At 63.7% G+C, this 112243-nt stretch carries 106 protein-coding genes, 2 tRNA genes and 1 other RNA gene (1 of these 109 cut by a window edge); 69 read left to right on the plus strand and 40 right to left on the minus strand.

All coding sequences use genetic code 11. The features are described from left to right. Positions 1 to 85 (plus strand) — tRNA-Tyr (locus AB5Y68_RS12390). 31 nt (positions 86 to 116) lie between these two features. Then, positions 117 to 201, plus strand: a tRNA-Tyr gene (locus AB5Y68_RS12395). Between the two features lie 206 nt (positions 202 to 407). Here the strand turns inward: AB5Y68_RS12395 and AB5Y68_RS12400 are convergent. Beyond that, the gene (locus AB5Y68_RS12400) at positions 408 to 4181 is read right to left on the minus strand and encodes a translocation/assembly module TamB domain-containing protein (protein ID WP_039039824.1); all 3774 of its coding nucleotides are present in this window, start codon (positions 4179 to 4181) and stop codon (positions 408 to 410) included. A gap of 76 nt (positions 4182 to 4257) precedes the next feature. Next, positions 4258 to 6033 (minus strand): autotransporter assembly complex family protein, encoded by a 1776-nt coding sequence (locus tag AB5Y68_RS12405; protein ID WP_039039825.1) that lies wholly within the window; start codon positions 6031 to 6033, stop codon positions 4258 to 4260. Between the two features lie 536 nt (positions 6034 to 6569). On the opposite strand from AB5Y68_RS12405, the gene AB5Y68_RS12410 reads away from it, so the two are divergent. From AB5Y68_RS12410 to mltB, 10 genes are all read left to right on the plus strand, one after another. Next, positions 6570 to 6965 carry a hypothetical protein gene (locus AB5Y68_RS12410; RefSeq protein ID WP_039039826.1) on the plus strand — a complete coding sequence of 132 codons (396 nt, stop codon included), beginning with the start codon at positions 6570 to 6572 and terminating at the stop codon, positions 6963 to 6965. A gap of 59 nt (positions 6966 to 7024) precedes the next feature. Then, positions 7025 to 7303, plus strand: coding sequence for a peptidylprolyl isomerase (locus tag AB5Y68_RS12415; protein ID WP_039039827.1), 279 nt, complete (start codon positions 7025 to 7027; stop codon positions 7301 to 7303). Between the two features lie 127 nt (positions 7304 to 7430). Further along, a complete protein-coding gene (locus AB5Y68_RS12420) occupies positions 7431 to 8141 on the plus strand; it encodes a DUF1499 domain-containing protein (RefSeq protein WP_039039828.1) in 711 nt (236 codons plus the stop codon). Beyond that, positions 8131 to 8706 (plus strand): carboxymuconolactone decarboxylase family protein, encoded by a 576-nt coding sequence (locus AB5Y68_RS12425; RefSeq protein ID WP_039039829.1) that lies wholly within the window; start codon positions 8131 to 8133, stop codon positions 8704 to 8706. Before AB5Y68_RS12420 ends, AB5Y68_RS12425 begins: the two co-directional genes overlap by 11 nt. Further along, complete coding sequence (locus AB5Y68_RS12430; protein WP_039039830.1) at positions 8703 to 10859, plus strand: FAD-dependent oxidoreductase; 2157 nt, start codon at positions 8703 to 8705, stop codon at positions 10857 to 10859. Before AB5Y68_RS12425 ends, AB5Y68_RS12430 begins: the two co-directional genes overlap by 4 nt. Positions 10860 to 10878: 19 nt before the next feature. Further along, on the plus strand, positions 10879 to 12048 hold the full coding sequence (locus AB5Y68_RS12435; RefSeq protein ID WP_039039932.1) for an ABC transporter substrate-binding protein: 1170 nt from the start codon (positions 10879 to 10881) through the stop codon (positions 12046 to 12048). Between the two features lie 6 nt (positions 12049 to 12054). After that, the gene (locus tag AB5Y68_RS12440; protein ID WP_368207210.1) at positions 12055 to 13707 is read left to right on the plus strand and encodes an ABC transporter permease; all 1653 of its coding nucleotides are present in this window, start codon (positions 12055 to 12057) and stop codon (positions 13705 to 13707) included. 4 nt (positions 13708 to 13711) lie between these two features. After that, positions 13712 to 14374, plus strand: a complete 663-nt coding sequence (locus AB5Y68_RS12445; RefSeq protein WP_368207211.1) for an ATP-binding cassette domain-containing protein — start codon at positions 13712 to 13714, stop codon at positions 14372 to 14374. Beyond that, positions 14367 to 14969, plus strand: coding sequence for a CDP-alcohol phosphatidyltransferase family protein (locus AB5Y68_RS12450; RefSeq protein ID WP_039039832.1), 603 nt, complete (start codon positions 14367 to 14369; stop codon positions 14967 to 14969). The genes AB5Y68_RS12445 and AB5Y68_RS12450 overlap by 8 nt, the downstream gene beginning before the upstream one ends. A 93-nt stretch (positions 14970 to 15062) precedes the next feature. Continuing rightward, complete coding sequence (mltB, locus tag AB5Y68_RS12455; RefSeq protein ID WP_039039833.1) at positions 15063 to 16160, plus strand: lytic murein transglycosylase B; 1098 nt, start codon at positions 15063 to 15065, stop codon at positions 16158 to 16160. A 45-nt stretch (positions 16161 to 16205) separates the two neighbouring features. On the opposite strand, the gene AB5Y68_RS12460 is transcribed toward mltB, so the two are convergent. Beyond that, the gene (locus AB5Y68_RS12460) at positions 16206 to 16688 is read right to left on the minus strand and encodes a MarR family winged helix-turn-helix transcriptional regulator (RefSeq protein WP_039039834.1); all 483 of its coding nucleotides are present in this window, start codon (positions 16686 to 16688) and stop codon (positions 16206 to 16208) included. Positions 16689 to 16782: 94 nt separating this feature from the next. On the opposite strand from AB5Y68_RS12460, the gene AB5Y68_RS12465 reads away from it, so the two are divergent. After that, complete coding sequence (locus AB5Y68_RS12465; protein WP_039039835.1) at positions 16783 to 17664, plus strand: DMT family transporter; 882 nt, start codon at positions 16783 to 16785, stop codon at positions 17662 to 17664. A gap of 74 nt (positions 17665 to 17738) precedes the next feature. Here AB5Y68_RS12465 and pgm read toward each other — a convergent pair whose 3' ends face one another. Together pgm and seqA are read right to left on the minus strand one after the other, a co-directional pair. Then, positions 17739 to 19388 carry a phosphoglucomutase (alpha-D-glucose-1,6-bisphosphate-dependent) gene (gene pgm / locus AB5Y68_RS12470; RefSeq protein ID WP_039039934.1) on the minus strand — a complete coding sequence of 550 codons (1650 nt, stop codon included), beginning with the start codon at positions 19386 to 19388 and terminating at the stop codon, positions 17739 to 17741. A gap of 53 nt (positions 19389 to 19441) precedes the next feature. Beyond that, positions 19442 to 19951: a replication initiation negative regulator SeqA gene (gene seqA, locus AB5Y68_RS12475; RefSeq protein WP_039039836.1), complete on the minus strand. Its 510-nt coding sequence runs from the start codon at positions 19949 to 19951 to the stop codon at positions 19442 to 19444. 290 nt (positions 19952 to 20241) lie between these two features. On the opposite strand from seqA, the gene AB5Y68_RS12480 reads away from it, so the two are divergent. From AB5Y68_RS12480 to fldA, 4 genes are read left to right on the plus strand one after another with little or no spacing between them, the layout of a single operon-like run. After that, positions 20242 to 21006, plus strand: coding sequence for an alpha/beta fold hydrolase (locus tag AB5Y68_RS12480; protein ID WP_039039837.1), 765 nt, complete (start codon positions 20242 to 20244; stop codon positions 21004 to 21006). 55 nt (positions 21007 to 21061) lie between these two features. Then, on the plus strand, positions 21062 to 21283 hold the full coding sequence (locus tag AB5Y68_RS12485) for a DUF2788 domain-containing protein (protein WP_010674106.1): 222 nt from the start codon (positions 21062 to 21064) through the stop codon (positions 21281 to 21283). A gap of 20 nt (positions 21284 to 21303) precedes the next feature. Continuing rightward, a complete protein-coding gene (ybfE, locus tag AB5Y68_RS12490; protein ID WP_005325670.1) occupies positions 21304 to 21600 on the plus strand; it encodes a LexA regulated protein in 297 nt (98 codons plus the stop codon). Positions 21601 to 21640: 40 nt separating this feature from the next. Further along, positions 21641 to 22165 (plus strand): flavodoxin FldA, encoded by a 525-nt coding sequence (fldA, locus tag AB5Y68_RS12495; RefSeq protein WP_010674104.1) that lies wholly within the window; start codon positions 21641 to 21643, stop codon positions 22163 to 22165. Positions 22166 to 22233: 68 nt separating this feature from the next. On the opposite strand, the gene AB5Y68_RS12500 is transcribed toward fldA, so the two are convergent. Beyond that, the gene (locus tag AB5Y68_RS12500; protein ID WP_039039838.1) at positions 22234 to 22707 is read right to left on the minus strand and encodes a DUF4442 domain-containing protein; all 474 of its coding nucleotides are present in this window, start codon (positions 22705 to 22707) and stop codon (positions 22234 to 22236) included. Positions 22708 to 22938: 231 nt separating this feature from the next. Between AB5Y68_RS12500 and fur the strand changes: the two genes are divergently transcribed. Then, positions 22939 to 23367 carry a ferric iron uptake transcriptional regulator gene (gene fur, locus AB5Y68_RS12505; protein ID WP_010674102.1) on the plus strand — a complete coding sequence of 143 codons (429 nt, stop codon included), beginning with the start codon at positions 22939 to 22941 and terminating at the stop codon, positions 23365 to 23367. Positions 23368 to 23466: 99 nt separating this feature from the next. On the opposite strand, the gene glnS is transcribed toward fur, so the two are convergent. Then, positions 23467 to 25128, minus strand: a complete 1662-nt coding sequence (gene glnS, locus AB5Y68_RS12510) for a glutamine--tRNA ligase (RefSeq protein ID WP_039039839.1) — start codon at positions 25126 to 25128, stop codon at positions 23467 to 23469. Here glnS and AB5Y68_RS12515 point away from each other — a divergent pair. Continuing rightward, positions 25045 to 25467, plus strand: a complete 423-nt coding sequence (locus tag AB5Y68_RS12515; protein ID WP_182976762.1) for a hypothetical protein — start codon at positions 25045 to 25047, stop codon at positions 25465 to 25467. The two genes, glnS and AB5Y68_RS12515, sit on opposite strands and share 84 nt — an antisense overlap. A gap of 3 nt (positions 25468 to 25470) precedes the next feature. Here AB5Y68_RS12515 and AB5Y68_RS12520 read toward each other — a convergent pair whose 3' ends face one another. Then, positions 25471 to 28134, minus strand: a complete 2664-nt coding sequence (locus tag AB5Y68_RS12520) for a beta-N-acetylhexosaminidase (protein ID WP_039039840.1) — start codon at positions 28132 to 28134, stop codon at positions 25471 to 25473. Between the two features lie 122 nt (positions 28135 to 28256). After that, positions 28257 to 29711: an N-acetylglucosamine-specific PTS transporter subunit IIBC gene (gene nagE, locus AB5Y68_RS12525; protein ID WP_039039841.1), complete on the minus strand. Its 1455-nt coding sequence runs from the start codon at positions 29709 to 29711 to the stop codon at positions 28257 to 28259. Positions 29712 to 29983: 272 nt separating this feature from the next. On the opposite strand from nagE, the gene nagB reads away from it, so the two are divergent. From nagB to AB5Y68_RS12540, 3 genes are read left to right on the plus strand one after another with little or no spacing between them, the layout of a single operon-like run. Further along, a complete protein-coding gene (nagB, locus tag AB5Y68_RS12530) occupies positions 29984 to 30784 on the plus strand; it encodes a glucosamine-6-phosphate deaminase (RefSeq protein WP_010674098.1) in 801 nt (266 codons plus the stop codon). Positions 30785 to 30793: 9 nt separating this feature from the next. Beyond that, positions 30794 to 31939, plus strand: coding sequence for an N-acetylglucosamine-6-phosphate deacetylase (gene nagA, locus AB5Y68_RS12535; RefSeq protein ID WP_039039842.1), 1146 nt, complete (start codon positions 30794 to 30796; stop codon positions 31937 to 31939). A 4-nt stretch (positions 31940 to 31943) separates the two neighbouring features. After that, positions 31944 to 33158, plus strand: coding sequence for an ROK family protein (locus AB5Y68_RS12540; RefSeq protein ID WP_010674096.1), 1215 nt, complete (start codon positions 31944 to 31946; stop codon positions 33156 to 33158). Between the two features lie 391 nt (positions 33159 to 33549). Here the strand turns inward: AB5Y68_RS12540 and AB5Y68_RS12545 are convergent, their stop codons facing one another. The 3 genes from AB5Y68_RS12545 to aspS all read right to left on the minus strand — a co-directional run bounded on the left by AB5Y68_RS12545 (position 33550) and on the right by aspS (position 38227). Continuing rightward, a complete protein-coding gene (locus AB5Y68_RS12545) occupies positions 33550 to 35175 on the minus strand; it encodes a phosphoethanolamine transferase (RefSeq protein WP_039039844.1) in 1626 nt (541 codons plus the stop codon). Between the two features lie 444 nt (positions 35176 to 35619). Beyond that, entirely contained in the window at positions 35620 to 36360 is a 741-nt protein-coding gene (locus tag AB5Y68_RS12550) for a YebC/PmpR family DNA-binding transcriptional regulator (protein ID WP_039039845.1), read from the minus strand. 100 nt (positions 36361 to 36460) lie between these two features. Beyond that, complete coding sequence (gene aspS, locus AB5Y68_RS12555; RefSeq protein WP_010674093.1) at positions 36461 to 38227, minus strand: aspartate--tRNA ligase; 1767 nt, start codon at positions 38225 to 38227, stop codon at positions 36461 to 36463. A 427-nt stretch (positions 38228 to 38654) separates the two neighbouring features. On the opposite strand from aspS, the gene AB5Y68_RS12560 reads away from it, so the two are divergent. From AB5Y68_RS12560 to AB5Y68_RS12595, 8 genes are all read left to right on the plus strand, one after another. Next, entirely contained in the window at positions 38655 to 39503 is an 849-nt protein-coding gene (locus tag AB5Y68_RS12560; RefSeq protein WP_010674092.1) for a DUF72 domain-containing protein, read from the plus strand. A gap of 333 nt (positions 39504 to 39836) precedes the next feature. Continuing rightward, positions 39837 to 40574, plus strand: coding sequence for a carboxy-S-adenosyl-L-methionine synthase CmoA (gene cmoA / locus AB5Y68_RS12565; protein WP_039039846.1), 738 nt, complete (start codon positions 39837 to 39839; stop codon positions 40572 to 40574). Between the two features lie 3 nt (positions 40575 to 40577). Then, on the plus strand, positions 40578 to 41555 hold the full coding sequence (gene cmoB / locus AB5Y68_RS12570; protein WP_039039847.1) for a tRNA 5-methoxyuridine(34)/uridine 5-oxyacetic acid(34) synthase CmoB: 978 nt from the start codon (positions 40578 to 40580) through the stop codon (positions 41553 to 41555). A gap of 82 nt (positions 41556 to 41637) precedes the next feature. Continuing rightward, entirely contained in the window at positions 41638 to 42396 is a 759-nt protein-coding gene (locus AB5Y68_RS12575) for an ATP-dependent zinc protease (RefSeq protein ID WP_010674089.1), read from the plus strand. 3 nt (positions 42397 to 42399) lie between these two features. Then, complete coding sequence (locus tag AB5Y68_RS12580; RefSeq protein ID WP_010674088.1) at positions 42400 to 43938, plus strand: inactive transglutaminase family protein; 1539 nt, start codon at positions 42400 to 42402, stop codon at positions 43936 to 43938. A 3-nt stretch (positions 43939 to 43941) separates the two neighbouring features. Then, positions 43942 to 44907: an alpha-L-glutamate ligase-like protein gene (locus tag AB5Y68_RS12585; RefSeq protein ID WP_039039849.1), complete on the plus strand. Its 966-nt coding sequence runs from the start codon at positions 43942 to 43944 to the stop codon at positions 44905 to 44907. A 297-nt stretch (positions 44908 to 45204) separates the two neighbouring features. Next, complete coding sequence (locus AB5Y68_RS12590) at positions 45205 to 46119, plus strand: hydrogen peroxide-inducible genes activator (protein WP_010674086.1); 915 nt, start codon at positions 45205 to 45207, stop codon at positions 46117 to 46119. Between the two features lie 106 nt (positions 46120 to 46225). Next, positions 46226 to 46675 (plus strand): C40 family peptidase, encoded by a 450-nt coding sequence (locus AB5Y68_RS12595; protein ID WP_029314241.1) that lies wholly within the window; start codon positions 46226 to 46228, stop codon positions 46673 to 46675. Between the two features lie 54 nt (positions 46676 to 46729). Here the strand turns inward: AB5Y68_RS12595 and AB5Y68_RS12600 are convergent, their stop codons facing one another. After that, positions 46730 to 47023, minus strand: a complete 294-nt coding sequence (locus AB5Y68_RS12600) for a hypothetical protein (protein WP_010674084.1) — start codon at positions 47021 to 47023, stop codon at positions 46730 to 46732. Between the two features lie 212 nt (positions 47024 to 47235). Between AB5Y68_RS12600 and AB5Y68_RS12605 the strand changes: the two genes are divergently transcribed. The 4 genes from AB5Y68_RS12605 to AB5Y68_RS12620 are packed head-to-tail and all read left to right on the plus strand — an operon-like array spanning position 47236 to position 50983. Then, the gene (locus AB5Y68_RS12605) at positions 47236 to 48666 is read left to right on the plus strand and encodes a coniferyl aldehyde dehydrogenase (protein WP_039039850.1); all 1431 of its coding nucleotides are present in this window, start codon (positions 47236 to 47238) and stop codon (positions 48664 to 48666) included. 8 nt (positions 48667 to 48674) lie between these two features. Continuing rightward, positions 48675 to 49265, plus strand: a complete 591-nt coding sequence (locus tag AB5Y68_RS12610) for a TetR/AcrR family transcriptional regulator (RefSeq protein ID WP_039039851.1) — start codon at positions 48675 to 48677, stop codon at positions 49263 to 49265. Beyond that, complete coding sequence (locus AB5Y68_RS12615; RefSeq protein ID WP_039039852.1) at positions 49255 to 49782, plus strand: hypothetical protein; 528 nt, start codon at positions 49255 to 49257, stop codon at positions 49780 to 49782. The genes AB5Y68_RS12610 and AB5Y68_RS12615 overlap by 11 nt, the downstream gene beginning before the upstream one ends. A 16-nt stretch (positions 49783 to 49798) precedes the next feature. Continuing rightward, positions 49799 to 50983 (plus strand): iron-containing alcohol dehydrogenase, encoded by a 1185-nt coding sequence (locus AB5Y68_RS12620; RefSeq protein WP_039039853.1) that lies wholly within the window; start codon positions 49799 to 49801, stop codon positions 50981 to 50983. A gap of 15 nt (positions 50984 to 50998) precedes the next feature. Here the strand turns inward: AB5Y68_RS12620 and cysM are convergent, their stop codons facing one another. Beyond that, on the minus strand, positions 50999 to 51889 hold the full coding sequence (cysM, locus tag AB5Y68_RS12625) for a cysteine synthase CysM (RefSeq protein WP_039039854.1): 891 nt from the start codon (positions 51887 to 51889) through the stop codon (positions 50999 to 51001). A gap of 154 nt (positions 51890 to 52043) precedes the next feature. On the opposite strand from cysM, the gene AB5Y68_RS12630 reads away from it, so the two are divergent. The 6 genes from AB5Y68_RS12630 (at position 52044) to AB5Y68_RS12655 (ending at position 57332) form a co-directional block, all read left to right on the plus strand. Beyond that, entirely contained in the window at positions 52044 to 52301 is a 258-nt protein-coding gene (locus AB5Y68_RS12630) for a GNAT family N-acetyltransferase (RefSeq protein ID WP_039039855.1), read from the plus strand. Beyond that, positions 52291 to 52875 carry a nucleotidyltransferase family protein gene (locus tag AB5Y68_RS12635; protein ID WP_039039856.1) on the plus strand — a complete coding sequence of 195 codons (585 nt, stop codon included), beginning with the start codon at positions 52291 to 52293 and terminating at the stop codon, positions 52873 to 52875. The genes AB5Y68_RS12630 and AB5Y68_RS12635 overlap by 11 nt, the downstream gene beginning before the upstream one ends. Before the next feature lie 70 nt (positions 52876 to 52945). Next, positions 52946 to 54769 carry a SulP family inorganic anion transporter gene (locus tag AB5Y68_RS12640; protein ID WP_039039857.1) on the plus strand — a complete coding sequence of 608 codons (1824 nt, stop codon included), beginning with the start codon at positions 52946 to 52948 and terminating at the stop codon, positions 54767 to 54769. A 122-nt stretch (positions 54770 to 54891) separates the two neighbouring features. Next, positions 54892 to 56238 carry an MATE family efflux transporter gene (locus AB5Y68_RS12645; protein WP_039039858.1) on the plus strand — a complete coding sequence of 449 codons (1347 nt, stop codon included), beginning with the start codon at positions 54892 to 54894 and terminating at the stop codon, positions 56236 to 56238. An 11-nt stretch (positions 56239 to 56249) separates the two neighbouring features. After that, positions 56250 to 56840 (plus strand): hypothetical protein, encoded by a 591-nt coding sequence (locus AB5Y68_RS12650; RefSeq protein WP_039039859.1) that lies wholly within the window; start codon positions 56250 to 56252, stop codon positions 56838 to 56840. A 276-nt stretch (positions 56841 to 57116) separates the two neighbouring features. Further along, entirely contained in the window at positions 57117 to 57332 is a 216-nt protein-coding gene (locus tag AB5Y68_RS12655; RefSeq protein ID WP_005313020.1) for a YdcH family protein, read from the plus strand. Between the two features lie 161 nt (positions 57333 to 57493). Here AB5Y68_RS12655 and nifJ read toward each other — a convergent pair whose 3' ends face one another. Both nifJ and AB5Y68_RS12665 read right to left on the minus strand, forming a co-directional pair. Then, positions 57494 to 61069, minus strand: coding sequence for a pyruvate:ferredoxin (flavodoxin) oxidoreductase (gene nifJ / locus AB5Y68_RS12660; RefSeq protein ID WP_368207218.1), 3576 nt, complete (start codon positions 61067 to 61069; stop codon positions 57494 to 57496). Continuing rightward, on the minus strand, positions 61066 to 62712 hold the full coding sequence (locus AB5Y68_RS12665) for an NAD(P)-binding protein (RefSeq protein ID WP_039039861.1): 1647 nt from the start codon (positions 62710 to 62712) through the stop codon (positions 61066 to 61068). The genes nifJ and AB5Y68_RS12665 overlap by 4 nt, the downstream gene beginning before the upstream one ends. Positions 62713 to 63062: 350 nt before the next feature. On the opposite strand from AB5Y68_RS12665, the gene AB5Y68_RS12670 reads away from it, so the two are divergent. Next, positions 63063 to 64865: an MOSC N-terminal beta barrel domain-containing protein gene (locus tag AB5Y68_RS12670; RefSeq protein WP_039039862.1), complete on the plus strand. Its 1803-nt coding sequence runs from the start codon at positions 63063 to 63065 to the stop codon at positions 64863 to 64865. An 80-nt stretch (positions 64866 to 64945) separates the two neighbouring features. On the opposite strand, the gene htpX is transcribed toward AB5Y68_RS12670, so the two are convergent. From htpX to bioB, 5 genes are all read right to left on the minus strand, one after another. Further along, complete coding sequence (gene htpX, locus AB5Y68_RS12675) at positions 64946 to 65818, minus strand: protease HtpX (protein ID WP_010674070.1); 873 nt, start codon at positions 65816 to 65818, stop codon at positions 64946 to 64948. 113 nt (positions 65819 to 65931) lie between these two features. Continuing rightward, positions 65932 to 66612, minus strand: a complete 681-nt coding sequence (gene bioD, locus AB5Y68_RS12680) for a dethiobiotin synthase (protein WP_041215555.1) — start codon at positions 66610 to 66612, stop codon at positions 65932 to 65934. A gap of 108 nt (positions 66613 to 66720) precedes the next feature. After that, complete coding sequence (gene bioC, locus AB5Y68_RS12685) at positions 66721 to 67524, minus strand: malonyl-ACP O-methyltransferase BioC (protein WP_041212694.1); 804 nt, start codon at positions 67522 to 67524, stop codon at positions 66721 to 66723. Beyond that, on the minus strand, positions 67514 to 68710 hold the full coding sequence (bioF, locus tag AB5Y68_RS12690) for an 8-amino-7-oxononanoate synthase (protein ID WP_368207221.1): 1197 nt from the start codon (positions 68708 to 68710) through the stop codon (positions 67514 to 67516). The genes bioC and bioF overlap by 11 nt, the downstream gene beginning before the upstream one ends. After that, positions 68707 to 69795, minus strand: coding sequence for a biotin synthase BioB (bioB, locus tag AB5Y68_RS12695; protein WP_368207223.1), 1089 nt, complete (start codon positions 69793 to 69795; stop codon positions 68707 to 68709). Before bioB ends, bioF begins: the two co-directional genes overlap by 4 nt. A 193-nt stretch (positions 69796 to 69988) precedes the next feature. Between bioB and bioA the strand changes: the two genes are divergently transcribed. Further along, the gene (gene bioA / locus AB5Y68_RS12700) at positions 69989 to 71263 is read left to right on the plus strand and encodes an adenosylmethionine--8-amino-7-oxononanoate transaminase (protein WP_368207225.1); all 1275 of its coding nucleotides are present in this window, start codon (positions 69989 to 69991) and stop codon (positions 71261 to 71263) included. A 135-nt stretch (positions 71264 to 71398) separates the two neighbouring features. After that, on the plus strand, positions 71399 to 72220 hold the full coding sequence (locus AB5Y68_RS12705) for a HAMP domain-containing protein (protein ID WP_042865183.1): 822 nt from the start codon (positions 71399 to 71401) through the stop codon (positions 72218 to 72220). Here AB5Y68_RS12705 and AB5Y68_RS12710 read toward each other — a convergent pair. Further along, positions 72208 to 72513 (minus strand): hypothetical protein, encoded by a 306-nt coding sequence (locus tag AB5Y68_RS12710; RefSeq protein ID WP_201901582.1) that lies wholly within the window; start codon positions 72511 to 72513, stop codon positions 72208 to 72210. The two genes, AB5Y68_RS12705 and AB5Y68_RS12710, sit on opposite strands and share 13 nt — an antisense overlap. A gap of 237 nt (positions 72514 to 72750) precedes the next feature. Here AB5Y68_RS12710 and asnS point away from each other — a divergent pair, with 237 nt between their 5' ends. From asnS to AB5Y68_RS12725, 3 genes are all read left to right on the plus strand, one after another. Further along, positions 72751 to 74151 (plus strand): asparagine--tRNA ligase, encoded by a 1401-nt coding sequence (gene asnS / locus AB5Y68_RS12715; RefSeq protein WP_039039869.1) that lies wholly within the window; start codon positions 72751 to 72753, stop codon positions 74149 to 74151. Positions 74152 to 74504: 353 nt separating this feature from the next. Beyond that, entirely contained in the window at positions 74505 to 75848 is a 1344-nt protein-coding gene (locus tag AB5Y68_RS12720; protein ID WP_039039870.1) for an anaerobic C4-dicarboxylate transporter, read from the plus strand. 133 nt (positions 75849 to 75981) lie between these two features. Further along, positions 75982 to 76638 (plus strand): hypothetical protein, encoded by a 657-nt coding sequence (locus AB5Y68_RS12725; RefSeq protein WP_039039871.1) that lies wholly within the window; start codon positions 75982 to 75984, stop codon positions 76636 to 76638. Positions 76639 to 76708: 70 nt separating this feature from the next. On the opposite strand, the gene AB5Y68_RS12730 is transcribed toward AB5Y68_RS12725, so the two are convergent. Then, complete coding sequence (locus AB5Y68_RS12730) at positions 76709 to 77848, minus strand: M20 family metallopeptidase (protein WP_039039872.1); 1140 nt, start codon at positions 77846 to 77848, stop codon at positions 76709 to 76711. Between the two features lie 137 nt (positions 77849 to 77985). Next, positions 77986 to 79362 carry a C4-dicarboxylate transporter DcuC gene (gene dcuC / locus AB5Y68_RS12735; protein ID WP_039039873.1) on the minus strand — a complete coding sequence of 459 codons (1377 nt, stop codon included), beginning with the start codon at positions 79360 to 79362 and terminating at the stop codon, positions 77986 to 77988. Positions 79363 to 79647: 285 nt separating this feature from the next. Between dcuC and AB5Y68_RS12740 the strand changes: the two genes are divergently transcribed. The 7 genes from AB5Y68_RS12740 (at position 79648) to AB5Y68_RS12770 (ending at position 85845) form a co-directional block, all read left to right on the plus strand. Continuing rightward, entirely contained in the window at positions 79648 to 79962 is a 315-nt protein-coding gene (locus AB5Y68_RS12740; RefSeq protein ID WP_010674057.1) for a hypothetical protein, read from the plus strand. Positions 79963 to 80337: 375 nt separating this feature from the next. After that, the gene (locus AB5Y68_RS12745; RefSeq protein ID WP_039039874.1) at positions 80338 to 80688 is read left to right on the plus strand and encodes an ArsC family reductase; all 351 of its coding nucleotides are present in this window, start codon (positions 80338 to 80340) and stop codon (positions 80686 to 80688) included. Positions 80689 to 80710: 22 nt separating this feature from the next. Continuing rightward, positions 80711 to 81838 carry a succinyl-diaminopimelate desuccinylase gene (gene dapE / locus AB5Y68_RS12750; RefSeq protein WP_039039875.1) on the plus strand — a complete coding sequence of 376 codons (1128 nt, stop codon included), beginning with the start codon at positions 80711 to 80713 and terminating at the stop codon, positions 81836 to 81838. Positions 81839 to 81867: 29 nt separating this feature from the next. Beyond that, complete coding sequence (locus AB5Y68_RS12755; RefSeq protein WP_039039936.1) at positions 81868 to 82554, plus strand: M15 family metallopeptidase; 687 nt, start codon at positions 81868 to 81870, stop codon at positions 82552 to 82554. Next, positions 82554 to 82700, plus strand: coding sequence for a hypothetical protein (locus tag AB5Y68_RS12760; protein WP_080769975.1), 147 nt, complete (start codon positions 82554 to 82556; stop codon positions 82698 to 82700). Before AB5Y68_RS12755 ends, AB5Y68_RS12760 begins: the two co-directional genes overlap by 1 nt. Before the next feature lie 268 nt (positions 82701 to 82968). After that, positions 82969 to 84696 carry a potassium/proton antiporter gene (locus AB5Y68_RS12765; RefSeq protein ID WP_039039876.1) on the plus strand — a complete coding sequence of 576 codons (1728 nt, stop codon included), beginning with the start codon at positions 82969 to 82971 and terminating at the stop codon, positions 84694 to 84696. Between the two features lie 45 nt (positions 84697 to 84741). Further along, entirely contained in the window at positions 84742 to 85845 is a 1104-nt protein-coding gene (locus tag AB5Y68_RS12770) for a beta-N-acetylglucosaminidase domain-containing protein (protein ID WP_039039877.1), read from the plus strand. Positions 85846 to 85971: 126 nt separating this feature from the next. On the opposite strand, the gene AB5Y68_RS12775 is transcribed toward AB5Y68_RS12770, so the two are convergent. Beyond that, on the minus strand, positions 85972 to 86604 hold the full coding sequence (locus tag AB5Y68_RS12775; RefSeq protein ID WP_039039878.1) for a LysE family translocator: 633 nt from the start codon (positions 86602 to 86604) through the stop codon (positions 85972 to 85974). A 164-nt stretch (positions 86605 to 86768) separates the two neighbouring features. Between AB5Y68_RS12775 and AB5Y68_RS12780 the strand changes: the two genes are divergently transcribed. The 3 genes from AB5Y68_RS12780 (at position 86769) to AB5Y68_RS12790 (ending at position 89393) form a co-directional block, all read left to right on the plus strand. Further along, positions 86769 to 88391: a methyl-accepting chemotaxis protein gene (locus AB5Y68_RS12780; RefSeq protein WP_039039879.1), complete on the plus strand. Its 1623-nt coding sequence runs from the start codon at positions 86769 to 86771 to the stop codon at positions 88389 to 88391. A 178-nt stretch (positions 88392 to 88569) separates the two neighbouring features. Further along, positions 88570 to 89100: a DUF1523 family protein gene (locus AB5Y68_RS12785; protein WP_039039880.1), complete on the plus strand. Its 531-nt coding sequence runs from the start codon at positions 88570 to 88572 to the stop codon at positions 89098 to 89100. After that, complete coding sequence (locus AB5Y68_RS12790; protein WP_039039881.1) at positions 89097 to 89393, plus strand: helix-turn-helix domain-containing protein; 297 nt, start codon at positions 89097 to 89099, stop codon at positions 89391 to 89393. The genes AB5Y68_RS12785 and AB5Y68_RS12790 overlap by 4 nt, the downstream gene beginning before the upstream one ends. A 97-nt stretch (positions 89394 to 89490) precedes the next feature. On the opposite strand, the gene AB5Y68_RS12795 is transcribed toward AB5Y68_RS12790, so the two are convergent. Together AB5Y68_RS12795 and rihA are read right to left on the minus strand one after the other, a co-directional pair. Continuing rightward, the gene (locus AB5Y68_RS12795) at positions 89491 to 89967 is read right to left on the minus strand and encodes a hypothetical protein (RefSeq protein WP_029314217.1); all 477 of its coding nucleotides are present in this window, start codon (positions 89965 to 89967) and stop codon (positions 89491 to 89493) included. Between the two features lie 29 nt (positions 89968 to 89996). Beyond that, positions 89997 to 90932, minus strand: coding sequence for a pyrimidine-specific ribonucleoside hydrolase RihA (rihA, locus tag AB5Y68_RS12800; protein ID WP_039039882.1), 936 nt, complete (start codon positions 90930 to 90932; stop codon positions 89997 to 89999). A 161-nt stretch (positions 90933 to 91093) separates the two neighbouring features. On the opposite strand from rihA, the gene AB5Y68_RS12805 reads away from it, so the two are divergent. Beyond that, positions 91094 to 91858: an RluA family pseudouridine synthase gene (locus tag AB5Y68_RS12805; protein ID WP_039039883.1), complete on the plus strand. Its 765-nt coding sequence runs from the start codon at positions 91094 to 91096 to the stop codon at positions 91856 to 91858. A 107-nt stretch (positions 91859 to 91965) separates the two neighbouring features. Here the strand turns inward: AB5Y68_RS12805 and udp are convergent, their stop codons facing one another. Further along, positions 91966 to 92721 (minus strand): uridine phosphorylase, encoded by a 756-nt coding sequence (udp, locus tag AB5Y68_RS12810; RefSeq protein WP_010674037.1) that lies wholly within the window; start codon positions 92719 to 92721, stop codon positions 91966 to 91968. A gap of 392 nt (positions 92722 to 93113) precedes the next feature. On the opposite strand from udp, the gene yiaY reads away from it, so the two are divergent. From yiaY to AB5Y68_RS12825, 3 genes are all read left to right on the plus strand, one after another. Beyond that, a complete protein-coding gene (gene yiaY, locus AB5Y68_RS12815; RefSeq protein ID WP_039039884.1) occupies positions 93114 to 94265 on the plus strand; it encodes an L-threonine dehydrogenase in 1152 nt (383 codons plus the stop codon). Between the two features lie 133 nt (positions 94266 to 94398). Then, positions 94399 to 94737, plus strand: a complete 339-nt coding sequence (locus AB5Y68_RS12820) for an outer membrane protein assembly factor BamE (protein ID WP_029314185.1) — start codon at positions 94399 to 94401, stop codon at positions 94735 to 94737. A 100-nt stretch (positions 94738 to 94837) separates the two neighbouring features. Beyond that, positions 94838 to 95473 carry an NAD-dependent epimerase/dehydratase family protein gene (locus AB5Y68_RS12825; RefSeq protein WP_039039885.1) on the plus strand — a complete coding sequence of 212 codons (636 nt, stop codon included), beginning with the start codon at positions 94838 to 94840 and terminating at the stop codon, positions 95471 to 95473. A 67-nt stretch (positions 95474 to 95540) separates the two neighbouring features. Here AB5Y68_RS12825 and AB5Y68_RS12830 read toward each other — a convergent pair whose 3' ends face one another. Both AB5Y68_RS12830 and AB5Y68_RS12835 read right to left on the minus strand, forming a co-directional pair. Further along, the gene (locus tag AB5Y68_RS12830) at positions 95541 to 95897 is read right to left on the minus strand and encodes an RnfH family protein (RefSeq protein ID WP_039039886.1); all 357 of its coding nucleotides are present in this window, start codon (positions 95895 to 95897) and stop codon (positions 95541 to 95543) included. Continuing rightward, positions 95890 to 96324: an SRPBCC family protein gene (locus AB5Y68_RS12835; RefSeq protein ID WP_010673974.1), complete on the minus strand. Its 435-nt coding sequence runs from the start codon at positions 96322 to 96324 to the stop codon at positions 95890 to 95892. The genes AB5Y68_RS12830 and AB5Y68_RS12835 overlap by 8 nt, the downstream gene beginning before the upstream one ends. A 248-nt stretch (positions 96325 to 96572) precedes the next feature. Between AB5Y68_RS12835 and smpB the strand changes: the two genes are divergently transcribed. Together smpB and ssrA are read left to right on the plus strand one after the other, a co-directional pair. Further along, a complete protein-coding gene (gene smpB / locus AB5Y68_RS12840; protein ID WP_010673973.1) occupies positions 96573 to 97061 on the plus strand; it encodes an SsrA-binding protein SmpB in 489 nt (162 codons plus the stop codon). A gap of 122 nt (positions 97062 to 97183) precedes the next feature. After that, positions 97184 to 97543: a transfer-messenger RNA gene (gene ssrA / locus AB5Y68_RS12845) on the plus strand. Positions 97544 to 97823: 280 nt separating this feature from the next. Here the strand turns inward: ssrA and AB5Y68_RS12850 are convergent. Continuing rightward, the gene (locus tag AB5Y68_RS12850; RefSeq protein WP_324606583.1) at positions 97824 to 98111 is read right to left on the minus strand and encodes an FCD domain-containing protein; all 288 of its coding nucleotides are present in this window, start codon (positions 98109 to 98111) and stop codon (positions 97824 to 97826) included. Between the two features lie 50 nt (positions 98112 to 98161). Between AB5Y68_RS12850 and eda the strand changes: the two genes are divergently transcribed. Beyond that, positions 98162 to 98779 carry a bifunctional 4-hydroxy-2-oxoglutarate aldolase/2-dehydro-3-deoxy-phosphogluconate aldolase gene (eda, locus tag AB5Y68_RS12855; RefSeq protein ID WP_039039887.1) on the plus strand — a complete coding sequence of 206 codons (618 nt, stop codon included), beginning with the start codon at positions 98162 to 98164 and terminating at the stop codon, positions 98777 to 98779. Positions 98780 to 98912: 133 nt separating this feature from the next. Here the strand turns inward: eda and AB5Y68_RS12860 are convergent, their stop codons facing one another. After that, positions 98913 to 99359 (minus strand): GNAT family N-acetyltransferase, encoded by a 447-nt coding sequence (locus tag AB5Y68_RS12860; RefSeq protein WP_039039888.1) that lies wholly within the window; start codon positions 99357 to 99359, stop codon positions 98913 to 98915. Positions 99360 to 99541: 182 nt separating this feature from the next. Between AB5Y68_RS12860 and AB5Y68_RS12865 the strand changes: the two genes are divergently transcribed. After that, a complete protein-coding gene (locus AB5Y68_RS12865) occupies positions 99542 to 100042 on the plus strand; it encodes an SRPBCC domain-containing protein (protein ID WP_010673967.1) in 501 nt (166 codons plus the stop codon). Between the two features lie 72 nt (positions 100043 to 100114). Here the strand turns inward: AB5Y68_RS12865 and AB5Y68_RS12870 are convergent, their stop codons facing one another. Together AB5Y68_RS12870 and AB5Y68_RS12875 are read right to left on the minus strand one after the other, a co-directional pair. Next, positions 100115 to 100621, minus strand: a complete 507-nt coding sequence (locus AB5Y68_RS12870) for a GNAT family N-acetyltransferase (protein WP_039039889.1) — start codon at positions 100619 to 100621, stop codon at positions 100115 to 100117. Between the two features lie 152 nt (positions 100622 to 100773). Continuing rightward, positions 100774 to 101964 (minus strand): GNAT family N-acetyltransferase, encoded by a 1191-nt coding sequence (locus AB5Y68_RS12875; protein WP_039039890.1) that lies wholly within the window; start codon positions 101962 to 101964, stop codon positions 100774 to 100776. Positions 101965 to 102225: 261 nt separating this feature from the next. Between AB5Y68_RS12875 and AB5Y68_RS12880 the strand changes: the two genes are divergently transcribed. From AB5Y68_RS12880 to AB5Y68_RS12890, 3 genes are read left to right on the plus strand one after another with little or no spacing between them, the layout of a single operon-like run. After that, positions 102226 to 103044: a DUF3100 domain-containing protein gene (locus AB5Y68_RS12880; RefSeq protein WP_039039891.1), complete on the plus strand. Its 819-nt coding sequence runs from the start codon at positions 102226 to 102228 to the stop codon at positions 103042 to 103044. Continuing rightward, complete coding sequence (locus AB5Y68_RS12885; protein ID WP_010673962.1) at positions 103041 to 103490, plus strand: hypothetical protein; 450 nt, start codon at positions 103041 to 103043, stop codon at positions 103488 to 103490. The genes AB5Y68_RS12880 and AB5Y68_RS12885 overlap by 4 nt, the downstream gene beginning before the upstream one ends. After that, positions 103490 to 104671 carry a M20 family metallopeptidase gene (locus AB5Y68_RS12890; protein ID WP_039039892.1) on the plus strand — a complete coding sequence of 394 codons (1182 nt, stop codon included), beginning with the start codon at positions 103490 to 103492 and terminating at the stop codon, positions 104669 to 104671. The genes AB5Y68_RS12885 and AB5Y68_RS12890 overlap by 1 nt, the downstream gene beginning before the upstream one ends. A gap of 66 nt (positions 104672 to 104737) precedes the next feature. Here the strand turns inward: AB5Y68_RS12890 and AB5Y68_RS12895 are convergent, their stop codons facing one another. The 4 genes from AB5Y68_RS12895 to AB5Y68_RS12910 all read right to left on the minus strand — a co-directional run bounded on the left by AB5Y68_RS12895 (position 104738) and on the right by AB5Y68_RS12910 (position 108780). Then, positions 104738 to 105697 (minus strand): LysR substrate-binding domain-containing protein, encoded by a 960-nt coding sequence (locus tag AB5Y68_RS12895; protein WP_010673960.1) that lies wholly within the window; start codon positions 105695 to 105697, stop codon positions 104738 to 104740. After that, the gene (gene pdxH, locus AB5Y68_RS12900; protein WP_039039893.1) at positions 105697 to 106335 is read right to left on the minus strand and encodes a pyridoxamine 5'-phosphate oxidase; all 639 of its coding nucleotides are present in this window, start codon (positions 106333 to 106335) and stop codon (positions 105697 to 105699) included. Before pdxH ends, AB5Y68_RS12895 begins: the two co-directional genes overlap by 1 nt. A 157-nt stretch (positions 106336 to 106492) precedes the next feature. Beyond that, positions 106493 to 106816, minus strand: a complete 324-nt coding sequence (locus AB5Y68_RS12905; RefSeq protein WP_039039894.1) for a hypothetical protein — start codon at positions 106814 to 106816, stop codon at positions 106493 to 106495. Further along, complete coding sequence (locus AB5Y68_RS12910; RefSeq protein ID WP_039039895.1) at positions 106813 to 108780, minus strand: reprolysin-like metallopeptidase; 1968 nt, start codon at positions 108778 to 108780, stop codon at positions 106813 to 106815. The genes AB5Y68_RS12905 and AB5Y68_RS12910 overlap by 4 nt, the downstream gene beginning before the upstream one ends. Before the next feature lie 211 nt (positions 108781 to 108991). Here AB5Y68_RS12910 and AB5Y68_RS12915 point away from each other — a divergent pair, with 211 nt between their 5' ends. Next, positions 108992 to 110203, plus strand: coding sequence for an RsmB/NOP family class I SAM-dependent RNA methyltransferase (locus AB5Y68_RS12915; protein ID WP_010673956.1), 1212 nt, complete (start codon positions 108992 to 108994; stop codon positions 110201 to 110203). Positions 110204 to 110270: 67 nt separating this feature from the next. On the opposite strand, the gene AB5Y68_RS12920 is transcribed toward AB5Y68_RS12915, so the two are convergent. Further along, positions 110271 to 110615: a Grx4 family monothiol glutaredoxin gene (locus tag AB5Y68_RS12920; RefSeq protein WP_010673955.1), complete on the minus strand. Its 345-nt coding sequence runs from the start codon at positions 110613 to 110615 to the stop codon at positions 110271 to 110273. A 287-nt stretch (positions 110616 to 110902) separates the two neighbouring features. Between AB5Y68_RS12920 and sodB the strand changes: the two genes are divergently transcribed. Beyond that, a complete protein-coding gene (sodB, locus tag AB5Y68_RS12925) occupies positions 110903 to 111487 on the plus strand; it encodes a superoxide dismutase [Fe] (RefSeq protein ID WP_010673954.1) in 585 nt (194 codons plus the stop codon). A gap of 100 nt (positions 111488 to 111587) precedes the next feature. Here the strand turns inward: sodB and AB5Y68_RS12930 are convergent, their stop codons facing one another. Then, positions 111588 to 112243, minus strand: the 3' portion of a protein-coding gene (locus tag AB5Y68_RS12930; RefSeq protein ID WP_029314176.1) for a VacJ family lipoprotein. It continues 157 nt past the right edge of the window; the window shows 656 of its 813 coding nt (coding positions 158-813); its start codon lies off the right edge, out of view; its stop codon occupies positions 111588 to 111590.

Here is a 112243-nt window from a genome sequence, read left to right on the forward strand (position 1 = left end):
GGAGGGGTTCCCGAGCGGCCAAAGGGATCAGACTGTAAATCTGACGGCTCTGCCTTCGAAGGTTCGAATCCTTCTCCCTCCACCATTCAAGTGCGCACAATCAGGTCATGCCCCGTGGAGGGGTTCCCGAGCGGCCAAAGGGATCAGACTGTAAATCTGACGGCTCTGCCTTCGAAGGTTCGAATCCTTCTCCCTCCACCATATTTCAGAGAACCCGGCCTTGTGCCGGGTTTTCGCTTTTCTGCCTTCCACAAATCCCCTTCTTCTACAAAAAAAACGGGAGGCCAGGCCTCCCGTCAATATATGCACGCTCTCACCCCGAACCTGCTGGCGACAGCTGTTATCGGCAGGTCGGGCAGAGGGGGATAAGCGTCCCCCCAGGTATCTGTCTTGTCATCCGCGCCCCCTTACAGGGTGAAGCGATAGAAGATATCCACCGCCTGGGCCACCCCGCTCATGGCCTGCAGATAGAGCCTTGGCATCAGCTCGTAGCGCAGCTTGAATTCGGCGATGGGGCTGAACACCCCGACCCCGTACTGGAACTGCAAGCCGGGCAGCAGGTAGGCCGACAGGGTCACCTGGGTGTCATCACCACTGCCTGCGGTATCGAGGGCCACGTCGCTCATGCCGAGGGACTCCCCGATGCTGGAGACCACGCCGCTCGCCTGGCTCACGGCCCCCGCCACCAGCAGGCCGTTGAAGCCGCCATCCTCGCCGCTGGTCTGCAATCCCTTGCCCCGCAACAGATAGGAGAGCTGTTCGGACTGCGCCATCTGCGGCTCGGAATAGACGGTGATCTTCGGCTTGGTGGCCGGCCCCGTCACCCGCACCCCGACGGTCACGTTGTCCTCGATGGTGTCCGGATCCCGATAGGTCTCGATGTTGAGATAGGGCTGATCAATGGGGCCGGAGAAGAGGATCCGCCCCTCCTTGATGATGAGGTTCTGGCCATAGGCCTTGAAGCGCCCGTCCCTGAGCTCCAGTTGCCCGTTGCCCGAGAGCGGCTTGGAGGGATCCTGGCGAATGTTGAGGGCCCCTCCCACCTTGGTCTTGAGTCCCATGGCTTCGAGGCGGACGTCGTCCCCGAGCCGGATGGCGAGCCTGATCTCCATGGGCAGCGGTGCCGCCTTGGGGACCGGCGGCAGATCGTCGTAGATGACGGTGACGTCATCGGAGACCGCTACCGCGCTGTCTGGCAGGCTCTTGACCAGGATGCGCGACCAGGGGATGTCCACCTGCCCGGTCACCCTGGTCTCCTCCCCGAGAGAGATGGCGATGTCAGGGGTCACCCTGACCCGGCCCATGCCCGGGTACTGGGCCTCCAGCTCCTTGCCCTGAATGGTGAGGCTGCCGGTCACCGGCTGCTGGGCCCAGCTCAGCCAGCCCCCCAGCACCAGGGGGCCTTTGCCCACCATCATGGAGCCGTCGAGTTCGGCCCGGTTGCCTTCTATCTTGAGGCGGGTCACCAGCTTGGAGAGGGTCACCATGTCGGAGTGGGTCTGAACCTCCCCCTCCTTCAGGTTCAGCTCGCCATACAGCAGGGGGGCAGCCAGGGTACCGTCGAAGCGGGCATCCGCCGAGATGACCCCTTGCAGGGAGCGCACTTCGGGAATGAGGGGCGCAAAGGTCGCCAGCTTCAGATCGTCAAACCTGAGTTGACCGCCGAGGTTGCCGCGGCCAGCGGGATCCCGGATCAGCAGATCGGTGTCGATGTTGCCGATCTGCTCGGAAGCGAAATCGACCCGGATGGCGGCCTGCTGGCGCTCGAAATCGATCCCGAGCTCGAGGCGCTGGTAGTCGGTCTTGAGTTCGTCGGCGACGAAGGTCCCAGGCGTGGTACGCACGGTGGCGTGCAGGGTCGGCTGGTTGCCGCGCCAGCTGGCGCGCCCGTCGGCCGACAGCACCGCCTGCCAGCGGAAATTGTCCGGCAACCAGGGGCGCAGCCGCTTGAGATCAAATTCGTTCAGGGCAAATTCCAGATTGCCCTGGGACTGGGCTATCCGGCTCCCCTTGACGCAGAGACTGGCCTTCTGGGACGCGAAGCAGAGATCCCCCATGGTCAACTGCTGTTTCGGCAGATCCAGGTCCAGAGACCAGGGGGCGGTCAGCGCCCAGCGCTTGAGGGGGGTCTTGAGCTTCAGCTCGGCAAGGGCGCCACGCCAGTGGTCACCGCGCAGGCTGCCATTCAGGCTGAGGTCTGCCGCCAGGGGATCCCCCTTCATGGTCAAGGTGAGCCCGTGGCGCTCGAGATCGCCGCTCAGGTTCAGGGCGATTTGCGAGAGCTTGGTCTCCCCCTGTGCCAGGCTCGCCACCGTCACCGCCACCTCACCGGCGGGCTTCTCCCCGACCAGGGCGTTGGCCTTGATGACGGTCTCCTTGAGGACGGTGCCCGCGTAGGCGAGTCGGCCCGACACCAGATCGGCATTCACGCGCGGCGCCTGCTGGTTGCCGGTGACGCGCACCTGGCCCTTGATGTCCCCTCCCAGACCAGGGTAGATACCCCCAAGCTTGGGCGCATCCAGATCCGCATCCAGCTTCCAGGCCTGGGTCGTGAGCGAGCCTTTGGCCTGCAGCCGGTTGGGGCCGCTTTGCAGCGCCAGGGCCGGGATGGTCCACTCCATCTTGTCGTTGCCGCTGAGCCTGCCCTGCAAGGCCAGGGGATACTGGTTGAGCTTGCCATCCACCTTGAGCTCGGGCAGGGCCAGCTGCCAGTGGCCCGCCTCATCCAGATCGAAGCGGCTGGTGATCTTGCCCGCCAGTGCCCCCTTGATCTCGGGCACCAGCTCCGCCGGGTTGATCCCCTTGAATTCGGTCGTCCCCTGCCACTGGACCCCCTTGCTCCAGGCCAGCTTGCCGTCGAGCTTGAGCTCCCCCTTGAGGGCCCCCAGCAGCAGCTCGATACGGCTCAGCTGGTTGAGATCCCCCTTGCCCGAGAGCGCCACCTTGAAGGGGGGCACATCGGTCCCCTTGCCGGCGGTGTTGAGCGCAAACTGGTAACCGGAGAGCTTGCCCTTGGCGCTCAGGGTGCCCTTGTCCAGCCGATAGCTGGGCTCATCCTTGGCAGGCTTGTGCAGGGGCCAGGAGAGGCTCTTCCAGTCCAGCGCCAGATCGAAGGGCAGATCCGGGTCGAGGGCCGCAAGGGATCCTTTGAGATTGGCGCCCACCGGCCCCTTGGCCTTGAGTGCCAGCCCAAGCTTGCCCACAGAACCGTCCAGGACGAGATTGACCTGCTCCCCCTTGAGCTCCCCGTCCAGCAGCCCTTGACGCGCCTTGGCATCCAGAGTCAGGGCGAGGGGGTAATCCTCGTGCAGGCGCACCTGACCACGCAAGGCCAGATCTGCCATGGCATGGCGCAGGGAGAGCTCCCGGATGTCGATGCGCTCCTCCTCGGCGGTGGCCGACAGCAACAGGTTGTCTAGCCCCTCCACCAGCTCACCTTGCTGATAACGGAACGCCGTGGCTTTCAGCCCCTCCAGCTGGATGGGGAAAGGCAGTCGCACCGCCGGCAGCACCATGGGCTCGGGCTTGCTTGCGGCCTGCGTCTTGTCACCGGGGGCAGCCTTGCCCTCGCCGGCCGCCAGGGTGGCGCTTTTCTCATCCGCCGGTTTGGCACCCTTGTCACTGGCAGCCTCCGCCGGGGACGGTGCCAGCACCACGTTCAGGCCATCGAGCACGGGGCCGCGCACGATGAGCCCGGCGCGATCCAGGGCGGCGCCAATGTCCAAATCCTTGAGGGTGATCGTCACGCCGGGCACCGCCACATCGAGATCGGCAACCTTGAGGCTGTCGACCTGGATTTTGAGCGGCAACGGATGCCAGACGAAGGGCTCCGACGGCTCTTCCGGCACCGGCTCGGACTCCGCCACCCGGACCACGGGGCGAGTCACCGCCAGAGTCTTGATCCAGAGCTTGCCCTGCAGGAGCTTGCCCAGATCCCAGTCCAGCACGGCCCGCTCCACGGTGACATCCACCAGCTCGTCCTGCCAGCCAACCCCTTCGAAGGTCCAGCCATACCCGAGTTGCCCCGCCACCAGCTCCCCCTTGAGGGAGGGCAGCGCGGCTCTGGCCTGTTGCCACAGCCACTTGTTGCCCTGATGGGTGAAGCCCAGCAGGCTGACGCCGATGAGCAGCAGGAAGAAGAGGCCCATGAGCCACAAGAAAATGCGTTTTACCCAGATCACGATGCAGACCCCTGCAAGGAAAGCTGCCGCAGCGGCCAGAAAAGAGAAAGAAGAGGATGTGCGCCTGGTTGCCGGGTCATAGTTCCGGCCCCAGTGCGAAGTGCAGCCGCAGCGGCTTGTCCTCCTCGGAGATGCCCACCGCCAGATCGAGCCTGACCTGACCGATGGGGGTGACCCAGCGCACCCCGACCCCGGTGCCTATCTTCCAGGCCTCGCTGTAGTCGACGGTGGCGGTCCCGGCGTCCACGAACAGGGCGCCGAGCCACTTCTCGCTGAAGCGGTAGTTGTACTCCAGGCTGCCGACGCTGGCGTAGCGTCCGCCGGTCAGCTTGCCATCGTCCCCCCGTGGCGAAATGGTCTCGTAACCGTAGCCCCGGACCGTCTGATCGCCGCCGGTGAAGAAGCGCAGGGAGGGGGGGACCAGGGAGAAATCATCCCCGACGATGGCCCCCTGTTCGGCCCGCATCAGGAAACGGTGATCTTCGCCCAGGGTGCGCAGCCACTTGCTGCGCCCCCACACCCGCATGAAGCTGATGTCGGACCCCCAGTAGGGGCTCGAGAACTCCATCGTCAGTTGCTGGCGATCCCCCCAATCCGGCACCAGACCGCCGCGCACCCGCAGCCGTGACCAGGAGACACCGGGGATCAGCAGCAGGCTGTTCCCCTCGTCCTGACCCTGGACGTAGCGCTCGTTCTCCAGGCGCACAAAGACGTCTCTGTCCCAGCTCTCCGGTCGGCGTGTCCAGCGGTGCACCCCGAAGGTGGCCAGATCGGAGCGGGTGTCGTTGTTGTCGGTGTATTGATAGCCCGCCTGCAGGGAGTAGTAATCCCGTAGCGGGTTGCCCACCGGGATCTGGTAGTCGAAGCTGAGCTCCGCTTCCGGCGCCGAGATCTTGGCGGTGCTGGAGAGGCGGTGACCATAGCGGTTCACCCAGGGTTTCTCCCAGGTGGCACTCAGGCGCGGCCCCACGTCCGTGGCATAACCGATACCGGTCTCAATCTCGTGATCGACCCGGTTGGAGAGGGTCACCTGCACCGGCACCCGGTTGCCCTCGGCCTGGCTGATCAGGGGTTTGATGTCCACCTGCTTGAACAGCTTGGTGGAGGAGACATCCTGGGACATCTCCGCCAGACGGATCGCCAGATAGGGGTCGCCGCTCTTGATGTTGATGAGCGGGCGAATAAGGTGCAGTGCCTCCGGCGTCGCGTCATAGCGGATCTCGCCGAAATGGTAGCGCGGGCCGGAGCGAAACAGGATGTAGATCTCCGCCTTGCCCTGTTCCGGGAAAACCTTGACCTGGCTCTTGCTGATCTTGGCGTCAAAATAGCCGCGGGCCAGCCCCAGACTGCCGAGATCCGCCTTGATGGATTCATATTTGCCGTGGTTGAGGGGATCTCCCTCCTTGAGGGGCAGCTTGTCCAGCAGCTCGCTGTACACCTCGTCGCTCCCCGCATCCCCTTCCAGCAGGATGTCGAGGCGCGAGATGATCACGGGTTCCCCCCGCTCAATCTCGATCACCACCTTGGCGGGCGCCTTCTTGTCGCGGTTCAGGGTGATCTTGGGCTGGTAGTAGCCATAGACCTGCAGCGCCTTCTGTACGCTCTCGGTGATCTTGGCGCGGGCGGGGCGGTACTGGCGTTCCTGGTAGACGGGCAGGGCGTTGAGGTAAGCCTCGACGTTGTCTTTCTGCTCTCCCCTGACCCCCTTGATCTGGTAGGTCAACTTCGCCGCCATGGCGGGCATCGCCATCAGCCAGAGAGCGAGGGCGAGCAGCAAGAGACGGGGCCCGGGACGACGGGATCGCCCGGATGAAGTGCTCCCGGTGAGAAAAGTAGGATAGCATCCTGTCAAACGTCAATTTCCCCGAATAACATGATTTAAAAATTGTGTTATTTAGTACGATACCGAGACTCATCCCGGGCGAGTGCCGCTCATCCTAGCATAATCGCGACGGCGAAATCCCACGCTCGGGGCCCCTTTGCGTGCCGCTCTGCCGCACCCGGTGCGGGGATCGCTGCGGCCCTGCAAGGAACCAGCCGGGTGTGAGGAGCCAAACTGCACACAATCCGGGCAAGGGGCGAACAAAACGCCACCACCTGCCCCGCCACGCCGGATCTCCCCTGGCGGCCTTGGGCTGGCAGCAGGGTCCGGTTCTTCGCGACAACCCTTGTCGGACACCCCGCATCCGGCGGGTTTCGTCAACCCGTCTCCCTCGACTTGCTCCGTGCCCTCTTCCCCACCCTGCCTGCTATTGAACAGGAAAATAAGTTTAAATCAATCACTTGAATAGATGGCACTAAAGCTTCGTTCAATTCAATCGATTTATCCCGCTGCCCCTGCGCTCCTGCCTGTCCCACACTGATCCCAATCATCGCAGGAGAGACCCCATGCACCTACGTAGCGAACAACTGGCTGACTACATCGCCGACCGACTCGAGTTCATCACCTTCCTGGCCTGCTGCAGCGCCCTGCTGGCCCTGCTGACCGGCATGAACGGTCAGCAGGCCCTCGCCTTCACCGCGCTCAATCTGCCCTTTGGCCTGGCCCTGCTGCTGGGCATGGCCCTGCTCGCCCCCCTGCCTGTCCACTGGCGCCTGCCCGGGATAGTCCTGCTGCTGGTGAGCGCAGCCCTGGCCACCCTGCAGATGGGAGGCAACTGGCTCAACCCCCTGGCCATCTGGAGCCTCTATGCCCTGCTGGGGCTGGAGATCCTCTGGCAATCCCGGGCCAGGGTCCCCCTGGCCGCCGGCCCCCGGAGCCGGGTCTCGCGCCCGAGGGGCTGACGCGGAGGCGCAATTGCAGTAATCTTGCGCCCCCTTTCCCCTCGCCGAGGAGCATTCCGATGAAAAAAGCCTGTGCCCAGCACATCCTGGTCAAGACCGAGAAACAGTGTCTGGAGATCAAGGAGAAGCTCGCCAAGGGCGCCGACTTCAGCCAGATGGCCAAGCGTTTCTCAACCTGCCCTTCCGGCAAGCGTGGCGGCGATCTGGGGGAGTTCTCCAAGGGGGACATGGTCAAGTCCTTCGACGATGCCGTGTTCAAGGGGGAGCTGCTGACCGTGCTGGGGCCGGTGCGCACCAAGTTCGGCTTCCACCTCATCAAGGTGCTCTATCGCAACTGATCCAGGGCGACGAGGTCATCGGCTCTCGGAGCCGCACGCCTGGGATTGATGATCATTTACTAACGTTATCAGGCAATTAAGTTTATCCTTCTGGGCATAGTTCCATCCTGACCCGTGGATCCCTCATATGCACAGCTCTTTGTGGTGGCCGCTGCTGACCTGGCTATTGCCCCTTTGCGGGGCCCTTGGCAGCCGCGCCCATCTCTGGCCCTGGTGGCTCGGCTTCATCCTCTGTCTCGCCAGCGCCCTCCTCAGCCTCGTGCTGCTGCTGCGCCTGCCCTGGCGTTATCGCCGCACCACCAACCTCTGGCCGGATATCTGGGGCATTGCTCCCCTGCTGTTGCCCCTGCTGTTTCTCGTCCAGGCGCTGCGCTCCCCCCTCACCAACGACGTCAGCACGGATCCCTACCATCCGCCACGGCTCCAGTGGGCCGAGCAGCTCAGAAGCCCGGAGGATCTCCCGATCTCCCCCCCGCCCCTGCAAGTATTTCCAGGCAACCCCGGTCCTCTCTATACCCGGGCATCCCCGGTCGAAGTGCTCGCGGAAGCCGAGGAACTGATGACGGAGCTGGGCTGGCAGGTTCATCCGGGCAGCGAGGGTATCGATGCCGTCGTCACCACCGGCTGGTTCGGGTTTCAGGATGACGTTGCCCTGCGGGTCTTTGCCGGGCCCAAAGAGACCCGTATCGACATGCGCTCCGCCTCACGCCAGGGGCGCAGCGATCTGGGGGTCAACCGGGCTCGGATCATCGATTTCCTGAATCGGTTGAACGAGCGTCTGGGCGGGGCCTACAAGCCCAAGATGGAGAAGCTCAAAGAGGAACAAGATGCGCATTGAGGTCAAACCGGACCGGGCCTACGCCTGGTTCATCCGCCCCTTCTTCTGGCTGCAAAAACGCAACTACGGTCAGGTGCTGATCCCGGGCAAGTGCTGGGGGCGCTCCCCCAGGCTGTTCGCCGCGGTCGCCACCCTCTACGGCGTCATCAACCGCAAGCGCTCCCCCATCGACCCCGTGCTGCGCTCCCTGGTGACGGTGCGGGTCTCCCAGCTCAACTGGTGTCGTTTCTGTGTCGACATCAACGCCATGACCCTCGTCAAGCGGGCAGGCTCCAGCGACAAGGTGGAGGCGCTGGCCCGGTGGCGCGACAGCCCCTTGTTCGACGAGCGGGAGCGGGCCGTGCTGGACTATGCCGAGGCCATGACCGGGCTGGATGGCGTGAGCGACGAGCAGGCCGCCCGCCTCAAGCCCTGGTTCGATGACGACGCCCTGGTGGAGCTCACCGGCCTCATCGCCTTCCAGAACATGTCCGCCAAGTTCAATGCCGCTCTCGACATCGCTCCCCAGGGGTTCTGCCAGTTGCCGGTGCAACCCGAGCGCCCCCTCGACAAGGGACAGGGATGAACCGGGCACGCCTGCTGCTGTTGCTGGCGATGGGGGCCCTGGTCGGCACCTTCTTTGCCCTCGACCTTGACCACTATCTGAGCCTCACCCAGTTGCAGGCACACCAGGCGCGCCTGGCCCTTTGGGTCGACCGCCATGTTGTCGCAGCCAGCCTGCTGTTTCTGGTGATCTATGTGCTCACCACCGCCCTCTCCCTGCCGGGGGCGGCCCTGCTCACCCTGGCGGGCAGCGCCGTCTTCGGCATCCTGTGGGGGCTCTTGCTGGTCTCCTTTGCCAGCTCCCTCGGCGCCACTCTGGCCTTTCTCAGCGCCCGCTTCCTGCTGAGGGACTGGGTCGAGACACGCTTTGGCGACAAGCTGGCGAGCGTTCAGGCCGGCATGCAAAAGGAGGGGGCCTTCTATCTGCTGAGCCTGCGCCTCATCCCCCTCTTCCCCTTCTTTCTGGTCAACCTGGTGATGGGGCTCACCCCCATCAGAGTCAGCACCTACTACTGGGTCAGCCAGCTCGGCATGCTGCCGGGCACCCTCGTCTACGTGCTGGCGGGGAGCGAGCTGGCTACCCTCACCAGCACAGGCAACCTCTTCTCCCCCGGCCTGCTGGCCGCCCTGACCCTGCTCGGCCTGATGCCCTGGCTGATGCGTGCCTTGCAGCGCCGTCTCGCCCTCTACCGGTTGCACGCCCCCTACCGCAAGCCTGCGCGCTTTGACTACAACCTGCTGGTGATAGGTGCCGGCGCCGGAGGCCTGGTCACCAGCTACATCGCCGCCGCGGTGAAAGCCAGAGTGGCCCTCATCGAGCAGCACAGGATGGGAGGGGATTGCCTCCATACCGGCTGCATCCCCTCCAAGGCGCTGATCCGAAGCGCCCGCTTCGCCTTTGAACAGCGCAAGGCCGGGGAGCTTGGTTTTACCCCGAGCCAGAGCCGCGCCGACTTTGCCGCCGTGATGGCGCGGGTCGCCCGAGTCATCGAGGAGGTTGAACCCCACGACTCGGTGGCGCGCTATGAAGGACTTGGGGTGGAGTGCATCCAGGGGCGGGCGCGAGTCACCTCCCCCTGGGAGGTGGAGGTCAACGGCAAACGCCTGACCAGCCGTCATATTGTGATCGCCACCGGCGCCCGCCCCCGGGTGCCCGCACTGCCGGGGCTGGACAGGGTTCCCTACCTCACCTCCGACACCCTCTGGCAGCGACTGCGTGAGCCCCCCCGCCATCTGCTGGTGCTGGGAGGAGGCCCCATCGGCTGCGAGCTGGCCCAGAGCCTGGCCCTGCTCGGTATCCCCGTCACCCTGGTGGAGCAAGGCCCTCAGCTGCTGCCCCGGGAAGATAGGGACGTCGCCGGGGCCCTGGCCGCGCAGCTGGAGCACGACGGCGTCACCCTGCACCTCGGCTGGCAGGCTACCTCGGCCGAGTATATGGACGGTAAAGGCACCAACCTGCCCATCCGGCTGCACCTGCGCCGGGGGGATGAGACGCTGGTGGTTGAGGGGGACCAGCTGCTGCTGGCCCTTGGCCGGGAGGCCAACGTGAGCGGTTTCGGGCTGGAGGCGCTGGGGGTTGAACTGGCCCCCGGCGGCACCCTGGCCATCGACGGCTTCCTCGCCACCAACTACCCCAGCATCCTGGCGGTGGGGGACGTTGCCGGCCCCTACCAGTTCACCCATTTTGCCGCCCATCAGGCCTGGTATGCCGCCATCAACGCCCTCTTTGGCCAGTTCAGGCGCTTTCGGGCAGACTACAGGGTCATGCCGGCGGCCACCTATACCAGTCCGGAGATAGCCAGGGTCGGCCTCAACCAGAAAGAGGCTCGGGCCCGAGGCATCCCCTTCGAGTCGACCCGCTTCGAGATGGCCGAGCTGGACAGAGCCATCGCCGACGGCGAGTCCGGGGGCTTTGTCGAGGTGCTGACGGTGCCGGGCCGTGACAGGATACTCGGGGCCACCATAGTGGGTGCTCACGCCGGCGAGCGGATCGCCGAGTTTGCCCTCGCCATGCGCCACCGCCTGGGACTTGGCAAGATCCTCGCCACCGTTCACCCCTACCCCACCCTGATGGAGGGGAACAAGTACGTGGCTGGCGCCTGGCGCCGTGCCCGCCAGCCCGGGCGCCTGCTGGCGCTGCTGGCCCGTTATCACCGCTGGCGCCGCGGCGCCTGACTCTGACGAGGCAACCATCATGTTCACGACCCGACTTCGCGCCCTGCTCCGTCCCCTGATGGCCGCTGTCTCCCTGCTGCTGACCTCCCCGCTCCACGCCAATGACGCGTCGTGGCAGCAGACCCTGCTGGCCGCCAGGGGGCAGACCGTCTACTTCAACGCCTGGGGGGGCAGCCCCGAGATCAACGCCTACCTGGTGTGGGCCAGGCAGGAGATCGCTCGCCAGTACCAGGTCGAGCTGGTGCAGGTGAAGGTGGATGACATCGCCCAGAGCGTGAGCCAGTTGCTGGCCGCCAAGCAGGCTGGCAAGACGTCGAACGGCCCCATCGACCTGCTCTGGGTCAACGGCGAGAACTTCAAGGCGCTCAAGGAGCAGGGGCTGCTGGGGGCCCCCTTTACCGACGAGCTGCCCAACATGGCCCTGGTGGACACCGCCCTGCCGGTGAGTGAAGACTTCACCGTGCCGGTAGAGGGGCTGGAGGCCCCCTGGGGCATAGGCCAGCTCAATCTGATGGTGGATGGCGACCAGGTAGACGTTCCTCCCACCTCGGCGGCCGCCCTGCTGGCCTGGGTAAAGGCTCACCCCGGCCGCTTCACCTACCCCAAGCCTCCCCAGTTTCACGGTTCTAGCTTTCTCAAGCAGATCCTGCTGGAGCTGACACCAGATCCGGCGCCCCTCTATCGGGAGGCGACCGATGCCGACTTCCTTCGCATCACCGCCCCTCTCTGGGCCTGGCTCGACCAGCTTCACCCCGCGCTCTGGCGAAAGGGCAGGCTCTTCCCCACCGGCGCCGCCGAGACCAGGCAGTTGCTCGATGACGGCGAGCTGGCCATGGCCATCAGCTTCAACCCGGGGGAAGCCCAGAGTTCGGTGCAAAACGGCACCCTGCCCCCCACCGTCCAGGCCATCGCCATGGAAAAAGGGGCGCTCACCAACAGCCATTTCCTCGCCATCCCCTTCAATGCCTCCACCCGGGCCGGGGCCAAGGTGGTGGTCAACTTCCTGCTGAGCCCCGCCGCCCAGGCGCGCAAGAGCGACCCCGCCTTCTGGGGGGATCCCAGCGTGCTGCGCCAGGAGGCGCTACCAGGCCAGACCCGTCCGGCATTGCGCTTCAAGGGAGTGGCAGAGCCCCACCCCAGCTGGCAGACGCGGCTGGAAGCGGCCTGGGCCGAGCGCTACGGCCACTGATCCATCATGCAGGCACGCGCCCCTCTTCTCCTCCTGCTGCCCTTTTTGATGCTGGGAGCCCTGCTGCTGGGGATCCCGCTCGCCGGGGGCCTGCTATTGCTGGTCATCGAGGGGCTCTCCCCCGCCAACCTCGCCCTCTTGCTCCCCCAGCCCGGACTCTGGCACTCCGCAGGATTGAGCCTCTGGGTAGCGGGCACCTCCACCCTGGGGGCCCTCGGCGCCACCGCCCTGCTGCTCGCCCAGGGGGACGGGCGTCCCTGGATGCGCTGGCTGCGCCGCCTACTCTCCCCCCTGCTGGCGCTTCCCCACGTCGCCTTTGCCATCGGCATCGCCTTTCTGCTCGCTCCCTCCGGCTGGCTGCTGCGCCTCGTCGCCCCCCTGCTTGACCTCACCCATCAGCCCCCGGACTGGCAAACCCTCAAGGATCCCTGGGGGCTTGGCCTCATCGTGGTGCTCATCCTCAAGGAGACCCCCTTCCTGCTGCTGATGGCGCTGGCGGCACTGGATCCCGCCAAGGTGGCGCGCCAGCAGTGGCTGGGGGCCAGCCTCGGCTTCAGTGCCCCCCGGATCTGGTGGCGCCTGCTGCTGCCCGCCCTCTGGCCCGCCCTGCGACTGCCCCTCTACGCGGTGGCCGCCTATGGTCTGGCGGTGGTGGATCTCGCCCTGCTGCTGGGGCCGGATGCCCCGCCGCCCCTGGCGGTGCGACTCTGGCTCTGGTATCAGGATGCCGACCCCGCCTGGCGCGGCGCCAGTGCCAGCGGCGCCCTCTTGCTGCTCGCCCTCAACCTGCTGCTGCTTGGCGCCCTCAGGCTGCTGGAGCGGGCCCACCTCACCCTCGGCAAGGCTCGCTGGCTGGATGGGCGACGCGCCCCCGCCTCGCCCTGGCCCGCACTCATTGCCCGCATCGGCGTGTGGGGGCTGCTCCTGACCAATCTGCTGGTGCTCGCCGCCCTGCTGCTCTGGTCCCTGACCCGGCGCTGGTCCTTTCCCGCCCTCTGGCCGAGCGAATGGAGCAGCCACCACTGGCTGGCTCTGCTGCCGAGCCTGGGCCCGCTGCTGTGGCAGAGTCTGTGGCTGGCCCTGCTCTGCGCCGCGCTCTCCCTGCTGCTGGCGGTGCTCTGCCTCGAGGCGTTGCCTGCGCGCCGCGCCACACGCACCCTCTGGCTTGTCTGCCTGCCTCTGCTGCTGCCCCAGGCCAGCCTGCTGTTTGGATTGCGCCTTCAGACCGACGGGCTGGGATTCACTGGCATAGGCCCTGGCTGGGTACTCTGGAGCCAGTTGATCTTCGTCTTTCCATACGTCTATCTCTGCCTGCACGGCCCCTATCGCCAGTTCGACGAGCGCCTCACCCGGGTGGCCCTCACGCTCGGGGCCAGCCCCTGGGGGGCCTGGTGGCGAGTCAAGGGCCCCCTGCTCGCCCGTCCCCTGTTGTTCGCCTTCGGTGTCGGGGCGGCGGTGAGTCTGGCCCAATACCTGCCGACCCTGCTGTTCGGGGGCGGGCGGGTCGTCACCATCACCACGGAGGCGGTGGCCATCGGTAGCGGCCTCAACCGGCGGCTGGCGGGGCTCTACGGCCTGCTGCAACTCCTGCTGCCCCTTTTCATCTATGCCCTGGCGCTCTGGCTGCCGCGGCGCATCAACCCCGCCCTGAGGTCCTGACCCGATGCTGCACACCTCCGCACTCACCCTCTTCCTCGACGGCGCCCCCCTGCTGACGCTCCCCCCCCTCAGGGTGGCCCCGGGCGAGGTGCTCACCCTGATGGGACAGAGCGGCTGTGGCAAGAGCTCCCTGCTGGCGGCCCTGGCGGGAGTGCTGCCACCCGGGGGGCCCATCCGGCTGACCGGGGACATCCTGCTCGGCGCACATCGCCTCACCCCGCTCCCCCCCCAGGAGAGAGGCGTCGGCATCCTGTTTCAGGATGACCTGCTGTTTGCCCACCTGACGGTGGCCGAAAATCTGATGTTCGGCATGCCGGCGCATCTCAAGGGGATGGCGGCAAGGCAGACCCGGGCCCGTGAGGCGCTGGCCGAGGTCGGGCTGGAGGCTCAGGCGGACAAGCTGCCTGGGACGCTCTCCGGCGGCCAGAAAGCCCGCGTCAGCCTGCTGCGTGCCCTGCTGGCCGAGCCCAGGGCATTGCTGCTGGACGAACCCTTCTCCCGCCTCGACAAGCCGCTGCGGGCGGCATTCAGAACCCTGGTGTTCGAGCGCCTGCGCACGCAGGCCATCCCCGCCCTGCTGGTGACCCACGACGAAGAGGATGCGCCGGGCACCATCTTGCAGTTGATCCCCCCAGTCATCCCAGAAGAGGAGCACCACCTTGTTTGATCGCCACCTGATCCCGGTTATCCGCCGCCCCCTCGCCGCGCTCGCCCGCCCCCTGTACCGGGCCGGGGTGAGCGCCAACCAGGTGAGCCTCGCCGGCTTTCTCATCGGCATGCTGGCGCTGCCGCTGCTGGCCTTTGGCTGCTATCAGTGGGCGTTGGCGGCGATTCTGCTCAACCGGCTGCTGGACGGGGTGGATGGCGCCGTGGCGCGGGAAACGGGCATCACCGACTGCGGCGGGTTTCTCGACATCACGCTGGATTTCATCTTCTACGCCGCCGTGGTGCTGGGCTTTGCCCTCGCCGACCCGGCCAACGCCCTGGCCGCCGCCACCCTGCTGTTCGCCTTCATGGGCACGGGATCGAGCTTTCTGGCCTTTGCCATCATGGCGGGCAAACGGGGCATCGAGAGCCCCGTCTACCACCACAAATCCCTCTACTATCTGGGCGGGCTCACCGAGGGGAGCGAAACCATCGCCCTCTTCGTGCTCATGTGCCTCTGGCCCGCCGCCTTCGTGCCACTGGCCTACGGTTTCGCCCTGCTCTGTGCCATCACGACCCTGACCCGGATCTGGAGCGGCTACCACACCCTGCGCTGACGGGATCCCGGGGGCGCGCCGGCACGGAGCACTTGCGCCTGCACGCCAATGTTTTACCATGACGGCACTCTTTTTCAGGCTCACGAGAACCCTATGCGTCGCCTTGTCTGTGTCCTCTCCCTGTTTCCCCTGATCTACGGCTGCAGCAGCACGCCGGCGCCCAAGCCCGTGGTCAAACCCCAGCCCAACAGCGCCTTCATCAACCAGACGCCGCCGAGCAAACCCTTCTACGGACAGGTGAGCCAGCCCGGGGTCAGCAAGGGGGACTTCGCCAATCGTTCCAACGTGGACAACTTCGTGCAGCGGATGGTGCAAAAGCACGGCTTCGACAGCGCCGAGCTGCACCGGGTACTGGCCCAGGCCGAGCGTTATGACTGGATCATCAAGCTGATGGACGCCCAGGCCCCTACCACCAGACCGCCCACCGGTCCGACCGGCGCCTGGAACCGCTACCGCGCCAAGTTCATCACCCCGGACAACGTACAGAACGGCGTCAACTTCTGGCGTGAATACGAGAGTGAACTCAACCGGGCGCAGCAGATCTACGGGGTGCCACCCGAGATCATCGTCGGCATCATCGGGGTGGAAACCCGCTGGGGTCGGGTGATGGGCAAGACCCGCATTCTCGACGCCCTGGCGACCCTGGCATTTGACTACCCGCGCCGCGCCGACTTCTTCACCGGCGAGCTGGAAGCCTTCCTGGTGATGACCCGGGATGAGGGGATGGATCCCACCGAACCCAAGGGCTCCTATGCCGGGGCCATGGGCTACGGCCAGTTCATGCCGTCGAGTTTTCGCAACTACGCGGTGGACTTCAACGGCAACGGCCACACCAACCTGTGGGATCCGGTGGATGCCATCGGCAGCGTGGCCAACTACTTCAAGGCCCACGGCTGGGAGAAAGGGCAGCCGGTGGCAGTACGCGGCCAGGGACAGCTGCCGGGCTATGAGCACGGCTTCCAGACCCGCTACCCGGTGGCCACCCTGCGCGGTGCCGGGCTGGCTCCCACTGGCAATCTGGGCAACCACAAGGAGGCGAGCCTGCTGCGTCTGGATGTCGGCACCGGCTATCAGTACTGGTACGGCTTGCCGAACTTCTACGCCATCACCCGCTACAACCACAGCACCCACTACGCCATGGCGGTATGGCAGCTTGGCCTTGCCGTCAGGGATGCCAGAGGCGGCTACTGAGTCAGCCTCAATGCCAACGAAAACGGGCCCGATGGGCCCGTTTTGCTATTCGTTCTCCAGCAACCAGCGCTTGAGCAGGGCTGCCAGCAGCTCCTGTTCGGCCAAGGTCAATGGGGCCAGCAGGCGGCGCTCGTTCGCCACGTGCTGTTCCACCGCATGGTCAACCAGCTCCCGCCCCGGCCCCGTCAGGCAGACCAGCAGGCTGCGCCTGTCATCGGGGGAGGCTTCACGTCTTATCAGGCCACGCTGCTCCAGCTTGTCGAGCCGGGCTGTCATGGCACCTGAACTCAGCATGGCGGACTGGTAGAGCGCGGTCGGAGTCAGCGGCTCGCCGGCCCGACGCAGGGTCGCCAGGATATCGAAATCAGACCCCAGCAGACCGCACTCCTTGAGGGTCTCGCTCACTTCGCGCCCGGCGATCGCCGCCATGCGCGCCACCCTCCCCAGCACCCCCATGGGGGAGCAGTCGAGGTCCGGGCGCTGCCGGGCCCACTGGGCCAGCAGCTGATCTACATGATCATTCTCCATTCGGGCTCCATTATCTTTACATGAAGATACTTGATAATAAACCAACTCGCGGCTAATGTATCTTCACTTAAAGATACTTTATTACGAGATAACCATGCCGCTGCTGATCGCCCTGCTCGCCCCCCTGCTCTGGGGCAGCACCTATGCCGTCGTCAGTCTCTACCTGACCGACTACTCCCCCTACTGGGTAGCCGTGTGGCGCGCCCTCCCCGCCGGGGTGCTGCTGCTGTTGCTCCATCCCCGCAGACCGCCTCTCGTCTGGAGCAGGCAGTTCCTGCTGGCGTTTTGCAACATCACCGCCTTCTTCGCCCTGCTGTTCGTGGCGGCGTTTCGCCTGCCCGGCGCCGTGGCGGGTACGTTGGGAGCGACGCTGCCCCTCATCCTGATGGGGCTGGCCTGGCTGCAAGACGGTGTCAGACCGACGCTCAAGTGGCTGTTGCTGGGGGTGATGGGGCTCGTCGGGGTGCTCTTGCTGCTCAATCCCTCTGCCAATCTGGATCCCGTCGGCGTGGCGTGCGCCCTGCTCGCCACCCTGCTCATCGGCCAGTCGAGCCGCTGGATGCAACGCTGGCCGGTGGACGATCTGCTGGCCCTGACCGCCTGGCAGCTGCTGCTGGGCGGCCTGATGCTGATCCCGCTCGCCTGGTGGCTGGCCGGCCCCATGCCCCTGCCCCGGGCTGACGCCACTCCCGGGCTTATCTGGCTGGTGATCCTCAATACGGCTCTGGCCTACTGGGCCTGGCTCTGGGGACTCAAACGCCATGGCCCGGAGGTGATGGGGATGCTGGCTCTCACCAATCCCATGGTGGCGGTCTCCTGCGGTGTGCTGATGGTGGGAGAAACCCTGGATGGCCGTCAGTGGCTCGGCATCGGCATCATCCTGCTCTCTCTCTTCCTGATGAAGCTGCCGGCCCGCTCTTTCCTCAAGCGCTGGCAGAACCGCAAGGCCGCCACCGGCAACGTCGACAACGGCTGATCCGCAGTCAACCCGACACAAAAAGAAGAGGAGCCACCAGGGCTCCTCTTTCACATGGGTTGTTGTCGTAAGGGTCAGACCCCGGCTTTGGCCAGGGCGGCGGAGACGATCTGCTGGGCTTCCTGCTGGATGAGGTCCAGGTGCGCCTCCCCCTTGAAGCTCTCCATGTAGATCTTGTAGATGGACTCGGTACCGGAGGGGCGCGCCGCGAACCAGCCATTCTCGGTCACCACTTTCAGGCCGCCGATGGCGGCATCGTTGCCAGGCGCCTTGGTCAGCTTGGCGAGGATGGGCTCACCAGCCAGGGTAGAGGCTTCCACCAGGGCCGGATCCAGCTTGGAGAGCACCGCCTTCTGGGCGCTGTTGGCCGGGGCATCGATGCGGCGGTAGCTGGAGCGGCCGAATCTGGCTTCGAGCGCATCGTAGTGGGCCTGGGGATCCTTGCCGGTCACCGCCAGGATCTCGGCCGCCAGCAGCGCCAGAATGAAGCCATCCTTGTCGGTGGTCCAGACGGTACCGTCCTTGCGCAGGAAGGAGGCACCCGCGCTCTCCTCGCCGCCAAAGCCGAACTCGCCGCTGTAGAGACCGTCCACGAACCACTTGAAGCCGACCGGCACCTCTTTGAGGGTGCGACCGATCTCGCCGGCCACCCGGTCGATCATGGAAGAGGAGACCAGCGTCTTGCCGACGGCCGCCCCCTTGGGCCAGCCGGTTCTGTGGGTGAACAGATACTGGATGGCCACCGCCAGATAGTGGTTCGGATTCATCAGGCCCGCCTTGGTGACGATGCCGTGACGGTCGTAGTCAGGGTCATTGCCAAGGGCGATGTCGAACTTGTCTTTCAGGGCAATCAGGCTCGCCATCGCGAACGGGCTGGAACAGTCCATCCGGATCTTGCCGTCTTTGTCCAGGGTCATGAAGGAGAAGGTCGGGTCGACCTTGTAGTTCACCACCTCGATGTCCAGACCGTAGCGCCTGGCGATGACGTCCCAGTAGGCGACGCCGGAGCCACCCAGCGGATCCACGCCGATCTTGATGCCAGCCTGCTTGATGGCGGCCAGATCTAGCACGTTTTCGAGATCATCCACATAAGGGGTGACATAGTCGTGTTCCACCACGAACGGGCTCTTGAGGGCCTCGGCAAACGGCATCCGCTTCACGCCGGCCAGGCCCGCTTCCAGGATCGCGTTGGCGCGATCCTCCACCCACTTGGTGATCTCGCCTTCGGCGGGGCCGCCGTGGGGCGGGTTGTATTTGAAGCCACCATCTTCCGGCGGGTTGTGGGACGGGGTGATCACCACGCCGTCCGCCTGCGCCACGGGTTTGCCTGCGTTGTGGCGCAGGATGGCATGGGAGATGACCGGGGTCGGCGTGAAGCCGAGGCCAGCCTGAATGTGGGTCTCAACACCGTTGGCCGCCAGCACTTCTACCGCGCTGGCAAAGGCGGATTCAGACAGGGCATGGGTATCCATGCCGACGAACAGCGGCCCCGTGATACCGGCCTGCTGGCGGTACTCCACCAGCGCCTGGGTCACCGCCAGAATGTGGGATTCGGTGAAGGCGCTGTGCAGGGCGCTGCCGCGGTGACCGGAGGTGCCGAAGGCGACCCGCTGCTCAGGGCGGCTCATGTCCGGCTTGTTGAGGTAGTAGGCGCTGACCAGACGGGGAATGTTGGTCAGATCGCAAAGACGAGCCGGCTGACCGGCGTGGGAATGCTGTGCCATGGCGTTTTCCTTGAGCTGAGCCTTGCCCGGCAAGGCCTGAAGTCATTGATGGGTTAAACGGCGCCGCACACCCGAGCCGTCAGATCCTCGTCATAACCCATGCTGTTCATGAGCTGGGCCACCATGTTCTGCTTGCGGCTGGTATTGGTATTGGTGATCACCCAGAACGGGGTCTCCGGTACCGGCTTGGGCTTGGTGGTGCTGCCACTGGCACGCAGCGCTTCCGGGTCACGGGAAAAATAGACGCGCTTGCGCCCTTTTATCTCGGTCGCCTGGGTGAAGCCTTCCGGGTTGTCCCGATAGAGGGTGCTCAATACCAGCATGAAGCGGTTGATGGACTTCTCTTCTTTCTGAAGCTCGCCGGAATCCAGCAGTGCCTCCAGCCCCAGGGCATCGGCCACGGGTTGCGGTTGCGTCGCAGGCGTGGCCGCCACGGTTGCCGTGCCGGCCTGGGCGGGTTGCTCCAGCAGGCGACGCAGGATATCGGACGCACTCTCGCCGATGTGCCGGGTCTGGCTCGCGATAAAGAAGTAGAGATCGTCATCAAGCTCGATGGTTTTCATAGGGATGCGCTGGACTCGTCGAAATTCGGATGCGGCGATTATACATAGGCAGACCCGGCAGCCCAAGCAAGGGGCGGACAGATGTGCATGAATCTCCTTGAGAATACGGCATAATGACGGGCCAAGTGTGTGATCCCCCGCACTGATAGCCGATCCCGGGGCGATATTTTTGAAAAAAAACCACAAAAAAATCCCCCATCAGGAATGAAATCCTTTTCTTTCAGTGTGTTAAAAATTATGGCGATAGAGCCCACGACCGATAAGGTGTCATTTTGCAACAATACCCACGATTGAACTTCAAGGATCAGGGCGAAGGCCCGACTGTCGTGCTGATCCATGGCCTCTTTGGCAGCCTGGACAACCTCGGCCTGCTGGCGCGCCCCCTCAGTGAACAATACCGGGTCATCAGCGTCGATCTGCGCAATCACGGCGCCTCCTTTCACTCGGACGAGATGAGCTACCCGGCCCAGGCGGCGGACATCCTGGCCCTGCTGGACCATCTTGGACTTGAACAGGTGGCCCTGGTGGGTCACTCCATGGGGGGCAAGGTCGCCATGCAGGTCGCCAAGCAGGCCCCTCAAATGGTCAGCAAGCTGGTAGTGGCGGACATCGCCCCGGTGGCCTATCCCCACGCCCGCCACAAGAACGTGTTTGCCGGGCTCAATGCCACGCTGGCCACGCCCCCCCAGAGCCGCAGCGAGGCGGAAGCCATGCTGGCCGAGCACATCGAGATCGCCGGGGTGCGCCAGTTCCTGCTCAAATCCTTCGCCAAAGGGGAGTCTGGATGGGGGTGGCGTTTCAACGTGCCGGCCCTTGAGCGCAACTACGCCAACATCATGGGCTGGCCTGACGATGAACGCCGCTTCGAAGGCGCGACACTCTTCATCAAGGGGGGCGACTCCGACTATATACTGCCCGAATACACCGGGGCCGCGATGGCCCAGTTCCCGGCCGCCAAGGCCCGCGTCATCGCCGGCACGGGTCACTGGCTGCACGCGGAAAAGCCGGTTTTGTTCAACAAACTGGTTGTGGATTTCCTGTCGACAGGCGGTTAACAGTTTCAAATCCTTTGTGATATAGTGCGCCCGTCTTAAGGAGTGCGCGCAATCCATGCTGAGTGAACACATCGATCTCATCGAGAGTCTGGGCCTGAAACTGTTCTTCGTGGCCATCTTCCTGCTGATTGGTCTGGCCATTCAGGACGTGCTCAAACGGGGCAATGTGCCCCGCTTCGGCCGCTTCATCGTCTGGCTGGTGCTGTTTCTGGGTTGCGCGGGTTTTGTCGCCAAGGGGCTGATCGAAATGGGCTGGGAAGGCTCAGGGATCGGCTAACTACTTTTCATCTGTGATGTATGGCCAAACAGCAAACTGATCGAACAACACTGGATCTGTTCGCAACTGAGAAGCGCCCCGGCAGGCCAAAGACCAATCCACTCCCCCGCGAGACCCAGCTCAAGATCAACAAGCGCAACCAGCTCAAGCGCGATCGTGAGAACGGGCTGAAACGGGTCGAGTTAAAGGTGGAAGCCGAGTTGCTGGAGCGCCTGAACCAACTTGCGCTGCAACAGAACGTCAGCCGAGCCGAGCTGATCCAATCTATCCTGAAGCAACAGATCGAGTCTGCTCATGCAGCAGGCATCGCAATCTGAACCGTCAAGCATCAACACCAGATACGGGTAACGAAACACTATGGCTAGTGTAGGTCTGTTTTTCGGCAGCGATACCGGTAATACCGAAGCTGTCGCCAAGATGATCCAGAAAGAACTGGGCAAACAACTGATTGAAGTCCGTGACATTGCCAAGAGCAGCAAGGCCGACATCGACAGCTTCGATCTGCTGATGTTCGGCATCCCGACTTGGTACTACGGCGAAGCCCAGGCCGATTGGGACGACTTCTTCCCCGAACTCGAAGAGATCGACTTCAACAACAAGCTGGTGGCCATCTTCGGATGCGGCGATCAGGAAGACTATGCCGAGTACTTCCTCGACGCCATGGGCACCCTGCGTGACATCGTCGAAGCCAAGGGCGCCATCATCATCGGCCACTGGCCGACCGCGAGCTACGAGTTCGAAGCCTCCAAGGCGCTCGTGGATGACAAGCACTTCGTGGGCCTGGGCATCGACGAAGATCGCCAACCCGAACTGACCGCCGAGCGCGTCAAGGGTTGGTGCAAACAGCTGCACGAAGAGATGTGCCTGGGCGAGCTGGAGTGATCTGATCTCCCTCCCTCTTCATGCAACAAGGGCCCCGACGGGGCCCTTGTTGCATCTGCAGCAGGCATTCAGCCCCCCCTGTGCTGGTGCTTGGATCTGACATAGAGGGTGCGCTTCACCTGGGCCACCAGCTCGCCCTGACCATCCTGCACCTGCACCTCGAACTCGGGAAAGTGCTTCTCTCCCCCCTCGGTCGCCGCCACGATCGATGCCAGCTTGGCGTCGCTCAGGGTGAACTCCGCCACCAGTTTGCCCTTGCCCGGCTTGATGAAATTGATGCTGCCCGCCTTGTCCCACACGTAGTAGCGGTTCTTGAAATAGCCCATCAGCATCAACGGGTAGATGGGATCCGTCATGGCGAACATGCTGCCACCGAACTGGGTCCGGTTGGCATTCTTGTTCCACCAGCGGGACTTGAGAGTGACCCGGCAGAAGCGGAAATCGGGGCTCAGGGTTTCTATCTTGATGCCTGCACCCCAGAAGGGGGGCCAGGCGTTGAGGGCGCAGCGCACCCAGGCGGCATTGCCGAAAAGCCAATCCATGGATCTCATCCGACCAGACTATAAGGAAGTCACATAGTATCAACATTCTCTGGTCGAGCAAGCGGGCCTGAATATTCCCATGACGGGCTTGATGAGCTAAAGCCCTTGAATTGCTGGGTTTATTTTTAACTTGGCTACGACCTATAATGACAGGCCAAGCGAGTTCGTGGTTGCCATTACAGCGGCAGTCAATCAGAATAACCACACCTTCGAGAATGCGAATAAATAGAAATGGCAGACAACAACCAAGCGTTAAAAAAGGCCGGGCTCAAGATCACCTTGCCCCGTGTCAAGATCCTGGAAATCCTGCAACAGCCGGACTGCCAGCACACCAGTGCGGAAGATCTGTACAAACGGCTGATCGATCAGGGCGAGGAGATTGGTCTCGCTACCGTTTATCGCGTTCTCAACCAGTTTGATGATGCCGGTATCGTTACCCGCCACCATTTCGAAGGGGGCAAGTCGGTGTTCGAGCTGGCCACCCAGGAGCACCACGACCACCTGGTCTGCCTCGACTGCGGCAAGGTGATCGAGTTCTCCGACGAGGTGATCGAACAGCGCCAGCGCGACATCGCCAAGGCGCACAACATCCGCCTGACCAACCACAGCCTTTACCTGTATGGCCACTGCGCCAACGGTGACTGCAAGCACGACGATTGATTCGGCCGGGTCGGCACAATAAAAAAGCCAGCATGATGCTGGCTTTTTTGTGTCCGCAATCCGGACCAGAAGCGGCAGGGTCTCCCCTGCCCTCTTCTATCAGGCCTCGGCCTTGCCCCAGACGTCACGCAGGGCCACGGTGCGGTTGAACACCAGGCGCTCCGGACTGGAGAGCTTGTTGTCGGCGCAGAAGTAACCTTCACGCTCGAACTGGTAGGCAAACTCCGGCTTGGCATCCTTCAGGGAAGCCTCCACCCGGGCCCCTTCAATGATCACCAGGGATTCCGGATTCAGGGCCGCTTCGAAGTCATCCTCGGCGCCCGGGTTCGGCACCTTGAACAGACGGTCGTAGAGACGCACTTCGGCCGGCAGGGAGTGAGTGGCGCTGACCCAGTGGATCACCCCTTTCACCTTGCGACCGTCCGCCGGATCCTTGCCCAGGGTCTCAGGGTCGTAAGAGCAGTAGATGCAGGTGACCTTGCCGTCGGCATCCTTCTCGACCCGTTCGGCCTTGATGACGTAGGCGTTGCGCAGGCGCACTTCCTTGCCCAGCACCAGCCGCTTGAACTGCTTGTTGGCTTCCTCTTTGAAGTCCGCCTCGTCGATGAAGATCTCGCGGGTGAAGTTCAGCTCGCGGGTGCCCATCTCAGCGTTGTTCGGGTGCGCAGGCGCCGTCAGCACCTCGTCGGCCGCCAGGTTCTCGATCACCACCTTCACCGGGTGCAGCACGGCCATGGCGCGCGGGGCGTTCTCGTTGAGATCGTCGCGGATGCAGGCTTCCAGCATGCTCATCTCGACGATGTTGTCCTGCTTGGTCACACCGATGCGCTTGCAGAACTCGCGGATGGAGGCCGGGGTGTAACCACGGCGGCGCAGACCGGAGACGGTCAGCATGCGCGGATCATCCCAGCCGTTCACGTGCCCCTCGGTTACCAGCAGGTTCAGCTTGCGCTTGGACATGACGGTGTATTCGAGGTTCAGACGGGAAAACTCGTACTGACGGGGGTGACAGTCGATGCTGATGTTGTCCAGCACCCAGTCATACAGGCGACGGTTGTCCTGGAACTCCAGGGTACACAGGGAGTGGGTGATCCCCTCCAGGGCGTCCGAGATGCAGTGGGTGAAGTCATACATCGGGTAGATGCACCACTCGTCACCGGTCTGGTGGTGGTGGGCAAACTTGATGCGATAGATGACGGGATCGCGCATCACCATGAAGGGGGATGCCATGTCGATCTTGGCGCGCAGGCAGGCGGAGCCTTCGGCCATCTCACCGTTTTTCATCTTGGCGAACAGGGCAAGGTTCTCTTCCACGCTGCGATCGCGGAACGGGCTGTTCTTGCCAGGGGCAGTCAGGGTGCCGCGGTATTCGCGCATCTGCTCCGGGGAGAGCTCGTCCACATAGGCCAGTCCCTTCTCGATGAGCTCGATGGCATAGCCGTGCAGCTTGTGGAAATAGTCGGAGGAGTAGCAGATCTCGCCGCTCCACTGGAAACCCAGCCACTGGACGTCCTGCTTGATGGACTCCACGAACTCGATGTCTTCCTTCGCCGGGTTGGTGTCATCGAAACGCAGGTTGCACTGACCCTGATAGTCGCGGGCGATGCCGAAGTTCAGGCAGATGGATTTGGCGTGGCCGATATGGAGATAACCGTTCGGCTCCGGCGGGAAACGGGTATGCACGCTGCTGTGCTTACCGCTGGCCAGATCTTCATCAATGATCTGACGAATAAAGTTAGTTGGGCTGTTCGCCTGACTCATGGCTCACCTCAAAAATGCGTCACTGGCGGACGTTGTGCCGGCTGGCACCCTCATACCCCCGCCGTCAAGCCGGGTATGATCCCTCATTACGCGCCCTGCCTCAACCTGAATTTGGCCAATTCGGGTCATTGGCGCACCAAAAACGGCGAAACGGGAGAAATTGCAGAGATCCTGGTCAAAAAAAGCCCCGCACGGGGCGGGGTCTCAAGTGATGAAAAACAGACAAAACACACACAACAAAGGTTCACACGCAGAGTCAACCTTTCCCAAACCCGATGGCCATCGACCTTGGGAAAGGCGGGTCTTGCGACCCACCTTGCGTTATGGATTGAAGGCTAGCTATCAGTTCAGCTCGGTGACGCGGCTGGTACGCTTGCCATCGAAGCTGGTGGTACGCAGGTAGACCTTGCCATCCACGGTCGGCTTGGCGGCAGCGTCGTAGGCGCTCCAGCTCTTGCCATCCAGGCTGTACTGGATGGGCAGACCCGGCAGATCCACATTCGCTTCCAGCACACCGTTCACCACCTTGGCACCCGGTACGGAGAGGCGATATTCCACCCCGGCCTGGTCCAGTTTCGGCAGTACGCGCTGACCCAGCACGTTGGCAAACTGGTTCCACTCCTTGTTCAGGGTGGCCTTGTTCACGTGCTTGGTGGTGCCGGAGAACTCGCGACCCTTCACGTAATCGAGCTCGAAGCCGCCCTTGTGCCAGGCGCGCTCGGCCACGGAGAAGATGCGCGGATAGACCATGTATTCGTACTGGGCATCGGTGCGCACGGTTTCACTCCACTGCTGACCGGAGATCCCCTTGAACTTGACCGGATCCTGGTCACCCTTGGCCACGAAGGCGTTGCCGTCGCGGTCAACCGAGGTCTCGGCGTTCTGCGGCAGGTTTTCCGGGGCGAAGGCGAACACCTTGCGGGTGTCGTTGAAGCGGGTTGCCCAGTAGTAGCCGCGCTCGGCCGGGTGTACCTCGTTCGGGAAGTCGAAGTAGAGGTAATCCGGGTTGGAGAGCACCACGTCATAGCCCTTGTGCGCCCACTTCATCGCCTCGTTGAAACCACCCCAGTAGAGGGTTTCCCAGAAGTTGACCCGGGTCTTGTCGGTGGCGAATACGCTGGCATCCGTGGCGTACTTCAGGCCATCTTCCCACGCCTGCAGGGTGGAGAAGCCGTGGCCCTTGACCATCTCGCTCACTTCCTTGGCAAAGTAGACCGGCAGCTCGGCCACGTCCTTGATCTTGCCATCGTCGATCATCTTCTGGCACATGGGGGACTTGCCGAACGGCTTGTCCTGCTTGCTGGAGTCGACATTGCCCTTCCAGGCCACCAGATCTTCTTTCTTGGTGACGGCCGGATCCTGGTAACCACCGCCCTGCATGATGTTCTTCGCCTCGTCACCACCGTAGTGCCAGGCGGTCAGCGGCTGGCCGGCGGCCTGGTGCATCTGGGCCACTTCGTCCATCACCTTGGCAACGAAGGTGGCGGCACCCGGCTGGCAGGGGTTGATGAAGGACATCTTGTCGTAGAACTGTACCGAGGTGACGTTGGAGGTATCGGCCGGGTCAGTCAGACGGAACTGGTTGGCCTCGGCTTCTTTGCCCTCGCTCATCAGACGCTTGTAGCGCGCCTCCATGGAGACCACGGCGGCACGGGCGTGGGCCGGCATGTTGATCTCGGGGATCACGGTCACACCGCGGGCCTTGGCATAGCGTACCAGGTCGATGTAGTCCGCCTTGCTGTAGAAACCGGAGCCCTGGTTGTCGCTGGTGGGGCCGGAGCCAAGCTGCGGCATCAGGCACTTGGTTTCGGACTCGTCATGGCAACGCTGGCTGCCGACGTCGGTCAGCTCCGGCAGGCCCGGGATCTCCAGACGCCAGCCTTCATCGTTGGTCAGCCCCAGGTGCAGCACGTTGAGCTTCATGGCGGACATCTGATCCACCAGCTTCTTCATGGTCTCCGGGCTTCGGAAGTGACGGGCCACGTCGGTCTGCATGCCCCGGTATTCAAAGCGCGGCGCATCCTCGACGCTCATCTGGCTCACCAGCTTGTCGTCAACCCCCAGCAGAGAGATCAGAGACTGGGCGCCCCAGAAGGCGCCGTCAACGTCGTGCCCCTGAATGACGGTGCCCTTCTTGCCGATGGTCATGTCGTAGCCTTCGGCCTGCTTGAGCTTGCTGCCGAGCTTGATGGTGACCGGGTAGCCGGTGTCGGAGAGGGTAACACCCAGCTTGGTCAGTTGCGCCTTCAGGGCCTCGGCGCGATCGCTCGGCAGGTCAAGGGCATTGAGCTTGATGGTGGAGAAGTCGATTTGCGGGCCGGCCTTGACCACCTGCTTCATCGGGCTTGGCAGGATGCGGTCGTCAATCTTGCCGGCAGGCAGCAGGGTGCTGGTCTGGTTGGCGGCGAAACGGGTCTCGCTGTTCATCAGGATGTTGTTGTCATCCTTGGTGCGCTTCCAGCCATCGGCCGGCATCGGCTTCTCGTAGGTGCTGGCATCGTCGATGTTGCTCATGCTGGCCAGCACTTTCGGCTCGGCCCCTTCACTGGCGACATACCAGTTCGGCATGATGTCAGATTCGAACAATACCCAGTATTCCACCACCAGGGGCACCTCGACCGTGGCGTCCTTGGCAAAGCCCTGGAACTTCTCGGTCGGCGTCAAACGATAGAGGTCGCCGGTCAGGTGGGTGATGGTGAACTGGTCGTTGTCCACCCGCTGGATGCGGCGGATGGAGGAGACATAGATGCTCCAGTCCTTGGAGGTGACGTCGGCACCGGTATTGGTCAGGTGCAGCTTGGCAACACCGCAGCTCGCCCACTCGGAGCCCAGCGCCTGGCAATCAAGACCGGCGCCGGCACCGTCATTGGTGACGACTTCGTACTTGACGACGAGGTTGCTGGCGAGGGCGTCGACCACCGCTTGCCTGGCAGCATCGGCTGCAAGTGCGGGACCGGCGAAAACGGTAGACATGGCAATGGCTAACAGAGAATGTTTCAAGTTCATAACTGCTGCTCTCATTTGAAGTAAAGGTTGGATTTTCTTGGCTTTTTTTATATGGGGCCCCGAGGCGGGGCCCTTAGTTATGTCAACAATGGACTTAGACTTGAGGTGAGCGAGTCGCTCGATTAACGCAGGGCTTTCATCTCACCGGCGATGATCTCGGCCAATGGGCCCAGAATCACCTGCAGGTTCTGCTCACCGAGCTTGACCACACCGGCCGCGCCCAGAGCTTTGAGCTTGCGCTCGTCAACGATGCTGCGGTCTTTCAGGGTCAGACGCAGACGGGTGATGCAGGCATCGATGGTCACCAGGTTCTCCTGACCACCCAGCACTTCCAGATACTGCTTGGCCAGCTCGGTGCGGTCGGTGGTTTGAGCCTGTACCGGCACGGCTTCGTCATCTTCACGACCCGGGGTTTTCAGGTTGAACTTGGCGATCACTGCGCGGAAGACCACGTAGTAGAGGCCGAAGAAGACCAGACCCTGTACCAGCAGCATGTACCACTGGGTCGCCAGCGGGTTGCGGCTGGAGAGCACCATATCCACCAGACCGGCGCTGAAGCCGAAACCGGCGATCCAGTGCATGGAGGCTGCGATGAACACGGAGATACCGGTCAGCAGGGCGTGGATGACGTACAGTACCGGCGCCACGAACATGAAGGAGAACTCGAGCGGCTCGGTCACCCCGGTGAAGAAGGCGGCAAAGGCGGCAGCGATCATGATGGACGCAACCTTCTCTTTGTTCTCTTTCTTCGCGCTGTGGTAGATGGCCAGTGCGGCACCCGGCAGACCGAACATCATGATGGGGAAGAAGCCGGCCTGGTACATGCCGGTCACGCCCACGACAGCCTTGCCGGCGTCGATGGAGGACTGGCCACCCAGGAAGTTCGGGATGTCGTTGATGCCGGCCACGTCGAACCAGAACACGGAGTTCAGGGCGTGGTGCAGACCGACCGGGATCAGCAGACGGTTGAAGAAGGCGTAGATGCCGGCACCGGTGGAGCCCATGCTGACGATGGATTCACCGAAGCTCACCAAGCCACCATAGATGACAGGCCAGACGGCCATCAGGATGAAGGAGACGACGATCATCACCACGGAGGTCACGATCGGCACCAGACGACGACCGGAGAAGAAGGCCAGCGCCTTGTGCAGCTCCACGCTGCTGAAGCGGTTGTAGAGCTCGGCGGCGATGACACCACACAGGATGCCGACGAACTGGTTGCTGATCTTGGCAAAGGCTGCCGGCACCTGGTCGGCCGGGATACCCTTGATCTGGGCCACGGCGCCCGGGCTCAGCAGGGTGGTGACCACCAGGAAGCCGACCAGACCGGCCAGCGCGGCGGAACCGTCTTTATCCTTGGACATGCCGTAAGCGACGCCGACGGCGAACAGAATGGGCATACTGTCGATGATGGCGGCGCCCGCCTTGATCAGAAACGCAGCCAGAGGGCTTCCGCCACCCCAACCGTTCGGGTCAATCCAGTAGCCAATCCCCATCAGGATCGCGGCGGCAGGCAATACCGCTACCGGCACCATCAGGGCACGGCCGATCTTTTGCAAATAACCGAGAATGTTCACGGTTCCTCTCCTTAGTTGGTGTTTTTCTAGAAATTAAGTGCTTATCACGTTCGACGCATAAGCCATCAAGGCTTGATTGGCAGTCTATGTGTTTTATTTCGCTGCGCAAATTAATAAACCAGCTTTCGTGATCATTATCACTCAACAGAGATAAAGGTAGCCGATAGATGTGGCTTAGTTCGCAATCTTTATTTACGCTATAAAACAACTTGAATCCGTGTCTGGTCCCTTGCCGTCACTCCCTGTGCGGCAACCGTACTGAGGTATATAGAATGCGCCTGATCCCGTTGAAGTCTGCCAGCCAGGTGGGTCTCTGGTCTGCCCGTTACATCGTTGACCGCATCAATGCGTTCAAACCCACTGCCGAGCGCCCCTTCGTGCTGGGTCTGCCCACTGGCGGTACCCCGCTCAACACCTACAAGCGCCTGATTGAGCTGCATAAAGCCGGCGAGGTGAGCTTCCAGAACGTGGTCACCTTCAACATGGACGAGTACGTAGGGCTGCCCAAGGAACACCCGGAGAGCTACCACAGCTTCATGCACAACAACTTCTTCAATCACGTGGACATTCGCCCGGAAAACATCAACATCCTCAATGGCAACGCCGAGGATTTGGTGGCCGAGTGCCAGCGTTACGAAGACAAGATCAAGTCCTACGGCAAGATCCACCTGTTCATGGGCGGCGTCGGCAATGACGGCCACATCGCCTTCAACGAACCGGCCTCTTCCCTGGCTTCCCGTACCCGGGTCAAGACCCTGACCGAAGACACCCGCATCGCCAACTCCCGCTTCTTTGGCGGCGACATGGAGCAGGTGCCCAAGCTGGCCCTGACCGTGGGTGTCGGCACCCTGATGGACGCCGAAGAGATCCTGATCCTGGTGGTCGGTCACGCCAAGGCCCAGGCCCTGCAGGCCACCGTGGAGGGCAGCGTCAACCACATGTGGACCATCTCCACCCTGCAACTGCATCCGAAAGGGATTGTGGTGTGCGACGAACCTTCCACCATGGAGTTGAAGGTCAAGACGGTGCGCTACTTCCAGCAACTGGAAGCCGACAATATCAAGCACCTCTGAGGAGCTCCCATGTACGCTCTGACTAATTGCACTCTCTACACCGGCAGCTGCGTGCTGACCGGTTATGGCGTGGTCATCGATGGCGACAAGATTGTCGCCATCTCCCGCCAGGCAGAACTGCCCGCCGGCATCGAGCAGATTGACCTCCAGGGCGCCAACCTCAGCGCCGGCTTCATCGACGTCCAGCTCAACGGCTGCGGTGGCGTCATGTTCAACGGTCACATCACCACGGACACCCTGGCCACCATGCAGGCGGCCAACCTGAAATCCGGGACCACCAGCTTCCTGCCGACCCTGATCACCAGCCCGGATGCGGACATGAAGCAGGCCGTCGCCGTCACCCGCGACTACATGGCCGCCCACCCCAACGAGGTGCTTGGCGTCCATCTGGAAGGGCCCTACACCAACCTCAAGCGCAAGGGGATCCACCCGGCCGAACAGATCCGCCAGCCCGCCGACGAGATGATCGACTTCTTCTGCGACAACGCGGACGCCATCGCCAAGATCACCCTGGCGCCGGAGCGCAACAAGCCCGAGCACATCCGCCGTCTGGTGGAGGCCGGCATCCTGGTCTCCGCCGGCCACACCGCCGCCAACTACGACCAGGCCATGGCGGGCTTTGACAACGGCATGCGCTTTGCCACCCACCTCTACAACGCCATGACCCCGACCCTGAATGGTCGCGAGCCCGGCGTGGTCGGTGCCATCTACGATCGCAAGGATGTCTATGCGGGCATCATCGTCGACGGCCACCACGTACACTGGGCCAACGTGCGTCTGGCGCACAGGATGCTGGGGGAGCGGCTGGTGCTGGTCACCGATGCAACCGCGGCGGCAGGTGCACCGGAAGGCTTTGAGAAATTTGATTTTTGCGGCGCAACCGTCTATTTCCGCGATGGTCAGTGCGTCGATGAGAATGGTACACTCGGCGGCTCCGCCCTCACCATGATCGAAGGGGTGGAAAATCTGGTCAAACAGGTCGGATTGCCGCTCGACGAAGCACTGAGAATGGCCACCCTTTACCCCGCTCGCGCCATTGGATGGGACTCGCGTCTCGGTAGTATCCAGGTCGGAAAAATTGCCAACCTCACCGTCTTTGATCAGGCCTTCGCGGTCTGCGGGACCGTGGTTAACGGACACTACACAACACAGTGACACTATGACTGGCGGACAAATAGCAAACGTAGATCTTATCAAGCAGGTAAACAGTGCGGTCGTCTATCGCCTCATTGACCTGCAGGGGCCCATCTCGCGGGTCAAAATTGCCGAGTTGAGTCAGCTGGCCCCGGCCAGCGTGACCAAGATAACCCGGCAACTGATCGAGCACGGCCTCATCAGGGAGACCTCGCCGCAAGCCTCCACCGGCGGGCGCCGCGCCATCTCCCTGACCACCATCAAGCATCGCTTCCAGTTTGTGTCCGCCAAGCTGGGTCGCGGCTACCTGCAGCTCTCCCTGTATGACCTCGACGGCAAGGAGCTCGATCAGCACATCACCCAGGTGACCGAGATCGAGCAGCAACCCGTGGTGGACATGCTGCTGCGGGAGATTGGCGCCTTCATCGACGCCAATCAGGATCGCAGCCGCAACCTCATCAGCATCGCGCTGACCATGCCGGGTCTGGTCAACCCGGAATCCGGCATGGTCATCTACACCCCCACCTACCAGATCCGCAACCTGGGGCTCGCCAAGCTCCTGGAGCACCACTTCAACCTCCCCTGCTACGTGGGCAACGACACCCGTTCGCTGGCGCTGGCCGAGCACTTCTTCGGCGAGTCCCGCGACTGCATGGACTCCATCCTGGTGAGTGTCCACCAGGGGACGGGCTCGGGCATCATCACCAAAGGCAAGGTGTTTCTTGGCCAGAACCGCAACGTCGGCGAAATAGGCCACATCCAGGTCGAACCCCTTGGCAAGCGCTGCCACTGCGGCAACTTCGGCTGCCTCGAGACCATCGCCTCCAACGAGGCCATCGTCGACAAGGTGAAGGAGCTCATCAGCCGCGGTCACCTGAGTTCGCTGCAAGAGAAGCACATCACCATTCAGGAGGTGTGCAAGGCGGCGGTGGCCGGTGACGAGCTGGCCCGCAGCGTGATCGAGAACGTGGGGGAGCACCTGGGGCGCGCCATCGCCATCACGGTCAACCTGTTCAACCCCCAGAAGGTGCTCATCGCCGGTGAAATCACCGCCGCCGAAGAGATCCTGATCCCGGCCATCCGCCGCTGTGTCGAGCACCAGTCTCTGCCAAGTTTCCATCGCGGCCTGCCCATCGTGAAGGCGCGCTTCCAGAACCAGCCCACCATCGGCGGCTTCGCCCTGGTCAAGCGCTCCCTGCTGGAAGGGGATCTGCTGCAGATCATCATGGAGCAGAAGTAAGGCCCACCCCTTCGGACACGAAAACGGCAGCCAGTGGCTGCCGTTTTTTTATGGTCTGTTTTCGCCGGTTTACCTCGCTCTACAAGGTTTGAACAGAGCGTAGGTTCGATTAGCCCCGTAGCGGCGTAATCGGACGCCGTAGTTCACCCCGCCCGGCACGGCTTGAACAGATCCAGCTTGCCGTCATAGACCTGGGTCTGCACATCCATGATGCCGAGCATGGTGCGGGGCAACAGGTTGTCGTGCCGCTCAACCGTTCCGGCCCATTCACCCCGCCCGGCACGGCTTGAACAGATCCAGCTTGCCGTCATAGGCCTGGGTCTGCACGTCCATGATGCCGAGCATGGTGCGGGGCAACAGGTTGTCGTGCCGCTCAACCGCTCGGGCCCATTTACCCCGCCCGGCACGGCTTGAACAGATCCAGCTTGCCCTCATAGACCTGGGTCTGCACGTCCATGATGCCGAGCATGGAGTGGAACAGGTTGTCGTGGGAGAAGCGCTTGCTGGCTGCCTCCTGTTGCAGGCAATCCAGATTGAGCTGACGGTCCGCCTGCAACTGGGGAGAGAACCAGGTCAGGAGCGGCACCCGGGTCTGATCGTCCGGTGCGAACTTGTAGGGGGTGCCGTGCAGATAGAGCCCCATGGCGCCGAGGGATTCACCGTGATCCGACAGATAGACCAGCCCCACGTTGTACTGGCTTTCCAGGCTCTTGAGCTTGTCGATGAGCTGGGCCAGCACCTTGTCGGTGTAGCGGATGGTGTTGTCATAGGTGTTCACCAGCTCTTCGTTGCTGCAGTTCTCGATGTCGCTGCGCGGGCAGTCCGGCAGGAAGACGCGATCGGCGGCCGGGTAGCGGCGATAGTAGGTCGGACCGTGGCTGCCCATCAGGTGGAAGGCCACCAGCTTGCTGCCCTGCTTGCCCTGCATGTCGGCGATCTGCTGATCCAGCCCCTGCAACAGCACCTCGTCATGACAGGCATTGCCGGAGCAGTATGCGGGGAATGCCTTGGGCTCAATCTCGATGGTGGGGACGTTTTTGCACACCCCCTTGCAGCCGCCGTCGTTTTCCTTCCAGAGCACCGAGATCCCGGCATGTTGCAGCACGTCCAGCAAGCCGTCCTGGGACTGGGCCCTGGCCTCGTCATAGCCGCGCCGGGTCATGTTCGAGAACATGCAGGGCACGGAGAGCGCAGTGGCGGTGCCGCAGGAGCGCACGTTCCTGAACGAGACCACATTGGCCTCCTTCTCGGTGAAGCCGTTGGTCTCCTTCTTGTAGCCGTTGAGGGAGTAGTTCTGGCTGCGGGCCGTCTCCCCCACCACCAGGAACATCAGGGTCGGCTTCTCATGCTGGCCGATCACCCTGGCATCGGTGCCGATCTGCTGGTAGGGAATGGGAGTGGCGAAGACCACATCCCGGGCGTACTTGTAGAGCCCGTGCACATAGTTGGCGGGCACTATCTCCTTGCCGAGGGACTTGTTGTTGCGCCCGACCGAGGCGTAATCCTGGTAATAAAGGGCGGCAGCCCCCATCAGAAACAGCAAGGAGAGGGCGATGGAGCCGAGGCGCAGACCCAGCCCCTTGTACCAGGGACGGGGGTACTCAATCTTCACCCACAGCAGGACCAGCACCGGCAGCAGGCCGGTCAGCAGGAACCAGAGCACCACGGAACCGTTGAGGTAGGAGCCCGCCTCCCCGCTGTTGGTTTCGATGATGTTCTGCATCATGCCCATGTCGAAGATCACCCCGTACTTGAGCATGGCGTAGCTGACCAGGGAGCCGGTCAGGATGAGCAATGCGAAAAAGGGCTTGAGCAGATAACGGAAGGTAAAGGGCAGGAACACCGCGTTGAGGGCCGCCACCAGTACCAGGGGAATGGAGAGGACAAACCCCGCCTTGACGTGTTCAAGGGCGCTGAGAATGCGATAAAAGTGCAGGAAAATGGGCCAGTTGAAGACCAGTGCAAACAGCAACACCAGCAACAGATTGACCTTCATCACTCCCAGAGTGAGACGCATAGAGAGACTCCGACAAACCAGTGGAACTAACAACCTGCCAGCAGGCTTCGTGGTGACCATCCCGACACTCGGCCCTGAAAAACAGGACAAGAGCCAGGGAGGTCCAGATACGGGGTCATCCTAGGACGGCAAACTTAAGCGAACATTAAGAGAGGAAATCGAACCACAAGGGGAGGTGCGCGGTCTGGCACATAAAAAAACGGCAGCCCGGGCTGCCGTTTTTGCGAAGGTGAACAAGATGTCACACCTGTGTGTTCGCGAACCTGAACAGGGTCGCGAGCGGCCGGTGATCTCGCCGGAGCCGGGGAAGAGGACCGTTGTGATCGCCCTCCCCTTGCACTGGGGGATCACAGCGCTCCCGAGAGGCAATCACAGGGTCGCGGCAATCTCGTCGGAGCCGGGGAAGAGGACCGTTGTGGTCGCCCTCCCCTTTGCCCTGAGGGATCACAGGGTCGCGGCGATCTCGTCGGAGATGGAGCCGTTGTGGTACACCTCCTGCACGTCGTCCAGATCTTCCAGCATGTCGATGAGGCGCATCAGCTTGGGCGCGGTCTCGGCATCCAGTTCCGCCTCGGTGGAGGGGATCATGGTCACTTCGGCGCTCTCGGGTTTGAAGCCGGCAGCTTCCAGACCGTCCAGCACGGTGCCGAAGTCGTTCGGGGTGGTGTAGACCTCGATGGTGCCATCTTCTTCGGTTACCACGTCGTCGGCACCGGCTTCCAGGGCGGCGTCCATCAGGGCGTCTTCATCGGCACCCACGAAGGTCAGCACCCCCTTCTTGGTGAACAGATAGGCCACGGAGCCGTCGGTCCCCAGGTTGCCGCCGCACTTGCTGAAGGCGTGACGCACTTCGGCCACGGTACGGTTGCGGTTGTCGGTCAGGCACTCCACCATGACGGCGGAACCGGCCGGGCCGTACCCTTCGTACACGATGGTCTCGAGCTGCTCGCCGTCACCGCCGCCGGCGCCACGCTGGATGGCGCGGTTGATGGTGTCGCGGGTCATGTTGCTGGTCAGGGCTGCCGCCACCGCCGCACGCAGGCGGGGGTTGTTGGCAGGATCGGCATCACCCAGACGCGCGGAGGTGGTGATTTCGCGGATCAGCTTGGTGAAGATCTTGCCGCGCTTGGCGTCTTGCGCCGCCTTGCGGTGTTTGATGTTGGCCCATTTACTGTGACCTGCCATAGGGACTCTCCGTTATAGTTGGAAATTTCAGTAACACTGGTATCGACCAGGGGGAAACGGGAAAGGCCGCATCGCTGCGGCCTTTGTTGCCGATAACGGCTTATTCGTCACCCTTGACGGTGGTCGCAATCGCCAGCTCGCCCAGTTGGGCCGGGTTGGCAAAGCTCGGGGCGTCTGTCATCAGACAGGCGGCCGCCGTGGTTTTCGGGAAGGCGATGACATCCCGGATGTTGTCGGTGCCGGTCAGCAGCATGCTGAGGCGGTCCAGACCGAAGGCCAGGCCGGCGTGGGGCGGGGTGCCGTATTTCAGGGCATCCAGCAGGAAGCCGAACTTCAGGCGCTGCTCGTCCGGGGTGATCCCCAGGATGTCGAACACGGTGGACTGCATCTCGCTGTTGTGGATACGCACAGAGCCGCCACCCACTTCGTAGCCGTTGATCACCATGTCGTAGGCGTTCGCGTAAGCGCCCACCGGGTTCGCTTTCAGCTCGGCCGGGCCCAGGTTGCTCGGGGCGGTGAAGGGGTGGTGCATGGCCGCCAGGCCGCCTTCGCCATCTTCCTCGAACATGGGGAAGTCGATGACCCAGAGCGGCTTCCAGACGTTCTCCACCAGGCCCAGATCGCGGCCCACCTTCAGGCGCAGGGCGCCCATGGCATCGCACACAACCTTCTTGGAATCGGCGCCGAAGAAGATGATGTCGCCATCCATCGCGCCGGTGCGGGCCAGGATCTCGCGCACGATGGCGTCAGAGAGGAACTTGGCCACCGGGGACTGCACCCCTTCGAGGCCGCTCCCGGCGTCGTTGACCTTCATCCAGGCCAGGCCCTTGGCACCGTAGATGCCGACGAACTTGGTGTACTCGTCGATCTGCTTGCGAGACAGCTCCGCGCCGCCCGGTACCTTCAGGGCCGCCACACGGCCTTTCGGATCCTTGGCGGGGCCGGCGAACACCGCGAACTCCACCTCGGTCAAGAGATCTGCCACATCCACCAGCTCCATGGGCAGGCGCAGGTCCGGCTTGTCGGAGCCGAAGCGGCGCATGGCTTCGTCGAAGGTCATGATGGGGAAGTCGCCCAGGTCCACGTTCAGGATGTGCAGCCAGAGCTTGCGGATCATCTCTTCCATGATTTCACGCACCTGGGGCGCGGTCATGAAGGAGGTCTCCACGTCGATCTGGGTGAATTCCGGCTGGCGGTCGGCACGCAGGTCTTCGTCGCGGAAGCACTTGACGATCTGGTAGTAGCGGTCGAAGCCGGACATCATCAGCAACTGCTTGAACAGCTGGGGGGACTGCGGCAGGGCGTAGAACTTGCCCTTGTGCACGCGGCTCGGCACCAGGTAGTCACGGGCCCCTTCCGGGGTCGCCTTGGTCAGCATCGGGGTCTCGATGTCGAGGAAGCCGTGCTCGTCCATGAAGCGGCGCACGAAGGCACTGGCCTTGGCACGGGTCTTCAGGTACTTGGCCATCTCGGGACGACGCAGGTCCAGGTAGCGGTACTTGAGGCTCACCTCTTCGCTGTTGACCTGGTTGAAGTCAAGGGGCAGCGGCTCGGCACGGTTGATGATGGTCAGCTCGTGGGCGAACACCTCGATGGCACCGGTGGCCATGTCGCTGTTGCGCTGGGAGTCGGGGCGGGTACGCACCACGCCGGTCACCTGGATGCAGAACTCGCCGCGCAGCTCGGAGGCCAGGGCAAAGGCGTCCGGCTTGTCCGGATCGAAGAACACCTGCACGATGCCCTCGCGATCGCGCATGTCGATAAAGATGAGGCCGCCGAGATCACGACGACGATGGACCCAACCGCACAATGTAATGGTCTGCCCGGCATGGGCCTCATTGACCTGTCCGCAATAGATAGAGCGCATGGACTTCTTCCTTCGAAATGGTAGAGAGACGGTTCATCCTGGGTCGCCGGGCACGACTGGCAAGCACCGTCTGTCTCACAGCTGGCCAGATCCTGCTTCTTGCCCGGTTTGAAATCTGTCTCGGGTCATCCGGCTCCCCGAGCCGGATTCTTGCCGCCGCCCCAGGCAGGCCCCCGCTCCCGACCGGGATGACGAGTGGGCGCCGGGGTATCGGCGGCGTCGTTGTCTGGCCACTGCCGGGCCGCGATCATCGTCACCCGGGGGCTCGGTCGCGCGCATTACGACAATGTGGCAAACAAAAGGGTTGGCATTATAGAGGAAAACCTCCATTTGGGTAAAATGGCCCGCAGCCCCCTTTACCCTGTTTTTTGTTGTTCTGGCGCAAAAAGGAGGGCAAAAGTGCGCCAACCTGCCGACAGGAACCATCATGAGCCTCTATTTGGGCCTGCCCCAGTGGTCACACCCGGCCTGGCCCGGCCAGTTACTGGGGATGAATGCCAGGCCCGCCGAGCACCTCGCCGACTATGCCAGGGTGTTCAACTCCGTGGAGGGCAACACCACCTTCTACGCCTCACCGACCCCGGAGACGGTGCAGCGCTGGGCCGATGCGGTCCCCGACCACTTTCGCTTCAGCTTCAAGTTTCCCAAGGAGATCAGTCACCAGAGCGATCTGGTGAGCGCGGACAAACAGGTGACGGCCTTCATCCGCCTGCTGGCCCCCCTGCATGACAAGCTGGGGCTGCTCAAGCTGCAACTGCCCGCCCGCTTCGGGCCAGAGGGGCTGGCTCGTCTGGATGCCTTCTTCGCGCGGCTGCCCCAGGATTTCACCTATGCCCTCGAGGTGCGCCACCCCGATTTCTTCGCCAAGGGGGAGGCGGAACGGGCCCTCAACCGGATGCTGATGGCGCGGGGCATCAATCGCATCATGCTCGACAGCCGTCCGCTCTTCTCGGTGCCCGCCACCACGGCCGCCATGATCGATGCCCAGGGCAAGAAACCCAGGTTGCCGGTCCATCTGCTGGCCACAGGGGGTGCCCCGGTGGTGCGCCTGATTGGTTTGCCTCAAATCGAGGACAATCACCCTTTTTTGCCACCATGGTTGCCACATTGGAAACAATGGCTCCAGGAGGGCAAGGATCTCTACCTCTTTGTTCACACCGCCGACAATGCCCGGGCCCCCGAACTCGCACGGCAGATCAGCCGCCTGCTCGGCCAGGAGATGGCCCCCTGGCCAGGAGAAAACGATCGCGCTCGCCAGGGGGTGCTGCCCTTTTGAGCGGCCCCCTCCCCGCCCCTTCTCCGTCCCCAAAAAAAGCCGCTTTTTTTGTGGTCCCACCGGGGTTGGCGTCAAGACAAACGCCCGCCTTTCCTCTACACTAGCGCCCCAAGTAAGGTCCCGGGCCTGGGTGCATGGCAATGCGTTGCCCACCCCAGCCCGGCACCCTGAGGGCCCGGACCATGGCCCGTTGCGAACAGGGGCAGCCCGAAGGATCCCGGAGCAAGCCACCCCGTTCGTCAACCGGTGACGACGCCATTTCGATGCCCGTCCACCCAAGATTCAATTGAATAAAACAGCCGCCCACCACACCGGCTGTCAGGTTGCGTCAGCATGCACGATCAGATTTTTGCCGCCCCCATCGCCCGTCTGGGAGACTTCTGCTTTGACGAGCAGGTCGTCGATGTCTTCCCCGACATGATCCAGCGCTCGGTGCCCGGTTACAGCAACATCATCTCCGCCATCGGCATGATGGCCGCCCGCTACGCCCAGCCCCAGAGCCGCCTCTACGATCTCGGCTGCTCCCTCGGCGCCGCGACCCAGGCAATGCGCCGCCACGTCACCCAACCCGGCTGCCACATCACGGCGGTGGATCTCTCCCACCCCATGATCGAGCGGGCCCGCGCTCACCTCTCGGGCTTCAAGTCCGAGGTGCCGGTGGAACTCATCGAGGCGGACATCTGCGACATCCCCATCGAGAACGCCTCCGTGGTGGTGCTCAACTTCACCCTGCAGTTCGTCGCCCCCGAGAAGCGGGCCGCCCTCATCGCGCGCATCTTTGACGGCCTGCGCCCCGGCGGCATCCTCATCCTGAGCGAGAAGTTCCGCTTCGATGACGAGCAGGTCAACGAGCTGCTCATCGACTTGCACCTCGACTTCAAGCGGGCCAACGGCTACAGCGAGCTGGAAATCAGCCAGAAGCGCACCGCCCTTGAGAACGTGATGCGCACCGACACCCTGGCGGTCCATCAGGCGCGCCTGCGGGACGCCGGCTTCACCCACCTGGACCTCTGGTTCCAGTGCTTCAACTTCGGCTCCATGATTGCCATCAAAGCCAGCGACACCAACTAAGCCATGATCGATTTCGCCCATTTTTATCAACTGATCGCCAAGAACCGGTTGAGCCACTGGCTGCACACCCTGCCCGCCCAGCTGCACGCCTGGCAGCACGACAATCTGCACGGGGATCTGCCGCGCTGGAACCGCGCCCTCGCCAAGCTGCCCGTCGTGGCCCCCGGCCGGATCGAGCTCAAAGAGCGGGTCGCCATCGGCGGCCCCGATAGCCTGGGAGAGGGTGAGCGCAAGAAGACCGAGAGCCTGCTGCGCCAGCTCATGCCCTGGCGCAAGGGCCCCTTCCATGTGCACGGCATCCACATCGACACCGAGTGGCGCTCCGACTGGAAGTGGGATCGGGTGCTGCCCCACATCAGCCCGCTCCAGGGCCGCTACGTGCTGGACGTGGGCTGCGGCAGCGGCTACCACCTCTGGCGCATGGTGGGGGAAGGGGCGAAACTGGCGGTCGGCATCGACCCGAGCCCGCTGTTCCTCTGCCAGTTCGAAGCCATTCGCCACTTCGCAGGCAACGACCAGCGCGCCCACCTGCTGCCCCTCGGTATCCAGGAGCTGCCGGATCTGCGGGCCTTTGACACCGTCTTCTCCATGGGGGTGCTCTATCATCGCAAGTCCCCCATCGAGCACATCGAGCAGTTGCGCAACCAGCTCAAAGACGATGGGGAGCTGGTGCTCGAGACCCTGGTGGTGGACGGCGACGAAAACCAGGTGCTGATGCCTTCCGATCGCTACGGCAAGATGCGCAACGTCTGGTTCCTCCCCTCGAGCGCGGCCCTCACACGCTGGGTCGAGCGCTGCGGGTTCACCGAGGTGCGCATCGTCGACGAGAATATGACCAGCACCGACGAACAGCGTCGTACCGACTGGATGATTAACGAGTCCCTGAGTGACTATCTGGATCCACACAATCCTGCACTCACGGTCGAAGGATACCCGGCACCCAAACGTGCCGTACTGATCGCCAGAAAGGCCAAAGACTAGCCGATGGCGGCTGTGGAAGTTACACTGACCCAATTCCAGGAAGCACAGTTAAATGAATGACATGAAAAGCAAATTAAAAGGAATGACCCTGCTCTCCCTGCTCAGTCTCGGCGGGTGTGTCAGTATGGAAAAAGCCCCCCCGGCCCCGACCCTGACGCTGGCCGAGCTGCGCAACGAGATCTCGTTGAGCGAGCAACGTCTGCAAACATCCATGGAACAGCAACAGAAGCAGTATGTGCAGCAACAGCACCTGCTGGTTCAGCTCAACACCGATGTCACCAACATGAAAGAGTCCGTGAAGAAAGTCGACAGCAAGCTGGCTACCCTGCCTCCCGAGCCGCCCAAGGCCATGCCCATTCCCACCGAGAAGTGCCCGGCGCCGAGCCAGGGCCACACCGTCGATGGCAAGCTGCTGGTGGGTGAAGCGGAGTGGATCTGGGTTGACGCCGCCAACGACGCCTTCCAGGCCCGGGTCGACACCGGCGCCACCACCTCCTCCATCAGCGCCCAGGAGATCACCATCTTCGAGCGCAACGGCAAAAACTGGGTGCGCTTCTTCCTGAGCCACCAGGAGATGGACGACAAGATCCAGATTGAAGCGCCCCTGGTGCGTCACGTGCGGGTCCGTCAGGCTTCCGCCGACGATCTCGACCGTCGCCCCGTGGTTCGCCTCGCCGTGCGCATCGGCGACATGACCGAGAAGGCCGAATTTACCCTGAAGGACCGCAGCGACATGACCTTCCCCGTGCTGCTGGGCCGTGAATTCCTCAAAGACATCGCCGTGGTCGACGTGGCCCGCGAATATATCCAACCCAAACCCAAGCTCAAGGATGTGAAATAATCCATGGTTTCCCGTAAGCCGTTCTATCTGCTGGTCGCCCTGCTCTACATCGTCGGCCTGGGGATGACCTTCTATCATCACATCGCGCTGGACGTCCCGCTCACGCCGGGTGAAAAGCGCCAGATCTGGTCCATCGAAGCCAAACTCGAGTTCGAGGCCACCGGCGAGCCGGTGATCGCCTCCCTGGCCATTCCGGGCACCCAGCCCGGCTTCACCCTGATGAACGAGAACGCCGCGAGCCCGGGCTATGGCCTGTCGTTCGTGGAAAAAGACGGGGATGCCCGCGCCGAGTGGTCCATCCGCACCGCCTCCGGCCGTCAGGAGCTCTACTACCGGGTCGACATGATGGCCGATGCCCATGCCAAGCCCGCCGCCAACCCGCAGCCGCCCGCCATCGAGAAGCAGATCGAGAGCGAGCCCTACGCCACGGCCATGAAGCAGATCCTGGAGCGCGCCCAGGAGCGCTCCGCCGACGGCTACACCCTGACCCGCGAGATCATCAAGGAGATCGAGAAGCAGGAACAGAACGCCGAGCTGCTCAAGTCCCACAAGAGCCGCGCCAATCTGATTGCCGAGCTGCTCAACAACGCGGACGTCCCGGCCCGGGTGGTTCACGCCCTCAGCCTGGAAGACGGCCGTCGCCGTCAGGAGCTGGTGGATTACCTGCAGGTCTTCAACAGCCCGACCGACTACAAGCTGTTCAACCCGCAAAGCGGTGAACAGGGTCAACCGGCCAACCTGCTGCTGTGGGAGTACAACTCCGGCGCCCTCCTGGACGTCACCGGCGGTCACAACTCCCGCGTCACCTTCTCGATGATCGAGCAGGAGCAACCGGTCAACGTGGCCCTGGCCCAGAAGTTCGAAAAATCCGAGATGATGAACTTCTCCATCCACAGCCTGCCCCTGGAAGAGCAAGCCCTGTTCAAGGGTCTGCTGCTCATCCCCATCGGCGTGCTGATGGTGGTGTTTCTGCGGGTCATCGTGGGGATCAAGACCTCCGGCACCTTCATGCCGGTGCTGATCGCGGTCGCCTTCATCCAGACCTCGCTGGTCACCGGCCTCATCGGCTTCCTGCTGATCGTCGGCACCGGCCTGGTGATCCGCTCCTACCTCTCGAGGCTGAACCTGCTGCTGGTCGCCCGAATATCGGCGATCATCATCATGGTGATCTCGATGATCGGCATCTTCTCGGCGTTCGCCTTCAAGCTGGGGCTGACCGACGGCATGAAGATCACCTTCTTCCCGATGATCATCCTCTCCTGGACCATCGAGCGCATGTCCATCCTGTGGGAAGAAGAGGGTCCCAAAGAGGTGTTCCGCCAGGGCGGCGGTTCCCTGCTGGTGGCGGTCATCGCCTACCTGGCCATGGACAACGAGCTCATTCGTCACCTCACCTTCAACTTCCTCGGCCTGCAGCTGGTGCTGATGGCGACCGTGCTGTTGATGGGTAACTACACCGGCTACAAGCTGAGCGAGCTCAAGCGCTTCAAGCCGCTGGTGGACGAGATGAAGTCTGGTGCCACCCCGGGTAAGGACAAGTAACAGATGTGGTTCTGGCAGAAATACACCAGTCCGTGGAGCCTGTCCCAGGCAGGCATCCTCGGCATGAACAAGCGCAACCACTCCTACATCAGCCGCTACAACCCGCGCCGCCTCTATCCGCTGGTGGATGACAAGCTCAAGACCAAGCGCATCGCGCTGGATGCGGGGGTGACGGTGCCTGAACTCATCGGCACCATCCGCGAGCAGCACGACGTGACTCGCATCACCGAGCTGGTGAAGGACTGGCCGGGCTTCTGCATCAAGCCGGCCCGCGGCTCCGGCGGCAAGGGGATCCTGGTGATCCTGCGCCAGGAGGACGGCCTCTTCTACAAGCCCAACGGCAGCGCCGCCAACGGCCAGGATCTGGAGCGCCATGTCTCCAACATCCTGGCAGGGCTCTATTCCCTCGGCGGCAAGCCCGACGTGGCGCTGGTAGAAGGGCTCATCAACTTCGACGACGTGTTCGACGGCTACTCCTTCGAAGGGGTCCCCGATGCCCGGGTGATCATCTTCAAAGGGTTCCCGGTGATGGCCATGATGCGCCTCTCCACCTCGGCTTCCGATGGCAAGGCGAACCTGCACCAGGGCGCCGTGGGGGTGGGCCTGTGCCTGCGCACCGGCCGCGCCCTGCGGGCGGTGCAGTTTGGCAACCCGCTGCGCCACCACCCGGATACCGGCCTGGATCTCTACGATCTGAAGGTGCCCCACTGGGACACCCTGCTCAACCTGGCGGCCTCCTGCTACGAGATGTCGGGTCTGGGCTATATCGGGACCGACATGGTGCTGGACAAGTTCCGCGGCCCCATGCTGCTGGAGCTCAACGCCCGTCCGGGCCTTGCCATCCAGATCGCCAACGGTCGCGGCCTGGTGCCCAACCTCAAGACCATCGAGAAGCTGGGTCAGGTCAAGATGAACGTGGAGCAGCGGGTCAACTTCGCCAAGGATCACTTCGGTATCTTCGACGAATAGTCCGCCCCCCTTCTGCAAAAACGCGCCCACCGGCGCGTTTTTTTATGGCCGCTCCTGCGCGCAGGGCGCCCCGCCCGAAGGCCGATCCCCGTCACATCCCATGGCGGCGCCCCTTCAATGGCGCGGCACAAGGGGATAAGCTCCTGACCAATGAGGGGTGACCAGCTCATCGGCGCAGGCCACCCCATGTGCGTGAGGCAGTGCGCCTGCCAGGGGGCACCGATTTGTCGACGACAACGGGGCTTCTCGATGGTAGATTAATCAAATCAAATAGATAGCATCGATCGGGTTTCTCCTATGCAACGTTGGCCCAGCCTGAAGCAGCTCCAGTATCTGGTCGCTCTGGACGAGCACAAGAATTTCAACCGCGCCGCCAAGGCCTGCCATGTCAGCCAGTCGACCCTGAGTACCGGGATCCAGACCCTGGAGGACATGATGAACCTGCAACTGGTGGAGCGGGATCACAAGAGCTTCATCATGACGCCGGTCGGCATGGAAATCGTGGCGCGGGCGCGCAACCTGCTCTCCGACGCCCGGGATCTGATGGAGCTGGGGCAGCAGCAGGGGGGCGTCATGCACGGCACGGTGCGCCTGGGCTGCATCCCCACCATCGCCCCCTTCCTGCTGAGCAAGCTGCTGCAGGTGTGCGGCAAGGCCTATCCGGATCTGGAGCTGCTGCTGCGGGAAGACACCACCACCAATCTGCTCAAGCAGCTGGAGCAGGGGCAGCTCGATCTGCTGATCCTGGCGCTGCCGGTGGAGATCGGCGGCTTCCACAGCAAAACCGTCGGCCAGGATCCCTTCCACATGGTGATGCCCTCCCACATGGCTGCGGGCCTGCACATGCCGTTCGACTACAAGGAGCTGCCCAACCAGAGCATCTTCCTGCTGGAGCGGGAGCACTGCCTGACGGAGCACGCGGTGAGCGCCTGCCGGCTGCGGGACAAGAGCAAGATCAACCCGTTCGCCGCCACCAGTCTGCACACCCTGGTGCAGATGGTGGGGGCCGGTCTTGGCACCACCTTCCTGCCCCAGATGGCCATAGATGCGGGCATCCTCGACAACACGGACCTGGTGGCCATCCCCCTGCCCGGGGAGAAACCCTATCGGGAGATAGGCCTGGTGTGGCGCCCCAGCACCACGCGGGTGCAGACCTTCTACAAGATTGCCGAGCTGCTGACGCCGCTCATTACCCCCAAACCGGCGGGGTGATCCAGTGGCTGCCCCCACAGGCGGCCACTCGTCAATGCCGTTGTCATTCAGGTTCCAGGCAGGATCATCGTCTATGATGAACCCCGTGCCCTATCAAGGAGTTGAGATGTTTCGCACCTTGCTGCTGCCCCTGCTGGCCCTGCTTCTCGCCGCCTGCTCCAGCACGCCGGAGCCTCCCCCTCCCGTGCGCCAGAGCGGCGCATTCGACAACTTCTATCAGCAGTGGCGCGGCGTGCCCTATCGCATGGGCGGTACCAGCCGCGCCGGTCTCGACTGCTCCGCCTTCACCCAGCTCGCCTACAGCCAGGTGCTGGGCTTCACCCTGCCCCGCACCACGGAATCCCAGGCGAGCCTCGGCCGCCCGGTGGACAGATACCGTCTCCAGCACGGGGACCTGGTCTTCTTCAAGACCGGCTGGCAGCAGTACCACGTCGGGGTCTACACCGGAGCCGGTGAGTTCATCCACGCCTCCACCAGCAAGGGCGTGATCCGCTCGCGCCTCGACAACGTCTACTGGAACAGCCGCTACTGGCAGGCCCGCAGGCTGGTCCAGTAGGTGCGACCCCAAACATGAAAAGGCCCCAAGGGGCCTTTTCATGTTGTTGCCGGGTCAGTGCTTGCGGTGCCAGCGGGGCGAGGTGGCGCGCTCTCCCCAGGGGGTCATGCAGGGCAGCAGGGCCCCCTCGATGACGCCCTCATGGCTCGCCAGCGCCAGGGCAATCTTCTCGTGGAGCAGGCGCAGCAGGTTCTTCTCCTGGCCCGCCAGGGAGTGGCCCGCGGCGAAATACTCCTGCTGATGTTGCAGCGCCAGCTTCTGGGCAAACTCATAGGTATTGAAACTGTCCGGCATGCGCGCGATCACGTCATCCAGCCGGGCCAGCAGGCTATGCAATTCCCTGGTCATGTGCGGTTCTCCCTCCGAGTTGGTGACCCACAATTACCCCTTATTGGATATAAGACCAATCCGGATGCCTCAAAAATGGGAGCCCGGACACAGTTCCGGACAACGCTGCCCACTGGCAGCCACCCTCTGCCCTCGCCCGGTTTACAAGTCGGCAACGAATCGCTAGATTTGGACCGACTAATCAGTCGGTCACTTTTCGTGCGGAGCATGCCATGGACACCACCGTCACCCCCGCCTCACCGGACAAGTTCTCCCTCCCCGAACAACTGCATCGGCTCAGGCAGGCCAGCCAGGCCACCCCCATGCCGGATCTGGCGTCCCGCCGCGCCAGACTTGACGCCCTCAAGCAGGGGCTGCTGCGCCACAAACAGGCACTGTGTCAGGCCCTGGCCCGGGACTACGGCCAGCGCAGCGACTACGACAGCCTGATCGCCGATGTGCTCCCCTGCGTCATGCAGATCAACTACACCCAGAAACGGCTCAAGGGGTGGATGAAACCGGAGCGCCGTCATCCCGGCCTGCTGCTGGCCTCCGCCAGGGTCGAGGTGCACTATCAGCCCCTCGGCGTGGTCGGCATCATGGTGCCCTGGAATTTCCCGGTGATGCTCAGCCTCGGGCCCCTCATCGGCGCCCTCGCCGCCGGCAACCGCGCCATGATCAAGCTCTCCGAGTTCACCCCTCACACCAACGCCGTGCTGCGCACCCTGCTCGATGAGGCCCTCGGCGGTGACGAGGTGGTGGTCATCGAGGGGGATGCGGGGATCGCGGCCGCCTTCAGCGCCCTCCCCTTCGACCATCTCATCTTCACCGGCTCCACGGCGGTGGGTCGGCTGGTGATGGCCGCGGCCGCCCCCCAGCTCACCCCCCTCACCCTGGAGCTCGGCGGCAAGAGCCCCTGTCTCATCGCCCCCGACATGCCCCTGGCCCTGGCGGTGGAGCGGATGATCTTCGGCAAGAGCCTCAACGCCGGCCAGATCTGCGTGGCCCCCGACTACGTGCTGCTGCCGAGGGGGCAGGAGCAGGCCTTTATCGAGGCCTATCAGGCCCATTTTCGCCGCCTCTACCCCAAAGGGCTCGAGAGCCCGGATTATGGCGCCATCATCAACGCTCCCCAGTACGAGCGGCTCACCGCCTGGCTGGAGGAGGCGAGGCAGGCCGGCGCCCAGATCTACCCCTGCGTCACGCCCGCCCGGGATGACGCCACCCGCAAACTGGTGCCCCACCTGCTGACCGAGGTGCCCGGCCACTGCCAGGTGATGCAGCAGGAGATCTTCGGCCCCCTGCTGCCCCTGGTGCCCTATGACGACATCGAGGAAGCCCTGGCCTATGTGGCAGCCCGCCCCCGCCCCCTGGCGCTCTATCTCATGAGCCTGGACGAGACGCTGCAGCGCCGCCTCATCCGGGAGACCCACGCCGGGGGCATGGCCATCAACGAGAGTCTGTTCCAGGTGGCGGCGGACGATGCCCCCTTCGGCGGCATCGGTCCCTCCGGCATGGGCCACTATCACGGCCGCGAGGGGTTTCTCACCTTCTCCAAGGCGAAAACCGTGCTGCGTCGCGGACGCTTCAGCACAGGCTCCCTCATTCATCCCCCCTATCGGCGCTGGTACCAGCGGCTGATGATGGCCCTGTTCCTGCGCTAGGAGGCGAGATGCGAGAAACCATGACCGACAAACGCCGCCAGATCCTGGATGCCGCCCTGGCCCTGTGCGCCGAGGATGGCCTGCAGGGCGCCGCCACCGCCCGCATCGCCAAGGCGGCCGGGGTGGCCAATGGCACCCTGTTTCATCACTTTCCCAGCAAGGAGGTGCTGATCCAGAGCCTCTACCAGGACATCAAGCTGCGCCTTGGCGCCGCCATCACCGAGGCCGATGCCGCCCTGCCGCTCCAGGAGCAGGCCCGCCACTACTGGCACCAGGCCATGGGCTGGATGCAGGCCCACCCCCGTGAGCTCAGGTTCGTGCTGGGCTTTTTCCACTCCCCCCTGCTGGCCCGCTCCCTGCGCAGCCAGATCCTGGCGGAGACCCTGCATTTTCTGCCGAGCCTGCTCGCCCGGGGCCAGGCCAGCGGCGAGCTGATGTCGGCCCCGCCGGCCCTGATGCTGGAGGTGTGCCAGGGCCAGTTTCTGGCCTGCGCCTCCCTCTTTGTCGATCAGCCTGAACTGGGAGAAGACCCCCACTGGCAGGAGAGCGCCTTCACCCTCTTCTGGTCCGCCATCAGCGGAGGTTCCCATGCGCCCTGACGCCCTGCTTGCCACCGGCAGGCGCCTCTGGATTGGCAGCCTGCTCTGGATCATCGGCCGCACCCTGTGCCGCGCCGCCCGGGTCGACGAGGCGGTACGCCGCGAGCTTGCCCCCCTGCCGGACGGTCTCACCATCAGGCTGGAGGTAAGCGGCATGACCCGGGGGCTGAGTCTCTACAAGTTCGCGGGGCGCTGGCACTGCGGTGAGGAGGCTGGCAGGGCGCATTCGACCTGTGCCCATGACGGCCCCCACCCCCTGCGGGTGCGCTTCAAGCACCCCGCCGTCGCCTTTCGCGCCCTCAGTTTTCGCCTCGGCATCAACCAGGCCTTTTGCGAAAACCGGCTGCTGGTGGAGGGGGATCTCGACGCGGCCATGCACCTGGTGCGAGCGCTTGAGCAGTTGCAGAGCCTCATCCTGCCCGCCTTCATCGCGCGGCCCCTGCTTCGCCACTACCCGGACCCGCATCGCAAGCTCGCGCGGGCCTGCCACATCTATCTGGGTCTGCTAACCGGTTGAACACGAGGAGAACGGGATGAGCCGTTATTACGATTTTTTCTGCCCGGTCAAGCTGATGGCGGGGGAGCAGGCACTGGAACAGTTGCCGGATGCCTTGAGGGGATTGGGAGCTGGCCGCCCGCTGCTGCTCACCGACAAGGGGGTCAGCGGCAGCGGGCTCGCCACCCTGCTGGCCGATGTGATGGCCGAAGGGGCCTTGCCGGTCGCCGCCATCTGGGACGAGATCCCGGCGGACTCCTCCACCGCCGTGGTGGAGCGGATCGCCCGCCACTACCGGGAGCTGGGCTGTGACAGCCTGCTCGCCCTTGGCGGCGGCTCCGTCATCGACACCGCCAAGGCGGTGAACATACTGGCGACCCTGGGGGGCGAGCGGCTGCTCGATTATGCCGGAGCGGATTGCCTGACCCGTCCCCTCAACCCCCTGGCGGTGGTCCCCACCACGGCGGGGACCGGCTCCGAAGTGACCCTGGTGGCGGTGATCAAGGATGAAGGGAGCGGGCGCAAGGTGCCCTTCACCTCCCCCTTCCTGCTGCCCCGGCTGGCGGTGCTGGATCCCCGCTTCACCCTGGGGCTGCCGCTGCCCATCACCGCCGCCACCGCCATGGATGCCATGACCCACGCCATCGAGGCCTTCATCGGCAACGGCAAGAACCCGGTCAGTGACGCCCTGGCCCTGATGGCGGTGGAGAAGATTGCCACCGCCCTGCCCAGGGTGCTGGCCCACCCGACAGACAAGGGCCTGCGGCTGCAACTGGCGGAGGGCTCCACCCTGGCGGGCATGGCGTTTTCCAACTCCATGGTGGGGCTGGTGCACGCCCTCGGCCACAGTCTGGGGGCGCGCTGCCACCTGCCCCATGGCCTCTGTATGAACCTCTTCCTGCCCACCGTGCTCGACTACAACCGGCCCGGCATCGACCCCGAGCTGGCCCGCCTGCTGCTGCCCCTGGTGGGGGCCGAGCGCTTTGCCGCAACCCCGGCCGCCGCGCGGGCCCAGGCCACCATCGAGGCGTTGCAGGCACTGCGCGATACCCTGTGGCAGACGGTCAAGCTGCCTCGCACCCTGCGGGAGGCGGGCCTCACCGACAAGGCGCTGCTGCCCGGGATCCGGGATCTCGCCATCAACGATGGCGCCCTGCTCTACAACCGCAAGGATGCGGGCAGGGAACAGTTGCTGGCCCTGCTGGAGCGGGCCTGGGAGTAACGGGCCCCTTGCCCGTCAGACATCGGGGGTGAAGACCCCGGTGGAGAGGTAGCGATCCCCCCGATCGCAGATGATTGCCACCACCACCCCCTGCCCGATCTCCGCCGCCACCCGCAAGGCCCCGGCCACGGCGCCACCCGAGCTGACACCGCAGCAGATCCCCTCCTCCCGCGCCAGGCGGCGCATCATGACGAGGGACTCTTCCAGTGTCACATCCAGCACCCCATCGACCCGCGCAGGCTCGAAGATGGCGGGCCGGTAGGCCTCGGGCCAGCGGCGAATGCCGGGGATCTGGCTCCCCTCGGCCGGTTGCAGGCCGATCACCGCCACCGCCGGGTTCTGCTCCTTGAGGTAGCGGGAGACCCCCATGATGGTGCCCGTGGTGCCCATGGCCGAGACGAAGTGAGTGACCGCCCCGCCGCTCTGGCGCCAGATCTCGGGGCCGGTGGAGCGGTAGTGGGCATCCGGGTTGGCGGGGTTGTTGAACTGATCGAGCACCAGCCCCTCCCCCCGCGCCTGCATGGCCAGGGCGAGGTCTCGCGCCGCTTCCATGCCCTCTTCCACCAGCACCAGCTCGGCACCGTAGGCCTGCATGGCGTCGCGCCGCTCCTGGCTCATGTTGCTCGGCATGATGAGTCGCATCCGGTAACCCCGGGACGCCGCCACCATGGCCAGCGCGATGCCGGTATTGCCGGAGGTGGCCTCGATGAGCCGGGCTCCTGGCGCTAAGTGACCACTCGCCTCTGCCTGCCTGATGAGGTTCAGCGCCGCCCTGTCCTTGACGGAGCCGGCGGGATTGTTGCCCTCCAGCTTCACCAGCAGGGTGACGCCGGGGTGCGGATTGATGCGGCGCAGCGCCAGCAACGGGGTGTTGCCTATCAGCTCGTCCAGGGTGGCGAAGGCCATGACGGATCCATCCTCTCTCAATGTTCTATACCTTGCCTTGCGACCATTCGCAGGCCGGCCAGTGTAAGCGAGCCCGCCATGGGCGCAAAGAATGGCGTTGGCAAACCCTGTCCGCCATGTTCTGATCTTCCCATTCACCCAGAGAGGACTCCCGATGAGCGACATCCTACACCAGGCCGATCAGCAGCAGTTTGTCTGCACCGTGGACGGCAAGCTCTCCCGCCTTGCCTATCGCCGGCTGGACGCCACCACGGTGGACGCCTACAGCACCCAGGTTCCCCCCGAGCTGCGCGGACAGGGGATTGCCGACAGGCTGGCCCGCCGCTTCTACGACTGGGCCCTCTCTGAGGGGCTCACCATAGTGCCGAGCTGCAGCTACATCGACGTCTGGTTGCGCCGCAATGCCGGTTGAAGCCGCGGCGCTGCAGGAGGCACACCTGCGAGCCTGCACCGAGGCCCTGCTGCGAGCTGATCACCCGCGCATGGATTGCCTCCGGGCTGCGCGGGAGCTGGCTCTGCCCGACTGGGCCCTGGGGGCGGGGTTTGTGCGCAACCTCATCTGGGATCACCTCCATCACAAGGCCGAGCCCACCCCGCTCAACGACATCGATCTTATCTATCTGGACAGCGCTGATCCGACTGGATTGAAGGAGGCCGATCACGAAGCCTGGCTCGCCGCCAGGATGCCGGGCCAGCAGTGGGAGGTGCGCAACCAGGCCCGCATGCATCTGCGCCAGCAGGTGCCTCCTTTTGCCAGCTCGCTCTCGGCCCTCAGCCACTGGGTGGAGATACCCACCTGCATCGGGGTCCGCCTGCTGGCAGATGATGCGTTCGAGTGGCTGGCCCCCTACGGCTTTGCCCCCAACTGGTCCCTGGTGGTGAGCCCCAATCCGCGCTGTCGCCAGGAGAGCCGTATCTTTAGCGAACGAGTCAGGGCCAAGGAGTGGCAACGCATCTGGCCTGACCTTGTGGTGAACTGGCCATGAGCGGATTGCAAAGGGTCGACAACCTTGGGCACACTAAGAAAAAGATGTTTGTAACTCAATGGGTTAAATAATGCGCGACTTCTTCTCTCTCGAGCGCTGGCTGCCGGGGCTCGCCGCCTTGCTGCAATACCAGCGGGCCTGGCTGATGCCGGATCTTCGCGCTGGCCTCTCGGTCGCGGCCGTGGCCCTGCCCGTGGCCATCGCCTATTCGGAGCTCGCCGGGGTGGGCGCCATCGTCGGCCTCTACTCCTGCATCCTGCCCATGGTGGTGTATGCCCTCTTTGGCACCTCCCGTCAGCTCATCGTCGGTCCGGATGCCGCCACCTGCGCGGTGATCGCCGCCGTGGTAACGCCGCTCGCCGCCGGGGATCCCACCCGTCACTGGCAACTGGTGATGACCATGACCGCCATGACCGGCTTCTGGTGCCTCATCGCCAGCCGCTTCAAGCTGGGGGTGCTGGCAGACTTTCTCTCCCGCCCCATCCTGATGGGGCTGCTCAACGGGGTGGCCATCACCATCATGGTGGGCCAGCTCTCCAAGATCTTCGGCTTCACCTTCAGCGAGCGCTACCTGATAGAGCGGATCCTGAACGGCACCAGCTACATTACCCAGACCCATCTGCCCACCCTGGCCATGAGCCTGACGGCCCTGCTCACCCTGCTGCTGGCCAAGCGCTACAGACCGGCCTGGCCCTCCTCCATGGTGGCCATGGTGGTGACGGCGGCCCTGGTGTGGCTGTTCAATCTCGGCCGCGTCGACATCGCCACCCTGGGGACCATCGGCTCGGGGCTGCCCGCCTTCCAGATGCCGGACTTTCCCCCCGGGCTTATCCGTGAGCTGGTGCTGCCCGCCCTCAACCTCGCCATGGTGAGCTTCGTCTCCATGATGCTCACCGCCCGCAGCTTCGCCGCCAAGAATGGCTACGAGATTGATGCGGACAAGGAGTTTAGGGCGCTGGGCATGGCGAACCTGGCCGCCGCCGCCTCCCAGGGGTTTGCCATCAGCGGGGCGGATTCGCGTACCGCAGTCAACGACGCCAACGGCGGCAAGAGCCAGCTGGTCTCCATCATCGCCGCCGCCGTCATCGCCCTGGTCACCTTCTACCTGACGGCGCCGCTGCAATACATTCCCACCGCCGCCCTCGGCGTGGTGCTGGTGATGGCCTCCCTGTCGCTGACGGATTTTCGCGGCCTCTGGGCTCTGCGCGACTCGGACCGCGCCGCCTTCTGGCTCGCCCTGGTGACCTTTGTCAGCGTGCTCACCATGGGGGTCATTCCGGGCATCACCCTCGCGGTCCTGCTGGGGCTGTTCCAGTTCCTGCGCAACGTGATGCGCCCCACCGACCAGCTGCTCGGCATGGACGACGAGGGCGTGGTGCGCACCCTGGGGGACAACGAGCAGGCCAAGGCGATTCCCGGCATCCTGGTCTACCGCTTCAACTCCCCGCTCACCTACTTCAACGCCCCCTACTTCAAACGGCGGGTGCTGGCACTGCTGGTGCAGGATCCCCACAATCCCAGGTGCCTGGTGGTGGATGCGGTGGCCTGCTTCACCCATCAGGACATCAGCGTGATGAGCATGGTGGGAGAGCTGCACAAGGAGCTCAAGCGGCGCGGCATCCACATGGTGATGGCCGGTCGACACGGCCAGATGAGCCAGTGGTTCAAACAGGCGGGGATCCGGGTCGGCGAGGATGGCATCATCCTCTGCCCCGACATGTACCAGGCCCTGCGCATGACCCGCTGCTACCGGGAGCCGGTGTTCCGGGACGACGAGGGGGTGGAGAGCACCACGGATGCCCTGCTCACCCGCTGGCCGCACGATGACGACCTGCCCGACTCGGCGCGCCTCACCCGCCCCAGCGAGCAGGAGGCCGGCGCCACGCCGGTCTGAGAGACATCCCCTGGTCGCAGGTCCCCTCCTCCTGCGACCAGGATTGCACCCCGCCCCCGCTTGGTGTTAAATGCCCCTCCAGTTGGCCCTGACGAGGGCCATCGCCAGCACCTGGATATCCCATGCAGACTCAATCCCACGCGGGCCCGGGCTCCCTCTTCGCCCTGACCTGGCCACTGTTCATCGATCTGGCCCTTCACTTTCTGACCGGGGCCCTCAACACCTTCATGGTGGGCCACGTCTCCTATCAGGGGGTGGCGGCCCTCGCGGTGGGCAACCAGGTCTTCGATCTCGCCATCACCCTGTTCAGCTTCGTCAGCATCGGCACCAGCGTGGTGATCACCCAGTATCTGGGGGCGGGAGACAAGGAAAAAGCCCGCGTCGTCATCCACACCGCCATCGGCTTCAACCTGCTGGTGGGACTGGTGGCCGCGGTCGGCGTCATGGTGGGGGCCGGCACCATGCTGGCGCTGATGAACCTGCCTGCCCACCTGATGAGCGACGGCAGCCTCTACCTGCAGATCATCGGGCTTTGCCTGCTGCCGGAGGCGGCGGCCCTCTGCCTGGCCGCCACCCTGCGTGCCCACGGCCACACCCGCCAGGCCATGTACGTGACCCTCATCGTCAACCTCATCACCTTCGTCGGCAACCTGCTGCTGCTCTATGGCTGGTTCGGCCTGCCCCAGCTCGGGGTCGCCGGGGTCGCCATCAGCACGGTGGCGGGGCGCATCGTCGGGGTGGGGCTGCTGGTATGGCTGGTGGCGCGCAAGACCGGCATCCGGCTGCGTCTGCCCGAGATCGTCCGCCCAAGCCGCGCCATGCTGGACAAGGTGCTGCACATCGGTCTGCCGGCGGCGGGGGAGAACCTCTCCTGGATGCTGCAGTTCATGGTGGTGACCGCCTTCGTCGGCCTGCTTGGCGACAAGGCGCTGGCGACCCAGTCCTACTTCTTCCAGATCTGCCTGTTCATCCTGTTGTTCGGCCTCTCCATCGGCCTTGGCAACGAGATCATCATCGGCCACCTGGCGGGGGCCCGACGCTTCGATCAGGCCTATCGCCAACTGATGAAGAGCCTGAAACTCGGCCTCATCGTCACCGCCGCCATCGCCATCGCCGCCGCCCTCAACGGCCGCGCCATCATCAGCCTGTTCACCGACGACGCCGACATCATCACCCAGGTGGCGCAGCTCTTCCTCATCAGCCTCATCCTCGAACCCGGTCGCACCTTCAATCTGGTGGTGATCAACGCCCTGCGCGCCACCGGGGATGCCCGTTTCCCGCTCTACATGGCGCTCGTCTCCATGTGGGGCATTGCCGTTCCCCTGGCCTATTTCCTTGGTATCATGCAGGGCTATGGCCTGGTAGGCATCTGGCTGGCCCTCGCCTGCGACGAGTGGGTGCGCGGTCTGGCCATGTTCTGGCGCTGGCGCAGTCGTCGCTGGCAAAACAAAATTCTTGTCGAAACATAAGCGGAATCACCATGAAGAAAATCGGACTCTTGTTGACGGCCATCCTGCTCAGCCCGCTCGCCATGGCGCAAACCGCCCCGGCGACCCCCAAGGCGCAGGCTCCCCAGACCTGGTATGTGGCCCCCATCGTCATCGACGAGACCAGCGAAGCCCAGAAGGCCCTGACCAAGGAGTTCACGGCCCAGATGATCAAGACCATCAAGATCAACGAGTACCAGACCGGCAAGGCGGTGGGCAAGACCAAATCGCCCAAGTGGCTGATCCGCACCAAGCTGATGCCCGCAAGCCAAGAGCCTCTGGTCGGCAAGAAGCACCCGCAGGGCCTCACCTATGGCAAGGGCATCCCCACCCAGGAGATCGTCGGCGAGCTCATCATGAACGGCACCCTGGTGGCCCACATCGGTCAGGGCTGGCGCGAACCCATCGTGCCGGGCACACCGGTGGCGGAGAAGATCTCCATCGCCAACTACCAGTACGCCATCGGCAACGAGGCCAAGGCGCCGGATCTGGAAGAGCTGGCGGCGCAGATCGGTTTCGAGGCAGGCAAGGTGATTGCCAGAGACGGCAAGCCCCTGCCCGAGAAGAAAAAGAAAAAAGAGTAAACGGCTCACCCGTTTCCAGTCAGGGGCCTCGCGCCCCTTTCTGTTGCCCGCCCCGTTGCAGACCCCCTCTCCCGAATGTGAAGCGGATCCCGCTTCTTTCCTCTGCGGTCCCTGGGTCAGCAGGCAATCATCTTGTAATTCAAACAGTTAAAAATCGCCCTTCCCATGCAGCAAATCCGTGGCCCCGAATTGGATCGGGATCACGTTTCTCCCCGGCAGTAAGGGGTACTTTGGTCTTGCAGGCACAATCAAACGACAACAAGGAGGCTTCATTACATGTTTCCGGAGTACAGAGATCTCATCTCGAAACTGAAGAGCAGTGATGTCCATTTCCAGAAGAAGTTTGACTTGCACAACGACCTGGATGCGGAGATCAGAAAGCTGGAGAAACACCACGCCAGCGACTACAGCTCCGAGGTGAAGGATCTGAAAAAACAGAAACTTAAACTGAAAGAGGAGATATACGACATCCTCAAACAACATCCACACTAGACGCCTCGACGAATACCTGGATAAGCAACTTATCCTGCCAGCCCGGCCCGACGCCGGGCTTTTTGTTGACCGCCCCAAGGCGCGGCAACGGCCACTTCCCTTGGCACCGGAAAACGAAGCGGGCCAATGGCCCGCTTTGTCATACCTGTTTCACCCCATCCTTACACCGGCGGATGGAAATGGCTGGCCTCGCGGGTGGCCATCTCCTCGTAGGTGGCCCACTTCTGCCACGCCACTTGTTGCGCCACCTGCATCAGCCGCAGTGCCTCCTGTGGATGGCTCTGGGCCAGCACCCTATAACGGGTCTCCTGCTGTCGGTATTCGGCAAGGGGGATGGAGGGACGCAGGCTGTCGAGGCTGAAGGGGTTCTGCCCGGCGCTGCGCAGTACCGGGTTGTAGCGCATCAGCGGCCAGTGGCCCGAATCGACCGCACGCTTCTGTTGGGCCAATCCCTGCTCCATGTCGATGCCGTGGGCGATGCAGTGGCTGTAGGCGATGATCAGCGACGGGCCCGGATAGGCCTCCGCTTCCCGCAAGGCCTGCAGCGCCTGCTGCGGGTTGGCACCAAAGGCGATGCGGGCAACATAGACGTTGCCGTAGGAGATGGCTTGCAGCGCCACATCCTTCTTGGCCAGCGTCTTGCCTCCCGCCGCGAACTTGGCGACAGCGCCTAGCGGGGTCGATTTCGACATCTGACCGCCGGTGTTGGAGTAGACCTCGGTATCCATCACCAGCACGTTCACATCGCGGCCGGAGGCGAGCACGTGATCGAGCCCCGCCGAGCCGATGTCATAGGCCCAGCCATCGCCGCCCACTATCCAGACCGAGCGGCGCACCAGCTGATCAATCAAGGAGAGCAGCTCGCGAGCCTTGCCGGATTTCACCTCTTCCAGCCGCTCCCGCACTTGCGCGACCCGGGTACGCTGGGCGCGGATCTCCGACTCCAGCCGCTGCGGGGCGCTGATCAGCGACTCGACTAGCTCTGCGCCCAGCTCCCCCTTCATCGCCTGCAAGGCTGCCACCGCCTGACCGTGGTGCTGATCGGCGGTGAGACGAAAACCAAAGCCAAACTCGGCGTTGTCCTCGAACAGGGAGTTCGACCAGGCCGGCCCCTTCCCTTCACCGTTCTTGGCCCAGGGCGTGGTCGGCAGGTTGCCGCCATAGATGGAGGAGCAACCGGTGGCGTTGGCCACCAACATGCGGTCGCCAAACAGCTGGGTCAGCAGCTTGAGATAGGGGGTCTCGCCACAGCCGGCGCAAGCGCCGGAGAACTCGAACAGGGGTTCGAGGAACTGGGTACCGCGCACGGTGGAAAAATCCACCCGCTCGCGAGCAGGCCAGGGCAGGCTCTCGAACCAGCGCAGCGCCTGTTTCTGACCAGCCAGATGGGGGGCCTTGTCCATCATGGCGATGGCGCGCTCGCCCTCGTGTTCCTCATCAGCCCCGGCCCGCACCGGACAAGCCTGCACGCACTGGCCACAACCGGTGCAATCTTCCGGATAGAGCTGCAAGGTGTAGCGGCTGTCGGGGAAACCCTTGGCGGTGACAGGCACCGACTGCGCCGCCTCGGGGGCGCTCGCCAGCCAGTCCTGATGGTAGAACTTGGCCCGCAGCGCCGCGTGGGGGCAAACAAAGACGCAGTTGCCGCACTGGATGCAGATATCGGAGTGCCAGATCGGGATCTCGCGGGCGATATCCCGCTTCTCGAAGCGGCTGGTGGCAGTGGGGTAAGTGCCATCCACCGGCAGCATGGAGACAGGGATCAGATCGCCGCGCCCCGCCAGCATCTCGCCGGTCACTCGCTGGACAAACTCGCTGCCACCCGGTGCCAGCGGCAGCGGATAGTCGCTGATCTGCTCCTCACCGGCCGGGATGGCCACCTGATGGAGATGGGCCAGGGTGTCGTCCACCGCCGCGAAGTTGCGCTCGACCACCTCGGGCCCCTTGCGGGCATAGCTCTTCTCGATGCTCTCCTTGATCAGCGCAATCGCCTCATCCCGCGGCAAGATGCCGGCCAGCGCGAAGAAGCAGGTCTGCATAATCGTGTTGATGCGGTTGCCCATGCCGTTGCGCTCGGCCACCCGATCGCCGTCGATGCAGTAGAGGCGGATATCGAGGGCGCGGATGCGGGCACGCAGCCGCTCGGGCAGCTGGCCCCACACCTTGTCCGCCTCATAGGGAGCATTGAGCAGCAGGGTTGCCCCTTCCGCGGCGTGCTCCAGCAGATCGACCGACAGGGCGAAGCCCCACTGGTGGCAGCCGATAAAGCTCGCCTGCTCGATAAGCCAGGGGGCATCGATGGGCTCGGGGCCAAAGCGCAGGTGGGAGACGGTGCGCGAGCCCGACTTCTTGGAGTCGTAGACGAAGTAACCCTGGGCGTGGAACCTCTCCAGCTCACCGATGATCTTGATGCTGTTCTTGTTGGCGCCCACCGTGCCGTCGGCACCGAGGCCGAAGAAGAGCGCCCGTACCCGACTGGCGGGCTCCAGATCGCCGATGGGGTGCCATGCCAGACTGAGGCCCGACACATCGTCCACAATCCCCACGGTAAAGCGGGGGCGCGGCGCATCGGAGGCCAGCTCCTCGAACACCGCCGCGCACATGGCGGGGGTGAACTCTTTGGAAGAGAGGCCATAGCGGCCACCGCTCAGCCACGGCAGCCGCTTGATAAGGCCGCGCTGCAGCCCATCGATCAGCGCGCTCTGCACATCCAGCAGCAGCGGCTCGCCACCGGCCCCCGGCTCCTTGGTGCGATCCAGCACCGCCATGCGCCGCACGCTGGCGGGTAGCGCATCAAGCAGCGCCTGTACCGGGAAGGGGCGATAGAGGCGAATGACCAGCACCCCGGTCTTGCGATCCTGCCGGTTGAGCCAATCCACAGTGGTGCGGGCGGTGGCGGCCCCCGAGCCCATCAGCACGATGACATCGGTGGCATCGGGCGCGCCGTGGTACTCCACCAACTGGTAGTGGCGGCCAGTCAGCTCACCGAGGCTCTCCATGCACTGCTGCACCCGGGCCGGCACCGCCTCGTAGAAGGGGTTGACGCTCTCGCGGGACTGGAAATAGGTATCCGGGTTCTGGGCGGTGCCGCGCATCACCGGATGATCCGGGTTGAGCGCCCGCGCGCGGTGGGCGCGTACCCAGTCGTTGTCGATAAGGGCACGAATTTCATCCCGATGCAGCGCGGTGATTTTGTTCACCTCGTGGGAGGTACGGAACCCGTCGAAGAAGTGGATAAAGGGCACCCGGCACTGCAAGGTGACGCTGTGGGCGACCAGGGCCAGGTCCTGCGCCTCCTGCACCGAGCCGGAGGCGAGCATGGCAAAGCCGGTGCTGCGCGCCGCCATCACGTCCTGATGGTCGCCAAAGATCGACAGCCCCTGCGCCGCCAGCGAACGGGCCGCCACATGGAACACCACCGAGGTCAGTTCACCGGCGATCTTGTACATGTTGGGCAGCATCAGCATCAGCCCCTGGCTGGCGGTGAAGGTGGTCGCGAGCGCCCCCGCCTGCAGGGCGCCGTGTACCGTGCCGGCCGCCCCCCCTTCACTCTGCATCTCCACGACTGTGGGGATGTTGCCCCACAGGTTGGTCTGCCCCTGTGCCGCCCAGGCATCGGCCAGTTCGGCCATGGTCGAGCTCGGGGTGATGGGGTAGATGGCACACACTTCGCTCAGCTGGTACGCCACCCGGGCCGCGGCTTCGTTGCCGTCAACCATGATCAGTTCATGTTTCATTGGGACTCCTCCGGTTGGCGAAGCTCGATGGCGTGGCAGGGGCACTGGTCATGACAGGCACCGCAGCCGGTGCAGAGTTCGGCATCCACCTGATACCCCAGACCCGGCCCCAGCTTGGCGATGGCCTGCTCGGGGCAGCTGCCGTAGCAGCCGTCGCACTCAAAGCAGTTGCCGCAGGAGTAGCAGCGCGCCGCCTCGTAGCGGGCGGCCGTCTCGTCCAGCCCGCCGATGATCTCGCCAAAGTCGTCCCGCGCCGAGGGCGGTTTGACCGGCTGACTGCTGGCCGGGGCGTGGGTCTGGAACCAGAGCTGCAACTGCTCCGGCCCCACCAATGAATAGGAAAGCGGTTTGTGGTAGAGGCGACCGCGCAGCCAGGCATCCATGTGGCGCGCCGCCTTCTTGCCGTGGCCGGTGGCAATGGTGACGGTGCGCTCGGAGGGCACCATGTCGCCACCGGCAAAGAGGCCCGGCACATCCGTCATCAGGTTCTCGCCAACCTGTACTACTCCCTCCTTGTTGACCCGCACGCCGGGGATGCTCTCCAGCACCGAGAGGTCGACCTCCTGACCCAGCGCCAGAATAAGGGAGTCCGCTTCGAGGGTTTCAAACTTGCCGGTGGGTACCGGCTTGCCCTCGGCATCCAGCGCCATCACCTCCACTTCGATATTGGTGTTGTCGAGCTGGCGGATGGTGCGCAGCCAGTTGATCTTGATCCCCTCCTCCTCGGCCTCATCGGCCTCGAAGGTGTGGGCCGGCATATGGTCGCGATCGCGGCGGTAGATGATCATCGCCTCTTCAACACCCAAACGGCGGGCGGTGCGAGCCGCGTCCATGGCGGTGTTGCCGCCGCCGTAGATGGCTACCCGCCGCCCCAGTTTGGGTGGCGGCAACCCCTGTTCTTCGGCAAGACTGGCCTGCTCGAGGAAACTCACCGCATCGAGGATCTTACCCGCTTCCCGGGCCGGAATGTCGACCCGCTTGGCCAGATGGGCGCCGATGGCCATGAAGACGGCGTCAAAGCCCCCCTCGTCGCGCGCTTTGAGCACGTCTTCCACCTTGTGGTTGAGGGTCAGCGTCACCCCGGCCGCCACGATGCGGGCCACCTCCCTGTCCAGCATCTCGCGAGGCAGGCGGTAGGCGGGAATGCCGAAACGCAGCATGCCGCCCGCCAGCGGCCCCGCTTCGCGGATCTCCACCTGATGGCCGAGCCGGTTGAGGTGCCAGGCGCAGGAGAGGCCGGAGGGACCGGCACCGATCACCAGCACCTTCTTGCCGCTGGCGGGTGCGGGGGGCGCAGGCTGCCAGCCCCGGGCCAGCGCCTCGTCGCCGAGGAAGCGTTCGATGGCGTGGATGGAGACGGACTCATCCACCTGGGCACGGTTGCAGGCCGTTTCGCAGGGGTGATAACAGACCCGCCCGTGGACCGCAGGCAGGGGATTTTCTTCGATGAGTCGTTGCCAGGCCGCCTCAAAGCGGCCTGCTTCGGCCAGTGCAAGCCAGGCCTGGATGTTCTCGCCAGCCGGGCAGGCATGGTTGCAAGGTGGCAGGGCCGGCTGCCAGACGGGTAGCCGGGTACGCACCGGGCCTGTTCCCGTTTTCTGGGAGAGATCCGGCTGTGGGGTCATATCCAGTTGTTTGCTCATACATTGCTTTCTTCTTTTTGTGTGACAGGCCCCATCCGAATGCGCTTGATACCGTGTTGCCTGGGCAGACGGTGGCCGGAGAGGGAAGAAGCGAAAGCGTCAGAAACTGGAAGCTGGCCCGATGATGGGCCGTTTTTTGTACGACATGGTGGATCAGGATCAATAAATGTTGCGCTTTATGGGTCGCCCCCTTCACAACCGGATCCCCGTCACACCCCGCAGCCATTCGGGCCTGTCGCCCGAGCCCCCTCGCCGCCCTCGACGTGGGCAGCAGGAGAAGATTGCCGCCCGGGGCAGGAATCGTTATCTTCCCCTCTTCACAGGAATCGCCACAGCACAAGGACCAGGACATGCCGACCCTCGCCAGCATACATCTCTACCCCATCAAATCGACGGCAGGCATGCCGCTGGAGCGCGCCCGGGTGACCCAGGAGGGACTTGCCGGGGATCGCCGCTACATGGTGGTCAAACCGGATGGCACCTTTATCACCGCCCGCACCCATCCCCAGTTGCAGCAGGTGGTGGCCACCCCCGTCGAGGGGGGGCTGCAACTGCGCTATCCGGGTCTGCCCCCCCTTGCCCTCATGGAGGCGGCGTTCAGTCGCGCCCCTCAGCACACCGGAGTCTGGGGGGATCGCTTTACCGCCCTGCACACCGGGCCCGACGCCGATGAGTGGCTGAGCCGGGTGGCGAGGGAGCCGGTGCGCCTGCTCTGGCTCGGGGAGGCATCCGATCGTTTTCGGGAGAAGACCGGCACCCGGGTGAGCTTTGCGGACGGCTACCCCTTGCTGCTCATCAGCCAGGCTTCCCTTGAGGATCTCAACCTGAGATCCGATGCCTTGCACCAGATGAGCCAGTTTCGTACCAACCTGGTGGCGAGCGGCACCCGCCCCTTCGAAGAAGATGGCTGGAAGCGGATCCGCATCGGCGAGGTGGAGTTTCGGGTGGACAAGCCGTGCAGTCGCTGCATCATGACCACAGTGGAGGCAGGCACGGAGCGCTTCAATGCCCTGAAAGAGCCGCTGGCCACCCTCACCCGCTACCGCCGTGGCGAAGATGGTGAGGTCTATTTCGGCCAGAATCTGGTGGCCCTGAACGAGGGGTGGATTGAGGCGGGCAGCGAGATCGAGGTGCTGGAGCGGGCCCGGGCGCCGGTCTACCCCAACGCGGCCCCGAAAAAGCGGGAGCTGGTGTGCGTCGCCCGAGAACCCCTGGCCCGGGATCTGGAAACCTTCTGGTTCGAGGCCGCCGACGGCGAGCCCCTGCCCGACTACCTGCCTGGCCAGCACCTGCCCATCAGCCTCGATATCAAAAACACACGGGTTCAACGCCGCTACACCCTGAGCTCCACGCCGGAGCGGCCCGAGCGTTACAGCATCAGCGTCAAGAAGCTGGCCGATGGCCGCCTCTCCCCCTGGCTGCACCATGAGCTGAAAGTGGGCGATCACCTGCTGGCAGCCCCCCCGGCCGGCGAGTTTCACTTAGGAGCCGAGCGCAGGCTGCTGCTGCTCTCGGCGGGATCCGGTGTCACCCCCATGCTCTCCATCGCCCGCACTCTGGCACTACGGGGGGAGCTCGGTGACGTCCACTTCATGCACCTGTGTCGCAGCGAGGCAGACATTCCTGCCGCCAGCGAGTTGCACGCCATGGCGCAGCAGGGAATGACCCTCACCCTGATCCTGAGCCAGCCTGACAAACACTGGCAGGGGCTCAGCGGCCGTCTGAATGACGATCACCTGGGCCGGATCCGGGGTTTGCAGGAGCGGGAGGTGTTCATCTGCGGCCCCCACGGCTTCATGGCCGATGCAGCCAACCGGCTGACCGCCCTCGGCGTACCGGCCGGGCGCATCCGCCAGGAGAGCTTTGGCGGGGCCCTGCTCTCGGTGGCCCGTCCCCATCAGGCGGTGCAACTGCGTATCGGCGAGCGGGAGTTTGCGGGCAACAACCAGGGCACCGTGCTGGATCAGGCCAACAAGCAGGGGGTAGAGCTGCCCTGGAGCTGCCGTGCCGGCATCTGCGGCAGTTGCAAGCAGACCCTGGTCTCGGGCGAGGTGGATCACCCCGATGCCCCCGCCATCAGCGCCGCCGAGCGTGCCGAGGGCAAGATCCTCACCTGCTGCGCCGTGCCCCTGACGGATCTGGTGATCAAATAGGGTGATCGGGGGGCAAAACCCCGTCCCCGGAATGCAAAACGGCTGCCCGAGGGCAGCCGTTTTCTTTAGATGACTGGCTATCAGCCACGCAGGGCGGCGATGCGCTGCTCGATGGGCGGGTGGCTCATGAACAGCTCGCTCATGGAGCGCTTGCCGTTGATGCCGAACGCCATCATGGAACCCTCCATCTGCGGCTCGGCACCGCGGGCGAGACGCTGGAGCGCGGCGATCATCTTGTCGCGGCCGGCCAGCTTGGCGGCACCGGCGTCGGCACGGAACTCGCGCTGACGGCTGAACCACATGACGATGATGGAGGCGAGCACGCCGAACACCATCTCCAGCACGAACACGGTGATCATGTAGGCGAAACCGCCGGTGCTGCTGCTCTCTTCCTCGTTGTTGGAGCTGAAGAAGTTGCTGATGACGCCGGCCACGATGCGGGCGAAGAACATCACGAAGGTGTTCACCACCCCCTGGATCAGGGTCAGGGTCACCATGTCGCCGTTGGCCACGTGGCTCACCTCGTGGGCCAGCACGGCTTCCGCCTCGTCGCGGCTCATGCTGTAGAGCAGACCGGAGGAGACGGCGACGAGGGAGTCGTCACGGCGGGCGCCGGTGGCAAAGGCGTTCATCTCGGGGGAGTCGTAGATCCCCACTTCCGGCATCTTGATGCCAGCCTCACGGGCCTGACGGGCAACAGTGCTCACCAGCCAGTGCTCGGTCTCGTTGCGGGGCTGCTCGATGACCTGGACGCCATAGCTGCGCTTGGCCATCCACTTGGACATCAGCAAGGAGATAAAGGAACCCCCAAAACCGAACACGGCGCAGAACACCAACAGACCGGAAATGCTGGACTTGTTGATCCCCAGAACCGAGAACAGGATATTGAGTACCACCCCCAGCACCAGCATGACGGCCAGGTTGGTCACCAGGAATAGCATAATTCGCTTCATATTGACTCCTTGTGAGATATGGATGCATGGTTCGGGGCGCCCCAGGGGCGACCGATGCCACACTTGCCCCAGATAATAGACAGACTCGATGAATGTTTGCTGAATGTCTGGCCTCAGAGCAAGGGCGACACATCGAGACAGTGGTGCAAATCCACCTCATTCACCGCGTCCACGAAGGGGAGTTCCCCCAGAAATGGGGCCGGCAACATGGCTTTCAAGGTGTCCAGGTTCTCCTCGTAGCGGCTCATGTGCGGATCCACCCGGTTGATGACCCAGCCCGCCAGGGTCAACCCCTGCTGGCGAATGGCGCTGACGGTGAGCAGGGCATGGTTGAGGCAGCCCAGCCTGGCCCCCACCACCAGGATCACCGGCAGCCGCTCCTGGGCGACCCACTCCGAGAGCAGACGCTGATGATCCAGCGGCAGGAACCAGCCCCCCGCCCCTTCGACAATGACGAGATCGGCCCCAGCGCCCTCAATCTCCCGCAAGCCGGCGGACAGCCCCTCGAAGGGGATGCTCGCCCCCCGCTCACGGGCGGCGATATGGGGGGCGATGGGCGGCTCGAAGGCATAGGGATTGACCTGCTCGTAGGGCAGCGCAACCGTGGCCGCCTGCTGCAACAGCAAGGCATCCAGATTGCGAAGCCCCTCCGGGGTGCGGGTGCAGCCCGCCGACACCGGTTTGTACCCGGCGCAGCGAATGCCTCTGGCGGCAAGCGCCAGCAACAGGGTGCGGGCCACCAGGGTTTTGCCCACGTCGGTGTCCGTGCCCGTGATGAAATAGGATGTCCCCATGATGATTCCTCGATGCAGTGCAGGGGCGCAGAGGCGCCCCGATATCCATGGTGAAAGGCAGGCACGCGTCCTGCCGCTGAAGGGGTGGGTGCGCCGGGTCTTTTTGTGTCAGCGCCGCACCAGGCGCCCGAGGCAGACCTCGTAGCTGGCGGCCAGCAGGCCGTCCGGTTGACGGTGGCGCTCGTAGGCCTCCCCCAGTCGCACCAGGCGCTGGCGATGGCCCAGGCCCGCAGACCGCTCGTCGTTGACCTGGCTCGCACCTATCCCCTTGAGGTCGCGCAGCAGTCCGCTGAGCGCCGGGTAGGCGAGGGACCAGGTCAGCGGGCAGAGTGCCGGGGCCTCGAAGCCCCCGTCACGGGCCGCCTGCTGCAACTGGGGCAACGTCAGGAAGCGATTGACATGGTCACGACCATCCACGGCCCGCCAGGCCTCCCGCAGTTGCCACAGTGACCCCGAAAGCAGGGTCGAGAAGAAGACCTGGCCACCGGGTTTGAGCACCCGGTTGAGCTCGGCAAAGGCCTGGGCCGGCCTCTCACACCACTGCAGGGCCAGGCTGGAGAAAACCCAGTCCAGGCTCTGGTCGGCAAAGGGCAGCCCCTCCGCGTCGCCGCACACCAGGCGGGCTCCGCTGCCGCGAAGGGCCGCCTGGGCCAGCATGCCGGGTGCGAGATCCAGCCCGGTCAGCGTCTCGCAGCGCGGCGCCAGGGCAGGCAGGAAGAAACCGGTGCCGCAGCCCAGATCCAGCCCGGCCCCTGAGCGCACCTCTTTCACGCCCCCCTCGTCCATGCGCGCCAGCAGCGACTGCCCCACCTCCTGCTGGAAGCGGGCGTGGGCGTCGTAGTGGCGGGCCGCCGCCCCGAAGCGGCGGGCGAGCTGTGCCTTGTCCACCGACTGGAAACGCTCATGTACCATGGGCGCCCCCTCTCTCGTCAGTGGATGGGCGGGGCCCCAGGGCCTCGAGCAGGCGATCCACGTCATCTTCGCCATGGGCGGCGCACAGGGTGATGCGAAGGCGCGCCGTGCCGACCGGCACCGTGGGCGGGCGGATGGCGCCAGCCCAGACACCGCACTCCCGCAGCCGCTCGGCCAGTTGCAGGGCAGCGACGCTCTCCCCCACCAGCAGCGGCTGGATGGGGGTATCGCTTGCCCCAAGCCGCCAGCCGAGCGCCTGCGCCCCCTGCCGGAACCGGGCGACAAGGCGAGCCAGATGGGCACGGGCCTCGTCGGCTACGCGTACCAGCTCGATGCTCTGGCGCACGGCGCACGCCTGGGCGGGGGGCATATGGGTGCTGTAGACATAGTGGCGGGCAAAATTGACCAGGTACTCCACCAGCTCGCGACTGCCGCCCACAAAGGCGCCGGCCACCCCGAGCGCCTTGCCGAAGGTCCCCATCTGGATGTGCACGCCGGCCGGGTTCACCCCCTGGGCCGCCAGGGTGCCGCGCCCCTCGGCACCCAGTACGCCGAGGCCGTGGGCATCGTCAATCATCAGCCAGTTGCCGCTTCGGGATGCGAGTGTGGCCAGCTCAGTCCAGGGGGCCTGATCCCCGTCCATGCTGAAGACCCCTTCCGAGACGATCAGGCCCCGGTTTGGCTCAAGCAGCCGCTCAAGGGCCGCCATGTCGTTGTGGCAAAAGCGCTTCATCTTGCAGGGGAGCTGGCTCCCCATCTCCTGCAGGGAGGCGTGGTTGAGCCTGTCCTGCCACAGCAGGTGATCCTTGCCGAGCAGGGCCTTGAGCACCGCCTGATTGGCGGAGAAGCCACAGTTGAACAGCAGCACCGCCTCCACGCCGAGCCAGTCGGCAAGCGTCTCTTCCAGCTGCTGGTGAGCGCGGCTGTAGCCGGTCACCAGGGGCGAGGCACCTGCCCCCGCGCCATATTGCGCCACCCCCGCCGTGAAGGCGGCCTTGATGGCGGGGTGACCCGCAAGGCCCAGGTAGTCGTTGCCAGAGACGTTGAGGTAATCACGCCCCCCGACCCGGATCCGCCCACCGCTCGCCACATCCACCGGGGTGCGTCGGCGCAGCAGGGTGGCCTGTTCACGCTCGGCCAGCGCCTCCCCCAGGGCAAAGGGGCCGGTAACAACGGACGTCATCATGGACGGAGGACATCTGCGCGGGAACGGGTGGCATCGTAGAAGAGTTCGCTCGGCTCGCTCTGGCGGTTCACCTCGGCCAGCAGCTCCTCCTCTTGAACCTGATCCGGCTTCTGGGCCCGCTCGGCGGGGCGGATGCCGAGGCGCTTGAAGAGCTGCATGTCGCTGTTCTCGTCCGGATTGGGGGTGGTCAGCAGCTTGCAGCCGTAGAAGATGGAGTTGGCCCCGGCCATAAAGCACATGGCCTGCATCTGCTCGTTCATCTTCTCCCGCCCGGCGGAGAGGCGCACGTGGGAGGCCGGCATCATGATGCGCGCCACGGCGATGGTGCGGATAAACTCGAACGGGTCCAGGTTCTCCTGGTTCTCCAGGGGCGTCCCCTTCACCTTGACCAGCATGTTGATGGGCACGCTCTCCGGGTGGCGCGGCAGATTGGCGAGCGCCATCAGGAGGCCCGCCCGATCTTTCGCCTGCTCCCCCATGCCGACGATGCCGCCGGAGCAGACCTTCATGCCGGCACCGCGCACATGCTCCAGGGTGTCGAGCCTGTCCTGATAGGTGCGGGTGGTGATGATGTCGCCGTAGAACTCCGGCGAGGTGTCGAGGTTGTGGTTGTAGTAATCGAGCCCAGCAGCCCCGAGACGCGCCGCCTGATCGGCGGTCAGCATCCCCAGCGTCATGCAGGTCTCCATGCCGAGCCCGCGCACCTCTTCAATCATGCGCAGGATGTAGGGCATGTCCTTCTCTTTCGGGTTGCGCCAGGCCGCCCCCATGCAGAAGCGGGACGAGCCGTTGGCCTTGGCCTCCCGGGCCCGCTCCAGCACTTTTTCCACCTCCATCAGCCGCTCGGTCTCGAGCCCGGTGTGGTAGCGAGCGCTCTGGGGACAATATTTGCAATCTTCCGGGCAGGCCCCGGTCTTGATGGAGAGCAGGGTGCTTACCTGCACCTCGTTCGGGTCGAAATGGGCGCGGTGCACCGTCTGGGCCTGGAACAGCAGATCGTTGAATGGCAGGGCAAAGAGATCCTGAACCTCGGACAGGGTCCAGTCGTGACGAAGGGCGTGGGCACCCGCGGTGAGAGCATTCATACATGGCTTCCGGTTGTTATTGGTGGGATCCTGCGCCGCGCTCAAGAGAGCGTTCGCCGCAAGACCCGCCAGCTGGACAGCGCGATGCCAGGGCGTTCGCGAAGCCAAGTGGCTGAAATTGTTGGCTAGTGTAGAGAGCACGCGTAGACTGTCAACACCGACCAGATCAAATCAATTGACAATAGAACATAAAATGACCAATCAAGAATTCGACCTGCACCACGTCTGGCACCCCTATACCTCCCTCACCCATCCCCTGCCCTGCTATGAAGTGGCCAGCGCCAAAGGGGTAACCCTCACCCTGACGGACGGGCGCGAGCTGGTGGATGGCATGAGCTCCTGGTGGGCCTGCGTTCACGGCTATCAGGTGCTGGAACTGGACGCGGCCGCCACCGCCCAGCTCGGCAAGATGTCCCACGTGATGTTTGGCGGCCTGACCCATGCCCCGGCGGTCGAGCTCTGCCGCAAACTGGTGGAAATCACCCCGAAGGGGCTGGATCGGGTCTTTCTGGCGGATTCCGGCTCGGTGGCGGTGGAGGTGGCCCTCAAGATGGCCCAGCAGTACTGGCATGCCAAAGGGACGCCCCGCGCCAAATTCGTTGCCCTTCGGGGCGGCTATCACGGCGACACCTTCGGCGCCATGAGCGTGTGCGACCCGGATGGCGGCATGCACGAGCTCTACCAGGGCTTCCTGCCCGAACACCATTTCGTCGAAGCGCCAAGCTGCCGCTTCCACGCCCAGTGGGACGAGCAGAGCGTGGTGGAGCTGGCCACCCTGGTGGCGGATCATCACGAGGAAATTGCCGCCATCGTGCTCGAACCCATCGTCCAGGGGGCGGGCGGCATGCGCTTCTACCACCCCCGCTACCTGCAGTGGGTGCGCGCCCTGTGCGACGAGTTCGGCGTGCTGCTCATAGCAGATGAAATCGCCACCGGCTTTGGCCGCACCGGCCAGCTCTTTGCCTGCGACTGGGCGGGGATCAGCCCCGACATCATGTGTCTGGGCAAGGCGCTCACCGGTGGCTATCTGACGCTGTCGGCCACGCTCACGACCGAGCATGTGGCTCGTACCGTGTGTGACGGCAAAGCAGGCGTCTTCATGCACGGCCCTACCTTCATGGGCAACCCGCTCGCCTGCGCGGTGGCCAACGCCTCCATCGAGTTGCTGCTCGCCTCCCCGTGGCAGGCGCGGGTGCAAGCCATCGAACACCAACTCAAAACCGAACTGGTGGAGCTGACCCTGCACCCGGCGGTGGCGGATGTGCGGGTGCTCGGCGCCATCGGGGTGGTGGAGATGAAGGAGCGGGTGGACGTGGCGCGCATCCAGCGCAAGTTCGTGGAGCTGGGCGCCTGGATCCGTCCCTTTGGCAAGCTCATCTACCTGATGCCCCCCTTCGTCATCACCCCTGAAGAGCTGCGGGTATTGACCGGCGCCATCCACGAGGCCATCACCATCGGCGAATATTGAGTCCGGATGAACGGGCCCTGCATGAGAACGCAGGGCCTTTTGGCGCTTTTTCATCAGAATGTGAGCAAGACACCAAAACCCGTCCGGCGAGGAGAGTAGACTGCGCGGGTTTTACCCAACAGATGTACCAGTCCCATGCGCCTCTCCATTGCTGCCAAGATCAACTTCTTCCTGCTCTTCATCTTCTCCATGGTGTTGGTGTTTTCTGCGGCCTATCAGGCGGTGCGCGAGCGTGACCTCATCCTGACCCTCATCAAGGAACAGAGCCGCGAGCAGACCGAGGCCTACTTCGATGGCCTCAACATGCTGATGCTGACTGGCAAGATGGACGCCCGCGACACCCTGCGCGCCAAGTTTCTCGATCACGCCCACGTGGAAGATGCCCGCATCGTGCGCGGGGCGGCGGTCAACAAGCAGTACGGGCCGGGCCGTGACGACGAGGCCCCGAAGGACAGGTTTGATGCCCTGGCGCTGGCGGGCAAGGGGAGCCTGGAGGTAGAGCATGACGGCATGCACAGCCGGCTGGTGGTGACCCGCCCGCTGCTGGCCAGAAAGGATTTTCGCGGTACCGACTGCACCAGCTGCCACCAGGTGCCGGAAAACACCGTGCTGGGAGCGGTGCGTTTTGACTACTCCCTCGACACCCTGTTTACCCGGGTGGAGCAGAACATCCTCACCTCGGCCCTGAGTCTCACCCTCATCTTCGGGCTGGGACTCCTGCTCACCCTCTGGGTCATCCGCACCTGGATAGTCCGCCCCCTCAACCAGCTGACCCGTTCCATGGAGGAGGCCACCGATCGCAACGACTTCGGCCACAGGCTGGAGGGGGATGAAGGGGACGAGATTGGCCGGGTGGCGCTCGCCTACAACCAGATGCTCGACAGCGTGGAGCGCCAGATAGGCAAACGCCCCGCCTCTCAGGGGCTGGATGACGGCGACCGCCCTCAGCCCCGGTAGTAAAGCAGCAGGCAGGCCACCAGGATCAGCAGCAGGATGAAGAGATTGACGTGGCGGGCATCTTCCTGCCGACGGCTGCGGCCACGGGCCAGCACCAGCACCACCAGGGTCAGCAGGCAGCAACCCCAGAGCCCGCGCTCCAGCCAGGGGGTGAGCAGGGGGTCCCAGCTCTGGCGCACCTTGACGCCCCCATAGACCAGAAAGCCGTAAGCCACCTCTGGCCGGGCGAAGTGATAGAGGGAGAGCAGGGCGACAAAGCCGCCCCAGCAGAGGATCACCAGCCCCTGCAACATCCGTATCCAGCCATCCGGCCCCCGCCTGCGCTCCTTCACCCTCACCCCCGTCCAGCCGCCATGATCCATGCACGATGCATGGGGAAATCCCCGCAAGGGTCCGACATTTTTGCTTGTTTATCAAACCTGCGCGGGTAAGATGAACGGCTTAGTCTGCCATGGTGGGCCAACTGCGCCCGGGCCAGACCCCTAGTGTTGCAAATAGCGCTGCAAGAACAAGCTGGAGACAATATTTCGATGACGCACGCATCCGTAGTTGATGTGCTGGCCGGTAAGTATTCGGTCGGCACCACCCTGACTGTGAAAGGGTGGATCCGGACCCGCCGCGATTCCAAGGCGGGGATCTCATTTTTGGCCGTTTCCGATGGCTCCTGCTTCCATCCGGTGCAGGCCGTCGCCCCCAATACCCTGGCCAATTACGAGAATGAAGTGCAACGTCTGACCACAGCTTGCTCCGTCGAAGTGACCGGCACCGTGGTCGAGTCCCAGGGCAGCGGCCAGGCGTTCGAACTGCAGGCCACCGAGGTCAAGGTGGTGGGCTGGGTCGAAGATCCGGACACCTACCCCATGTCTGCCAAGCGCCACAGCATCGAGTACCTGCGCGAGCAGGGCCACCTGCGTGCCCGCACCAACATTGTCGGTGCCGTGACCCGGGTGCGCAACTGCCTCTCCCAGGCCATTCACCGCTTCTTCCACGAACAGGGCTACCTCTGGATCGCGGCGCCCCTCATCACCGCCTCCGACACCGAAGGGGCCGGCGAGATGTTCCGCGTCTCCACCCTGGACATGGAAAACCTGCCGCGCACCCCCGAAGGCAAGGTGGACTACGACAAGGACTTCTTCGGTAAGGAGACCTTCCTGACCGTGTCCGGCCAGCTGAACGTCGAAACCTACGCCTGCGCCCTGTCCAAGGTCTACACCTTCGGCCCGACCTTCCGCGCCGAAAACTCCAACACCAGCCGCCACCTGGCCGAGTTCTGGATGGTGGAGCCGGAAGTGGCCTTTGCCGATCTGGAAGACAACGCCGCCCTGGCCGAAGCCATGCTGAAGTACGTCTTCAACGCCGTGCTGACCGAGCGCCGCGACGATCTGGAGTTCTTCGCCCAGCACGTGGACAAGGACGCCATCGGCCGTCTGGAGCGCTTCGTCGCCTCCGACTTCGCCCAGATTGACTACACCGACGCCATCGACGTGCTGCAAAACTGCGGCAAGAGCTTCGAGTTCCCGGTCTCCTGGGGCATCGATCTCTCCTCCGAGCACGAGCGCTACCTGGCCGAGGAGCACTTCAAGTCCCCGGTGGTGGTGAAGAACTACCCGAAAGACATCAAGGCCTTCTACATGCGCCTCAACGACGACGGCAAGACCGTTGCCGCCATGGACGTACTGGCCCCGGGGATCGGCGAGATCATCGGCGGCTCCCAGCGTGAAGAGCGTCTCGAGGTGCTGGATGCCCGTCTGGCCGAGATGGGTCTGAACAAGGAAGACTACTGGTGGTACCGCGATCTGCGTCGCTACGGCACCGTGCCCCACTCCGGCTTCGGTCTGGGCTTCGAACGCCTGGTGGTCTACGTGACCGGCATGGGCAACGTGCGCGACGTGATCCCCTTCCCCCGTACTCCCCGCACTGCCGAGTTCTAAGGCGACCCGCCCACTCGCACCGTGCAAAAGCCGACCCCCCGGGGTCGGCTTTTTTTATGCCCGCCTCGCTCTTCCCGCCCCCGTTATTCCCGCCTTTTGCATGCCCAACCCTGTGCGCTCCCCCACCTATCCCGTCATTTATCTGGTGTGCGCCAGGAAGCGGCCCCCTGTTCAAGGGCTGAACCGTAGTTTTTATGCACTTAAATCGGAAAAAAGCCGGTTGTTGAAGCAACGCAATTTTTTACCCCTTTAGGGGTGACAAAATATCCATTAACCCTTCAGGGGTAATTGATGACAGCGGATCCCGGGCAGCTGGCCGATGGGGACATGGATAAAACACACGAGGTAATGGAATGATCTTGATGGAATTTTTGGTGGTACTCGGCTGCTTGCTGCTGGGTACCCGCTTCGGGGGCATGGGGCTGGGTCTTATCAGCGGTATCGGTCTGTTCCTGCTGACCTTCGTCTTCGGCCTGGTGCCGGGCGAGCCGCCGGTACAGGTGATGCTGACCATACTGGCGGTCATTGGCTGCGCCGCCACCCTGCAGACCGCCGGCGGTCTCAACCTGATGATGCAGGTGGCCGAGCGTCTGCTGCGCCGCCACCCCCAGTACATCACCCTGCTGGCGCCGCTCACGACCTGGACCCTCACCTTCCTGTGCGGCACCGGCCACGTGGTCTACACCATGTTCCCCATCATCGCCGACATCGCGCTGCAGAAGAACATCCGCCCGGAGCGCCCCATGGCAGTGGCGTCCGTTGCCTCCCAGATGGCCATCTGCGCCTCGCCGGTCTCGGTGGCCGTGGTCTCCATGGTCTCCATCCTGGCGGCGGCTCACGGCGTGGGTCAGGCCTACGGTCTGCTCGACATCCTGATGGTCGCCATCCCCTCCTCTCTCACGGGGGTCATGATGGCAGCCCTGTGGAGCCTGCGCCGCGGCAAGGATCTGGACAAGGACGAGGAGTTCCAGGCCAAGATCAAGGACCCTGCGCAGCGGGACTTCATCTACGGCGGTGGTGAAACCCTGCTCAACACCAAGTTCCCGAAAGAGGCCTACTGGTCCACCTGGATCTTCTTCGCCGCCATCGCTGCCGTGGTGCTGCTGGGGGCCGATGAGGCGCTGCGCCCCGTCTTCACCATCAAGGAGAAGACAGGCCCCCTCTCCATGAACCTGGTGATCCAGATGATGATGCTGATCGCCGGCGCCATCATCCTGATGCGCTGCAAGGTCAAGCCGGGGGAGATCGCCAACGGCGCCGTCTTCAAGGCGGGCATGGTCGCCATCTTCTCCGTGTTCGGGGTCGCCTGGATGAGCGAAACCTTCTTCCAGGCCCACATGCCGCTGCTCAAGGAGACCCTGGCCCACGTGGTACAGGCCCAGCCCTGGACCTACGCCCTGGTGCTCTTCCTCATCTCCAAGCTGGTGAACAGCCAGGCCGCGGCGCTCACCGCCATCGCCCCCATGGGGCTGGCGCTGGGGGTCGAACCCAAACTGCTCATCGCCTTCCTGCCGGCGAGCTACGGCTACTTCGTGCTGCCGACCTACCCGAGCGATCTCGCCTGCATCGGCTTCGACCGCTCCGGCACTACCCGCATCGGCAAGTTCATCATCAACCACAGCTTCATCATTCCGGGCCTCATCGGGGTAGTGACCTCCTGTACCCTGGGCTTCATCCTGACCAGCATCCTGCTCTGACCGGCGCTCGCTGATCAATCACTACCACAGGCCCCCGCACGGGGGCCTGTGCTTTTTGGCGCACACCATACTGCTTTGCCAACCGCCCGCACTCTGGGTAGCATGGCCCCTCTTTTCTTTGCGGAATCTCCCCATGTCTCGCGTCATCCTGCTCTGGAGCGGCGGCAAAGATGCCGTGCAGGCCCTCTGCCACGCCCGGGAAGCGGGCCATCAGGTGGTGGCCCTGATCACCTTTGCCCCGCCAGCGCCCCGCTTTCTCGCCCATCCCCTGTCACAGGTTCGCCGTCAGGCGGCGGCCCTCGCACTGCCCCATCGGCTGGTCACCATCGAGGCGCCGTTCGATCTCGGTTATGAGCGGGCCCTGGCGGCATTGAAAGAGGAGTGGCAACTCGATGGGGTCGTCACCGGCGACATCGACAGCGTGGGGGGCGCGCCGAACTGGATCCGCGAGCGCTGTCGCCCCCTGGGGCTCACCGTTCACACCCCGCTCTGGCAACAACCCCGCGAGGCGTTGCTGGCGGACATGCTGGCCCGCGGCATCGTCGCCCACCTCTCCTGCGTCGATACCCGGGTACTGGCCCCCGAGTGGGTGGGGCGCAGGCTCGATGCTGGCACCCTCAGCGATCTGCAGCAACTGGCGGATCGGGATGGCTTCGATGCCTGCGGCGAGCAGGGGGAGTACCACACCATGGTGACCGACGGCCCCGGGTTTACGGCGCCGCTGACGCTCGGCCACTGGCAGGTGGCGCGCCAGGAGCACCTCGCCTATCTGCTGGAGGACGAGGGATGACGTCTCACGAGGGCGACACATAAAAAACGGGAGGCGCTGGCCTCCCGTTTTGCTTGTCCTTAACGTTGACCTATTTGGCCAGCTTGCCCAGCACCCGCTTAAGCAGGCGGATGCGCGGCTCGATGCTCTCCAGCAGCAGGAACTCCGCCTCCGAGTGGAAGCCGCCCCCCATGGGGCCGAAGCCATCGAGGGACGGCACCCCGGCCGCCGCGGTGAAGTTGGCATCGGAGCCGCCACCGGCCTCCAGCCAGGTGAAGGGGACGCCCTCCTCCCTGCCTGCCGCCTCCACCAGTGCCATCAGGGCCTCGGTGTCGCCGCTCGGGCGCATCGCGGGCTTGAAGCTCTGGCGCGCCACCTCGACCCGGCAACCGGCGAGGAAGGGGTTGTTGGCCATGAAGGTGAGCCGGTCGTGCACCGCCTGCGCCTCTTCGTTGCGCCAGAAGCGCAGATCCACGATCGCCTCGGCAAAGTCGGGCACCACGTTGACGCCGGTGCCCCCCTGCACCACCCCCACGTTCATGGTGGTGCCGGTTTCCATGTTGACCTGTTCGTTGATGGCAAGCACCCAGTGGGCCAGCTCCGTGATGGCGGAGATCCCTTGTGCCAGGGCAGAGCCCGCATGGGAGGCCTTGCCGTGGAAGGTGATGCGGTACTTGGCATTGCCCTTGCGGGCGCTGATGAGATCCCCGCTCGGGCGCGCCGCCTCGGCCACCAGCACGCAGCCGCTCTGTCTGGCTCGCTCCACCAGCCACTCCTTGGACCAGGGGGAGCCTATCTCCTCGTCGCAGTTGCAGCAGACCAGCACCTTGAGCCTGGCCAGCACGGCCGGGTCCAGCTCTTTCAAGGCATACCAGGTAGAGAGCAGGCCGCTCTTCATGTCCGAGACGCCGGGGCCAAAGGCCTGATTGCCTTCGACTTTCAGCGGGCGTTTGGCCGCCGTCCCCTCGGGGAAGACGGTGTCCATGTGGCCCACCAGCATGACATCGTAGTGCTCCGCCCCCGGGGCATTGGTTGCCTCCAGGCAAGGGCCGCACTCGGCGGCAAACTGGTGGCGGGTCACCTGCCAGCCGATGGCTTCATATTTCTCGGTCATGATGTCGGCGACCCGGGCCACCCCGGCCGGGGTGCGGGTGCCGCAGTCGAGGTTGATGAGCGGGGCCAGATCCGCCAGATAGGTATCGAGTGAAAACGGGCGCTTGAGGTCGTTCATTGTCTTCTCCATGGAACAATCTGCGTAAAACACAGACTGTTTTTGCAACGATAAGAGTGGGCGGGCACTCGGCGCCGCCTCGTCAACGGCGGTCGGCCAGCGTGGATCAACTGGCCGCCGCCTCTACACCAGAGCCTTTACATGAACAGCAGATAGTTGAGGAGCAGCGCCGTCACCAGGGCCCCCGCCATGGGCACGCTGGTGCGCTTGACCACCACGAAGGGAGAGACCTTGGCGATGCCCGCACAGGCGATGAGCACCGCCGCGATGGGGGAGACGGTGCGACCAATGCTGGAGGCGAGCTGCATCGGCAGCAGCATGGTTACCGCCGGCACGCCAAACTTGGCCGCCACCGCGGGGGCCAGGGAGGAGAAACTGAGGAAGGCCGCGTTGCCAGAGCCCATGATGACCGCCGCCACCATGATGAGCCCCACCATCACCAGGGTCATCAGGCCGCTGCCGATGCCGGCATTGCTGGCAGAGTGCAGCAGGGTGTCGATGGCGCCGATAGCCTTGAGGGATTCGGCGAAGAGCTCGGCACAGACGATGAGCGCCACCACGGGGCCGAACACCTTGCCCATGCCGTCGAGGAAGCTCGACAGCCCCGCGAAGGCGGTGCGCACCGAGCGGGTGCGCAGCAGCTCGCACAGCATGCCGATAAAGACCGACAGCAGCATGGCCACCTCCACGCTGACGCTGATGCTGGTCACCAGCAGCTTGGAGAAGGTCATCATCAGCACGAAGGGGATGATGGGCAGCAGGCCGTACCAGGTTGGCGCGGCCACCTCGTCCGCCCCCTGCTCGTCAAGCTCCGCGTGTTCGCCGCGATGCAGGGCCGGATCCCAGCCCTCCTGGCGGTCACAGTGCCGCTGCCAGAAGAAGTGCAGCACCATGGTCACCAGCAGCATGGGAGCCACCAGCCAGATCTGGTAGTCGACGAAATAACTGGTCGGATCCATGCCGGACTGGCCGGCGGAGAAGATGGCGTTGGTCTGGGTCGGGCCGATTTCGAACGCCTGGGAGGTGGCGATGACGCCGCAGGCGGAAGCCGGGCTGATGCCGAGGTTGCGCATCACCGGGTACATGGTGACCATCAACAGCAGGCCGAGGCCGGTGGCAGAGGTGACGAACAGGGAGACGAAGACCGCCACCAGGTAGCAGATGGCCAGCATCAGGTAGCTGGACTGGATGCCCGCCACCGGCTTGACCGCCACCCGCACCAGGGCCTGGGAGGCGCCGATGTGGGACATGTAGGTGGCAAAGCCCGCCACCGCCATGATGGTGAGGCCAAGGCCCGCCGCCCGGTAGGAGAAGATCCCCTTGAACACCTCAAACAGATCGAACAGGGCGAAGCCGGTGCTCTTGTCCGCGGGCAGAATGGGGTGCAGTCCCAGCCAGTAGGCGACGGTGAAGAGGGCCATGCCCGCCAGCGCCAGCACCGCCTGCGGGTTGTAATCCTTGATGATGCCGTAGACCACGGCGATCAGCACGAGCAAGACGAAGACGAGTTCCAAGGTGCACTCCTGACAAGATTATCGAGAAGCGCAATCTAGTGGGGGATCTCCCCTTTCCTCTTGATCACCATCAATAAAGATGGAAAAAGCAAACGGTTGTAGATTTTTACTCCAAAAATAAAACTAAAAACGACATTTAACATCAAGGAACTGGATCTAGAATGCTCCCCAGGGTATCCCTGACCGACAACCGCCACTTTGTTTGCGTTGGATCAACATCCCGCCGGGGTGAACTGGCCAAGATGCCCGTCGACACAGAGCGACCATTTCGCACCGGAGAGAGTTATGACAAACCAAGCCACCGCAGGCACCCCGACCTGCGACTGCAAGCTGTGGGACATCCTCGTCGAGTCTGCAAAGGAACGCACCACCATTCGTTACTCCAAACTGGCCAGGCAGGCCGGGCTGGAGCAGTGCCAGGATGAACTGCGCACCCTGCTGCAACGCATCCGCATGTATTGCACCGAAAATCACCTGCCCATTCTCTCCGCCATCGTGATGGATGACGTGGGCAAATACGCCGGCCTCTCCTCCAGCCTGCCGGATGCCCCCTGGGAGCGGGCACGGGTCTTCGATCACGAGTGGACCACCCTGCACTGAGTGCCGCCCCCTGAATCCGGAACGCGCCCATACCAGCAGGCGCGTTCTGGTTTTTGGCCCCCACCGTTTCTTCCCCGGCCCCAGCGGCCCCATCCGGCCAGGTGTGCTTCCCTGTGAGGCGCCCTGCCCCCTGTCGTCCTATCCGGCCAGGCGTGCAGCATAAGGGCCTCCTGCCCCCGGTCTCCCCCTTTGATACCGCAGCGCATCCCGTCCCAGACCAGCGTGTGCTGGCGCGCGGCCCCCTCCCTTCTCCATTCGGCCTGACTGGTAAAACCAGCCCATCCGGCCATGAGCGTTGCCATGGGGGGGCCACAATGCCAGAATCGGGCCCTTGCACGATTTCAGGGCCGCCGGCCCGCAGACAAAGGATCCCCCATGGCCACCACCCTCTATGGCATCAAGAACTGCGACACCATCAAGAAGGCCCGCAAGTGGCTGGAGGAGGCGGGTATCGATTACCGCTTTCACGATCACCGCGCCGACGGTCTGAGCCCGGAGCAGCTCGATCTCTGGCTCGCCAAGCTGGGCTGGGAAGCCCTGCTCAACACCCGTGGCACCACCTTCCGCGCCCTGCCGGAAGCAGAAAAACAGGGGCTCGACACCGCCAAGGCCCGTGACCTGCTGCTGGCCCACCCGGCCATGATCAAGCGCCCGCTGCTGGACCAGGACGGCACCCTGACCCTGGGCTTCAAGGCAGACCTCTATCAATCCCTCTTCTCCCGTTAACTTTTTCTGTTAAGGAACACCGATGTCGGACGTCATCACACTGGCCAAGGATCTGATCAGCCGCCCCTCCGTGACCCCCCTGGATGAAGGGTGCCAGACCCTGATGGCGGAGCGCCTCGCGCGCCTGGGGTTCGTCATCGAACCCATGGTCTTTGAGGACACCACCAACCTCTGGGCACGCCGTGGCAGCGAGGGTCCCCTCTTCTGCTTCGCCGGCCACACCGACGTGGTGCCCGCCGGCCCCCTGGAGAAGTGGGACACCCCGCCATTCGAGCCGACCATCAAGGACGGCATGCTCCATGGCCGGGGCGCCGCCGACATGAAGGGGTCTCTGGCCGCCATGGTGGTGGCGACCGAGCGCTTCGTGGCCGAGCACCCGGACCACAAGGGCTCCATCGCGTTTCTCATCACCTCGGATGAAGAGGGGCCCTTCATCAACGGCACGGTGCGCGTCATCGACACCCTGGAGGCACGCAACGAGAAGATCCGCTGGTGCATCGTCGGCGAACCCTCCTCCACCGCCCAGGTCGGGGACGTGGTGAAGAACGGCCGTCGCGGCTCCATCACCGGCGATCTGCTGGTGCGCGGGGTGCAGGGCCACGTCGCCTACCCCCATCTGGCGGACAACCCCATCCACAAGGCGGCTCCGGCGCTGGCGGAGCTCGCCGCCATCGAGTGGGACAAGGGCAACGCCTACTTCCCCCCCACCAGCTTCCAGATCGCCAACATCCAGGGCGGCACCGGCGCCTCCAACGTCATTCCGGGGGAGTTGCAGGTCCAGTTCAACTTCCGCTTCAGCACCGAGCTCACCGATGCGGCTATCCGCGAACGGGTCGAGGCGCTGCTGACCCGTCACGGCCTGGACTTCGAGCTGAAGTGGACCCTCTCCGGCCAGCCCTTCCTGACCGACACCGGCGCCCTGCTGGAAGCCACCGTCGCCGCCGTGGCGGCAGTGAACGGCCAGCAGCCGGCCCTGCTCACCACGGGGGGCACGTCCGATGGGCGCTTCATCGCTCCCACCGGGGCGGAAGTCATCGAGCTCGGCCCGGTCAACGCCACCATCCACAAGGTGAACGAGTGCGTGAAGGCGGACGATCTGGATCTGCTGGCGGACATGTACCAAGGGGTGCTGGCACGACTGCTGGCATGAGCAGCGCTCCGGACAAGAGAGACCAGACCATGAATCAGGATCAACTGCTTGGGCTGGATGAGAGCCACCTCATCCTGGTGGGGCGCGGCCCCCATCGTCTGACCGCCGCCACCGCGGCGGCCTTCAACGACATGCAGGTGGCTGCCGCCCATGCCGGTTTCAACCTGCAGGCGGCCTCCAGCTGGCGCGGCTTCGAGCGCCAGCTCGCCATCTGGAACGGCAAATGGCGCGGGGAGCGCCCTCTGCTGGATGCGAACAACCAGCCCCTCGATGCCCTGCAACTGGGCGAGACCGAACGACTGCACGCCATCCTGCACTGGAGCGCCCTGCCCGGCACCAGCCGCCATCACTGGGGCACGGATCTCGACATCTACGATCCGGACTGCCTGCCCGCCGGCACCCGGCTCGCGCTGGAACCCTGGGAATACGAGGCGGGCGGCTGGTTTGCCGATTTGCGCGAATGGCTGGACGATCACATGAACGACTTCGGCTTCTTCCTGCCCTATGCAAAAGGGGAGCAACCGGATCAGGGGGTGGCCTACGAGCCCTGGCACCTGAGCTTCGCGCCCGAATCCGACGGGCTGGCCCTGGATCCGGCGGCACTGGCGCTTTGTCTGGAACGGGCGGATATTGAAGGCAAGGAGTGCATCCTGGCCCATCTCGACGAGATCCTGGCCCGCTATGTCACCCCGGCACACCACGAAAGGAGATTCTGATGAGCTTGTGGTTATGGATAGGCTTGCCGCTGCTGTTTCTGCTCGGCCTGTTTCTCAACGCCATCAAGGACATGAAGCAGCTCGAGAAACAGCTGCCCAAGTACAAGGAGAAGATCCGGGAGGTCAAGGACGACGAGGACGACTGACCCTCCTCGCAGGAGCCCGTCGGCGCTCCTGCCCCCTTCCCGTCCACGGCATTTTTCCGCCCTCTGCCGCCCCCTGAGCCGGCCCTGAAAGCCCCATCCATTGCCCCCTTTCCCTTCGCTTTCCCGCGCGGTCACTTCGCCCTCGCCCTGATTGAAAACTGCGCAACAAACGTAAAAAACTGCAAAACAATGCACAATTAAGCCACACAAAGGGGGTCAATCTGCATATAATGTGCCTGTTTTGCAGCCCGCCATAAGGAGTTCGCCATTGGATGCCACCACCGTCAACAGTTTCTTCTTCATCGGTGCCCTGTTGGTGGGCGCCAGTGTCCTGTTGAGCGCGCTCTCCTCCAGAGTCGGCATCCCCATCCTGGTCATCTTCCTCGCCGTCGGCATGCTGGCGGGTGAGGATGGTCCCGGCGGCATCCACTTCGCCGACTACTCGGTCGCCTACCTGGTGGGCAACCTGGCACTGGCCATCATTCTGCTGGACGGCGGCATGCGCACCCGGGTCTCCTCCTTTCGGGTCGCGCTCTGGCCCGCGCTCTCGCTGGCCACGATCGGGGTGGCCATCACCACCGGCCTCACGGGCCTCGCCGCCGCCTGGCTGTTCGACCTCAACCTGATGCAGGGGATGCTCATCGGTGCCATCGTCGGCTCCACCGATGCGGCGGCGGTCTTCTCCCTGCTCGGCGGGCGCAGCCTCAACGAGCGGGTCAGCGCCACCCTGGAGATTGAATCGGGCAGCAACGATCCCATGGCGGTCTTCCTCACCGTCACCCTGATCGAGGTGCTGGCCACCGCCCAGCAGGGGCTGGATGCCGGCTTCCTGCTGCTGCAACTCGTCAAGCAGTTTGGTCTGGGCGCTGGCATCGGCCTTGCGGGGGGCTGGCTGCTGTGGAAACTCATCAACAGTGCCAAGCTCGCCCCCGGTCTCTATCCCCTGCTCACCGTGAGCGGCGGCCTGCTCATCTTCGCCCTCACCACGGCGGTGGGGGGCAGCGGCATCCTCGCCATCTACCTCACCGGCCTGCTGCTTGGCAACCTCTCCCTGCGCAGCCGCAGTACCACCCTCTCCGTGCTGGACGGCCTGACCTGGCTCAGCCAGATCGGCATGTTCCTGGTGCTGGGGCTGCTCGCCTCTCCCCACAAGTTGCTGCCCATCGCCCTGCCGGCGCTGGCTCTGGCCATGTGGATGATCCTGTTTGCCCGTCCGGTGTCGGTCTGGATTGGCCTGCTGCCGTTCAAGAACTTCGCGCCGCGCGAGCGCTGGTTCATCTCCTGGGTGGGGCTGCGCGGCGCCGTGCCCATCATCCTGGCGGTCTTCCCCATGATGGCGGGGCTGCCCAATGCCCAGCTCTACTTCAATGTCGCCTTCTTCGTGGTGCTGGTTTCGCTCATCCTGCAGGGCAGCTCGCTGCCGCTGGCATCAAAGCTGGCGCGAGTGGAGGTGCCCGCACCGCCCTCTCCCATCAACCGCTCTGGGCTGGAGATCGATCTCGACAGCCAGTGGGAGACCTTCGTCTATCGCCTGAGCGCCGAGAAGTGGTGCATCGGCTCCCCCTTGCGGGAGCTGCGCATGCCCCAGGGCACCCGCATCTGCGCCCTGTTCCGCGGCCAGGAGCTGCTCCACCCCTCGGGCAGTACCTGCCTGCAATCCGATGACATCCTCTGCGTCATCGGCCACGAGCACGACCTGCCCGCCCTCGGTCAGCTCTTCAGCCAGGCGCCGGAGCAGGATCTGGGCCCGCGCTTCTTCGGTGACTTCCTGCTGGAGGCCAACGCCAGGCTGGTGGATCTCGCCCCGCTCTACGGGCTGGATGTGAGCGAGGTGGCGGATCAGAGCCTCGGCGATTTTATTGCCCACCAGTTGGGCGATAATCTGGTGGTCGGTGACCATGTCGCCTGGCAGGGACTGCTCTGGACGGTGGCGGAAATGGAAGAGGGTGAACCCCGCAAGATAGGGGTGCGCTTCCTGGAAGAAGACCCCGTCTAGGCGCCGGCCATCGTAGCCCGCATTTGTGTGAGAAGGGAGTGAACCATGCCTTATCAAACCCTGTTGTCCGGTCTGTATCCTCCCTCGCCCAAGCTGGGCCTCATCGAGGGTTTCTTTGGCAAGGGCTGGAGCTGGGAAGCCCGTGCCCGCTACGCCCAGTGGCTGCCCCGCCACGGCTATGGCTTCTACCTCTACGCCCCCAAGGAAGACGGCTACCTGCGCAAGCACTGGGGCACACCCTGGCCCGCCGACCAGCTTGAAGCCCTGTGCCAGCTCGCCCGCCAGTGCCGGGAGAACGGTCTGGCCTTCGGGGTGGGCCTGAGCCCCATGGGGGCCCATCACGACTATGCCCGCCAGCGACCCGCCCTGCTGGAGAAGGTGAGGCTCATCGAGGAGGCGCTCAAGCCCGATATCCTGGCGATCCTGTTTGACGACATGAAGGGGGACACCCCGGATCTCGCCCACTGGCAGCTCACCATCGCCCACGACATCGCGGCCCACACCGACGCAGGCCGCCTGCTGTTCTGCCCCAGCTACTACAGCACGGATCCGGTGCTGGAGAAGGTGTTCGGTGCCATGCCCCCCCACTATCTGCAGGATCTGGGTCAGGGGCTCGACAAGCGCATCAATGTCTTCTGGACCGGCCCCAAAGTCTGCTCCACCGAGTATCCGGCTGCCCACCTCAAACAGGCCGCCGACTGGCTCCATCGCAAGCCCTTCCTGTGGGACAACTATCCGGTCAATGACGGCAGCAAGGCGAGCAGCTTCCTGCACCTGCGCGCCTTCGAAAACCGTCCGGCAGAGCTGGCGGATCTCGTGAGCGGCCATGCGGTCAATCCCATGAAGCAGGCGGCCCTCTCGGCCCTGCCGCTCGCCACCCTGCCCATGAGCTACAAGCTCGGCAAGCAGTACGATCCTGACAAGGCGCTGCACGCCTCTCTCAACGCCACCTGCGGGCCGCAGATCTCCGCCATGATCCAGGCCGACCTGCCGCTCTTCCAGGACATCGGTCTGGCCCAGCTCACCCCCGAGCAGGTCATCCACCTCAAGAGCCGCTACCTGCCGTTCCAGGATCAGGCCTGCGTGAACGAGATCCTGCGCTGGCTGGCCGGGGAATACGTGTTCGATCCGGACTGCCTGACCGACTGACCCCATGAGTCCATGAAAAACGGGCCCATGTAAAAGGCCACCTCCCGGGCAGGGAGGTGGCCTTTTTGCATGATCTCTCTTCAGGTGCCCCATGGCGTCACATAGGGCGGCAGATTGAGCGGGTGTTTAGCCGAATGCCAGCCAGACCCCGACAAACAGCATGAGAGAGCCCGCTATCCGGTTCATCAGAGTGACATTGCCGCTCTTGGCGAGGAAATGGCGCAAGGTGCGGCCACCGCTGGCATAGAGCATCAGGCAGGAGAACTCGATGACCAGGATGAGCGCGACCAGGGCCCCAATCTGGGGTGCCATCGGCTTGGCCGCATTGATGAAGGGGGGCAGCAGGGAGACCATGAAGGCCCACCCCTTGGGGTTGGCGATGGCGGTCACGAAACCCTGCACGGCCAGTCCCATGGGGCTGGTCTGCTGACCCGCCGAGAGATCCGCCGGGATGGCCATCTTGCCCTTGGCCTGCCACATCTGGATGCCAAGCCAGACCAGGTAGGCGCCACCTACATATTTGAATGCAGAGAACAGGGCCGGGTAGTTGAGCATGACTGCCGCCACCCCGACTACCGACAACACGGAGACCAGGCCGACGCCGACAAGCTCCCCCCACATCATGTGCAGGGTACGGCGCACCCCCAGACTCATGCCCAGGGTCATCGCCAGGGTCATGCACATACCGGGGGTTACTGAGACAAAAAAGAACGTGGGAATAAAGAGCGCCAAGATGGCGGGATCAATCCAGTCGGACACACTACACCTCCAGGGTAACAAGCAGACGATCTTGCCTATCACACTCTTTTAACACAAGAAAAACCTTTTCATTCAGCAAGAATTCAGCATTAAAAACCCTGTGACAAGGATTGTCGCGCCTGTGTAAGATGCCGCCTCACTCCTCTTTCGGGTTAGGATCTTTCATGTCATTGAATAATCTGTCCATTCGTCTTCAAGTGCTTATCCCTCTCCTGCTCGCCAGCCTGTTGATGCTGCTGATGGCCGTGATCAGCAAACAGGAAATCGACGGTGCCATTCAGGACATGAATGAAACCACCGCCAGCGTCACCCGCCACAAGGACGACATCGCGGCCCTGATCCACGCCACCTACCGGTTGCGCACCAACGCCATCTACGGCCTCTACGATGAGGCCCTCTTCGCCCAGTTGCCGGCCCAGCTCTCCGCCGCCGAACTGGAGATTGGCGCCATCCTGACCAGACTGGTTGTCACCGGAGCCGAGCAGGACAACCGTCAGGTCGCGGCCGCCCTGCAGGCCTACCTCGGCCATACCCGCAGCAGCATGCTGCCCCTGCTGACCGCCAAGTACCAAGGCAGTGGCGATCCCGCCGCCTATGAGCAGGCCCGCCTGCACTTTCGCGATCTGGGGGAGACGCTCATCAAGCAGATCGATGCCATGTCCGTCCACATCAATCAGCTGACCCAGACTGAGATTGCCGAGGAGCAGGCCCACTACCGCGCGACCCTGCTGCGCACCCTGCTGCTGATGGGGGGCACCCTGATCGCGGCCCTGCTGGGTGGCTGGTGGATCTCCGGGCGCATCGTGCAGCCCATCGGCCAGTTGCAGGAGGTGATGCACGCCGTCGCCCTCGGCCGCTTCAACGTGCGTGCCAATGCCGAAGGCAACAACGAGCTGGGCCAGCTCGCCAGGGATATCAACCGGACCCTGAGCCAGCTTGCCAACACCATCCAGACCCTGACCGGCATCAGTGGCAATGTGGCCTCCGCCGCCACCGAGCTTGCCGCTGTGATGACCCAGGCAGAGGTCAACGCCCAGCAGCAGCGCGGTGAGACCGAACAGGTGGCCTCCGCCGTCACCGAGCTGGCCAGCACCGCCGACAACGTCAACCACAACGCCGCCCTGGCCGACGAGCTGGCCCGGGATGCCAACAGTCGGGTCGAACAGGGGCTGGCCCTGTTTGCCGAAAGCATTGAGGCCAACGGCCGCATGGCGGGCAGTCTGGAGAACGCAGCGACTGTGGTGGCCAGGCTCAAGTCCCAGTCCGAGCAGATCGGCAAGGTGATCGAAGTCATTCAGAGCATTTCGGAGCAGACCAACCTGCTGGCCCTCAACGCCGCCATCGAGGCGGCCCGCGCCGGTGAAAGCGGCCGCGGCTTTGCGGTGGTGGCCGACGAAGTGCGCCTGCTGGCCGCCCGTACCCAGGACTCAACCAAGGAGATCCAGGCCATCATCGAGCAGTTGCAGAGCCAGTCCCTCTCCGCCAACAGCGGCGTGCAGCAGACCCTGGAGATCCTCGGCCACAACCGGCAGCTCTCCGCCGAGGTACAGGCCTTGCTGGGGGGCATCACGGACGCGGTCAACCAGATCAACGGTGCCAACGCCCAGGTGGCGACCGCGGCAGAACAACAATCCTGCGTCACCGCCGACATCAGCCGCAACCTCACCAACATCCACGAGATCGTGAACCAGAACGCCGCCGGCATCAGCCAGAGTGCCGCCGCCAGTCACGAACTGTCACAGCTCGCCGAGCAGCAGCGCAGGCAGCTCGCCCAGTTCCAGCTCTGATCCCGAGAGGGTCTCTTCGATACCGCGGGGCCCGGCGCAGGCCCCGCACTTGCCCCTCCCCCTTCACGCCTCCTGTTTAAAACGGGTTTTTGCCATCAAGGTGTCATTGGGGGCTGGGCTGCATTCGCAAATGTGGGTATGGTAGAGGCACGTCACTCCCCCTCATCGAGAGATCATCATGAGCCTGAAGTTCAAGAAACCCGCTTTTATCACGCTCGGCCTCATCGCCCTGCTCTCCGCACTCTGGCTCGATTTCTATCTGCCGGAACACACCATCGCCACCATCACCGGGGTGGAGGTGAAGCGCACCGACAAGGATGGCCCCATCAGCCAGAAGAACCCGGCTGACGGCCCCACCACCGACGTCTATTACATCTACACCGAGCGCCCCGGCGAGAAGATCCGGGTGTTTCGCAATGAAGACACCGAATGGGGCTGGCCCTTCTACTTCAAGTTCAACGCCGCCGACGTCCAGGCCAAGGCCAAGTCCATGGAGTTCGAAAAACGCCTGGCCATCATCACCTCCTACGGCTGGCGCGTGAACATGTTCTCCATGTTCCCCAACGTCACCAAGATCGCGAGCACCGAGCCCGATGCCTCCACCTGGAGCTTCTTCCGCTGGTTCTGGTTCGGTGTCTGGGCCCTGGTGATGGGCAAGGCGGCCATCGCCACCTGGCGCTACTTCGATCGCCTCGAGGACGAGATATGAGCGAGCCGAGCAAGACCCGCACCAGCTTCTATCGTCGGCTCTACGTGGCTCACCTCATCAGTCAGGGCACGGACACCGTGCCCGCCATCATGGAGGCGACCGGCATGCCGCGCCGCACCGCCCAGGACACCCTCAGCGCCCTGGCGGAGCTCGACATCCAGTGCGCCTTCGAGCAGACCGAGGGGGCTCGCCATCTGCAGGGGCACTACCGCATCAGTGACTGGGGGCCCATCAATCCGGCCTGGATTGCCGCGCAGCTTCCCGTTATCAGGCAGACCCTGGGGTATCCCTGACACCCCGGGCCCTGCTCTGCCTCCCATAGAGAAGGGGCCAGCCTTGTGGCTGGCCCCTTTATTGTCTGGCCTGATATCCCGTGGCCCTCCCCCGGGCTCACTCCCCTTCGCCGAAAGACTCTTCCGGCAGCGGCTCCGCCGACTCACCCCGGGTGCAGTCGATGATGGAGCGCTTGGGATTGTTGGGGTCGCGCAGCAACAGGGGGGCCATCCCCTCGTCATGCAGCCTCTCGTCGGAAAATTCGCTGCCATAGGCGTTGTGGGTCAGCCTGCGGGCATTGGCGATGGGGGTATCCACGAAGAGGGCATGTACCTCGAAGGTGGAGGCCGGCACCAGGAAACCGACGATGGGCAGGCCGTGCAGCTCCTGATGGACCTTGTACCAGGCAAAGCCCTCGCTCACCTTGTCAGGGGTATACATGGCGAGCTGCGGATTGGCCGGGCGCCCGGTCTCGATGTCGAGATGAAGGGTGTCCAGCTCGCAGGTCGCCAGCCCCTGCCACATCTTCTCGAACGGGGTCGCGCAACCCGTCAGTTGCATGCATGTCAGCAGCGCCAACGTCCCTTTCCACATTCCCAACCCCTTATCCGATGTCCAGGATGTCAACCAAATGAGCGCAGTCGCTGCACCAGCAACTCGATGAAACCGACCCTGTCGAGCCCCAGCAGCACCAGGGCATTGGCCGGTTTGCCGGTCAGGTCGTAGCGATCCACCACCGTCATGCCCAGGGTATGGGTTCCGCCGGTTTCGATATCGACCCGGCACTCCACCCCGTGAAACAGGGAGGGCGCCAGCAGCCAGGCGATGGTACAGGGGTCATGGAGCGGCGCGCCAGCAAATCCCCACTTGGGATCCCGATGATAGATCATGAAAAAGTCGAGCAGCTGTGCCACGCACTGCGCCACCGGGTTGGGAATGGCGCGTACCCGCTCGATATCCTCGTCCATCACCTGGGCCTCGTGGGTCACGTCCAGCCCGCACATGGTGATGGGCAGCCCCGACTTGAAGACCATATCGGCCGCTTCGGGATCCACATAAATATTGAATTCCGCCGCGGGGGTCCAGTTGCCCGCACCGGCGGCGCCCCCCATCAGCACAATGCGGGCGATCTTCTGCTTGAGCTCGGGGTGGGTCGCCAGCAAGAGGGCAATGTTGGTGAGCGGCCCGGTCGGCACCAGGGTGACCGGCTCCGGGCTCTCGCGCAGACACCTTGCCATCAGTTCAAGGGCGCTCATCGCCCGGGGAGCAAAGGCGGGATCCGGCAGCTCTGGGCCGTCCAGCCCCGATTCGCCGTGGACGTTGTCGGCGATGATGAGCTCACGGGCCAGGGGCTTGGCAGCCCCCGCCGCCACCGGGATGTCGTCGCGGCCGAGCAGGGTCAGGATGCGCAGGGCATTGTTGAGGGTCTTGTCCGGGGTCTGGTTGCCCGCGCTGGTGGTGACCGCCAGCACCTTCAGCTCGGGGCTCGCCAGCGCCAGAATGAGGGCGATGGCATCATCGTGGCCAGGATCGCAATCGAGAATAACGGGCAACGCCATGGACAGACTCCTTACAACATGACAGGGAGCCATACCTTAGCAAGAGATGGCCAGATGAACTCAGGAGGGAGTCACAAAACGCCTCAACCAACGAGATCAAGTACTTGGCGACAGGCCTTGGGAGCGGACACCCAGATTCGCCGCGCCGCCATCGTTCGGGTATGATCCCTCCCCCTTCATCGTCCGGTTGCCCCATGTCCGCCATCATCGACACCTTTGTTGCCCCGCCCTGCGCCGCCACCATCGAGATCCTGTTTGAGGATGCGCATCTGCTGCTCATCAACAAGCCGAGCGGCCTGCTGAGCCTCTCGGGCAAGAACCCGCAGAACCTCGATTCGGTCCATTACCGGCTGGTACAGGATTACCCCGGCTGCACCCTGGTGCACCGCCTCGATTTTGGCACCTCGGGCGTCATGGTGGTGGCCAGAAACAAGAGCATCAACGCCCTGCTCTGCCACCAGTTCAGCCAGCGCACCGTGAGCAAGGCTTACGAGGCACTGCTCTGCGGCCATCTGGCGGCGGATGAGGGCGTCATCGACGCATCCATCGCCAAGGATCCGGCGCTGTTCCCGCTGATGAGCATCTGCGCCGCCAGCGGCAAACCCGCCCGCTCACGCTATCGGGTGATGGAGCGGCTCACCCTGGAGGGGGCAGGCCAGCCGGTGCCATTGACCCGGGTCAGGCTGGTACCGGAGACCGGGCGCACCCACCAGCTGCGCATCCACAGCCAGTGGCTGGGCCACCCCATCCTGGGATGCGATCTCTATGGCGGCCTGCTCCCGCCCGGCTGCGAACGGGCCCCCAGACTGATGCTGCACGCCAGTGAACTCGGTTTTGTGCACCCGGTGAGCGGCGAAGCGGTACAGATCCGCTGTGAAGCGCCCTTTGCGCAGGCACTGGCGGCCATGACGGGGCAACAGGGGTAACGAAGAAGGGGGAAAGCAGAGCCAGGAAGGCAAAAGAGGCAAACGGCGGATAAAGATAGGGGCCGCGCTTTCGCAACGGCCCCCACCCCCCACTCGGTGTGGTGCTATCAGATCAGCTTGCGGGCGGCGCCCAGCACGATCTTGATGGCATCAGATTCGGTTTTCGCCATGGTTTCGGCGTTCGGGATTTCCTGCTGGGTACGGTTCACGATGACACCGGCCACCATGCCCGCACGCAGGCCCTGGCTGGTACACATGGTCAGCAGAGTGGCGGACTCCATCTCGTAGTTCAGCACGCCCATGGCTTGCCACTCTTTCATGGAACCCTGGAAACGTTGTACCACGCGGCCGGATACGGTGTCGTAACGCTCCTGACCCGGGTAGAAGGTGTCAGAAGAAGCAGTGACGCCCACATGCAGCTTCGAGCCCAGCTCCTTGGCGGTGTTCACCAGGGCGGTGGTGCAGTCGAAGTCGGCCACTGCCGGGAACTCCATCGGCGCGAAGTGCAGGCTGGCACCGTCGAGGCGCACGGAGCCGGTGGTGACGATCACGTCGCCCACGTTCAGGTGCGGCTGGATGGCGCCGGTGGTGCCGATGCGCAGGAAGGTACGGATGCCCAGCTGGGCCAGCTCTTCCACCGCGATGGAGGTGGACGGGCCACCAATACCGGTGGAGCAGATGATCACGGCCTTGCCGTCCATCTCGCCGCGCCAGGTGGTGAATTCACGATGGCTGGCCAGGTGCACCGGGTTGTCCAACAGCTCTGCGATGCGCTTCACGCGCTCGGGGTCACCGGGGACGATCGCCAGGGTGGCGCCTTGCAGATCCGCTTTTTTCAAACCCAAGTGAAATACATCAGACATAGTGGACTCCTGGTTGCGCCCCGCCGCATGGCAGCCGAGTGCAGTTAAGGTGATTCTTTACGGTACTTTCAAGCCGGTGTCCCCTCATCCGGGGAGGCGCCAACTATGGTCGAAAGCGCTTTCCAATTCCTTGATGCGCCTCACACTTCTGCGCTTCAAAGCTGACAAAAATGGCGCGAAACGTTTGCTAAGATGATGAATTTCTTGAAAAACGTTTTTACGTTCCTTTTGCACTCCCATCCCTTGTCAAGCCTTGAGCGACCGTCCATTTAAAGAGCGCGATCGAGTCCACAAAGTTGCAAACGAGATACCATTGACCCCTTCTCATCCCCTCCGACGCTGTTATGTTGGCGCCCGCATACCACTTAATGGCTAATCATACGGAGTCCATCATGGCGACATTCAAGTTCTACATTCCCGCAATCAACCTGATGGGGGCGGGCTGCCTGCAGGAAGCGGCAGCGGATATCCAGGGACATGGCTATCGCAAGGCGCTCATCGTCACCGACAAGATCCTGGGCCAGATTGGCGTGGTGGGCCGGCTTGCCGCCCTCCTGGCCGAGCACGGCATCGACGCAGTGGTGTTCGATGAGACCAGACCCAATCCTACCGTGGCCAATGTCGAGGCGGGTCTTGCGATGATCCGGGCCCACGGCTGTGACTGCGTCATTTCGCTCGGCGGCGGCTCACCCCACGACTGCGCCAAGGGCATCGCCCTGGTGGCCGCCAATGGGGGCAGCATCAAGGATTACGAGGGGGTGGATCGCTCCGCCAAGCCGCAGTTGCCGCTCATCGCCATCAATACCACGGCCGGTACCGCCTCCGAGATGACCCGTTTTTGCATCATTACCGACGAATCCCGTCAGGTGAAAATGGCCATCATCGACAAGCACGTCACGCCGCTGATGTCGGTCAACGACCCGGAACTGATGCTGGCCAAGCCCGCCGGCCTCACCGCCGCCACCGGCATGGATGCCCTGACCCACGCCATCGAAGCCTATGTCTCCACCGCCGCCACCCCGGTCACCGATGCCAGCGCCGTGATGGCCATCGCACTGATTGCCGAACACCTTCGCACCGCCGTGCATCAGGGGGAGGATCTCCATGCCCGCGAGCAGATGGCCTATGCCCAGTTCCTGGCCGGCATGGCCTTCAACAACGCAAGCCTGGGCTATGTGCACGCCATGGCTCACCAGCTCGGCGGCTTCTACGACCTGCCCCACGGGGTGTGCAATGCGGTGCTGCTGCCCCATGTCCAGGCCTACAACGCCCGGGTGTGCGCCGGTCGGCTCAAGGATGTGGCCCGTCATATGGGGGTGGATGTGAGCGCCATGAGCGATGAGCAGGGTGCGGCGGCAGCCATTGATGCCATCCGGCAACTGGCTCGCGACGTCAAGATCCCCACCGGTCTGGAGCAGCTCGGGGTCAGGGCCGACGACCTAGACGTGCTGGCCACCAATGCGCTCAATGATGCCTGTGGTCTCACCAACCCCAGGCAGGCGACTCACGCGGAGATCGTCGCCATCTTCCGCGCCGCCATGTAAGGGGGCAAGATCCTGCCAGGGCCGCCACGCGGCCCTTTTTATTGGCTGATGGATCAATGGCTTTTTACTTCCGCACGGGGAGTGGGTATGATTTGCCGAGCTAAAAAGACTGTATGGATGATCTGAACCCGATATGCGGATGAAACACCTGATTGCCGCGGCCCTGACCGCCCTCACCCTGTCCGGTTGCAGCCTGGTCTATCGCATCGATATTCCCCAGGGCAACTATGTGGAACAAAAGCAGGTCGACAAGCTGCGCCAGGGCATGACCCGCGAACAGGTCGAGTTCGTGCTGGGTTCTCCCATGTTGCGCGACAGCTTTGACCCCAACACCTGGTACTACCTCTATGAGTTCCAGCCCGGTCGGGGCGACAAGGAGCGCAAGGAGCTGACCCTCAACTTCGTGGGTGACAGACTGGCCACCGTGACCGGTGATTTCCCTCTCCCTGCCGCCTTCACCACACCGCTCTAGATGACATCACAAAACCGGCTTCTGCCGGTTTTGTTCTCTCTGGCCCCGGCGATGTCGCCGGGCCACACTCTGGATACCTCATTGCCCCGAGGAGATCATCATGAGTCGATTCCTGATTGCCGGCGCCACCGGTCTGATTGGCAAAGCCTTGCTGCGCGAGCTGGGGACGGAGCACGACCTCCTCCTGCTTTGCCGCAAACCCGGCGATCCCGCTCCGGGACGCACCTGGCTGCCCACCTCGTTCGACGCGCTGGACAGATTGACGCTGCCCGCCCCTGTGGACATTGCCTTCTGCTGCCTTGGCACCACCCGCAAGGATGCCGGCTCGGCCGAGGCTTTTCGCCGGGTCGATCTCGACTATGTGCTGGCCTTTGCCGCGCTCGCCCGTCGCCACGGCTGCCGCCGCCTGCTGGTGGTCTCCAGTCTGGGCGCCAACCCGCGCTCCCCTGCTCTCTATCCCCGCACCAAGGGCGAGATGGAGCAGGCCCTGCTGGCCCAGGAGTGGCAGCGGCTCGTCATCCTGCGCCCGGCCATGCTGCTCGGCCATCGCGAACCTGCGCGCCGTTCGGAGCAGATCATCCAGGCCATCTATCCGCTGGTAAAGCCCCTGCTGCGCGGGTCGCTGCGCCGCTGGCGTGCCATCGAGGCCAGTCAGGTGGCGCACGCCATGGCGCGCCTTGCCATCCAGGAGAGCGGGATAGAGACGGTGGAAAACGAGCGCCTGCTCACCCTGTGATGCCCCGTGCCGGGCGAGACGATCACAAAGGGGCGCCACGGCGCCCCTTGTCACAGCACATCACCCGTCAGGTGCCGGCATCGTCTCGCTTGCGGTGCACATCGGGTCGCCCGCCGGTGACCACATCGGCGCGCCCCTCTTCCTTGGCTTTCTCCGCCCGCTTCTTGCGCATCTCCTTGGGGTCGGCGATGAGAGGGCGGTAGATCTCGATGCGATCCCCCTCCTGCACCGACTCTGTGCCCTTGACCGGACGGCTGTAGATACCGAACTTGTTGACCGACAGGTCGATCTCCGGGTGCTTTTGCAGGATGCCGGACTGTTCGATGGCCGCCAGCACGCTGGTCTCGGGCGCGACCCGGATGCACAGCACCGTCTGCCGCTCGGGCAGGGCATAGGCCACTTCGATATTGAGGAGCTCAGACACCGTAAACCACCTTGGCACGATTGGAGAAGGCAAGCACCATGGAGCTCACCAGCTCGCGGAAGATCTGGCCAAAGGCCAGCTCAATGAGCTTGGAGGTGAACTCGAAGTCGAGATCGAACTCCACCTTGCAGGCATCCACGTCCAGGGGTGTGAAGGTCCACCATCCCGCCAGCTTGCTGAAAGGCCCCTCCACCAGCTCCATCTTGATGGTGCGATTGGCATCAAGCTGGTTGCGCGTGGTAAAGGTCTTGGCGATACCTGCCTTGGCCACATCGACCGAGGCCATCATGTAGTCTTCACCCGACTCATGAACACGGCTGCCGACACAGCCGGGCAGGAACTCAGGATAGGCATCAACATCATTGACCAGCCGGAACATCTGTTCCGCGCTGAACATCACCAGGGCACTGCGAGTAATACGGGGCATGGGTTTTCCTCATCCAATCGGCCCGATTTTATCACCTTGTCTGCCAAAATCACCGCCGAAACTGTTCGCGGGTCACCAAGCACGGCAATCGCACACTTTCCGGCCAGTGTGGCCTGCTCTCGCCCCGCCCTTCCCTCAAAATCGTCATCGAACTGCTCACAAAGCCGCCACTCGGAGCGCTGTGCGTTTTACAGCCGCCGCCACCCACGTATAATGCGCCTTCCTAAACATTGCCTAAGGCCCCCGTCATGAGCAAAAAGAACAGTAAAAACAAAGCCGGGTCCAGCACCATTGCACTCAACAGAACCGCCCGTCACGAGTACTTCATCGAAGAGCGCGTGGAAGCCGGCCTGTCCCTGCAAGGGTGGGAAGTGAAGTCCCTGCGGGCGGGCAAGGCCAACATCAGCGAAGCCTATGTCATCTTCATGCAGGGGGAAGCCTTCCTGTTCGGCTCCAGCTTCCTGCCGCTGAACGCCGCCTCCAGCCACGTGGTATGCGATCCGACCCGCACCCGCAAATTGCTGCTCAGTCGCCGTGAACTCGACAAGCTCGAGAGCCTGACCGCTCGTCAGGGCTACACCATAGTGCCGCTGGCCCTCTACTGGAAAGCGTGCTGGGTCAAGGTCGAGATCGGCCTGGTGAAGGGCAAGAAAGAACACGACAAGCGGGAAGACACCAAGGCCCGTGAATGGGATCGGGAAAAAGCCCGCATCATGAAAAACAAACACCGCGGTTGATTGTGCGCCACCCGCCATGGCAAGGCGTCCAATAAACCAGCAATCGACCGGCCAAGGCCGGTCGATTGCCATCAACGCCTTGCCATGACAGGATTTTTGCGTACAATCCCTTTTGACAACTTGGGGCTGATTCTGGATTCGACAAGATTCACGAAACCCAAGGTGCATGCCGAGGTGCGGTAGGCCTCGTTAATAAACCGCAAAAAAATAGTCGCAAACGACGAAAACTACGCACTCGCAGCTTAATAACCTGCGCTGAGCCCTTCTCCCCTAGCTTGCCTGTGTCCTAGGGAAATGGAAGGTCATCCTTCACAGGATCGTGTGGAAGTCCTGCTCGGGGCGGAAGCATTAAAACCAATCGAGCTAGTCAATGCGTGGCGTGTCTCTCCGCAGCGTGTTGGCGAATGTAAAGAGTGACTAAGCATGTAGTACCGAGGATGTAGTAATTTTGGACGGGGGTTCAAATCCCCCCAGCTCCACCAAACGTTTGGAAAGGGCCACTTCGCAAGAAGTGGCCCTTTTTGTATCCTTTTTCTCACCTTGAGAGGATGTATCCGCCCCACGAGCGCAGCACATCTCCAGATCAGGCCAAAGGCTCTGCGGGGGGTGGCTGCATTTGACATGGGCCAGCTCCAGGTGGCGTCGCCAGCAAAAACCGGCGAGTGGAGCAGCAATTTGCCCGGGAGCTCTAGGCCACACCATCAGCCCAGCGCCTCCATGGGGTTGAAACAACCTCGAGGGTTCGCCCCCGAGAATCTTCCACTAGCCGTTGGTAGTGGAAGGCTGGGTCAGATGAACGACGGGATTTTCGGAGAAGAGGTAGCGGTTATCCTCCATGTCGTCATCGAAGATGGTGGCCTGGAAGAGCATCTGCTTGGTGTTCTCCAGGTGCTGCCACATGGCCAGCTTGGCCGCCTGCGGATCCTTGCGCATCAAGGCCTTGAGGATCTGGTCGTGATCGTCGCACCAGCTGGGGATGGCCTTGTCGTCGATATGCTCGTGGAGCTTGCGCCAGTAGGAGTTGCGCTCGCAATGCAGCCAGGGAGCCAGGGCTTCGGGGTTGGCGAGATCGTCGTCAAGCGCGGCTCTGAGGTTGCCTGGTGGTCACGGCAGCGCAGCGGATCGAAATCGCCGCCCTGCGGTTGTCCGCCGAACAGGTGATCGACACCACGGCGGCGGGCGACTCCTTCAGCGCCGGTTATCTCGCCGCACGCCTGCAAGGGGCCGACGTCACCGACGCCGCCGCAGAGGCCATCCGCCAGATGCGCGCGGCCTACCCGGATCTGCTGATCGGGGCCGGCACCGTGCTCAACCGCGAGCAGGTGGATGCGGCCGTTGCGGCGGGCGCCGACTTCATCGTCAGCCCCGGCTTCAACCCGACCACGGTGCAGTACTGCCTGGACAAGGACGTCACCATCATCCCCGGGGTCAACAACCCCAGCCTGGTGGAGCAGGCCATGGAGATGGGGCTGCGCCACCTCAAGTTCTTCCCGGCCGAGCAGTCTGGCGGCACCGCCATGCTCAAGGCCCTGGGCGCCGTCTATCCGGTGCGCTTCATGCCCACCGGCGGCGTGACGCCGGCCAATCTGAAGGAGTATCTGGGGCTGAATGCCGTGATCGCCTGCGGCGGCACCTGGATGGTGCCGGCCAAGCTCATCGACGAGGGCAGGTGGGAAGAGCTGGCCGCCCTGGTAAGAGAGGCCGTGGCGGCCCTGTGATCATCGGTTGAGCGAGGGAAGGTCTACCCTCCCCCGGATGTGTTGAAGAGCCACTTCCCGCGAAGTGGCTTTTTTATGCCCTGCCAGGGCTGGAGATCAATGTGCGGTGCGGTTGCCGCAGTCTGCCAGCGGCTTATTCCCCTGCGTCATCGGGCGTCAACACCAGCCTGAGCCTGCGCCAGGGCCCCGTGATGTCGCAGTGACCCGTCTCTTCGGTGTTCTCCCAGCCCAGGCGATGATAGAAAGCCATCGCCGTGGTGTTGCGCATGGCCACCTTGAGGGAGGCCGGGGAAGGGTATCCGGCCAAGCCGGCGGCAAGCAAGGCCCGCCCCATGCCCTGCCCATGCCAGTCCGCCACCACGTAGAGATGATGCACGAAGCTCTCGGCCCCCCAGATGGAGACGAATCCGCACGGGCTGCCCCCTTTCTCCGCCACCCAGATCTCCTCGCCCCGGGTCTGCTCGGCAAAATCCTCGAGCCGGAACAGGGCGGGATCAACCCAATGGAAGGCCTGGCGCCTTCCCTTGAGGAAGAGCTGCGCCAGCATGGGCTCGTCAGCTTCCGTCATCATTCTGATCATGACACCATCCTTGCGTTGCGTGCTTGTCGCTTCCCACTCTCGATGGATCCCGCCGTGCTGTCAAATCGGCAATGTGGACCCTCTTGAATACGTAACCATGTGACACAGGGCTGCCTATTTTATCGCCTCAGGGGCTATACTGCCGAGGTCCCGTCCATGACTGGTTTGAGGTTCACTGATTTATGGATAACAAGCAAATTGAAGGCAGTATTCTGGTACCCGCCCACATTGACGATGTCTGGCGGGCCTGGACCACGGAGAGCGGGCTGCGCAGTTTTCTGGCGCCGGAGTGCCTCATGGTCCCGGAACCCAACGGACCGTTCGAGATCTATTTCAGACCCGATGCTCCCCTCGGCGAGCGTGGCAGCGAAGGGTGCCGGGTGATGGCGGTCATGCCCCATGATCTGCTCAGCTTCAGCTGGAATTTCCCTCCCCAGTTTCCCCACATTCGTCAGCAGAAGACCCAGGTCAGCCTGCGCTTCGTGCCGGAGGGCCAGGGCACCCGGCTCCACTTCCTGCAGACCGGCTGGGCGCAGGATCCGGACTGGGACCAGGGCTATGCCTACTTTCGGGAGGAGTGGCTGGAACTGAGTCTGCCGAGGCTTCAGTACCGTTTCACCCACGGCCCCATCGACTGGAACAACCCGCCGGGCAAGCAGCAGCTGAAATCCCTGGCCCAGTGACGTCCATTCAAGCGATGGGCATGGCATGAAAAAGGACCCGCTCAGGGTCCTTCTTCATGGATGGGCAGGCGGTCACTCCACCGGCTCTTCATCGAACAGGGGGTGATAGAGCACCTCGCCCCTTACCCCGTCGAGCCCGCCGGGTTGCAACTCCATCGCCATGAAACACTCCGCTGGCACCTCGTAGATGCAGTGCAGGCCGAAGTCGCTGGCAGGCCGAAAGCCGAAACGGGCGTAGTAGGCGGGATCCCCGAGCACCACCACCGCCTTCCAGTCCATCTCCAGTGCCGTGTCCAGCCCTTCCCGCACCAGATCCGAGCCAATGCCCTGCCCCTGCCAGTCGGGATGCACGGCCACGGGTGCCAGTCCCAGCCAGGGCCCTTCCTGTCCCTCAATGGTGATCGGGCTCAGCATCAGGTGCCCCATGAACTCGTACTCTTCCTCCTCGACCATGGTGACCACGGCGGCCCCACATTCGCGCAGGCGGTTGACCAGTTCGGCCTCGTCGGGACGACCAAAGGCGGCACTCACCAGCTCATAGACTGGCAGCATGTCGCCGGGACGCTCGGTTCTCAACATACAGCGTTACTCCTCGTACAGCAGGGCGGCCATTATTCCACAGAAGTGGTGCGCCTCTTCACTGCCTTTGTCTGAAAATGGGAGGACGGACTCAGGAAAACGCCTGACAAACCCCGCACCAGGCTTCGCGATGACCGCCCTTGCGCAAGCCATCAGCGTCCGTCGTCAGGCTGTCGCAATCGCCGCAGATAGGCGAGGCCCAGATCCCCGCACTCCTTGAGCAGGGCGCCACCACCATGGGCCTGCACCCCGGGCGCCTCTGGCGCCAGCATGGCCAGGGGATAGCGCCGCACCGTCAGCCCGCTGAGTGTCTGCTCGCCCTCTGTCGTCTCCCCCGCCATGAAGAGCGCCACCCCCTCACCGTGCAGTATGGCCACGACCACCTCCTCGTCATCCAGCCAGGGGGCCAGCGCCTCTTTGCGTGCATCCGTCAGGCGCGCCGGGCGATCCAGCCGCCAGTGATCGAGCTCGAGGGCGCCATCGGCCGGATCTGGCCGACGCCCGTCATGGTGCATGCCAGTCTTTTCCATCACCCGGCCTGAGGCGAGGTTGCCCGGCATGTGGCGGGCGGTGAGGGCAGGCAGGTGCCACTGCTCGAAGGCAAACGCCCTGACCAGGCTCGCGGCCCGGGTGGCCAGCCCCCTGTTCTGCCAGGGCACGCCGACCCACCATGCCAGCTCCCCGTGCCAGTGCAGGGAGAGAGAGCCGACCAGGGGAGCGGGCTCGTCTTCACGCCCCTGGGGCAGAGTCAGGGCCCAGGTGCATCCCAGCCCGAGAGCAGCCTTGCGCCCGCTCAGGGCAAGCCAGTCCCGCGCCGCCTCCGGCGAATAGGGGTGGGGGATGTTGAGGGTATAGCGGGCGAGCGCCGCATCCGAACAATAACGCAGGATGGCGCTCTCATCGCCGGGCTGCAGGGGGCGCAGCACCAGCGCGTCCTGCCCGCCAGGCTCGCGCAGCATCGGGGTCATCAGGCGGCGGGCAAGCAGGCGTTGCAGGGCAACCCCAAGGTCGTCATCGGCACCGAGGCGATGATCCGCCCCCGCGGGCCCCAGGGTGAGCAGGCCGCTCTCTCTGGCCAGGGTCAGCAGGGAGCCGGAGGCAGCGATCAGGATCTGCCGGTCCGGCTGTGTCGCCATCAGCGGGGAGGCGGCCTCCCCCAGCCAGGCGGCAAGCAGGTCGCGGGCACGGAGAATGCCATCTGGCGGGCTGACCGACCAGGGTGCCGTCTCCCTCGCCTCCCCTTTGCCAAGCAACAGCCACCAGCGGTTTCCCCGGTGCTGCCAGGCCTGCAACGCCGCTTGCCAGGAGGGGCGCCAGAGCGCACCCTCGATCAACAGATCCATTCCTTCCCCCACATCCGTCCCCCGGATCAGGCACCGGGTGCCCGGGCGGCACCACACTCCTGTCTGAGGCAGCATAAGCCGCTACCAATGAGTTGTTAAACCATATGTTTACCATGGTTAAACGGCATACCCCATGAAAAAATGCCATATGGCTGACTTGATGGCGGTCACATTCCTTCCCCTCCTCGCTTCCTATCATGCCCCCATCATGGCGCGACCAAAGACGCCCATGAAGGACAACGGATAACAAGAGAACACACTATGCAGCCAACCAGCCCACTCAAAACGGTAGTAGTCAGTACCCTGGCGACCGCCCTGCTGATCTTCGTGGCCCAATCCCTCATCGGGAAGCAGGAGATCAGACTCGGCATCGCCATCATCCCCATCCTGCCCATGCTCTTTGCCGTCATCATCGGCATGATCGTCTCCGCCAAGCCCGTCAAGGATCGCATCCCCGGCTGGAAGAGGCTCTTCACCGAGCGAGAAGAGGGCTTCTGCGGCAAGATGGTGGGTTTCAGCCTGCTGATCCTCGGGACCCAGTATGCGGGGATGATCATCCCCAACCTCAAGATGATCCTGAGCGTCGGCGTACCGCTCTTCCTGCAAGAGATAGGCAACCTCCTGCCCATCCTCATCGCCATTCCGCTGGCGGTGAAGTTCGGCTTTGGCCGCCGCGCCATCGGGGCCTGCTCCTCCATCAGCCGTGAACCCTCGGTCGCGGTGATCCAGGGCAAGTTCGGCACCGGCTCCCAGGAGTACATCGGCGTGCTCGCCATCTACCTGTGCGGCTCCGTCATCGGCACCCTCTGGTTCAGCGTGCTCGGCAGCATCGCCCCCCTCACGGGGCTGCCCCCCCTGGCCCTGGCCGCCGGTTCCGGCGTGGGATCCGGCTCCATGCTGAGCGCCGCCTCCGGTGCCCTCATCAACGGCCTCGATGAGGCGATGGCCCAGCAGGTGCTCAGCATCGCCGCCGCCTCGAACCTGCTCTCGTCGGCCCTGGGAGCGCTCTCCCTCACCTATCTGGGTCTGCCGCTCGCTGAAAAAATCTATGCCCTGACCGCCAAAGGAGAGAAAGCATGAAAAGCATCGTGATGGATATGCGCTTCGTCTTCCTGGCGATCCTGCTGGCCATGTTCACCCAGACCCTGACCTCGGGCCTGCCGCTGTGGCAGATGGGGGACAGCTTCATCGCCATGTCCCTGGTGGTGTTCGCCTCCCTGGTGACCAAGCGCTATCTGCCCTCCTCCCTGCCGGCCTTTGCCTATGCCACCATCATCGGCATTCTCATCTGCCTGCCCGAGACCCCGGTGCGCGGCCTCTTCATCGATGCCGTGGCCAAGATCTCCTTCCTCTCCTGCTGCGTGCCGCTCCTGGCCTTCGCCGGCCTCTCGGTGGGCGGTCAGCTGGAGGAGCTCAAGAAGATGTCGTGGAAGGTGATCCTCATCTTCATGATCGTCTCCACCTGCTGCTTCTTTGGCGCCTCCCTGGTTGCCCAGCTCGGTTTCTCCATTCAAGGGATCATCTGATGAACCACTACCATATCGAACCTGACCTGTTGGCTCTGCGCGACTTCAGCTACGAAGTGCGCCACCACCTGCACCGCATCCCGGAATACTCCGGGGCCGAGTTCAAAACCTCTGCCTACTGCCGTGGGTTGATGGAAGAGTTCGGCTACAGGATCACCCTGTATCCCGGTTTCACCGGTTTTCACGGGGATCTGGCGGTCGACCCTGCCCTGCCCACCATTGCCTTTCGTGCCGACATGGATGGCCTGGAGATGCACGACATGAGCGAGGTGGCGTTCAAATCCACCCATGAGGGGATGGCCCACAACTGCGGCCACGACTCCCACATGGCGATCGCTCTGACCGCCGCCAGGTTTCTGGCCGCCAACCGCGAGCGCCTGCGGTACAACGTCCGCTTCATCTTCCAGATGGCGGAAGAGGACATGCGCGTCCCCGGTGCCGAAAAGATGGTGGAGCTTGGCTGCATGAAGGGGGTGGACGAGGTCTATGCCCTGCACAACGACGGCGCCATGGAGACGGGCACCATCAAGTTCAACCAGGGGGTCATGTCCTCCTGGGGGTCTGCCTGGACGCTCGATGTGCACGGCATCTCCGCCCACGGCTCCACCCCCCACAAGGGGCTGGATGCCATCCGGGAGGCGGTGCGGATCATCGAGGACATGGACTACATCGTCGCCAAGCGCACCAGCCCGTTCAGCCCGGCGGTCTTTGGTTGCGGCATGATCAACGGCGGCACCATTCCCAACGCCATCGCCGATCATGTGCAGGCCCGTGGCACCATCCGCGCCATGGATGCCGAAACCGACCAGATCCTGAAAAACAGCTTCAGGGACATCATCGCCCAGAGCGAGCTGCGCGGCTTCAAGACCACCATGGTCCATGCCGGCTACCCGGCAGTGGAGAACCACCCCCAGGCCTGCGAGCGCCTGCAACAAGCCGCCTCGGAGGTGTTGTCCAGCGACGGGATCAACGCAAAGGGCCAGCCCATGACCGGCAGCGAGGACTTCAGCTACATGATCAACGCCACGCCAAGCCGCATGGGGGCCATGTTCTTCCTCGGCAGCGGCAATCAGGCCAAGGGGATCTGCAACTACCTGCACGCGAACCCCTATTACCTGGACGACGACTGCCTGCTGGTGGGAGCCCAGATCTTCGTCAATCTGGCGACCCGAGCCGCCTGAGGGGTCAGTACAAGGGGATAGCAATGCAAAGAGAGGCCGACGGCCTCTCTTTTTTATGTCTCGGCGTCAGAGCCAGGGCAGAGTCGCAGACGGAGCGGGCGTTCCCTGGTTGAGCAGCGCCAGCTGCACCGTCTCCCGGCTCACATGGGGGGCATAGAGGTGGATGAAGTCGTACATGTAGTCCCGCAGGTGGGCGTGCCTGCGCAGGCACACATGGGCCACGCTCGAGGCAATCAGATGATCGATGTTGAGGCAGACCAGGCTCTCCCTGTCCCCTTCGTCGAACGCCGAGGTGGCGATCACTCCGACACCCATCCCCAGGCGCACATAGTGCTTGATGATGTCGCTGTCGGTGGCCGTCAGCACGATGCGGGGGCTGAGGCCATGGCGTCCGAACGCCTTGTCCATCTTGGATCGGCCGGTGAAACCGAACACATAGGTGATGAGGGGATACCGGGCCAGATCCGCCATGGCCAGCGGCTGGCAGTCCAGCAGCGGATGGCCGTGGGGCACCACCACGCTGCGCCCCCAGCGATAGCAGGGCACGGTCGCCAGCTCGTCGAACAGGTGCATGGACTCGGTGGCGATGGCCATCTCCACATCCCCGTTTTGCGCCATCTGCGCCAGTTGGGCAGGGGCTCCCTGATGCAGCTGGATGCTCACCTCGGGGTAGCGGCGGGAGAATTCGGTAATGACCGCCGGCAGCTTGTAGCGGGCCATGGTGTGGGTGGTGGCGATGCGCAGCACCCCGCTGGTGGCCAGCTGATCCCCGAGGGAAAGCTGACCAATCTGCTCCACCTGGGCCACCACTCCCCTGGCCAGCTCCATCACCTGCTCCCCCATGGGGGTCAGGCCCGCCAGGTTCTTGCCCTTGCGGGTAAACAGCGCCAGCCCCAGCTCCTCTTCCAGCATCTTCATCTGCTTGCTGAGGGTCGGCTGGGAGGTATAGAGCTTCTCCGCCGTCGCCGAGATGTTGAAGTTGTTCTTCACTATCTCGGTGAAGTTCTTGAGCCGGGCGATGTTCATCAGGGCGCCAGGCGCTCGATGTGCCAGCCGTCCCCCTCGCGGGTGTAATAGAAGCGATCGTGCAGACGATGCTCCCCACCCTGCCAGAACTCGACGGTGTCGATGCGCACCCGGAAACCACCCCAGAAGCTCGGCAGCGGCACCTCGCCATTGGCAAACTTCTGCTTGAGTTCGAGGAACTTGGCCTCCAGCACGCCACGGGCCGAGATGCGGGTCGACTGTTTGGAGACCCAGGCGGCAATCTGGCTGTCCTTGGGACGGCTGTGGAAATACTTCATCACCTCGAAGGTGCTCATCTTCTCCACCCGACCGGTCACGTGTACCTGTCTGTCCAGGGTGTGCCAGGGGAAGAGCAGGCTGATACGGGGGTTGCCCTCCAGCTGATGCGCCTTGCGGCTGCCCATGTTGGTGTAGAACACCATGCCTTCGGCATCGTAGTGCTTGAGCAGCACGGTGCGCTGCCAGGGCTGGCCATCGGCATCCACGGTGCCCACCACCATGGCGGTGGGATCGGTCAGTTTGGCCTCGCACGCCTGGGCCAGCCACTTCTCGAACAGGGTGAGGGGCTCGGCCGGCAGATCGGCCCGGTGCAGTCCACCCCTGGTGTATTCGCGACGCAGATCAGCCACATCCATCATCTTGATTTTCCTTCTCTCTTTCTCTGCCGCCCGTGCGGCGATGGGTGCAGGCATTGTGCGACGAGCGCGCCATGGGTACAAGCCTCGGGGCGGCCAAATGGAGGAGCAAAAAGAGAGGGAGGCTCATGCCTCCCTCTTTATGCCGATGACCGTCAGCCTACTGCTTGCCGTCAACCGGCGGGCAATGGGCCAGCATGCGCCGGTTGTAGTCCGCCGCATAGGCGCTCAGCCTGGCGTGGGCCTCCTTCTGATCCGGCTTGATGACATCCCCGAATCCGTCGAGATAGCGCACGCCGCAGCGCGCCTTGGCCGCCGCCTGCTGATCCGCCGCAATCCCGGGCGCCACCTCGCCGCGCCCGGCCCGCACGATCAGCCGGTAATCCTGCCTGGCGAGGCTGGCGCTGACCGCCTGATCCAGGGTGTCTGCATCGGCCTGACAACCGCCGAGCAGGGTGAGCAGCAGCACCCCGGCCAGTCTCATGCCCGCCTCCGCTGCCAGCCCAGCAACGCCAGAGCCAGGGTCCAGAAGCCGAGGGCACCGCCGCCACCGCTTCCCCCCTCTTCACCGCGCTGGGTGACCGAGAGCTTGAGGGGGCTGATGGCGAAGAAGATGTTGTCGCTGCACGCCACCTTCAAGCGGGCAGTGCCGTCCTGGCCCGCCGGGATGGTGACGCTCGCCGAGCCCGAGTTGGGTTTGCCGCTGGCAAGGGGAGTCCAGTTTGCCCCCTCGTCCCGGGTCATGAAGAGATCCACCTTGCTGCAGTTGATGGGGGCGGCATTGGTGCCGGCCACTTCCCAACTGATGGTCTGCGTCTTGCCCGCCCCCAGGGGGGTCACCACCGGGCTGGTCAGGGCAAAGGCCTTGCCGGTGTTGACCACCTGGATCTTCATGTCATCGCTGGCGACACCGCCCTTGCCGTCCCGCGCCGTGAGGCGGAAGTTCAGGTCCCGGTTGGTGGCAGGCCAGGCCTCCCCTATTGCCAGGGTGTTGGTGAGCAGGGAGGTGAGACTCGGCAGGGTGCGCTCCGGCACGCTGGTCGGCGCCACGAAACGGAACAGCGGACGGCTGCCGTCGTCCACCATGGTGGCCGGGCTGCTCGACTCCGTCCCCAGATCGATCTGCTCCCAGGTGTAATTCAGCGGATCGCTGTCAAGATCGGCCCCCGCCCCCTTGAGCACGAAGGGGGTGTTGGCAGGGATGACGTAGTCATTGCCTGCCGCCACCTGGGGCGCATTGTTGACCAGCGCCAACGGGGTGCCGCAATTTGGCTCCGTGGCCATGTGGGCCCGCATCTGCTCGATGGACTTGCTGTGGAAATAGGGCTCGCTGTGGGGCTGCAGATCTTCGTCTCCGCAGATCCCCGCATAGGCCATGATGGAGCTGCCGCTGCCCGGCTCCCAGGCCTGGCTTGCCTCCCGGTTGCCGCCACCACAGCTGCCTGTGGTGCCGTTGAAAGTGTGCTCTGCCCCGAACTGGTGACCAATCTCGTGGGCCACGTAGTCGATGAAGAAGGCATCCCCCACCGGCTCGGAGGAGCCCGTCATCCCCGCCGATTTTTCGTCGGTACAGAGTACGCCCAGTCCCGCCAGGCCACCGCCACCGGTATTGACCACATGGCCGATGTCGAAGGCCCCCAGACCCTTGGTCAGGGCATCGGCCTGCACCTGCATGTTGGCATCGATATCGCCGTCATCATTGTTGAAGGGATCGTTCGCCACGTCGGTGAAGATGATGGTGTCGTTGCCGCTGGCGAGCTGGAATTCGGCCGCCACGTCACGCTGGTAGACCTCGTTGACCCGGTTGAGCAGGGTGGTGATGGCGCCAAGACCCGCCTCCACGGTGCCGCCGTGATACTGGGTGTACTCCCCCGCCGCCGAGATGGCGATGACATAGCGCTTGCGCTCGTTGCCATCCACCAGCACCTGACGGGCCAGCTTTTTGGCCTCGCCCCCGATCACCTTGTCCGCCTCTTCTTCCAGCCGGCTGTGGGCATCCTGCTGGTAATAGACGGCATAGCCTTCCCCATTGCGAAGGGGATCGACGAACACCATTTTCCCTTCATGGCTGAACATGGCGTGGAATCCCTGGGGACCGAGATCGAAGCGCCCGGTCTCGCCCGGCGCCGCTTCGTTGTACCCCTTGAAGGCCAGGATATCGGGATAGTTGGCGGCCAGATCCGCCGGCAGCAGATCATAGGGTTGCAGGCTGAAGGTCACCTCCTTGCCATCCGGCAGGGGCAGGGTCAGGCGGCGCTCGCCCCCCTTCAGGGCAGCCAGGAAATCGGTGGAGACGGTGACGATGCGATACTGGCTGGCCCTCACCTCGTACCCATCGGCGGCGGTGGCCCGCGCCGTGACCGTATGCCACTCGCCGGCCATCAGGTTGCCGGACGTCATCAGACCCGCCACCAGCACCGCCAGCGGAGAATATTTCATCAACTGCATCTTTTTAATTCCTTTTTAAACGGATTCACCTGAACTGCCACGGCATCATTTGCCCGCTGGTCCGATTAGTCCAGCAACATCCTCTGTACATTCCCCGAATGGGGAAGGTTGCACCAATGCAGACTAGCCCCTATCATGGCGCGGATTTGTCCGTTCCAGAACCCCTCTTCGACGGGGCCGGTTCACTCTTTCTTTGGCCAAGGTTAATCTCATGCTCAAGTCCCCACTGTTGCCCCGTTTCGGGGATCTGGTCGTTGCCATCGTTGACGATGTGCTGGGTCAGGGTCTTACCCTCGACCGCGCCTATGCCCGTCACTTCTCCGGCATCGAACTCAAACCGCAAGAACAGGCAAGGATTGCCCTGGTCACCGGCGATCTGCTGCGCCGCCTCAGCCTCTACTGCTTCCTCACCGGCATCCAGGTCCGTCAGGCGGAGAAGAATGTCTGGCCGCTGCTGCACAGCTGGCACGCCTTCCACAAGATAGATCAGCCCAACCACCCGACCCTGGATCGCTTCAACGAGGAGGCGTTCCGCCGCCGCCTGACCGAAGCCAAGAAGAACCCGGTGCTGATGGACGGCTGCCCTGCCTGGCTGGAAAAACTCGGCAGCGAGCAACTGGGCGACGCCTGGCCGGCCGAGCGTGCCGCCCTGGCCTGGATGCCCAAGCGTTACCTGCGGGTCAACACCCTCAAGTGCACCCGGGACGAGCTGCAAGCCATGCTGGCCAAAGAGCATGTCACCACAGTGCCCGTCGACGGAGTGGAGACCGCCCTGCAAGTGACCTCGGACGCCGCCCTGTTCCGTACCCAGGCCTTTGCCGATGGCTGCTTCGAGCAGCAGGATGCCGGCTCCCAGCTGGTGGCCGCGGCCCTCGACGTCAAGCCCGGCATGCGGGTCATCGACGCCTGTGCCGGTGCCGGCGGCAAGACCCTGCACCTGGCCGCCATGATGCAGGGCAAGGGCCGTCTGCTGGCCATGGACGTGGAAGAGTGGAAACTGGAAAACCTCAAGCAGCGCGCCCGCCGCGCCGGTGCCCACAACGTGGAGACCCGGGTCATCACCAGCAGCAAGACCGTCAAGCGCCTGAAAGAAAGCGCCGATCGCGTGCTGCTGGACGTCCCCTGCTCCGGCCTTGGCGTGCTCAAGCGCAACCCGGATGCCAAGTGGCGCGACACCGCCGAGCGCCTGCCGGTGCTGGTCGCCCTGCAAGAGGAGATCCTGCAGCGCTACAGCCAGATGGTGAAGGTGGGCGGCCTGCTGGTCTACGCCACCTGCTCCATCCTGCCCGAGGAGAACCGCCAGCAGGTGGACAAGTTCCTCGCCGCCAACGAGCACTTCCGCCTGATCGGCGATCACAACGTCAGCCCGGCCGAGACCGGCTTCGACGGCTTCTACATGGCGCGCCTCGAACGCATCGCCTGATGTCTGTCGTGGGCACAAAGAAAAGGGGAGCCAGTGGCTCCCCTTTTTGCATGGTATGGATGCGGCCTTATTCGGCGGCAGCATCATCCTGCTTGTGCTTGGCGGCAGTTTCCTTGATCAGGGTCTGCAGCTCGCCAGCCTGGAACATCTCGATCATGATGTCGCAACCACCGACCAGCTCGCCCTCGACCCACAGTTGCGGGAAGGTGGGCCAGTTGGCGAATTTCGGCAGCTCGGCGCGGATGTCCGGGTTCTGCAGGATGTCGACATAGGCGAAAGGCTCGCCGCAGGACATCAGGGCCTGGGAGGCCTGGGCAGAGAAACCGCAGCTGGGCAGCTTGGGGGATCCCTTCATGTAGAGGATGATGGGATTCTCAGCCAACTGCTGTTTGATCTTTTCAATAGTTTCCATAAATGCCTCACTGGAGCGATTTCGGCGGCCATTCTACTGCAATCCGGGCAGACCACAAACTGGCAAACCGTTGCGAATGAAAGAAGTCATGCATCAATACGCCGCAGCTTGATCCGGATCATGGCAAGAATCAAGGGTTGTTCGCCCATCTTTGATACTGCTACAATCGACGGGCTTTGGGCCGTCTGGCCCCCTCATTTCAAGAACAATTCTTTTCAAGATAGAAAAGAGTACGCAATGTCTTGCAACCGTCGCCTTCGCACGGACCAGCCAATGGAGAGTAGAAAATGGCTTTCGAACTTCCCGCTCTGCCCTATGCAATCAATGCTCTGGAACCGCACATCTCCCAGGAAACTCTGGAATACCACCATGGCAAGCACCACAACACCTACGTGGTCAACCTGAACAACCTGGTGCCGGGTACCGAGTTTGAAGGCAAGTCTCTGGAAGAGATCATCAAGACCTCCACTGGTGGCGTCTTCAACAACGCTGCCCAGATCTGGAACCACACCTTCTACTGGCACTGCCTCTCCCCGAACGGCGGTGGCGAACCCACTGGCGCCCTGGCCGATGCCATCACCAAGGCCTTCGGTTCCTTCGCCGAGTTCAAAGATGCGTTCACCAAATCTGCCATCGGCAACTTCGGCTCCAGCTGGACCTGGCTGGTGAAAAAGGCTGACGGCTCCCTGGCCATCGTCAACACCTCCAACGCCGGTTGCCCGCTGACCGAAGCCGGTACCACCCCGCTGCTGACCGTCGACCTGTGGGAACACGCCTACTACATCGATTTCCGCAACCTGCGTCCGAAGTACATGGAAACCTTCTGGGCCCTGGTCAACTGGGAATTCGTGGCCAAGAACCTGGCTGCCTGATAAGCCTTTCTTGCCAAAACGCCCCGCACTTGCGGGGCGTTTTTTTATCTGCCATCGACAACAAAGGCGCCCGCAGGCGCCTTGTGGAAAATGACCGTGCTTACTGGTCTATCTCGTCCATGTAATCGTCGAGGTTGCCATCATCCGCCGCCTCTGGCTTCTGCTCCTGGAGCTCGGGTTTGCGGCCCGTCACCTTGCCATCGTTGTACTGCAAGTAGAAGTCCTTGGTCAGGGCGTAAGGATCCAGCGCGTTGTCGATGATGCGCTCCTGATCGATCAGCTTGGAGCGGGTACCGAGGCCATCCAGCGCCCAGTGCACCACCTTCAGCGGGAAGGTCAGCAGGGCATAGGGGAAGTAGATGGTATCGATGGTATCCCCAACCAGCTGCCGGGTGGTGGTGGGACCGTAGACCGGCACCATCAGATAGGCGCCATCCCCGATGTCGGCCTTGCCGAGCACGGTGTCCATCTCCAGCGTGTTGCGAGCCAGTCCCGCATGCTTGGCCACGTCGAACAGACCGAGCAGGCCCACAGTGGTGTTGAGGGTGAAGCGGCCCAGGTTGGTACCGGCCCCTTTCAGATCACCCACCAGCAGGTGGTTTACCATGCTGCTCGGCTCGTCGAAGTTGTCCACGAAATTCTCGATGCTGTCCCTCACTCCTTGCGGGACATAGCGGGCATAGCCGTGTACCACGGGGCGCGCCACATAGGGCTCCAGCACGTCATAGTTGACGGCCCACATGGCACGGTTGGGCC

Source organism: Aeromonas sp. R6-1 (assembly GCF_040908165.1).
GTDB lineage: Bacteria > Pseudomonadota > Gammaproteobacteria > Enterobacterales > Aeromonadaceae > Aeromonas > Aeromonas caviae.

Coding starts and splice junctions, on each gene's coding strand:
- AB5Y68_RS12410 (WP_039039826.1), top strand. CDS start 6,570: ATGCACCTACGTAGCGAACAACTGGCTGACTACATCGCCGACCGACTC.
- AB5Y68_RS12415 (WP_039039827.1), top strand. CDS start 7,025: ATGAAAAAAGCCTGTGCCCAGCACATCCTGGTCAAGACCGAGAAACAG.
- AB5Y68_RS12420 (WP_039039828.1), top strand. CDS start 7,431: ATGCACAGCTCTTTGTGGTGGCCGCTGCTGACCTGGCTATTGCCCCTT.
- AB5Y68_RS12425 (WP_039039829.1), top strand. CDS start 8,131: ATGCGCATTGAGGTCAAACCGGACCGGGCCTACGCCTGGTTCATCCGC.
- AB5Y68_RS12430 (WP_039039830.1), top strand. CDS start 8,703: ATGAACCGGGCACGCCTGCTGCTGTTGCTGGCGATGGGGGCCCTGGTC.
- AB5Y68_RS12435 (WP_039039932.1), top strand. CDS start 10,879: ATGTTCACGACCCGACTTCGCGCCCTGCTCCGTCCCCTGATGGCCGCT.
- AB5Y68_RS12440 (WP_368207210.1), top strand. CDS start 12,055: ATGCAGGCACGCGCCCCTCTTCTCCTCCTGCTGCCCTTTTTGATGCTG.
- AB5Y68_RS12445 (WP_368207211.1), top strand. CDS start 13,712: ATGCTGCACACCTCCGCACTCACCCTCTTCCTCGACGGCGCCCCCCTG.
- mltB (WP_039039833.1), top strand. CDS start 15,063: ATGCGTCGCCTTGTCTGTGTCCTCTCCCTGTTTCCCCTGATCTACGGC.
- AB5Y68_RS12460 (WP_039039834.1), bottom strand. CDS start 16,688: ATGGAGAATGATCATGTAGATCAGCTGCTGGCCCAGTGGGCCCGGCAG.
- AB5Y68_RS12465 (WP_039039835.1), top strand. CDS start 16,783: ATGCCGCTGCTGATCGCCCTGCTCGCCCCCCTGCTCTGGGGCAGCACC.
- pgm (WP_039039934.1), bottom strand. CDS start 19,388: ATGGCACAGCATTCCCACGCCGGTCAGCCGGCTCGTCTTTGCGATCTG.
- seqA (WP_039039836.1), bottom strand. CDS start 19,951: ATGAAAACCATCGAGCTTGATGACGATCTCTACTTCTTTATCGCGAGC.
- AB5Y68_RS12485 (WP_010674106.1), top strand. CDS start 21,062: ATGCTGAGTGAACACATCGATCTCATCGAGAGTCTGGGCCTGAAACTG.
- ybfE (WP_005325670.1), top strand. CDS start 21,304: ATGGCCAAACAGCAAACTGATCGAACAACACTGGATCTGTTCGCAACT.
- fldA (WP_010674104.1), top strand. CDS start 21,641: ATGGCTAGTGTAGGTCTGTTTTTCGGCAGCGATACCGGTAATACCGAA.
- AB5Y68_RS12500 (WP_039039838.1), bottom strand. CDS start 22,707: ATGGATTGGCTTTTCGGCAATGCCGCCTGGGTGCGCTGCGCCCTCAAC.
- fur (WP_010674102.1), top strand. CDS start 22,939: ATGGCAGACAACAACCAAGCGTTAAAAAAGGCCGGGCTCAAGATCACC.
- AB5Y68_RS12515 (WP_182976762.1), top strand. CDS start 25,045: ATGCACGCTGCTGTGCTTACCGCTGGCCAGATCTTCATCAATGATCTG.
- glnS (WP_039039839.1), bottom strand. CDS start 25,128: ATGAGTCAGGCGAACAGCCCAACTAACTTTATTCGTCAGATCATTGAT.
- AB5Y68_RS12520 (WP_039039840.1), bottom strand. CDS start 28,134: ATGAACTTGAAACATTCTCTGTTAGCCATTGCCATGTCTACCGTTTTC.
- nagB (WP_010674098.1), top strand. CDS start 29,984: ATGCGCCTGATCCCGTTGAAGTCTGCCAGCCAGGTGGGTCTCTGGTCT.
- nagA (WP_039039842.1), top strand. CDS start 30,794: ATGTACGCTCTGACTAATTGCACTCTCTACACCGGCAGCTGCGTGCTG.
- AB5Y68_RS12540 (WP_010674096.1), top strand. CDS start 31,944: ATGACTGGCGGACAAATAGCAAACGTAGATCTTATCAAGCAGGTAAAC.
- AB5Y68_RS12545 (WP_039039844.1), bottom strand. CDS start 35,175: ATGCGTCTCACTCTGGGAGTGATGAAGGTCAATCTGTTGCTGGTGTTG.
- AB5Y68_RS12550 (WP_039039845.1), bottom strand. CDS start 36,360: ATGGCAGGTCACAGTAAATGGGCCAACATCAAACACCGCAAGGCGGCG.
- aspS (WP_010674093.1), bottom strand. CDS start 38,227: ATGCGCTCTATCTATTGCGGACAGGTCAATGAGGCCCATGCCGGGCAG.
- AB5Y68_RS12560 (WP_010674092.1), top strand. CDS start 38,655: ATGAGCCTCTATTTGGGCCTGCCCCAGTGGTCACACCCGGCCTGGCCC.
- cmoA (WP_039039846.1), top strand. CDS start 39,837: ATGCACGATCAGATTTTTGCCGCCCCCATCGCCCGTCTGGGAGACTTC.
- cmoB (WP_039039847.1), top strand. CDS start 40,578: ATGATCGATTTCGCCCATTTTTATCAACTGATCGCCAAGAACCGGTTG.
- AB5Y68_RS12575 (WP_010674089.1), top strand. CDS start 41,638: ATGACCCTGCTCTCCCTGCTCAGTCTCGGCGGGTGTGTCAGTATGGAA.
- AB5Y68_RS12580 (WP_010674088.1), top strand. CDS start 42,400: ATGGTTTCCCGTAAGCCGTTCTATCTGCTGGTCGCCCTGCTCTACATC.
- AB5Y68_RS12585 (WP_039039849.1), top strand. CDS start 43,942: ATGTGGTTCTGGCAGAAATACACCAGTCCGTGGAGCCTGTCCCAGGCA.
- AB5Y68_RS12590 (WP_010674086.1), top strand. CDS start 45,205: ATGCAACGTTGGCCCAGCCTGAAGCAGCTCCAGTATCTGGTCGCTCTG.
- AB5Y68_RS12595 (WP_029314241.1), top strand. CDS start 46,226: ATGTTTCGCACCTTGCTGCTGCCCCTGCTGGCCCTGCTTCTCGCCGCC.
- AB5Y68_RS12600 (WP_010674084.1), bottom strand. CDS start 47,023: ATGACCAGGGAATTGCATAGCCTGCTGGCCCGGCTGGATGACGTGATC.
- AB5Y68_RS12605 (WP_039039850.1), top strand. CDS start 47,236: ATGGACACCACCGTCACCCCCGCCTCACCGGACAAGTTCTCCCTCCCC.
- AB5Y68_RS12610 (WP_039039851.1), top strand. CDS start 48,675: ATGCGAGAAACCATGACCGACAAACGCCGCCAGATCCTGGATGCCGCC.
- AB5Y68_RS12615 (WP_039039852.1), top strand. CDS start 49,255: ATGCGCCCTGACGCCCTGCTTGCCACCGGCAGGCGCCTCTGGATTGGC.
- AB5Y68_RS12620 (WP_039039853.1), top strand. CDS start 49,799: ATGAGCCGTTATTACGATTTTTTCTGCCCGGTCAAGCTGATGGCGGGG.
- cysM (WP_039039854.1), bottom strand. CDS start 51,889: ATGGCCTTCGCCACCCTGGACGAGCTGATAGGCAACACCCCGTTGCTG.
- AB5Y68_RS12630 (WP_039039855.1), top strand. CDS start 52,044: ATGAGCGACATCCTACACCAGGCCGATCAGCAGCAGTTTGTCTGCACC.
- AB5Y68_RS12635 (WP_039039856.1), top strand. CDS start 52,291: ATGCCGGTTGAAGCCGCGGCGCTGCAGGAGGCACACCTGCGAGCCTGC.
- AB5Y68_RS12640 (WP_039039857.1), top strand. CDS start 52,946: ATGCGCGACTTCTTCTCTCTCGAGCGCTGGCTGCCGGGGCTCGCCGCC.
- AB5Y68_RS12645 (WP_039039858.1), top strand. CDS start 54,892: ATGCAGACTCAATCCCACGCGGGCCCGGGCTCCCTCTTCGCCCTGACC.
- AB5Y68_RS12650 (WP_039039859.1), top strand. CDS start 56,250: ATGAAGAAAATCGGACTCTTGTTGACGGCCATCCTGCTCAGCCCGCTC.
- AB5Y68_RS12655 (WP_005313020.1), top strand. CDS start 57,117: ATGTTTCCGGAGTACAGAGATCTCATCTCGAAACTGAAGAGCAGTGAT.
- nifJ (WP_368207218.1), bottom strand. CDS start 61,069: ATGAAACATGAACTGATCATGGTTGACGGCAACGAAGCCGCGGCCCGG.
- AB5Y68_RS12665 (WP_039039861.1), bottom strand. CDS start 62,712: ATGAGCAAACAACTGGATATGACCCCACAGCCGGATCTCTCCCAGAAA.
- AB5Y68_RS12670 (WP_039039862.1), top strand. CDS start 63,063: ATGCCGACCCTCGCCAGCATACATCTCTACCCCATCAAATCGACGGCA.
- htpX (WP_010674070.1), bottom strand. CDS start 65,818: ATGAAGCGAATTATGCTATTCCTGGTGACCAACCTGGCCGTCATGCTG.
- bioD (WP_041215555.1), bottom strand. CDS start 66,612: ATGGGGACATCCTATTTCATCACGGGCACGGACACCGACGTGGGCAAA.
- bioC (WP_041212694.1), bottom strand. CDS start 67,524: ATGGTACATGAGCGTTTCCAGTCGGTGGACAAGGCACAGCTCGCCCGC.
- bioF (WP_368207221.1), bottom strand. CDS start 68,710: ATGATGACGTCCGTTGTTACCGGCCCCTTTGCCCTGGGGGAGGCGCTG.
- bioB (WP_368207223.1), bottom strand. CDS start 69,795: ATGAATGCTCTCACCGCGGGTGCCCACGCCCTTCGTCACGACTGGACC.
- bioA (WP_368207225.1), top strand. CDS start 69,989: ATGACCAATCAAGAATTCGACCTGCACCACGTCTGGCACCCCTATACC.
- AB5Y68_RS12705 (WP_042865183.1), top strand. CDS start 71,399: ATGCGCCTCTCCATTGCTGCCAAGATCAACTTCTTCCTGCTCTTCATC.
- AB5Y68_RS12710 (WP_201901582.1), bottom strand. CDS start 72,513: ATGTTGCAGGGGCTGGTGATCCTCTGCTGGGGCGGCTTTGTCGCCCTG.
- asnS (WP_039039869.1), top strand. CDS start 72,751: ATGACGCACGCATCCGTAGTTGATGTGCTGGCCGGTAAGTATTCGGTC.
- AB5Y68_RS12720 (WP_039039870.1), top strand. CDS start 74,505: ATGATCTTGATGGAATTTTTGGTGGTACTCGGCTGCTTGCTGCTGGGT.
- AB5Y68_RS12725 (WP_039039871.1), top strand. CDS start 75,982: ATGTCTCGCGTCATCCTGCTCTGGAGCGGCGGCAAAGATGCCGTGCAG.
- AB5Y68_RS12730 (WP_039039872.1), bottom strand. CDS start 77,848: ATGAACGACCTCAAGCGCCCGTTTTCACTCGATACCTATCTGGCGGAT.
- AB5Y68_RS12740 (WP_010674057.1), top strand. CDS start 79,648: ATGACAAACCAAGCCACCGCAGGCACCCCGACCTGCGACTGCAAGCTG.
- AB5Y68_RS12745 (WP_039039874.1), top strand. CDS start 80,338: ATGGCCACCACCCTCTATGGCATCAAGAACTGCGACACCATCAAGAAG.
- dapE (WP_039039875.1), top strand. CDS start 80,711: ATGTCGGACGTCATCACACTGGCCAAGGATCTGATCAGCCGCCCCTCC.
- AB5Y68_RS12755 (WP_039039936.1), top strand. CDS start 81,868: ATGAATCAGGATCAACTGCTTGGGCTGGATGAGAGCCACCTCATCCTG.
- AB5Y68_RS12760 (WP_080769975.1), top strand. CDS start 82,554: ATGAGCTTGTGGTTATGGATAGGCTTGCCGCTGCTGTTTCTGCTCGGC.
- AB5Y68_RS12770 (WP_039039877.1), top strand. CDS start 84,742: ATGCCTTATCAAACCCTGTTGTCCGGTCTGTATCCTCCCTCGCCCAAG.
- AB5Y68_RS12780 (WP_039039879.1), top strand. CDS start 86,769: ATGTCATTGAATAATCTGTCCATTCGTCTTCAAGTGCTTATCCCTCTC.
- AB5Y68_RS12785 (WP_039039880.1), top strand. CDS start 88,570: ATGAGCCTGAAGTTCAAGAAACCCGCTTTTATCACGCTCGGCCTCATC.
- AB5Y68_RS12790 (WP_039039881.1), top strand. CDS start 89,097: ATGAGCGAGCCGAGCAAGACCCGCACCAGCTTCTATCGTCGGCTCTAC.
- AB5Y68_RS12795 (WP_029314217.1), bottom strand. CDS start 89,967: ATGTGGAAAGGGACGTTGGCGCTGCTGACATGCATGCAACTGACGGGT.
- rihA (WP_039039882.1), bottom strand. CDS start 90,932: ATGGCGTTGCCCGTTATTCTCGATTGCGATCCTGGCCACGATGATGCC.
- AB5Y68_RS12805 (WP_039039883.1), top strand. CDS start 91,094: ATGATCCCTCCCCCTTCATCGTCCGGTTGCCCCATGTCCGCCATCATC.
- udp (WP_010674037.1), bottom strand. CDS start 92,721: ATGTCTGATGTATTTCACTTGGGTTTGAAAAAAGCGGATCTGCAAGGC.
- yiaY (WP_039039884.1), top strand. CDS start 93,114: ATGGCGACATTCAAGTTCTACATTCCCGCAATCAACCTGATGGGGGCG.
- AB5Y68_RS12820 (WP_029314185.1), top strand. CDS start 94,399: ATGCGGATGAAACACCTGATTGCCGCGGCCCTGACCGCCCTCACCCTG.
- AB5Y68_RS12825 (WP_039039885.1), top strand. CDS start 94,838: ATGAGTCGATTCCTGATTGCCGGCGCCACCGGTCTGATTGGCAAAGCC.
- AB5Y68_RS12835 (WP_010673974.1), bottom strand. CDS start 96,324: ATGCCCCGTATTACTCGCAGTGCCCTGGTGATGTTCAGCGCGGAACAG.
- smpB (WP_010673973.1), top strand. CDS start 96,573: ATGAGCAAAAAGAACAGTAAAAACAAAGCCGGGTCCAGCACCATTGCA.
- AB5Y68_RS12860 (WP_039039888.1), bottom strand. CDS start 99,359: ATGATCAGAATGATGACGGAAGCTGACGAGCCCATGCTGGCGCAGCTC.
- AB5Y68_RS12865 (WP_010673967.1), top strand. CDS start 99,542: ATGGATAACAAGCAAATTGAAGGCAGTATTCTGGTACCCGCCCACATT.
- AB5Y68_RS12870 (WP_039039889.1), bottom strand. CDS start 100,621: ATGTTGAGAACCGAGCGTCCCGGCGACATGCTGCCAGTCTATGAGCTG.
- AB5Y68_RS12875 (WP_039039890.1), bottom strand. CDS start 101,964: ATGGATCTGTTGATCGAGGGTGCGCTCTGGCGCCCCTCCTGGCAAGCG.
- AB5Y68_RS12880 (WP_039039891.1), top strand. CDS start 102,226: ATGCAGCCAACCAGCCCACTCAAAACGGTAGTAGTCAGTACCCTGGCG.
- AB5Y68_RS12885 (WP_010673962.1), top strand. CDS start 103,041: ATGAAAAGCATCGTGATGGATATGCGCTTCGTCTTCCTGGCGATCCTG.
- AB5Y68_RS12890 (WP_039039892.1), top strand. CDS start 103,490: ATGAACCACTACCATATCGAACCTGACCTGTTGGCTCTGCGCGACTTC.
- AB5Y68_RS12895 (WP_010673960.1), bottom strand. CDS start 105,697: ATGAACATCGCCCGGCTCAAGAACTTCACCGAGATAGTGAAGAACAAC.
- pdxH (WP_039039893.1), bottom strand. CDS start 106,335: ATGATGGATGTGGCTGATCTGCGTCGCGAATACACCAGGGGTGGACTG.
- AB5Y68_RS12905 (WP_039039894.1), bottom strand. CDS start 106,816: ATGAGACTGGCCGGGGTGCTGCTGCTCACCCTGCTCGGCGGTTGTCAG.
- AB5Y68_RS12910 (WP_039039895.1), bottom strand. CDS start 108,780: ATGCAGTTGATGAAATATTCTCCGCTGGCGGTGCTGGTGGCGGGTCTG.
- AB5Y68_RS12915 (WP_010673956.1), top strand. CDS start 108,992: ATGCTCAAGTCCCCACTGTTGCCCCGTTTCGGGGATCTGGTCGTTGCC.
- AB5Y68_RS12920 (WP_010673955.1), bottom strand. CDS start 110,615: ATGGAAACTATTGAAAAGATCAAACAGCAGTTGGCTGAGAATCCCATC.
- sodB (WP_010673954.1), top strand. CDS start 110,903: ATGGCTTTCGAACTTCCCGCTCTGCCCTATGCAATCAATGCTCTGGAA.